The organism is Kibdelosporangium persicum, assembly GCF_013280595.1.
Taxonomy (GTDB): domain Bacteria; phylum Actinomycetota; class Actinomycetes; order Mycobacteriales; family Pseudonocardiaceae; genus Kibdelosporangium; species Kibdelosporangium persicum.
In genome coordinates this window covers 227706-338030 of the sequence record NZ_JAAATY010000008.1, presented here as the reverse complement: position 1 = coordinate 338030, position 110325 = coordinate 227706, and the positions used below count along the sequence as shown (strand labels likewise).

At 68.7% G+C, this 110325-nt stretch carries 102 protein-coding genes and 1 pseudogene (1 of these 103 cut by a window edge); 59 read left to right on the top strand and 44 right to left on the bottom strand.

Annotated features, from left to right (window positions below; genetic code table 11):
• The 6 genes from GC106_RS17665 to GC106_RS17640 all read left to right on the top strand — a co-directional run.
• A partial coding sequence (locus GC106_RS17665) for a non-ribosomal peptide synthetase (protein ID WP_173131448.1) occupies positions 1-7389 on the top strand: 7389 nt, incomplete at its 5' end.
• A gap of 9 nt (positions 7390-7398) precedes the next feature.
• Entirely contained in the window at positions 7399-7812 is a 414-nt protein-coding gene (gene panD / locus GC106_RS17660) for an aspartate 1-decarboxylase (protein WP_173131445.1), read from the top strand.
• A complete protein-coding gene (locus GC106_RS17655) occupies positions 7809-9509 on the top strand; it encodes an ABC transporter ATP-binding protein (RefSeq protein ID WP_312872709.1) in 1701 nt (566 codons plus the stop codon). Before panD ends, GC106_RS17655 begins: the two co-directional genes overlap by 4 nt.
• Before the next feature lie 52 nt (positions 9510-9561).
• A complete protein-coding gene (locus tag GC106_RS17650) occupies positions 9562-11319 on the top strand; it encodes an ABC transporter ATP-binding protein (RefSeq protein WP_173131443.1) in 1758 nt (585 codons plus the stop codon).
• 14 nt (positions 11320-11333) lie between these two features.
• The gene (locus tag GC106_RS17645) at positions 11334-11543 is read left to right on the top strand and encodes an MbtH family protein (protein ID WP_217280607.1); all 210 of its coding nucleotides are present in this window, start codon (positions 11334-11336) and stop codon (positions 11541-11543) included.
• 74 nt (positions 11544-11617) lie between these two features.
• Positions 11618-11893 (top strand): YggT family protein, encoded by a 276-nt coding sequence (locus GC106_RS17640; RefSeq protein WP_173131441.1) that lies wholly within the window; start codon positions 11618-11620, stop codon positions 11891-11893.
• A gap of 65 nt (positions 11894-11958) precedes the next feature.
• Here GC106_RS17640 and GC106_RS17635 read toward each other — a convergent pair whose 3' ends face one another.
• Positions 11959-12942: an iron-siderophore ABC transporter substrate-binding protein gene (locus GC106_RS17635; protein WP_173131438.1), complete on the bottom strand. Its 984-nt coding sequence runs from the start codon at positions 12940-12942 to the stop codon at positions 11959-11961.
• Between the two features lie 100 nt (positions 12943-13042).
• Between GC106_RS17635 and GC106_RS17630 the strand changes: the two genes are divergently transcribed.
• Together GC106_RS17630 and GC106_RS17625 are read left to right on the top strand one after the other, a co-directional pair.
• On the top strand, positions 13043-14083 hold the full coding sequence (locus tag GC106_RS17630) for a FecCD family ABC transporter permease (RefSeq protein ID WP_376777752.1): 1041 nt from the start codon (positions 13043-13045) through the stop codon (positions 14081-14083).
• A gap of 2 nt (positions 14084-14085) precedes the next feature.
• On the top strand, positions 14086-15129 hold the full coding sequence (locus tag GC106_RS17625; protein WP_312872708.1) for a FecCD family ABC transporter permease: 1044 nt from the start codon (positions 14086-14088) through the stop codon (positions 15127-15129).
• On the opposite strand, the gene GC106_RS17620 is transcribed toward GC106_RS17625, so the two are convergent.
• From GC106_RS17620 to GC106_RS17610, 3 genes are all read right to left on the bottom strand, one after another.
• Entirely contained in the window at positions 15037-16302 is a 1266-nt protein-coding gene (locus GC106_RS17620) for an MFS transporter (RefSeq protein WP_173131434.1), read from the bottom strand. The genes GC106_RS17625 and GC106_RS17620 overlap by 93 nt on opposite strands.
• Positions 16303-16406: 104 nt before the next feature.
• Positions 16407-17429 (bottom strand): right-handed parallel beta-helix repeat-containing protein, encoded by a 1023-nt coding sequence (locus GC106_RS17615; protein WP_173131432.1) that lies wholly within the window; start codon positions 17427-17429, stop codon positions 16407-16409.
• A 159-nt stretch (positions 17430-17588) separates the two neighbouring features.
• Positions 17589-17987: an SRPBCC family protein gene (locus GC106_RS17610; RefSeq protein ID WP_173131430.1), complete on the bottom strand. Its 399-nt coding sequence runs from the start codon at positions 17985-17987 to the stop codon at positions 17589-17591.
• A 58-nt stretch (positions 17988-18045) separates the two neighbouring features.
• Between GC106_RS17610 and GC106_RS17605 the strand changes: the two genes are divergently transcribed.
• Positions 18046-18645, top strand: coding sequence for a CGNR zinc finger domain-containing protein (locus tag GC106_RS17605; RefSeq protein ID WP_173131428.1), 600 nt, complete (start codon positions 18046-18048; stop codon positions 18643-18645).
• A gap of 85 nt (positions 18646-18730) precedes the next feature.
• Positions 18731-21025: a penicillin acylase family protein gene (locus tag GC106_RS17600; protein WP_173131426.1), complete on the top strand. Its 2295-nt coding sequence runs from the start codon at positions 18731-18733 to the stop codon at positions 21023-21025.
• Positions 21026-21062: 37 nt separating this feature from the next.
• Here the strand turns inward: GC106_RS17600 and GC106_RS17595 are convergent, their stop codons facing one another.
• Positions 21063-21602: a P-loop nucleotide/nucleoside kinase family protein gene (locus GC106_RS17595; protein ID WP_173131424.1), complete on the bottom strand. Its 540-nt coding sequence runs from the start codon at positions 21600-21602 to the stop codon at positions 21063-21065.
• A gap of 91 nt (positions 21603-21693) precedes the next feature.
• Here GC106_RS17595 and GC106_RS17590 point away from each other — a divergent pair, with 91 nt between their 5' ends.
• Both GC106_RS17590 and GC106_RS17585 read left to right on the top strand, forming a co-directional pair.
• Positions 21694-21936 carry a hypothetical protein gene (locus GC106_RS17590; protein WP_173131422.1) on the top strand — a complete coding sequence of 81 codons (243 nt, stop codon included), beginning with the start codon at positions 21694-21696 and terminating at the stop codon, positions 21934-21936.
• A 3-nt stretch (positions 21937-21939) separates the two neighbouring features.
• Positions 21940-22983, top strand: a complete 1044-nt coding sequence (locus GC106_RS17585) for a hypothetical protein (RefSeq protein WP_173131419.1) — start codon at positions 21940-21942, stop codon at positions 22981-22983.
• Here GC106_RS17585 and GC106_RS17580 read toward each other — a convergent pair.
• Complete coding sequence (locus GC106_RS17580) at positions 22913-23707, bottom strand: hypothetical protein (RefSeq protein WP_173131416.1); 795 nt, start codon at positions 23705-23707, stop codon at positions 22913-22915. The genes GC106_RS17585 and GC106_RS17580 overlap by 71 nt on opposite strands.
• Positions 23708-23715: 8 nt before the next feature.
• Positions 23716-25269 carry a methionine--tRNA ligase gene (locus GC106_RS17575; RefSeq protein WP_173131413.1) on the bottom strand — a complete coding sequence of 518 codons (1554 nt, stop codon included), beginning with the start codon at positions 25267-25269 and terminating at the stop codon, positions 23716-23718.
• A gap of 88 nt (positions 25270-25357) precedes the next feature.
• Here GC106_RS17575 and GC106_RS17570 point away from each other — a divergent pair, with 88 nt between their 5' ends.
• The 7 genes from GC106_RS17570 (at position 25358) to GC106_RS17540 (ending at position 32818) form a co-directional block, all read left to right on the top strand.
• Entirely contained in the window at positions 25358-25936 is a 579-nt protein-coding gene (locus tag GC106_RS17570; RefSeq protein ID WP_173131411.1) for a helix-turn-helix domain-containing protein, read from the top strand.
• A 68-nt stretch (positions 25937-26004) separates the two neighbouring features.
• Positions 26005-27153: an NAD(P)/FAD-dependent oxidoreductase gene (locus GC106_RS17565; RefSeq protein ID WP_173131408.1), complete on the top strand. Its 1149-nt coding sequence runs from the start codon at positions 26005-26007 to the stop codon at positions 27151-27153.
• Positions 27144-27347 carry a (2Fe-2S)-binding protein gene (locus tag GC106_RS17560; RefSeq protein ID WP_173131405.1) on the top strand — a complete coding sequence of 68 codons (204 nt, stop codon included), beginning with the start codon at positions 27144-27146 and terminating at the stop codon, positions 27345-27347. Before GC106_RS17565 ends, GC106_RS17560 begins: the two co-directional genes overlap by 10 nt.
• On the top strand, positions 27344-28600 hold the full coding sequence (locus tag GC106_RS17555) for an NAD(P)/FAD-dependent oxidoreductase (protein ID WP_173131402.1): 1257 nt from the start codon (positions 27344-27346) through the stop codon (positions 28598-28600). Before GC106_RS17560 ends, GC106_RS17555 begins: the two co-directional genes overlap by 4 nt.
• Positions 28597-29499 (top strand): dihydrodipicolinate synthase family protein, encoded by a 903-nt coding sequence (locus GC106_RS17550; protein ID WP_173131399.1) that lies wholly within the window; start codon positions 28597-28599, stop codon positions 29497-29499. The genes GC106_RS17555 and GC106_RS17550 overlap by 4 nt, the downstream gene beginning before the upstream one ends.
• Before the next feature lies 1 nt (position 29500).
• Complete coding sequence (locus GC106_RS17545; protein WP_173131397.1) at positions 29501-30502, top strand: proline racemase family protein; 1002 nt, start codon at positions 29501-29503, stop codon at positions 30500-30502.
• A gap of 1929 nt (positions 30503-32431) precedes the next feature.
• A complete protein-coding gene (locus GC106_RS17540; RefSeq protein ID WP_173131395.1) occupies positions 32432-32818 on the top strand; it encodes a histone-like nucleoid-structuring protein Lsr2 in 387 nt (128 codons plus the stop codon).
• An 85-nt stretch (positions 32819-32903) separates the two neighbouring features.
• On the opposite strand, the gene GC106_RS17535 is transcribed toward GC106_RS17540, so the two are convergent.
• Positions 32904-33488: a TetR/AcrR family transcriptional regulator gene (locus GC106_RS17535; RefSeq protein WP_173131393.1), complete on the bottom strand. Its 585-nt coding sequence runs from the start codon at positions 33486-33488 to the stop codon at positions 32904-32906.
• On the bottom strand, positions 33485-33853 hold the full coding sequence (gene paaI / locus GC106_RS17530; protein WP_173131528.1) for a hydroxyphenylacetyl-CoA thioesterase PaaI: 369 nt from the start codon (positions 33851-33853) through the stop codon (positions 33485-33487). Before paaI ends, GC106_RS17535 begins: the two co-directional genes overlap by 4 nt.
• Before the next feature lie 75 nt (positions 33854-33928).
• On the opposite strand from paaI, the gene GC106_RS17525 reads away from it, so the two are divergent.
• Positions 33929-35107: a thiolase family protein gene (locus GC106_RS17525; RefSeq protein WP_173131391.1), complete on the top strand. Its 1179-nt coding sequence runs from the start codon at positions 33929-33931 to the stop codon at positions 35105-35107.
• Here the strand turns inward: GC106_RS17525 and GC106_RS48820 are convergent.
• Complete coding sequence (locus GC106_RS48820; RefSeq protein ID WP_281368520.1) at positions 35082-35306, bottom strand: TipAS antibiotic-recognition domain-containing protein; 225 nt, start codon at positions 35304-35306, stop codon at positions 35082-35084. The two genes, GC106_RS17525 and GC106_RS48820, sit on opposite strands and share 26 nt — an antisense overlap.
• Positions 35307-35457: 151 nt before the next feature.
• Positions 35458-36228 (bottom strand): enoyl-CoA hydratase/isomerase family protein, encoded by a 771-nt coding sequence (locus GC106_RS17515; protein ID WP_173131387.1) that lies wholly within the window; start codon positions 36226-36228, stop codon positions 35458-35460.
• A gap of 61 nt (positions 36229-36289) precedes the next feature.
• Between GC106_RS17515 and paaZ the strand changes: the two genes are divergently transcribed.
• The 6 genes from paaZ to paaE are packed head-to-tail and all read left to right on the top strand — an operon-like array spanning position 36290 to position 41931.
• A complete protein-coding gene (paaZ, locus tag GC106_RS17510) occupies positions 36290-38323 on the top strand; it encodes a phenylacetic acid degradation bifunctional protein PaaZ (protein WP_173131384.1) in 2034 nt (677 codons plus the stop codon).
• Positions 38320-39246, top strand: coding sequence for a 1,2-phenylacetyl-CoA epoxidase subunit PaaA (paaA, locus tag GC106_RS17505; RefSeq protein WP_173131381.1), 927 nt, complete (start codon positions 38320-38322; stop codon positions 39244-39246). The genes paaZ and paaA overlap by 4 nt, the downstream gene beginning before the upstream one ends.
• Complete coding sequence (gene paaB, locus GC106_RS17500; protein ID WP_173131378.1) at positions 39243-39524, top strand: 1,2-phenylacetyl-CoA epoxidase subunit PaaB; 282 nt, start codon at positions 39243-39245, stop codon at positions 39522-39524. Before paaA ends, paaB begins: the two co-directional genes overlap by 4 nt.
• A gap of 6 nt (positions 39525-39530) precedes the next feature.
• On the top strand, positions 39531-40376 hold the full coding sequence (paaC, locus tag GC106_RS17495; RefSeq protein ID WP_173131375.1) for a 1,2-phenylacetyl-CoA epoxidase subunit PaaC: 846 nt from the start codon (positions 39531-39533) through the stop codon (positions 40374-40376).
• The gene (paaD, locus tag GC106_RS17490) at positions 40370-40855 is read left to right on the top strand and encodes a 1,2-phenylacetyl-CoA epoxidase subunit PaaD (RefSeq protein WP_173131372.1); all 486 of its coding nucleotides are present in this window, start codon (positions 40370-40372) and stop codon (positions 40853-40855) included. Before paaC ends, paaD begins: the two co-directional genes overlap by 7 nt.
• Positions 40856-40857: 2 nt before the next feature.
• A complete protein-coding gene (gene paaE / locus GC106_RS17485; protein ID WP_173131369.1) occupies positions 40858-41931 on the top strand; it encodes a 1,2-phenylacetyl-CoA epoxidase subunit PaaE in 1074 nt (357 codons plus the stop codon).
• 177 nt (positions 41932-42108) lie between these two features.
• On the opposite strand, the gene GC106_RS17480 is transcribed toward paaE, so the two are convergent.
• Positions 42109-42258 (bottom strand): hypothetical protein, encoded by a 150-nt coding sequence (locus GC106_RS17480; RefSeq protein ID WP_173131366.1) that lies wholly within the window; start codon positions 42256-42258, stop codon positions 42109-42111.
• Between the two features lie 89 nt (positions 42259-42347).
• Between GC106_RS17480 and GC106_RS49325 the strand changes: the two genes are divergently transcribed.
• Positions 42348-43748 carry a GGDEF domain-containing protein gene (locus tag GC106_RS49325; RefSeq protein ID WP_217280606.1) on the top strand — a complete coding sequence of 467 codons (1401 nt, stop codon included), beginning with the start codon at positions 42348-42350 and terminating at the stop codon, positions 43746-43748.
• Between the two features lie 154 nt (positions 43749-43902).
• Here GC106_RS49325 and GC106_RS17470 read toward each other — a convergent pair whose 3' ends face one another.
• Positions 43903-47397 carry an AAA family ATPase gene (locus GC106_RS17470; RefSeq protein WP_173131363.1) on the bottom strand — a complete coding sequence of 1165 codons (3495 nt, stop codon included), beginning with the start codon at positions 47395-47397 and terminating at the stop codon, positions 43903-43905.
• Positions 47398-47454: 57 nt separating this feature from the next.
• Between GC106_RS17470 and lpdA the strand changes: the two genes are divergently transcribed.
• Positions 47455-48840: a dihydrolipoyl dehydrogenase gene (gene lpdA / locus GC106_RS17465; RefSeq protein WP_173131361.1), complete on the top strand. Its 1386-nt coding sequence runs from the start codon at positions 47455-47457 to the stop codon at positions 48838-48840.
• Positions 48841-48928: 88 nt separating this feature from the next.
• Here lpdA and GC106_RS47855 read toward each other — a convergent pair whose 3' ends face one another.
• Positions 48929-49495, bottom strand: coding sequence for a hypothetical protein (locus tag GC106_RS47855; protein WP_246365962.1), 567 nt, complete (start codon positions 49493-49495; stop codon positions 48929-48931).
• A 6-nt stretch (positions 49496-49501) separates the two neighbouring features.
• Positions 49502-50230, bottom strand: coding sequence for a helix-turn-helix transcriptional regulator (locus GC106_RS47850; RefSeq protein ID WP_312872707.1), 729 nt, complete (start codon positions 50228-50230; stop codon positions 49502-49504).
• A gap of 675 nt (positions 50231-50905) precedes the next feature.
• Between GC106_RS47850 and GC106_RS17455 the strand changes: the two genes are divergently transcribed.
• Complete coding sequence (locus GC106_RS17455) at positions 50906-51409, top strand: hypothetical protein (protein ID WP_173131358.1); 504 nt, start codon at positions 50906-50908, stop codon at positions 51407-51409.
• 24 nt (positions 51410-51433) lie between these two features.
• Here the strand turns inward: GC106_RS17455 and GC106_RS17450 are convergent, their stop codons facing one another.
• Positions 51434-52090 (bottom strand): response regulator transcription factor, encoded by a 657-nt coding sequence (locus GC106_RS17450; protein ID WP_312872706.1) that lies wholly within the window; start codon positions 52088-52090, stop codon positions 51434-51436.
• A gap of 320 nt (positions 52091-52410) precedes the next feature.
• Here GC106_RS17450 and GC106_RS17445 point away from each other — a divergent pair, with 320 nt between their 5' ends.
• The 3 genes from GC106_RS17445 to GC106_RS17435 all read left to right on the top strand — a co-directional run bounded on the left by GC106_RS17445 (position 52411) and on the right by GC106_RS17435 (position 57667).
• Positions 52411-55341 (top strand): amidohydrolase family protein, encoded by a 2931-nt coding sequence (locus GC106_RS17445; protein WP_246365959.1) that lies wholly within the window; start codon positions 52411-52413, stop codon positions 55339-55341.
• Positions 55342-55451: 110 nt separating this feature from the next.
• Positions 55452-56483, top strand: coding sequence for an L-threonine 3-dehydrogenase (gene tdh / locus GC106_RS17440; RefSeq protein WP_173131352.1), 1032 nt, complete (start codon positions 55452-55454; stop codon positions 56481-56483).
• Positions 56483-57667, top strand: coding sequence for a glycine C-acetyltransferase (locus tag GC106_RS17435; protein WP_173131519.1), 1185 nt, complete (start codon positions 56483-56485; stop codon positions 57665-57667). The genes tdh and GC106_RS17435 overlap by 1 nt, the downstream gene beginning before the upstream one ends.
• Positions 57668-57719: 52 nt before the next feature.
• Here GC106_RS17435 and GC106_RS17430 read toward each other — a convergent pair whose 3' ends face one another.
• Together GC106_RS17430 and GC106_RS17425 are read right to left on the bottom strand one after the other, a co-directional pair.
• Positions 57720-58613 carry a LysR family transcriptional regulator gene (locus GC106_RS17430; protein ID WP_173131516.1) on the bottom strand — a complete coding sequence of 298 codons (894 nt, stop codon included), beginning with the start codon at positions 58611-58613 and terminating at the stop codon, positions 57720-57722.
• An 18-nt stretch (positions 58614-58631) separates the two neighbouring features.
• Positions 58632-59516, bottom strand: a complete 885-nt coding sequence (locus tag GC106_RS17425) for a helix-turn-helix transcriptional regulator (protein WP_173131349.1) — start codon at positions 59514-59516, stop codon at positions 58632-58634.
• 103 nt (positions 59517-59619) lie between these two features.
• Between GC106_RS17425 and GC106_RS17420 the strand changes: the two genes are divergently transcribed.
• A complete protein-coding gene (locus GC106_RS17420) occupies positions 59620-61047 on the top strand; it encodes an MFS transporter (protein WP_173131345.1) in 1428 nt (475 codons plus the stop codon).
• On the opposite strand, the gene GC106_RS17415 is transcribed toward GC106_RS17420, so the two are convergent.
• Genes GC106_RS17415 through GC106_RS17385 form a run of 7 tightly spaced genes read right to left on the bottom strand, consistent with a single transcriptional unit; the run spans position 61019 to position 66782 of the window.
• Positions 61019-61579 carry a histidine phosphatase family protein gene (locus GC106_RS17415; RefSeq protein WP_173131342.1) on the bottom strand — a complete coding sequence of 187 codons (561 nt, stop codon included), beginning with the start codon at positions 61577-61579 and terminating at the stop codon, positions 61019-61021. The genes GC106_RS17420 and GC106_RS17415 overlap by 29 nt on opposite strands.
• Before the next feature lie 15 nt (positions 61580-61594).
• Positions 61595-62239 carry a response regulator transcription factor gene (locus GC106_RS17410; protein WP_173131339.1) on the bottom strand — a complete coding sequence of 215 codons (645 nt, stop codon included), beginning with the start codon at positions 62237-62239 and terminating at the stop codon, positions 61595-61597.
• Between the two features lie 9 nt (positions 62240-62248).
• Complete coding sequence (locus GC106_RS17405) at positions 62249-63316, bottom strand: sensor histidine kinase (RefSeq protein ID WP_173131335.1); 1068 nt, start codon at positions 63314-63316, stop codon at positions 62249-62251.
• Positions 63316-64659, bottom strand: coding sequence for a vWA domain-containing protein (locus GC106_RS17400; protein WP_173131332.1), 1344 nt, complete (start codon positions 64657-64659; stop codon positions 63316-63318). The genes GC106_RS17405 and GC106_RS17400 overlap by 1 nt, the downstream gene beginning before the upstream one ends.
• Positions 64656-65510, bottom strand: a complete 855-nt coding sequence (locus GC106_RS17395) for an AAA family ATPase (RefSeq protein ID WP_217280643.1) — start codon at positions 65508-65510, stop codon at positions 64656-64658. The genes GC106_RS17400 and GC106_RS17395 overlap by 4 nt, the downstream gene beginning before the upstream one ends.
• 49 nt (positions 65511-65559) lie before the next feature.
• On the bottom strand, positions 65560-66261 hold the full coding sequence (locus tag GC106_RS17390) for an anti-sigma factor family protein (RefSeq protein ID WP_173131327.1): 702 nt from the start codon (positions 66259-66261) through the stop codon (positions 65560-65562).
• Positions 66262-66269: 8 nt separating this feature from the next.
• The gene (locus GC106_RS17385) at positions 66270-66782 is read right to left on the bottom strand and encodes a sigma-70 family RNA polymerase sigma factor (RefSeq protein WP_246365954.1); all 513 of its coding nucleotides are present in this window, start codon (positions 66780-66782) and stop codon (positions 66270-66272) included.
• A 294-nt stretch (positions 66783-67076) separates the two neighbouring features.
• On the opposite strand from GC106_RS17385, the gene GC106_RS17380 reads away from it, so the two are divergent.
• The 4 genes from GC106_RS17380 to GC106_RS47845 are packed head-to-tail and all read left to right on the top strand — an operon-like array spanning position 67077 to position 71121.
• Positions 67077-67886 carry a DUF4142 domain-containing protein gene (locus GC106_RS17380; protein WP_173131324.1) on the top strand — a complete coding sequence of 270 codons (810 nt, stop codon included), beginning with the start codon at positions 67077-67079 and terminating at the stop codon, positions 67884-67886.
• Positions 67883-68488: a ferric reductase-like transmembrane domain-containing protein gene (locus GC106_RS17375; protein WP_312872705.1), complete on the top strand. Its 606-nt coding sequence runs from the start codon at positions 67883-67885 to the stop codon at positions 68486-68488. Before GC106_RS17380 ends, GC106_RS17375 begins: the two co-directional genes overlap by 4 nt.
• A complete protein-coding gene (locus tag GC106_RS17370) occupies positions 68485-68691 on the top strand; it encodes a ferredoxin (RefSeq protein WP_042182990.1) in 207 nt (68 codons plus the stop codon). The genes GC106_RS17375 and GC106_RS17370 overlap by 4 nt, the downstream gene beginning before the upstream one ends.
• Complete coding sequence (locus tag GC106_RS47845) at positions 68692-71121, top strand: NAD(P)/FAD-dependent oxidoreductase (RefSeq protein WP_173131322.1); 2430 nt, start codon at positions 68692-68694, stop codon at positions 71119-71121.
• A 121-nt stretch (positions 71122-71242) separates the two neighbouring features.
• Here GC106_RS47845 and GC106_RS17360 read toward each other — a convergent pair whose 3' ends face one another.
• The 5 genes from GC106_RS17360 to GC106_RS17340 all read right to left on the bottom strand — a co-directional run bounded on the left by GC106_RS17360 (position 71243) and on the right by GC106_RS17340 (position 75392).
• Positions 71243-71863: a response regulator gene (locus GC106_RS17360; RefSeq protein ID WP_173131319.1), complete on the bottom strand. Its 621-nt coding sequence runs from the start codon at positions 71861-71863 to the stop codon at positions 71243-71245.
• Entirely contained in the window at positions 71860-73092 is a 1233-nt protein-coding gene (locus GC106_RS17355; protein WP_246366105.1) for a sensor histidine kinase, read from the bottom strand. Before GC106_RS17355 ends, GC106_RS17360 begins: the two co-directional genes overlap by 4 nt.
• Positions 73089-73814 (bottom strand): ABC transporter permease, encoded by a 726-nt coding sequence (locus tag GC106_RS17350; protein WP_173131314.1) that lies wholly within the window; start codon positions 73812-73814, stop codon positions 73089-73091. Before GC106_RS17350 ends, GC106_RS17355 begins: the two co-directional genes overlap by 4 nt.
• Before the next feature lie 96 nt (positions 73815-73910).
• Positions 73911-74813, bottom strand: coding sequence for an ABC transporter ATP-binding protein (locus tag GC106_RS17345; RefSeq protein WP_173131312.1), 903 nt, complete (start codon positions 74811-74813; stop codon positions 73911-73913).
• 72 nt (positions 74814-74885) lie between these two features.
• Positions 74886-75392 (bottom strand): RNA polymerase sigma factor, encoded by a 507-nt coding sequence (locus GC106_RS17340; protein ID WP_173131310.1) that lies wholly within the window; start codon positions 75390-75392, stop codon positions 74886-74888.
• A 523-nt stretch (positions 75393-75915) separates the two neighbouring features.
• Between GC106_RS17340 and GC106_RS17335 the strand changes: the two genes are divergently transcribed.
• Positions 75916-76524 (top strand): response regulator transcription factor, encoded by a 609-nt coding sequence (locus tag GC106_RS17335; RefSeq protein WP_173131308.1) that lies wholly within the window; start codon positions 75916-75918, stop codon positions 76522-76524.
• A gap of 10 nt (positions 76525-76534) precedes the next feature.
• Here GC106_RS17335 and GC106_RS47840 read toward each other — a convergent pair whose 3' ends face one another.
• Together GC106_RS47840 and GC106_RS47835 are read right to left on the bottom strand one after the other, a co-directional pair.
• A complete protein-coding gene (locus GC106_RS47840; RefSeq protein WP_173131306.1) occupies positions 76535-77188 on the bottom strand; it encodes a LuxR C-terminal-related transcriptional regulator in 654 nt (217 codons plus the stop codon).
• Entirely contained in the window at positions 77140-79035 is a 1896-nt protein-coding gene (locus GC106_RS47835) for a sensor histidine kinase (protein WP_312872704.1), read from the bottom strand. Before GC106_RS47835 ends, GC106_RS47840 begins: the two co-directional genes overlap by 49 nt.
• Before the next feature lie 172 nt (positions 79036-79207).
• On the opposite strand from GC106_RS47835, the gene GC106_RS17320 reads away from it, so the two are divergent.
• Together GC106_RS17320 and GC106_RS17315 are read left to right on the top strand one after the other, a co-directional pair.
• A complete protein-coding gene (locus GC106_RS17320; protein WP_173131302.1) occupies positions 79208-80122 on the top strand; it encodes an ABC transporter ATP-binding protein in 915 nt (304 codons plus the stop codon).
• Positions 80123-80225: 103 nt separating this feature from the next.
• The gene (locus tag GC106_RS17315; RefSeq protein ID WP_217280604.1) at positions 80226-81047 is read left to right on the top strand and encodes an ABC transporter permease; all 822 of its coding nucleotides are present in this window, start codon (positions 80226-80228) and stop codon (positions 81045-81047) included.
• On the opposite strand, the gene soxR is transcribed toward GC106_RS17315, so the two are convergent.
• Positions 81016-81549 carry a redox-sensitive transcriptional activator SoxR gene (gene soxR / locus GC106_RS17310; RefSeq protein WP_173131300.1) on the bottom strand — a complete coding sequence of 178 codons (534 nt, stop codon included), beginning with the start codon at positions 81547-81549 and terminating at the stop codon, positions 81016-81018. The genes GC106_RS17315 and soxR overlap by 32 nt on opposite strands.
• 36 nt (positions 81550-81585) lie before the next feature.
• Positions 81586-82719, bottom strand: coding sequence for a putative hexosyltransferase (locus GC106_RS17305; RefSeq protein ID WP_173131298.1), 1134 nt, complete (start codon positions 82717-82719; stop codon positions 81586-81588).
• Positions 82720-82918: 199 nt separating this feature from the next.
• Here GC106_RS17305 and GC106_RS17300 point away from each other — a divergent pair, with 199 nt between their 5' ends.
• Positions 82919-83626, top strand: a complete 708-nt coding sequence (locus GC106_RS17300; RefSeq protein ID WP_173131295.1) for a M50 family metallopeptidase — start codon at positions 82919-82921, stop codon at positions 83624-83626.
• A gap of 145 nt (positions 83627-83771) precedes the next feature.
• On the opposite strand, the gene GC106_RS17295 is transcribed toward GC106_RS17300, so the two are convergent.
• Both GC106_RS17295 and GC106_RS17290 read right to left on the bottom strand, forming a co-directional pair.
• Positions 83772-84509 (bottom strand): class I SAM-dependent methyltransferase, encoded by a 738-nt coding sequence (locus tag GC106_RS17295; protein WP_312872703.1) that lies wholly within the window; start codon positions 84507-84509, stop codon positions 83772-83774.
• The gene (locus GC106_RS17290) at positions 84506-85954 is read right to left on the bottom strand and encodes a flavin-containing monooxygenase (RefSeq protein ID WP_173131292.1); all 1449 of its coding nucleotides are present in this window, start codon (positions 85952-85954) and stop codon (positions 84506-84508) included. The genes GC106_RS17295 and GC106_RS17290 overlap by 4 nt, the downstream gene beginning before the upstream one ends.
• An 88-nt stretch (positions 85955-86042) precedes the next feature.
• On the opposite strand from GC106_RS17290, the gene GC106_RS17285 reads away from it, so the two are divergent.
• Positions 86043-86636: a TetR/AcrR family transcriptional regulator gene (locus tag GC106_RS17285; RefSeq protein ID WP_173131289.1), complete on the top strand. Its 594-nt coding sequence runs from the start codon at positions 86043-86045 to the stop codon at positions 86634-86636.
• 148 nt (positions 86637-86784) lie between these two features.
• On the opposite strand, the gene GC106_RS17280 is transcribed toward GC106_RS17285, so the two are convergent.
• Positions 86785-88152: an amidase gene (locus GC106_RS17280; protein WP_173131286.1), complete on the bottom strand. Its 1368-nt coding sequence runs from the start codon at positions 88150-88152 to the stop codon at positions 86785-86787.
• Positions 88153-88241: 89 nt separating this feature from the next.
• Here GC106_RS17280 and GC106_RS17275 point away from each other — a divergent pair, with 89 nt between their 5' ends.
• The 4 genes from GC106_RS17275 to GC106_RS17260 all read left to right on the top strand — a co-directional run bounded on the left by GC106_RS17275 (position 88242) and on the right by GC106_RS17260 (position 93423).
• A complete protein-coding gene (locus GC106_RS17275) occupies positions 88242-89477 on the top strand; it encodes an aldehyde dehydrogenase family protein (RefSeq protein ID WP_173131283.1) in 1236 nt (411 codons plus the stop codon).
• A 149-nt stretch (positions 89478-89626) separates the two neighbouring features.
• A complete protein-coding gene (ctaD, locus tag GC106_RS17270; protein ID WP_173131280.1) occupies positions 89627-91387 on the top strand; it encodes an aa3-type cytochrome oxidase subunit I in 1761 nt (586 codons plus the stop codon).
• 48 nt (positions 91388-91435) lie between these two features.
• A complete protein-coding gene (gene serB / locus GC106_RS17265; protein ID WP_173131277.1) occupies positions 91436-92662 on the top strand; it encodes a phosphoserine phosphatase SerB in 1227 nt (408 codons plus the stop codon).
• Positions 92659-93423: a peptidyl-tRNA hydrolase gene (locus GC106_RS17260; protein WP_173131274.1), complete on the top strand. Its 765-nt coding sequence runs from the start codon at positions 92659-92661 to the stop codon at positions 93421-93423. Before serB ends, GC106_RS17260 begins: the two co-directional genes overlap by 4 nt.
• Before the next feature lie 140 nt (positions 93424-93563).
• Here the strand turns inward: GC106_RS17260 and GC106_RS47830 are convergent, their stop codons facing one another.
• The 3 genes from GC106_RS47830 to GC106_RS17245 all read right to left on the bottom strand — a co-directional run bounded on the left by GC106_RS47830 (position 93564) and on the right by GC106_RS17245 (position 97775).
• Positions 93564-94739 (bottom strand): S1 family peptidase, encoded by a 1176-nt coding sequence (locus GC106_RS47830; protein ID WP_173131271.1) that lies wholly within the window; start codon positions 94737-94739, stop codon positions 93564-93566.
• 81 nt (positions 94740-94820) lie between these two features.
• Positions 94821-96863, bottom strand: coding sequence for an ATP-dependent DNA helicase (locus tag GC106_RS17250; protein ID WP_312872702.1), 2043 nt, complete (start codon positions 96861-96863; stop codon positions 94821-94823).
• A gap of 51 nt (positions 96864-96914) precedes the next feature.
• Entirely contained in the window at positions 96915-97775 is an 861-nt protein-coding gene (locus GC106_RS17245) for a LysR family transcriptional regulator (RefSeq protein WP_173131268.1), read from the bottom strand.
• Here GC106_RS17245 and GC106_RS17240 point away from each other — a divergent pair.
• Positions 97774-98787, top strand: a pseudogene (locus tag GC106_RS17240) (DMT family transporter); the annotation flags it as partial. The gene GC106_RS17245 and the pseudogene GC106_RS17240 overlap by 2 nt on opposite strands.
• Before the next feature lie 39 nt (positions 98788-98826).
• On the opposite strand, the gene GC106_RS17235 reads toward GC106_RS17240, so the two are convergent.
• The 3 genes from GC106_RS17235 to GC106_RS17225 all read right to left on the bottom strand — a co-directional run bounded on the left by GC106_RS17235 (position 98827) and on the right by GC106_RS17225 (position 101525).
• On the bottom strand, positions 98827-99408 hold the full coding sequence (locus tag GC106_RS17235) for a biotin transporter BioY (protein WP_173131265.1): 582 nt from the start codon (positions 99406-99408) through the stop codon (positions 98827-98829).
• Positions 99409-99619: 211 nt separating this feature from the next.
• Complete coding sequence (locus GC106_RS17230; protein ID WP_173131262.1) at positions 99620-100189, bottom strand: isochorismatase family protein; 570 nt, start codon at positions 100187-100189, stop codon at positions 99620-99622.
• A gap of 40 nt (positions 100190-100229) precedes the next feature.
• A complete protein-coding gene (locus GC106_RS17225; RefSeq protein ID WP_173131259.1) occupies positions 100230-101525 on the bottom strand; it encodes a nicotinate phosphoribosyltransferase in 1296 nt (431 codons plus the stop codon).
• A gap of 102 nt (positions 101526-101627) precedes the next feature.
• On the opposite strand from GC106_RS17225, the gene clpS reads away from it, so the two are divergent.
• The 6 genes from clpS to GC106_RS17195 all read left to right on the top strand — a co-directional run bounded on the left by clpS (position 101628) and on the right by GC106_RS17195 (position 105289).
• Positions 101628-101915: an ATP-dependent Clp protease adapter ClpS gene (gene clpS / locus GC106_RS17220; protein ID WP_173131256.1), complete on the top strand. Its 288-nt coding sequence runs from the start codon at positions 101628-101630 to the stop codon at positions 101913-101915.
• Positions 101912-102469: a DUF2017 domain-containing protein gene (locus tag GC106_RS17215; RefSeq protein WP_173131253.1), complete on the top strand. Its 558-nt coding sequence runs from the start codon at positions 101912-101914 to the stop codon at positions 102467-102469. Before clpS ends, GC106_RS17215 begins: the two co-directional genes overlap by 4 nt.
• Positions 102466-103494 (top strand): P1 family peptidase, encoded by a 1029-nt coding sequence (locus tag GC106_RS17210; RefSeq protein ID WP_312872701.1) that lies wholly within the window; start codon positions 102466-102468, stop codon positions 103492-103494. The genes GC106_RS17215 and GC106_RS17210 overlap by 4 nt, the downstream gene beginning before the upstream one ends.
• Before the next feature lie 67 nt (positions 103495-103561).
• A complete protein-coding gene (locus GC106_RS17205) occupies positions 103562-104017 on the top strand; it encodes a M67 family metallopeptidase (protein WP_312872700.1) in 456 nt (151 codons plus the stop codon).
• 46 nt (positions 104018-104063) lie between these two features.
• Positions 104064-104336 carry a MoaD/ThiS family protein gene (locus tag GC106_RS17200; RefSeq protein WP_173131250.1) on the top strand — a complete coding sequence of 91 codons (273 nt, stop codon included), beginning with the start codon at positions 104064-104066 and terminating at the stop codon, positions 104334-104336.
• Positions 104337-104338: 2 nt separating this feature from the next.
• Complete coding sequence (locus GC106_RS17195; protein ID WP_173131247.1) at positions 104339-105289, top strand: PLP-dependent cysteine synthase family protein; 951 nt, start codon at positions 104339-104341, stop codon at positions 105287-105289.
• A 25-nt stretch (positions 105290-105314) separates the two neighbouring features.
• On the opposite strand, the gene GC106_RS17190 is transcribed toward GC106_RS17195, so the two are convergent.
• Positions 105315-106172, bottom strand: coding sequence for an SMP-30/gluconolactonase/LRE family protein (locus GC106_RS17190; protein WP_312872699.1), 858 nt, complete (start codon positions 106170-106172; stop codon positions 105315-105317).
• Positions 106173-106193: 21 nt separating this feature from the next.
• Here GC106_RS17190 and GC106_RS17185 point away from each other — a divergent pair, with 21 nt between their 5' ends.
• The 6 genes in view from GC106_RS17185 to rdgB are tightly spaced (at most 54 nt apart) and all read left to right on the top strand, a layout consistent with a single transcriptional unit that may run on beyond the window.
• On the top strand, positions 106194-106856 hold the full coding sequence (locus tag GC106_RS17185; protein ID WP_312872698.1) for a rhomboid family intramembrane serine protease: 663 nt from the start codon (positions 106194-106196) through the stop codon (positions 106854-106856).
• A gap of 54 nt (positions 106857-106910) precedes the next feature.
• Positions 106911-107558, top strand: a complete 648-nt coding sequence (locus GC106_RS17180) for a rhomboid family intramembrane serine protease (protein WP_312872697.1) — start codon at positions 106911-106913, stop codon at positions 107556-107558.
• Positions 107558-108373, top strand: a complete 816-nt coding sequence (gene murI, locus GC106_RS17175) for a glutamate racemase (RefSeq protein ID WP_312872712.1) — start codon at positions 107558-107560, stop codon at positions 108371-108373. Before GC106_RS17180 ends, murI begins: the two co-directional genes overlap by 1 nt.
• Positions 108374-108409: 36 nt before the next feature.
• Entirely contained in the window at positions 108410-109180 is a 771-nt protein-coding gene (locus tag GC106_RS17170; protein WP_173131242.1) for an MBL fold metallo-hydrolase, read from the top strand.
• Between the two features lie 23 nt (positions 109181-109203).
• Positions 109204-109977, top strand: a complete 774-nt coding sequence (gene rph / locus GC106_RS17165; protein ID WP_173131239.1) for a ribonuclease PH — start codon at positions 109204-109206, stop codon at positions 109975-109977.
• 2 nt (positions 109978-109979) lie between these two features.
• On the top strand, positions 109980-110325 hold the 5' portion of the coding sequence (gene rdgB, locus GC106_RS17160; protein WP_173131236.1) for an RdgB/HAM1 family non-canonical purine NTP pyrophosphatase. It continues 260 nt past the right edge of the window; only the first 346 of its 606 coding nucleotides appear in the window; it begins with the start codon at positions 109980-109982; its stop codon lies off the right edge, out of view.

The window sequence follows — 110325 nt, the reverse complement described above, 5'->3', positions numbered from 1 at the left end:
CACCTGGACGCCCGGCCCGCACACGACCTCGGTGACGTGCCGAGGGAATACTTCGACACTGTCGTGATCAACTCGGTGGCGCAGTACTTCCCGAGCGTCAGCTACCTCACCGAAGTGATCAGGGAGGCGTACGGTCTGCTCGCGCCGGGCGGCACGATCTTCCTCGGTGACGTCCGGAACTTCCGGCTGCTGCGGGCTTTCCGGACCGCCACCGAGATCCGGCACGGGCGTGCCGACGTCTCAGCGGTGGACCAGGCAGTGGCTCGTGAGGGCGAGCTGCTGCTCGATCCGGACTACTTCGTGGCGCTCGCCGACGAACTCGGCGGCGACGCGGACCTCTGGGTCAAGCGAGGTGCCGCGCACAACGAGCTGACCCGCCACAGGTACGACGTTGTCCTGCGCAAGGCACAGCGAGCGGAGCCGGTCAGTGAGGAGATCCTTCCGTTCAAGGATCTCGCCGCGCTGGAAGAGGTCCTGCGCGATTCACGGCCCGATCGCCTGCGGGTGACCGGTATTCCGAACGCCCGCCTGTCCGGCGAGCTGGCAGCGGTCCGGGTGCTCGGCGGGGGAGACGCGCTGGCCGCGCTGGACACTGTGGACGGTGTCGATCCTGAAGAACTGTTCGCGCTGGCCGACCGGGCCGGCTATCAGGTCGCGGTGACGTGGGCGGCGGGCGCGGAGGGCGCCGTCGACGCGGTGTTCGCTCTGGCTGCGCCCGAGCAGGTGTACCGGCCTGGCCCGGTGCGCGCGTCGCTGAACTCGTTGGGCAACAACCCAGCCGGGCACCGGGAAACCAGCTCACTGGTGGCCTCGCTGCGCGCGCACGTGCGCGACCAGTTGCCGCAGTACATGGTGCCTTCGGCGTTCGTGGTGCTGGACCGGCTGCCGGTGCTGGCGTCCGGCAAGCTCGACCGCAAGGCACTGCCCAGCCCGGACCGGCACACGTCGATGTCCGGCCGCGCGCCGCGCACCCCGGTCGAAGAGGTGCTGTGCGGGCTCTTCGCCGAGGTGCTGGCGGTGGCGGCGGTCGGCGTGGACGACGACTTCTTCGCGCTGGGCGGGCATTCGCTGATGGCGACCCGGCTGGTGGCCAGGGTGCGTGCGGTGTTCGGGGTGGAACTGGAGGTCCGCGCGGTCTTCGAGACGCCCACGGTCGCCGGGCTGGCCACGGCGCTGGCACGGGGCGCGGCCGAGGCCCGGCCCGCGCTGGTCCCGGCTGAGCGACCGGAGTACCTGCCGCTTTCGTATGCGCAGCAACGGTTGTGGTTCCTGCACCAGCTTGAAGGCCCGTCACCGACGTACAACATGCCGATGGCCATGCGGCTGACGGGCACGCTCGACGTCGCCGCGATGCAAGCGGCGTTGCGGGATGTGATCGGTCGTCATGAAGCGCTCCGGACCGTGTTCCCGGAGCGTGATGGTGAGGCGTACCAACACATCCTGGTTGATCCCGATGTGACACTGCACGTCCGGGCCGTGTCCGCGGACGGCCTCGTGGACGCGATCTCCGAGGCGGCCCGCTGTGTCTTCGACCTGCGGACCACGATTCCCGTGCGGGCCGAGCTGCTGCGGCTGGGGGACCGTGAGCACGTGCTGGTGCTGGTGTTCCACCACATCGCTTCGGACGGCTGGTCGACGGCGCCGCTGTGGCGCGACTTCGCCGCCGCGTACACCGCCAGGACCGCCGGTCACGCGCCGGAGTGGGAACCGTTGCCGGTGCAGTACGCCGACTACACCTTGTGGCAGCGGGACGTCCTCGGCGACAGCGTGATCGAGCCGCAGTTGGACTACTGGCGCTCGGCGCTGGCCGGCCTGCCGGAGCGGATCGAGCTGCCGACCGACCGGCCGCATCCACCGGAGGCATCCTACCAGGGCGAACTGTTCATGTTCGACTGGGACGAGGACCTGCACGCCGGGCTGGTCGAGCTGGCCCGTGCCTGTGGCGCCAGCGTGTTCATGGTGGTGCACGCGGGCCTGACCGCGGTGCTCACCCGGCTCGGCGCGGGCACGGACGTGCCGATCGGGACGTCGATCGCCGGGCGGACCGACCAGGCGCTGGACGATCTGGTCGGGTTCTTCGTGAACACGTTGGTGCTGCGGGTGGACACGTCCGGCGATCCGTCGTTCCGTGATCTGGTGGCCCGCGTGCGGGAACGCAGCCTGGACGCGTACGCCCACCAGGACGTGCCGTTCGAGCGGCTGGTCGAGGCGATCAACCCGGCGCGTTCGCTGTCGTACCACCCGCTGTTCCAGACCATGCTGGCCTGGCAGAACAACGCGATCGCCGAGGTCCGGCTGCCGGGCCTGACCGTGGCCGAGGAGCCGATCAGGACCGGCACCGCCCGTGCCGACCTGGTGTTCTTCGTCGGTGAGCGCAGCGGCGCGGGTATCCGCGGCGCCGCGGAGTACAACAGCGACGTGTTCGATCGGTCCACTGTGGACGCTGTACTGGACCGGTGGGAACGGCTGCTGCGGGCCGCCGTCGCCGACCCGGACCGGCCGATCGGCCGGATCGACGTGCTGACCCGCGAAGAGAACGACCAGCTCGCGACCGAATGGTCGGCCACGGCAGCGCCGCTGCCCGTCGCCGGTGTCGCCGACCTGTTCGCCGCCCAGGTCGCGCGTACGCCAGCCGCGGAAGCACTGGTCTTCGGCGACTCGCGGCTCACTTTCGCCGAGCTGGACGAGCGCGCGGACCGGCTGGCCAGGGCGTTGGTCGCGCGGGGCGCCGGGCCGGAGAAGGTGGTGGCGCTGGCGTTGCCGCGCTCGGCGGAGTTGGTCAAGGCGATGCTCGCCGTGATGAAGTCGGGTGCGGCCTACCTGCCGCTCGACCTCAACCACCCGGCCGAGCGCATCTCGGTGATGCTCGATGACGCGGACCCGCACCTGATCATCGCCGCGAACGACGACTGGCTGCCGGACCGGGTCGTCGACCCGGCGGCGTCGTTCGACGGCAACGTCGAATGGCCGCAGATCCGGCCGGACCACCCGTCGTACGTGATCTTCACGTCCGGCTCGACCGGCCGCCCGAAGGCGGTCACCGGTACCCAGCGGGCACTGGTGAACCGGCTGCACTGGGGACGCGAGTTCAGCGGCAGCAGGGTGGCCAAGAGCGCGCTGACGTTCATCGACGGGTCGACCGAACTGCTCGGTGGCCTGGTCGCCGGGGACACCGTGGTGCTCGCCGACGACACGACCGCCACAGATCCGCTGGCGCTGGCGGCTTTCGTGGACCGGCACGGCGCACGGACGCTGACCGTGGTGCCGAGTCTGCTGGCCACGCTGGTCGAGGACGCCCCGGCGGGATCGTTCGACTCCGTGACGACGTGGATCACCAGCGGCGAGGCGTTGCCGGCCGAGCTGGTCGACACCGTGACGGCGCGCTGGCCTGCCGCGCGGCTGGTGAACCTGTACGGCTGCTCCGAAGCAGCGGGTGACAGCCTGGCATTCCACTGTGCGCCAGGCGTGACGGGACGCGTGCCGATCGGACGGCCGATCGCGAACACGCGGGCGTACGTGCTCGACACGGCCCTGCACCCGGTCGCGCCCGGTGTCCGGGGTGAGCTCTACCTGGCCGGTGACGGGCTTGCCCGTGGCTATCTCGGCCAGGCCGCGCTGAGCGCGGAGCGGTTCGTAGCCGACCCGTTCGGGCCCGCGGGCTCGCGGATGTACCGCACCGGTGACCTGGCCCGGCGACGGCCGGACGGCGTGATCGAGTTCCTCGGCCGCGCGGACCAGCAGATCAAGATCCGCGGCTTCCGGATCGAACCCGGCGAGGTGGAGGCCGCGCTGCTCGCGCATCCGGCCGTCACGCGCGCCGTCGTGCTCGCGCGAGGTGACCGTCTGGTCGGCTACGTCGTGGCCGGGGAAGACGCCACCCGGCTGAGGTCGTTCCTCGCCGCCCGGCTGCCGGATCACCTTGTGCCGTCGAGCATTGTCGTCCTGCCGGAGTTCCCGCTGACGCCGAACGGCAAGCTCGACCGGCGGGCGCTGCCCGAGCCCGGCGCCACTGTGGAGATCAGGGACGCCCGTACTCCGGCGGAACAGGCGTTGTGCGAGCTGTTCGCCGAGGTGCTCGGCCTGCCCCGGGTGGGCGTCGACAGCGGGTTCTTCGAACTGGGCGGGCATTCGCTGCTGGCGACCCGGCTGGTCAGCCGGATTCGCGCGGTGCTGGGCGTGGAGGTGCCGATCCGGGCGGTGTTCGACGCGCCGACCCCGGCCCGGCTGGCCGGGCTGCTGGATCCCAGCCGGGCGGGCCGTCCGCCGCTGCGGCCGGTCGAACGGTCCGAGATCGTGCCGCTTTCCTTCGCCCAGCAACGACTCTGGTTCCTTGACCGGCTGTCCGGGCCGAGCCCGACGTACAACATCCCGTGGGCGTGGCGACTGTCCGGGCGCGTCGACACCGAGGCGTTGCAGGCGGCGCTCGGTGACGTCGTGGCGAAGCACGAGGTGCTGCGCACCCTCGTGCTCGACGACAGCGGCACACCGCGCCAGGTCGTGCTGGACTCCGCGGAACCGGTGCTGAACATCGAGACGGTGCCGGCGGAGGACCTGCCGAGGCGGTTGGCCGCGTCGGCGAAGTACTGCTTCGCGATCGACAAGGAGATCCCGATCCGGGCCGCCTTGTTCTCCACAGCCGAGGACGACCACGTCTTCATGCTGCTCGTGCACCACATCGCCGGTGACGGCTGGTCGTTGCCGCCGTTGCGGCGCGACCTGGACGCCGCGTACGCCGCGCGCCGCGCGGGCCTGGAACCCGGCCTGGCGCCGCTGCCGATCCAGTACGCGGACTACACCGTGTGGCAGCGCGACATGATGGGCGACGAGGACAGCCCGGAAAGCCTTTTCGGCCGTCAGGCCGCTTTCTGGCGCGAGACCTTGGCCGGGCTGCCCGAGGAGCTGGCGCTGCCGACGGACCGGCCACGCCCGCCGCAGTCGACCAACCGTGGTGGCAGCGTGTCGTTCGAGGTACCGCCCGAGGTGCACCGCGGTCTGCGCGAGCTGGCCCAGGGCAATGACGCCAGCATGTTCATGGTCCTGCAGGCGTCCTTGGCGGCGTTGCTGACCAGGATCGGCGCGGGCACCGACATCCCGCTCGGCAGCCCGATCGCCGGGCGCACCGACCACGCGCTGGACGACCTCGCCGGGTTCTTCGTGAACACGTTGGTGCTGCGCACCGACACCGGCGGCGACCCGACGTTCCGTGAGCTGCTCGGCCGGGTCCGGGAGACCGCGCTGGCCGCGTACGCGCACCAGGACCTGCCGTTCGAGCGGCTGGTGGAGATCATCAACCCGGCCCGGTCGCTGGCCAGGCACCCGCTGTTCCAGGTGATGCTCGCGCTGTACCACTCGTCCGCCGAACCCGGGCGCGTGCTCGGCCTGGCGGCGGACTGGCGGGACACCGGGCTGCGGCAGGCCAAGTTCGACCTGTCGTTCGACCTGGTCGAGAAGCACGGCGTGGACGGCATCGAAGCCGACATCGAGTACAGCGTCGACCTGTTCGACGAGGACACCGTGCGGACGTTGGCCACGCGGTTGGTCCGGGTGATGACCGCGGTCGTGGCCGAGCCGGACCGGCCGATCAGCCACATCGACATCCTCGACCCCGCTGAGCGGCTGCGGATCGTGGACGAGTGGGGCGCCTCCGCCAGTGTGGTCGGTCCGCGGACGATTCCGGAGCTGTTCGCGGCCCAGGTGGCCGCGACACCGGACGCTCCCGCGCTCAGCGACGCCCAGTCGACGCTGACGTTCGCCGAACTCGACGACCGGACGACTTCGCTCGCCAGGAAACTGGCCGCTGCCGGGGCGGGTCCCGAGCAGGTGGTCGCGATCGCGTTGCCGCGCAGTGCCAAGGTGTTCGAGGCGATCCTGGCCGTGCTCAAGTCCGGTGCCGCGTACCTGCCGATCGAGCCGGCCCAGCCGGCCGGCCGGATCGCCGAACTGCTCGACGACGCGAAACCCGTGCTGCTGCTGACATCCGCGGCTGTCGAGCTGCCGGACGGCGGCCCGCGAAGGATTTTGATCGAGGCCACGGACGAGCTGCCGGAGACCACGCCGGTGCCGCCTCAGCCGCAGCACCCGGTGTACGTGATCTACACGTCCGGCTCGACGGGCAAGCCGAAGGGTGTTGTGGTCCCGCACTCAGCGCTGGCGAACCTGTTCCACAGCCACCGGGAGACCTTGTACCGGCCCGCCGGTCGGCGCATGCGCGTCGGGCACGCGTGGGCCTTCTCGTTCGACGCGTCGTGGCAGCCGCAGCTGTGGCTGCTGGACGGGCACGAGGTGTACGTCGTCGACGATGAGACCCGTCGCGACCCCGTGCAGCTGGCCGCTCTGGTGCGAGAACAAGGCTTGGGCTTCATCGAGCTGACTCCGTCACACTTCACGCAGATCGCCGCGGCCGGCGTGATCGACGGTGACGACTGCGCGCTGCCGGTGGTCGGGGTCGGTGGCGAGGCGATCTCCCAGCAGCTCTGGGAGCAGTTCCGGGCACTTCGCGGCACCGAGGCGTACAACCTCTACGGACCGACGGAGTGCACTGTGGACTCGCTGGTCGGCCGGGCGCGGGACGCCGACCGGCCGGTGGTCGGCCGCCCGGTGCACGGCGCGCGGGCGTACGTCCTGGACAGCGGCCTGCAGCCGGTGCCGGAGGGAGTCACCGGTGAGCTGTACGTCGCCGGCGCGGGCCTGGCGCGTGGTTATCTCGGCAGGCCGGGCGAGACGGCGGGCCGGTTCGTGCCCGACCCGTTCGGCCCGCCGGGCGAGCGGATGTACCGCACCGGTGACCTGGTGCGGTGGCGCGACGGGCAGCTGGAGTACCTGGGCAGGGCCGACGACCAGGTGAAGATCCGCGGTTTCCGGGTCGAACCCGGCGAGATCGAGGCGGCGTTGACCAGGCACGACACCGTCCGGGACGCGCTGGTGGTGGTCCGTGAGGACAGGCCGGGCGACCGGCGCCTGGTCGCGTACACCGTCCCGTCCGGGGCGGACCCGGCGGAGCTGCGGGCGTTCGCCCAACAGACGTTGCCGGAGTACATGGTCCCGGCCGCGTTCGTGGCGATGGACGCGTTCCCGGTCACCGCCAACGGCAAGCTCGACCGCACCGCGCTGCCGGTCCCGGATCTCCGGCCATCCGCAGGCAGACCACCGGAGACACCGCTACAGGCCACGCTCTGCAAGGTCTTCGCCGAGGTGCTCGGCATCGACAACGGCGGCACCGCGGCGGTCGGCATCGACGACGACCTTTTCGCGCTCGGCGGCCATTCGATGCTGCTTGTGCTGCTGCGCAACCGGATCCGTGAGCGGACCGGGACCGAACTGCCCATCGCCGAGTTCTTCCGTACCCCCACAGTGGCCGGGCTGTCCGCCCGGCTGGCCCACTTCGAGTAGGAACGCGACATGCGACGCACACTGATGAACAGCAAGATCCACCGCGCCACCGTGACCCAGGCGGATCTGCACTATGTCGGGTCGCTGACGATCGACGCCGACTTGATGAAGGCCGCCGACATCGTCGAGGGTGAGCTGGTGCACGTCGTCGACATCACCAACGGGGCCAGACTGGAGACGTACGCGATCACCGGCGAGGCGGGCTCCGGCGTGATCGGCGTGAACGGGGCGGCCGCACACCTGGTGCACCCGGGTGACATGGTCATCATCATTACGTACGCGCAGCTGGAACAGCACGAGATCGCCGGGCACAAGCCGACCGTCGTGCACGTGGACGAGCACAACCGGCAGGTGCTGATCGGCACGGACCCGGCGCAGCCGGTGCCTGGCGCGGTGGCACAACTCAGTGGGCGAGGGCAGTGACAACACACGCGGCGACAGAGAAACAGATCACCGGCAGGCAAGTGCTGCGGGGCGCGATCAGTGGCCAGCGCGGGCACGTGTCCTTCGCGGCGCTGGGGTTCAGCGCGCACCAGGCCGGTGAGGCGGTCGTGCCCGTGCTGATCGGTGTGGTGATCGACCAGGCGATCGGTGCCGACGGGTCCGGCAGGCTGTTCCTCTGGCTGGGGATTCTCGCCGCGGTGTTCGCCGTGTTGTCGTACAGCTACCGGTTCGGTGCCCGGGCGGCGGAACGCGCCGCCGAACAGGCCGCGCACCACATCCGGCTGGGGTTGGCGGCGCGCGTCCTCGACCCGCGTGGCGGGGCCGAGTCGGGCCGGTTGCCCGGTGAGCTGGCCAGTCTCGCGACCGGTGACGCGCAACGGGTCGGCGCCTTCAACCGTGCGCTGCCGTACGGCATCGCGGCTGTGGCAGGTGTCGTGGTGACGGCTGTCGCGTTGTTGCGTGAGTCCGTACCGTTGGGGTTGCTTGTGTTGCTGGGCACGCCGCCGTTGTTGTGGCTCGCGCATCTGTTAGGTCGTCCGTTGGAGCGGCGCAGCGAGGCCGAGCGCGACCGTGCCGCGAACGCCTCGGGAGTCGCCGCGGACCTGGTCTCGGGACTCCGGGTCCTCAAAGGACTCGGCGCCGAACGTGTCGCGGTCGACCGTTACCGCAAGACCAGCCAGGAATCGCTGGCGGCGACGGTTCGCTCGGCACGCGCGAAGTCGGTCCACGACGGTGGGATGCTCGCCCTCAACGGCATTTTCCTGGCGATCGTCGCCCTGGTCGGCGGCCGGCTGGCCGCGGAGGGGTCGATCAGCATCGGCGCGTTGGTCGCCGCGGTCGGCCTCGCGCAGTTCCTGCTCGGCCCGTTGACCAACCTCTCCTGGGTCAACTCGGAGTACGCGCAGGCCCGCGCCTCGGCCACCCGGATCGCGTCGGTGCTGTCCGCGCCGCCCGCGGTGCAGCCGGGAACCGAGAAGTTCGACGGCCCGGTGCGGGGTGAGGTCGCGTTGCGTGGCGTCTCGCATGCCGGGTTGAAGGACATCGACCTGCACGCCGCCCCCGGTGAGCTGCTGGGTGTGGTCGCGCCGGATCCCGCCATCGCCGTCGCACTGCTGGAATGCTTGGGCCGTGACGTCGATCCGGTCACCGGCACCGTCGAGGTGGACGCCGTGGCGTTGTCCTCGCTCGAGTTCGGCGAGGCTCGCGGCGCGTTGCTGATCGCGGCACACGACGCGGACCTCTTCGAGGGCAGCCTGATCGGAAACGTCACGTCCAACGGGGACGGCGCGGAGCGTGCGCTCGCCGCGGCGGGAGCCGACGAAGTCGCCCGCGCCTTACCGGAGGGGGTGGATACGGTGCTGACCGAACGAGGACGGTCCCTGTCGGGCGGCCAACGCCAACGGGTCGCGTTGGCCCGTGCCTTGGCGGCCGATCCGCCCGTGCTGGTGCTGCACGACCCGACCACGGCGGTGGACGCCGTCACCGAGGCGGGAATCGCCGAAGGGCTCAGGGAGATCCGCCGTGGAAAGACCACGATCGTGGTGACCACCAGCCCCGCGCTGCTCTCGGTGGCGGACCGCGTTGTGGTCATCGAAGACGGCAAGGTCTCCGCTCAGGGCTCGCACGGCAAGCTCGCCGCAGAGCACGCCGGCTACCGGACGGCGGTGCTCACGTGAGCGAGTCGTCCACCACGGTGCCCGGGGCACGTACGTACAGCGGAGGGCAGGCATGAGCCAGCAACTGCTGCCCACAGCGACTCCGAAGCGGACCCGCCAGGCGGTCTGGGAGTTGTTGCGCCTCGACCGTGGGTTCGCTGTCGTGGCGTTTCTCGTCCTGCTGGCCGCGACCGGTGTCGGCTTGGCGACCGCGCCGCTGCTCGGCCGGATCGTCGACCTCGTCGTGGAGCGTTCGCCGGTCGGCGCGATCACGCTTCCCGTCGTGCTGCTGGTGATCGCCGCGATCGCCCAGGGTGTTCTCATGGGCGTCGGAACGAACTTCGTCGCGCAGGTCGGCGAGCGGATGCTCGCGCGGCTGCGGGAGCGGTTCGTCGAACGTGCCCTGCGGTTACCGCTCGAACAGGTCGAGCGGGCTGGTTCCGGCGACCTGACCGCGCGGGTCAGCGACGACGTCACCGTGATCGCCGAAGCGGTCCGCAACGCACTGCCCGCGTTGTCTCGGTCGCTGCTGACGATCGTGCTCACACTGGGCGGAATCGCCGTGCTGGACTGGCGATTCCTGGTCGCCGCGCTGCTGGCCGTGCCGATCCAGTTGCACACGGTCCGGTGGTACGCGAGAAACGCCGGGCCGATGTACGCGCGGCAACGCATCGCCGTCGGCGCGCAGCAGCACCAACTGCTCGACACCATCGGCGCGGGCAAGACTGTGCGAGCCTTCCGGCTCGCCGACGACCACATCGACCGCGTCCGTGGCAAGTCGCAGATCGCGGTCGACGTGGCGCTGACGGCGGCCAAGCTGTGGACGAAGTTCTACGGCAGGCTCAACCTGGCCGAGTTCGTCGGGCTCGCGGCGGTGCTCACCGCCGGTTTCCTGTTGGTGCGCGACGGTGACGTCTCGGTCGGCACCGCGACCGCGGCGGCGCTGTACTTCCACGGCCTGTTCAACCCGATCAACGTCGCCTTGGCGCTCGTCGACGACGCGCAGGCCGCGATGGCGAGCCTCGCGCGGCTCGTCGGTGTCGCGGAGACGCCTCCACCGGCCGAGCCTGAGAAGCCGGCCGTCCCAGCCGATGCGTCAGTCACCGCATCCGGTGTGCACCACGCGTACCACGAGGGCGAAGAAGTGCTGCACGGGATCGACCTGGACATCCGGCCGGGGGAGCGGGTCGCGTTGGTCGGCGCCAGCGGCGCCGGGAAGACCACGCTGGCGAAGCTGATCGCGGGCATCCACTCGCCGTCCAGCGGGACCATCCGGATCGGCGGCGCCCCGCTCGAGGACCTGGGACCTGCCGGGATCAGCCAGTCGGTTGTCCTTGTCACCCAAGAGGTCCACGTGTTCGCCGGGCCGCTCGCCGACGACCTGCGGCTGGCTAGCCCGGACGCGACCGAGGCCGACCTGACCGAGGCCCTGGACCGGGTCGGCGCCCTGGCGTGGGTCCGGGCCCTGCCCGACGGCCTGGACACCGTGGTCGGCGAAGGCGGCCACCGGCTGACCGCCGCCCAGGCCCAGCAACTCGCGCTGGCCCGGCTGATCCTCGCCGATCCGCCGATCGTGATCCTGGATGAGGCGACCGCCGAAGCAGGCAGCGCGGGCGCACGGGTGCTGGAGGGCGCGACGGTCGCGGCGTTGGCGGGCCGCAGCGCGCTCATCGTCGCCCACCGCCTCACCCAGGCCATGGCCGCCGACCGGGTCGTCGTGCTCGACGACGGCCGTGTCGTCGAGTCAGGCACCCACACCGAACTGGTCGCCGCAGGCGGCCACTACGCCACGCTCTGGCAAGCGTGGTCCGACACCCGCCAGAACGTCTGACCAAGGAAGGCATCATGACCAACCCGTTCGAAGACCCCGACGGCACCTACCTGGTTCTCGTCAACGCCGAGAACCAGCACAGCCTGTGGCCGTCCTTCGTGGACGTCCCGGCCGGCTGGACCAGCGTGCACGGTCCCGCGGACCGCCAGGCCTGCCTGGACTACGTCGAGCGGAACTGGACCGACATGCGGCCGCAGAGCCTGATCGACGCGATGAAGAACTGACCGTTCCGACAGGAAACTCTCAGTCCGCTCTCATGGACCCGTTGCACCATGGAGAAGGTGGAACGGAGTCGCTCATGAGTGTGCTTGGTGCCGTGCTCGGATTCGTCCTGACGTTGTTCATCGTCGTGCTGGTGATCCGTGCGGTGCTGGACTGGGCCGGCGTGCTCGCCGGCGGCGGAACCGCCGTGGTCAGGGCACGGCGTGTGGTGTACGGCCTGACCGAGCCGGTGATCGCACCGGTCCGCCGGGTGCTGCGCCCGGCGCGCGTCGGCCCGGTGTCCATCGATCTCGCGTTCACCGTGGTCTTCGTCGCCGCGGTCATCCTGCGGACTGTGGTCAGCGGCTTCTGACTGACCGGTAGAACGCCGTGGGGCCTGTCACCAGCGCGACAGGCCCCACGGTGTCCAGCGGGTTGTTACTTCACCGAGTTCGCCAGCTGCGGCACGAGGTTGTCCAGCAGCATCGGCAGGCTCAGCACCGAGATGAACGACGCGGCGTTGCCGATGTCGGTGCTCTCGTCGAGGATGATGTCGCGCTTCTCCTTGGCCACCTTCAACGACGCGTACAGCGGGTCCTTGTCCAGAGTGGTCCTGGCGTCCTTGGCGACCGCCAGCCAGATGATCACGTTCTGGTCGAGCAGGTCCACCCGCTCCTTGCTGATGGACGCGCCGAACTTGTCGCCGATCGTCTCGTCCAGCTTCTCCGGCAGCTTGAAGCCGAGCGACGTCAGCAGCCGGGACCGCGGGTCCTGCGAGCCGTAGACGAAGTAGCCCTCCCACATGGTCGCGACCAGCCCGGTGGAGGTGGCGAACTTCGGGTTGTCCTGACGTGCCTTGGTGATCTTCGCCTCGACGTCGGCGACCAGCTTGTCCGCCTGCGCGGACTTGCCGACCAGCTTGCCGAGCGTCTTGGTCGACTCCTGCCACGGGATGCCGTAGTCGTTGTACTCCTTGGGCTGCGCGACCGTCGGGGCGATCTTGGACAGCTTGTCGTACGACTCCTGGGTCAGCCCGGCGTACAGGCCGACGATCAGATCGGGCCGCAGCGACGCGATCTTCTCGTACTCGGGGCCGTTCGCGTCGTTCAGCACGGTCGGCAGCGGGGCGCCGTTGAGCTTGTCCTTGGCCCACGGGTTGATGGCGCCTTCGTACTTCTTCAGCCAGTCGGTCACGCCGACCGGCACGACGCCGAGCGCCAGCAGCGCGTCCTGCTCGGTCACGCCGACCACGACGATCCGCTTGGGCTCGGCGTTGACCGTGGTGCTGCCGAACTTGTGCGCCACTGTGACGGGGAACGCGGCGGCGTCCGCCGTGCCGGACTGTGGTGCCGCCGGGGTGTTGGAGCCGGACCCACAGGCAGTGAGCAGCAGCAGGCTGGCGGCTATCAGGGAACGGATCATGTAGGTGCCTTTCCAGGTCGAACGCCCCGACTCGTCATGCCGGTGTTCACTAGTCCGGAGACTTCGGTTAGCCTAACCTCAACAGTTGGCGTCCCAGAACCTGGTGGTGTGTGTGGTAGGCGTGACGAACCACACCAGATCGACATTTCGGGCCGGCCAGGCGCTGGGCCTGCTGGTGAGCCTCGCCGCGCTCGCGTTCGTCTGCGCGCTGGGCATCTGGTTCGGCTCGAAGGACATCCCGTTCGCCTCGACGTGGGACGTGCTGTGGCACAACGACGGGTCCAGGGACGCGGTGATCATCCACACCGTTCGCATCCCGCGGACCCTGCTCGGCCTGCTGGTCGGCGCGGCTCTCGCGATGGCGGGCGCGCTGATGCAGGCGCTGACCCGCAACCCGCTGGCCGAACCCGGCCTGCTCGGCGTCGGCGCGGGCGGCGCGGCCGCCGTGGTGGCGGCGATCGGGTTCTTCGGCATCTCCGGCGTGTCCGGGTACGTGTGGTTCGCGTTCGCCGGTTCGGGGATCGCGGCCGTGCTCGTCTACATGCTGGGGTCGTCCGGTCGCAGCGGTGCGACACCCGATCGTCTGATCATGGCCGGAGCCGCGGTCAGTGCCGTGCTGTACGCGCTGATCTACGCGGTGCTGTTGCTGGACCCCATCACCTTCAACGAGTTCCGGTTCTGGAACGTCGGCTCGTTCACCGGCCGCGACATGGACATCATCCCGCCGCTGCTGCCGTTCTTCCTGATCGGCATCGTGCTCACGCTCGCGCTGGCCCGCCCGCTCAACGCGATCGCGCTCGGCGACCAGACCGCCACGGCGCTGGGCGCCCACATTGGACGGACCCGGGTGCTCGGCATCATCGCCGTGACACTGTTGTGCGGGGCCGCGACCGCCGCCATCGGGCCCGTCACGTTCGTCGGCCTGGCCGTGCCGTACATGGTGCGGCTGATCACCGGGCCCGACCAGCGCTGGGTGCTGCCGTACAGCATGATCTTCGGGCCGATCCTGCTGATCGGATCGGACGTGCTCGGCCGCGTGATCAACGAACCTCAGGAGCTGCAGGTGGGTATCGTGACCGCGTTCGTCGGCGCGCCCGTCTTCATCTGGCTGTGCCGGCGCCGCCGGGTGACCAAGCTGTGAGCGTGTCCACGGCGGTGCGCGGCCGTCCACTCCGTATCGGCCAGGGCAGGCTTTCCATCCGGCTGGACATCCGGGCGACCGTGACGTGCGTCGTCATGCTCGCCACGGTCGTCGGTCTCGCCGTGTTCTCGATGACCACCGGCGACTATCCGCTGTCAGCGTCCGAAGTGGTCGCCACCATCCTCGGCGCGGGCCCGCCCGGTGCCGAGTTCATCGTGCTGGAGCTGCGGCTGCCCCGGCTGCTGGCGGCGATCCTGGTCGGCGGGGCGTTCGGGGTCAGCGGCGCGATCATGCAACGGCTGACCGACAACCCGTTGGGCAGCCCGGACATCATCGGATTCACCATGGGCGCGGCCACGGGCGCGTTGTCGGTGATCGTGCTGACCGGCGGCGGCATGCTCGCGGTCGCGGGCGGCGCGCTGGCCGGCGGGATCGTCACGTCCGTCCTGATCTACCTGCTGGCGTTCAAGCAGGGCGTGCAGGGGTTCCGGCTGGTCCTGATCGGCATCGGGATGAGCGCGATGCTGTACGCGGCCAACCAGTTCCTGATCACCCACGCGAGCCTGCGGGACGCCATCGCCGCGGCGGCGTGGCAGGTCGGCGGGCTCAACGGCCGCGGCTGGGAACACGTCGAACCGCTGGCCTGGGCGATGCTCGCGTTGCTGCCGTTCGCCGTGTTCTTCAGCCACCGGCTGGCGATCCTGCAGATGGGCGACGACGCGGCCAAGGCGCTGGGCGTCCGGGTCGAGAGCACCAGGTTTGTGCTGATCATGGTCAGTGTCGCGCTCGCGGCGATCGGCACGGCGGTCGCCGGTCCGATCGCCTTCGTCGCCTTGGCCTCGCCGCAGATCGCCCGCCGCGTCACGGGATCGCCCTACCCCGGGCCGATCTCAGCCGGCCTGATGGGCGCCTTGCTGTTGCTGGCAAGCGATCTGACGGTGCAGCACGCGATCTCAGACACCCAGCTGCCGGTCGGCATCGCCACTGGCGCGATCGGCGGCCTGTACCTCGCCTGGCTGCTCGCCCGCGAGTTCCGGCGCCGCTGACGTCCTGCCTGCCAGGCTGACCGCGATCGCGCCGAACGCGCCGACGAGCGCGAAAACGTAGAAGCCCCACGGGTAGGCGACGCCCACGGTGAGCAGCGCGCCGCCGACGATCGGGCCGCTGATCGCGCCGAGCCTGCCGATTCCCGCGGCCAGGCCCAGCGCGGTGGCCCGGTTGCCGTCCACATAGGTCCGTCCGACGTACGCGTACACCAGGACCTGGGCGCTGAACACGAAACACCCGGTGACGAACACCGCGATGTAGGCGCCCAGCTGCGGCATCTTCACGCTCAGCAAGGCCAGGAAGACCGCGGCCGCGACGAACCACAGGATCGTGGGACGCCGGATGCCCGCCTTGTCCGCGACGGCGCCCGCGATGACCAGGCCGACCACGGCCCCCACGTTGAGCGTCAGCAACAACGCCAGCGCCGCGCCGAGTTCGTACCCGGCCGACCGCATGATCTGCGGCAGCCACGTGTTCAGGCCGTACACCAGCAGCAGACCCATGAACGACGTCACGCAGAACGCGAGCGTGGCGCGCAGGTACCTGCCTTTGAACAACGATGTGACCGTGCCGAACGCGGTCCGTTCACGGGCGAGCGCCGATGTGGATTCCGGCAGGTACTTCACCATCAACGGGACGAGCACGAGCGCGGGAGCGGCGCCGATGACGAACATCGCACGCCACCCGAGGTCCGGGATCACCAGAATGCCCAGCAACGCGGTGAGAACCGCGCCGACGTGATAACCGGTCATCACCGTGGTCGTCGCACTGCTGGCGCGGCCGCGGCGGGCGTGCTCATTGACGATCGCGATCGCCGTCGGCAGACAGCCGCCAAGGCCGATCCCGGCGAGGAAACGGAACACCCCGAACAGGAAAACCGAAGGCGCGAAGGCACAGAGCAGCGTGAGCAACGAGAAACTGGTGACCGACACGACCATTGCCTTGCGCCTGCCCACGATGTCGGTCAACGCGCCGATGGTGAGCGCGCCGATCATCATGCCCACCAGACCGAACGTCGACACGGTCGCCGCACTGGCCGGGGTCAGTCCCCATTCCTTGGTGTCCAACAGGACCGGCAGCACCGTGCCGAGCACGACGAGGTCGAACCCGTCCAGCAGGACCGCACTCCAGGACAGGGATATCGCCCACCGGCTACCCGCACGCTCGGCCATGTCTCGCTCCATCGCGGTTGTCGAAGTTGCCGCGAGACGATAGGTGGCGGTTTGCCGGCTTTCAGCCCCGGCTTCCGTTCAGCGGAAGTCCAACGGCGGGGAAGTCAATCGGCGGTGAGCGGCTCCAGGTTGTCGTCCCGGAAGTTGCCGGCGGTCTCGATCCGGCCGCCGGTGGTGTCGAACGGGGCGAACCGCCAGGTCGGCACGATCCGGTTGCCGATCACGCGGACGCCGACCGGGAAACCGTGTCCCTGGCCGCGCACCTGGACCGCGAAGTTCCCACCGGCGAGCAGGTTGTTCTCGACGAGGAAATCGCGGGATTCGCCTTGTTCGGTGGCGATCCGGACAACGGCGTTCTTGCCGGTCGCGTCATTGACGAAAGTGTTGTGCCGAAGCACCACGTGCAGCGCGCCGGAGGACTGGATCGCGTCGTTGTGGCAGATCTCGCAACTGGCCAGATCGTGCACGTAGGAATCCTCGATCAGCACGTTGCCGCCCATGTGCGGGCCTTCGCCGAGGCTGTGGATGTTCACCCGGCGCAGTGTGTAGTTGTCGAACCCGACCGCGGCGTTCGTCGTGCCGGAATTCATCCCGTCGATCTCGGTGTCCTCGATGACCGCGTTGCGGAAACCTTCGTAGATCCGGATCGGGAAGTAACTGTCACACCGGACCCGGCTGCGTTTGATCCGGACGTCGTCGGCTTTGATGCTGACGCAGCCGCGGATGTCCTTGCCGTCGATCACCGCACCTCGCTCGGTGATCTGGAGCTCCGCGTCGGGGGTGAGATCGACGCCCGCCGTGGTCAGCTTGACGCCGGTCGGCTGCCAACCGGTATTGCCGGCGTGCGGAAAACCGCACTCGCGCAGAGTGTTGATGCAATTGGTCTTGATCGGCGCCGGTTCGGTCGCGGGTGGTGGTTTTCGCGTGGCGCCTGTCGTCGTCGATTGGGCGGTGGCCCCGGAAGGCGCGGGTGGCGCGGTCGATTCCGTCGACCATTCAACCGGGGGCGTGGTGGTCTCCGGCGCCGATGCCGCAATGGGATTGCACGCCGCGAGAGTGGTGCACACCGCGGCGATTGAGAGCAGGGTTCTCAGCCTGTCGCGCCGGTTGGGGAATAACTCGACCATCCGGCCTCCCGGTTTGTCGACAAGGCAGGGTCGAAGCCCTGAGTGTGAAGCGTACAGAATCCGTGTACACCCAGGATGGTGAATTCGACCTGACCGGTTGGGCGCCCTGTGCGGAACCGGCGCTGAGTCCGGGTGGCGCCGAATCCGCGCCACCCGCGCTTACTCGGCCGTGAGCAGGTCGACCACGTCGGCCATCACCTTGCGCCAGTGATCCCGCTGGCGTTCCCGTTCCTCCGGACCCACCATCCGCTCCTGGTGGAACGTCAGCCGCGTCTTGCCGCCGCTCGCCGAGATCGCGATCTGCACCGTGGTCTCGTGGTCCCAGCCGCGAGGCCGCCAGGTCAACCGGACCCGGTCCAGTTCATGCAAGCTGCGGACCTCGCCGACAGTGCCGTCCTTCGTCGCGTACGGCTCGCCCTTGGCCAGGGTGGCTCCTTCACCGAGCCACAGCGCGATCCCGGCCTGGCTCATGACCGCCGCCCACACGGCTTCCGGCGGGAACGGCAGCGTCTTGGACACCCCGATCTGGAAGCCCGCGTCCTTCGTCTGACCGATCACGACAACCCCTCCCGTTGTAACCGGTATAACCGGTAGTGAAACCGACTATACTGGTTACGTGTCCAGTCGAACAAGGGTCCTGACCGGCCTCGACGGCCAGCGCTACCACTTCGACCCCGGCGCGTTCTGCCTTGAGCTGCTGGTGACGGGCGGGCCCGGACCGGGCGAGGCGTACGAGATCCTCCACGAACCAGCCGACCTGGCCAGCTGGCTGCTCGACTCGCGCCTCAACGACACGGCGCCGGTTCGCCCCGAGGACCTCGACATCACGGCCGGGGACTTCGAGTACGTCGTGAGGTTCCGCAACACCCTGTGGTCCGTTTTCCCGGCCTTGGCCCACGGCCGGACGCCCGCGGCCGGTGACATCGAAGCGATCAACGACGCGATCGGTGACCCGCCGCGTCCCCGGATCGACCCGCAGACCCGGCTGCGCGGATGGGCCACCCCGGTCACCGGCAGGCAGATCGCGGCCCAGGCCGCCCGCGAGGCCGTCGACCTGCTCGACTCGCCCCGGCTGCGGGAATGCGCGGGCGACAACTGCTATCTGCTGTTCCTGGACACATCCCGGCCGGGAAGGCGGCGCTGGTGCTCAATGGAGCGCTGCGGAAACCGCAACAAGGTGCGGGAATACCGCTCCCGCTCCGGGGGAGCGCCCTGACACGCCGGTGGCCCTAAGGGTGTTCCCGGATGTCGGTCACGGTGGTGTCACGTAGAAATAACCCGTGTCCCCATCGAGAAGAGTGATGACGTTAGCCGCTGCCGTGGTTGTGGCCGTCCCGCTGATCGCGACCGCGAGCTCCGCGGACCAACGAGGATTCTCCGCCGTTGTGCGCTACACCGAGAACGGCATTCCGCACATCAAGGCGAATACCTTCTCCGGTCTGGGTTATGGCTACGGCTATGCCGCCGCGAAGGACAACGTCTGCCAGCTCGCAGACCTTTATGTCACGGTGAGTGCCCAGCGGTCGGAGCATTTCGGCCCCGACAAGCCGGCGGATCCGTCATTCGGCAACGCGTCGACGAACCTCGCCAGCGACCTTTACTACCAGCACGTCAACGACTCCAAGGTGATCGAGCAGCAGCTGCGGCAGCGGCCGCCGTCCGGGCCGCGCCAGGAGGCCAGGGAGATCGTCCAGGGCTACGTGGCCGGGTACAACCGGTTCGTCGCCGAGCGCCGGATCACCGACCCTGCCTGCCGCGACGCCGCATGGGTCCGGCCGATCGCCGAGATCGAGGTCTACCGGCACCTGCATGCCCTGGCCACGACGGGCGGCCTGGGAGGGGCGATCGACCAGATCACGTCGGCGACGCCCCCGGTCACCCAGAGCGAACCGGCCGCGATCCCGCCGGACGCGGCCGGCAAGGTGGCTGAGGCGCTGAACGTCCTCGAGGACATGGGCAGCAACGGGTTCGCCCTCGGCCGGGACGCCACGGCCAACGGCAAGGGTCTGCTGCTGGGCAACCCGCATTTCCCGTGGCACGGCGGCCGCCGGTTCTGGCAGGCGCAGATGACCGTGCCCGGCAGGCTGGACGTCTCGGGCGCGAGCCTGCTCGGCCTGCCGTTCGTGCAGATCGGCTACACCAAGGACGTGGCGTGGACCCACACCGTGGCCACCACGCGGACATTCGGGCTGTACCAGCTGCAACTGGTACCCGGTTCCCCGACGACGTATCTGGTCGACGGCAAGCCGGAGCAGATGACCAGCCGCAAGGTGGCCGTGCAGGCCCGTAACGCCGACGGCACTCTCTCCACAGTGGAGCGGACGTTGTGGTCGACCCGGTATGGCCCGGTGATCGGCCCGACGCTCGGTCTGCCGCTGAACTGGACGAGCACCACGGCGTACGCGATGCGGGACGCCAACTGGGGCAACATCCGTGGGCTCAACACTTGGTTCGACATCGCGCAGGCCCGTGACACCCGCGGCGTGGTCAAGGCGCTGTCGGACACCCTCGGCTCACCGTGGGTCAACACGATCACCACTGACCGGTCGGGCAACGCGACCTACGCCGACATCCAGGTGGTCCCGCACGTCACCGACGAGCTGGCGCAGCGCTGCAACACCCCGTTGGGCGCGGCGGTGTTCCCGAACACCGGGGTGACTGTGCTGGACGGCTCGAAGACCAGTTGCGCCTGGGGCAACGACCCGGACTCGGTGGTGCCCGGATTGTTCGGCCCGGCCAGGCAGCCACAGCTGACCAGGACCGACTACGTGGCCAACTCCAACGACAGCGCCTGGCTCACCAATCCGGCCGCCCCGATCACGAACTACCCGAGGATCATCGGCAACGTCGGCACCGAGCGCGGTCCGCGCACCAGGATGGCCATCACCGAGCTGACCGGCGAGCGGTTCTCCCGGCAGTCCATGCAAGACATGTTGTTCGAGAACCGCAGTTTTGTCGCCGACCTCGCCGCGGACGACACGGCAAAGATGTGCGACACGCTGCCGGATGTCGCGGACGCCTGCGCGGCCCTACGACATTGGGACAAGACGTACTCCACATGGAGTAAGGGATCTCTGCTGTTCGAGCGGTTCTGGATGAAGGTGCCGTCGGGCTCGTGGAAGGTGCCGTTCAACGCCGCCGACCCGATCCGCACGCCGAACACGTTGAACACGGACAGCCCCGCGGTCCGCAAGGCGTTCACCGACGCCGTCGCCGAACTACGCGCCGCGAAGATCCCGTTGGACGCGCCGCTGGGCCAGTACCAGTACGTGGTCCGCAACGGCGAGCAGATCCCGGTCCACGGCGCGCCGAACAACCTCGGCGTACTGAACATGCAGGTCCCGGTGTGGGATCCGGCGAAGGGCAACACCGAGCTGCTCCACGGATCCAGCTACATCCAGGCGGTGTCGTTCGACGGCGACCGTTGCCCGGATGTCCGGACGTTGCTCACGTACTCGCAGTCGACCGACCCGACCTCACCCCACTTCGCCGACCAGACGAAGTTGTACTCCCAGGGCGAGTGGGTCCGTGGCCGGTTCTGTGAGCACGAGATCGTGACGTCACCGCAGCTGAAGATCGTCCATCTGCGCGGCTGAGAACGGTGGTGGCGGAGCTTGCCGCTCCGCCACCATCTCAGGCGACCTTCAGGTGCAATCCGGTGCTCGCCGCGTGCCTGTCGACGAGCTGGGCCGTGTGCCAGCCCTGCGGCCGAAGCCCGGCCAACAACCGCGAACGAACCTCGGGCGACCGGCGCATGTGCCGCGCGAACGACCATTTGAGCAGCACACGCCCGCGCGCGACCTGACCGGCGAGCGCCTCGGCAGGCGTGCAGTCGATCCAGATGAAATGCCGATGCCGCCGAGTGATCGCGCCGATCACCGCGAACGCCGTCCGCGTCCCCGCACCCGTCGCCGGATCATGCAGCAACACCGGCCGCGGCGAGCACAGCACCGTCACCAGCACACGCGCGGTGTGCAGCAAATGCACAAGCGGCCGGTACCACCCGTACGGAACCGAACGAGGCAACAGCCGCGCCAGCAAGGACCGCATATGGTCGGTGTCGAGCACACAGATCGGCACGTTGGCCTGGGTACGTCGCAGCAGCGTGCTCTTGCCTGATCCTGGCAAGCCCGCCACGACGACCAGTGCCCGGCTCTCGACCGTAATGTCCATATTCGGACAACGTCGCAGTACGCCAGACAGTTCTCCGGCCGGCACCCGTTCGTCGGATTCCACAGCCCGGAACAAGGCGGATACTCGGCAGGTGGTCGGGAGGGCTGTCACCACACGGGGCTGGCGCCTGCGCCTCGTCATGCTCATTTTCGCCATCCCCGACCACGACATGCTGCACGGTGACGACGCGTCCAAGCCCGATGGACCACGGTATGGATGTGGCGAACCCGACTGCCGGGAATCGATTCCCGAAGCCATCTACCTGGCTGAGCGGCCGCTCGTCCGGACGTGCCCGAGGCATCGCCGCCGCAGGATGACCAAGAGGATCGAGTGACCCGTGGGAGCCGTCGACGATTTCACGAAAGAGACCATCAGCAGGCTGGGGCCGGGCGCGTACCTGGTGAACATCGTCCCGAGCGGGGCGTTCGTGCTGACGACATGGGCCTTGCTGGCCTCGGATCTCCTGCCGTGGGAACGTCCCACGAGCCCGGCGGCGGGATCCGACGCCGTGCTGCAGGAGGCGCGGGCCCTCGGCGCCTCGGGCTGGGTCCTGCTCCTGGTGGCGGTCCTGGTGGTCGCCGTGTTGCTGAGGCCCTTCCAGATCTCGGCGGTCCAGTTGCTCGAAGGCTACTGGCGGAGCCGGTTCGGCCTGCGACTGCTTGAGCGGCTGGCGGTGGAACGGCACGTCCGGAAGTTCGACGTGCACGAGGCATGGTCGAGGGTCCTGCCAAGGCACGGCTCAAGCGTCGACTTCCAAGAGGTCGCCCGGCACAGCCGGCGCGAGCACCGCCGTGCCCAGAAGGCGTATCTGGGCAGGCGGATTGTGAAGGCCTATCCGTTGGACCGGACGATCTTCCTGCCGACGAGGCTCGGCAACGTACTGCGGAGAGCGGAGACCACAGCGGGTGAACGGTATGGCCTCAACAGCGTGGTGACGTACCCGCGCCTCTACCCCCACCTGTCCACGCCGATGAACAACGCGTTGGCCAACAGGATCGACTTGATCGACACGGCTTGCACGTTTGTCATCGTCTTCGGGGCGCAGGCGGTCATTTCCGCGCCGCTGCTGTGGAACGTCGACGGATGGAGCTTGATCCCGGTGGCGTTCGTCGTCTTCGCCGCACTGGCGTATCGGGGCGCACGCACAGTCGCTGAGCGTTATGCCGAGTCGTTATGCGCCGCGTACGACTTGCACCGATTCGACATGCTGAAGGCGATGCACCGCAAACTCCCTCGTGATCCGCAGGAGGAACTGTTCGAGAACCAGGAGCTGTCGAAGTTCCTCGCGCAAGGCAAGCCATGGCCTGAGATCACCCAACGCGGGTGGTCATATGACCACCCGGCTGACGATCCAGCCGAACCACCCCGCCCAGGCCCATGACGTGAACTATCGCCAGCACGGGTTCCTGGTCGTCGGAGCCGTGTTTGGCGAACCTGGCCTCAGTCAGTTCGGTGAACTCCGCCGCCTCCTTGATCAACGACAGATCCGGGTACGTCCGGGCGTGGTCGAGAACACCATCGAGTGAGATCAACTTCGCGGCGGCCAACCTGCCGCCGACAACGGTCCAGTGGTCCGGCAGGGTGACCCTGACCTGCCCGCCCCAGCACGTGATCAACAGCTCGATGATGCCACGCTGGGGAGGGGCCGCGGCCCGCAGGTTCGCGGTGATCCGCACGCTGAGCACGCTCCGCAGAAAAAGCCGCTCCGGGCACAGTTCGTCGGACCGCAGACGCACCTTCCTGGGGAACAGGACAGCCGACCTTCGCATGACCGGGTCGGCGTTCGGTTGTTCCGTGCCTGCCCTGCGCATCAGAAACAGCCCTCCGCCCACGGTGATGATGCCGCCGCTCAGCGTCCACACCTCCGGACGCGGCGGGTCGAGGACCACGACGAGCCCGGCGACGATCAGGACCAACGGTCCCAGGAGGGCACCCGGTGGCGCAATCGCCGACAACAACGCGACGGCCCCGGCTGCGAGCAGCAGCCATCCGGCGTTGTCCAGCACCACTGTGCCCAGGCGCGCGAACCCGCCCGGCCCGGACGCGGCGAGAACGGAGCCGGCACTCACCGCGAGCAGCGCCAGCAGCACCTGCCACCTGGGCACGTCGGAGACTACTCGGCCGCGGGTGCCTCGATCCGCGGGAACAACGCCGGGGACTTGGTGACCTGCACGCCGGCCAAGCCTTCGAGCCAGTTCTGGGCACCCGGCACCTTGTCCGGCTCGGCGCCCAGCGTGCGCACGATCGTCTCGGCGGCCTGCGGGAGGAACGGCAGCAGCAACCGGCCGAGCTGGCGCACCGCGCCGGCCAGGTAGTGCAGCGTGGTGTCCAAAGCGGCGGCCTGTGCCGGGTCCTTCGCCAGGTGCCACGGGGCACGCTCGTCGACGTACGCGTTCGTCCGGCGGACCAGGTCCCAAATCCGGGCCAGGGCCTCGCGGTGGTCGTATCCGGCCATCGCCGCGACGGACGCCTGCTCACTGGCGGCCAGCTGCTCGGCCAGCGAACGCTCCGGGTCGCCGATCTCGGCAGGCTCGGGAACCACGCCGTCCCGGTACCGGACGGTCATGCTGGTCGCCCGCGACAGCAGGTTGCCCAGGCCGTTGGCCAGATCCGCGTTGTACCGGGCGATCAGCCGTTCCTCGCTGAAGTCGCCGTCGATGAACGGGGAGAACTCGGCCAGCAGGAAGTAGCGCACGGCGTGCGAGCCGAACCGCTCGATCAGGTCGGCCGGGTCGATCACGTTGCCGGTGGTCTTGCTCAGCTTCTGGCCCGACGCGGTGATGTAGCCGTGCACGACCACCTCGGTGGGCATCGGCAGGCCCGCGGACATCAGCATCGCGGGCCAGTACACGGCGTGGAACCGCGTGACGCCCTTGCCGACCACGTGCACGCGCTTGGCCGCGTCGACCCAGTACTTCTTGTACTCCTCGCCGTCCCGGGTCCAGCCCAGCGCGTTGGTGTAATTGGTCAGCGCGTCGATCCAGACGTACATGACCTGGTTCTCGTCGCCGGGAACCGAGATGCCCCAGCCGCGGGCCCGGCCGGTGGACCGGGAGATCGAGATGTCCTCCAGTCCCGACCGCACGAAGCTGGCGACCTCGTTGAGGCGCGATTCCGGGACCACCTTCAGCTCGCCGGACTCCAGCGCGGCCAGCAGCTTGTCCTGGTAGCTCGACAGCCGGAAGAAGTAGTTCCGCTCGCTGACCAAGTCGGGCACGGTGAAGTGCTCGGGGCACTTGCCGTCGACCAGTTCGGCGGGCGTGTAGAACTGCTCGCAGCCCACGCAGTACAGGCCCTCGTAGTCCTTGGCGTAGATGTCGCCCCTGGCCTCCATCCGGCGCCAGATCTCGATCGCGCCGTCGATGTGGTCGGCGTCGACGCTGGTGCGGATGAACCGGGACAGCTTGGTCTGCAGGTCGGCGGCCATCCGCTCGAAGAAGACGACGTTGCGGTCGACCAGTTCGCGCGCGGTGATCCCTTCCTTCTCCGCGGCGAGCACGTTCTTGAGGCTGTTCTCGTCCGAACCGCTCAGGAAGTAGACGTCCATGCCCTGGCTGGCCATGTGCCGCGCGTACGTGTCGGCCTGGCTGTACTCGAACGCGTGCCCGAGGTGCGGCTGCGCGTTCACGTACGGGATGGTCGTCGAGATGAAAGCGGCCTCGGCCATGATCTTCCTAACCCCTTGAGTGCCGGACACCCAAGCTTATCCACCTGCGGTTGGGTAGCCTCGGCCGGGCGAGCGCGAGGAGGCCGGTGTGATCAGGGAACAGGCTGGTCAGGTACTGGCCGCGAACCTGAGGGAGCTGCGCGGGCAGGCCGGTCTGTCGCTGTCGGAACTGGCCCGGCGCTCCGGGATCGCCAAGGGCACGCTGTCCCAGTTGGAATCCGGTACCGGTAACCCGACGATCGAGACTGTGTTCAGTTTGTCGAACGCTTTCCACGTCCCGGTGTCGAGCCTGCTGACCGAGCGTGCCGATCCCGGCGTGGTCCTGGTCCGCTCGGCGAACCTGGACGTGCTCAGCAGCAACGCGGTCGACCTGCGGTTGCTGCGGCGGGTGGACCTCACCGACACGGTGGTCGAAATCTACGACCAGCGGGTCCGGCCAGGCGCGGTCCAGCATTCGGCCGGTCATCCGGGATTCGAGCACGTCACAGTGACCGACGGTGTGTTGCGGTTCGGTCCGCCGGACGAGCCGTACGTCCTCGGCCCGGGTGACTACATCTGCTTCCCGGCTCACCGGCCGCACATCTACGAAGCGGTGGACGGCCCGGTGACCTCGGTCTTGCTGTTGCAGTACCCCTCCGGTTCGGCCGCCTCGTCCGTTCACCCCTAATGGCCCATTGGACGCGCCAGGGATCGGAGCTACCCTGCTGTCGTTCACTTTAATGAACGGTGGTGGTCATGCACCCGGACGTCGCGGTCGTCGGAGCGGGCATCATCGGCGCCGCCTGCGCCGAGGCGCTCAGCGCGGCCGGAATCCGGGTCACGGTGATCGACCGAGGCGCTCCGGCGAGCGGGACGACCGCGGCGGGCGAGGGCAACGTCCTGCTGTCCGACAAGCCGCCCGGCCCGGAACTCACGCTGGCCCAGGCCTCCGTCGCCCGGTGGCCGAAATTGCTGGCCACCCTCCGCGACCAGCTCGGACCCCAGTTGGCCGAGGTGGAATGGGACGCCAAGGGCGGCCTGGTGGTCACGCTGGAGGACCCGGGTGCGCTGGCCGATTTCGCCGACCAGCAACGGCGGGCCGGGGTACGAGCGCACCTGGTCACGGCAGCGGACGCGGTGGCGCTCGAACCGAACCTCACCCCGGACGTGGTCTCCGCCGTGCACTACCCGGACGACGCACAGCTCCAGCCCGTTCTCGCCGCCACGACGTTGCTGGCCGCGGTGAAGCACCGTGGCGGTGACGTCCGGGGCAACGTCACCGCGCTGGGCGTTCGACCTGGCGGGCTGCTCACGTCCGAAGGGCTCCTGCCATGCGGCGCCGTGGTCAACGCGTGCGGACCGTGGGCCGGTCAGTTCAGCGAACAGGCTGGAGCGCCGATCAACATCCAGCCGCGCAGGGGAGTGGTCCTCGTGACGAGCCACACCTCGTACACCGTGCGGCACAAGGTCTACGACGCGGACTACGTCGGTGCGGTCGAAAGCGGCGCGGCCGACCTGCAGACGTCCACAGTGGTCGAATCGACCCGGGCCGGGACGATCCTGATCGGCTCAAGCCGGGAACGTGCCGGCTTCGACGACACGTTGCGTGTCTCCGTTCTCCGCGAACTGGCGCGCAAGGCCGTCAGGCTGTTTCCGACCCTGACCAAGATCCCGATCATGCGGGCGTATGGCGGATTCCGGCCGTACGCGCCCGACCATCTGCCCGTGATCGGCCCGGATCCCCGAGTCCCGGGTCTCTGGCACGTGACCGGGCACGAAGGCGCGGGAATCGGCCTGGCCGCCGGAACGGGCCAGCTGTTCGCCGACCTTTTCCTCGGACGGCAGCCGATCGTCGACCCCGGACCGTTCCGAGTGGACCGCCCGGCGGTGATGACATGCACGTGACTGTCGACGGCGAGGAGGTGCCCGTACGGCCTGGTCAGACCATCGCGGCGGTGCTGCACACCTTGGGGCGCTCGCGGATCTTCTGCGGGATCGGCGTGTGCTTCGACTGTGTAGTCGAGCTTAATGACGTGCCGGATGTCCGTTCGTGTCAGCGGATAGCGGCCGACGGCGACATCGTGCGGACACGATCATGACTGTGGTCGTGATAGGCGCCGGACCTGCGGGTATCAGCGCGGCCCGAGCCGCGGCGGTCCGCGACGCAAGCGTGCTGCTGGTCGATTCCGGGCCTTCCGTAGGTGGCCAGTTCTTCCGCCAGCCTTACGACCGCCCGCGCACGCTCCCCGGCGTCGAGCATCTGCCGTCCACTGTGGTCTGGGCGGTCGAGGGACGCCGCGTGCATCTCCTCAGTGGCCCAGTAGACGGGCCAGACCGACGTGCCCGCACGGTCGACGCCGACGCGATCGTGCTGGCGACCGGCGCGTACGACCGAGTCGTCCCGTTCCCCGGTTGGGACCTGCGCGGCGTGTACACCGCCGGCGCGGCACAGATCCTGGCCAAAGAACAGCGCCTGCCCATCGGCAAACGCGTACTGGTAGCCGGGACCGGGCCGTTCCTGCTGGCCGTCACGAAGTCGTTGATGGACGTCGGCGCTTCGGTGATCGGCGTGCTGGAGGCGAACTCTCCGGCGCGGTGGCTGCGTACTCCGCTCGCCGGACGTCACAAGTTCGGCGAGGCGGCGCGGTATGGGGCTCTTCTCGCGCGCCACCGAATCCCATACCGGACCAGCACCGCAGTGGTCGCGGCGAACGGCGACGGCCATGTTCAGACGGCGACCGTCGCGCGGCTCGACAATGACTGGCATGTCGTCCGCACCGAGGAAATCGAGGTCGACGCGGTGTGCGTCGGCTACGGATTCACGCCGCGAACCGAGCTCGCGATCGCCGCGGGATGCGTCCTGGCGAACGGTTTCGTCCAGGTCGACATCGCCCAGGCAACGTCGGTTCCCAGTGTGTTCGCGGCCGGGGAGATCACCGGAATCGGTGGCGCGGACCTGGCTGCGGCCGAGGGGACCGTCGCCGGGATCGCCGCAGTCGGCGGCGACGTGCCGTCGGACACACTGCGGAAAGTGCGCCAAGGCCGCAGGTTCGCGGCAGCGATGGCCCAGGCGTATCCCATAAAGCCAGGGTGGCGCAGCTGGCTGGCCACCGACACCATCGTCTGCCGCTGCGAACGGGTCACCTACGGCGCGTTGTGCGATGCGGTCGAAACCAGGGCAGCGACCGGGGCCCGGACCGTGAAGCTGGTCAGCCGGGTAGGCCTCGGCCGCTGCCAAGGACGGACCTGCCTGCGCAACGCGGCCGACCTGACCGGAGTGCCTTTCCCCGAACGACGCCCGATCGCGGCACCGCTGCGGCTGGGCGAACTCGCAGCCGAGGAGGAAGAGTGACCGAGGAAAAGCTCGACGGCGTCATCGTCGCGACGGCGTTGCCATACGCGGAGGACGCGAGCGCACCGGCTGGGCTCCGAGTCGACCTGGACCGTTACGCCGACCACTGCCGGTGGCTGATCGAGAACGGATGTCGTGGCGTCGGCCCGAACGGCTCGCTCGGCGAGTACTCCTCGCTGACCGACGACGAGCGCCGTGCCGTCGCACGAACCGCCGTCGAAGCCGTGGGCGACAAGGGAATCGTCGTGGTCGGTGTGCACGGCGTCGGCTCGCACCAGGCGCGGCAGTGGGCCGAGGCCGCGGCCGAGGACGGCGCGGATGGCGTGCTGTGCCTGCCACCCACGCTGTACCGGGCGAACACCGGCGAGGTGATCAAGCACTTCGAGCAGGTCGCCGCCGTGGGCCTGCCGGTCATGGTCTACAACAACCCGTTCGACACCAAGGTCGACCTGACGCCCGCCGTGCTCGCGGAGATCGCCCAGCTCGACAACGTGGTCGCGGTCAAGGAGTTCTCCGGCGACGTCCGCCGGGTGACCGAGATCCGCGACCTGGCGCCGAACCTGACCGTGGTCGCCGGGGCCGACGACGTGCTGGTCGAGTCCGTGCTGATGGGCGCGACCGGCTGGTTCGCTGGTTTCCCGAACGTCTTCCCGGCCGAATCCGTGCGCCTGTTCACCCTTGCCCTGGAAGGCAAGCTGGCGGACGCCCGGGCGCTGTACGAGTCCCTGGTCGGCGCCTTCCGGTGGGACTCCAGGACCGAGTTCGTGCAGGCGATCAAGTTCGGCATGGACTTCGTCGGCCGTTATGGTGGGCCATGCCGGCCACCGCGTGGACCGTTGTCCGCCGACCAGCTTGCTGTGCTGGAGGCCGACATGCGCCGAGCGGTGGGGATGGCCTGAAATGCGCGCCACCCGTTACTTCACCGCGGTGGACTCGCACACCGAAGGCATGCCGACGCGCGTGATCACCGGCGGAGTCGGCGTGATCCCCGGCGACACCATGGCCGAGAAACGCGCCTACTTCGTCGAGCACCTCGATCACATCCGCCAGTTCCTGGTCAACGAGCCGCGCGGGCACGCCGCCATGAGTGGCGCGATTCTGCAGCCACCCACTCGACCCGACGCCGACACCGGAGTGATCTACATCGAGGTCTCCGGCTGCCTGCCGATGTGCGGGCACGGCACCATCGGGGTGGCCACTGTGTTGGTGGAGACCGGCATGGTCGAAGTCGTCGAACCCGTCACCACGGTCAGGCTGGACACGCCCGCCGGACTGGTCGTCGCGGAGGTCCAGGTGCGCGACGGCCATGCCGAGTCGGTCACCATCGAGAACGTGCCATCGTTCTCGCTGGAGCTGGACGCGGCCGTGACTGTGCCGGGGATCGGCGAGGTTCGCTACGACATGGCCTATGGCGGGAACTTCTACGCCATCCTGCCGGTCAAGGACCTCGACATCCCCTTTGACAAGTCCGAAAAGGACAAGATGCTCACGGCAGGCCTGCGCATCATGGCCGCGATCAACGCCGAGCGCCGTCCCGTGCATCCCGCCGATGCCCGAATCAGCGGTTGCAAGCACGTACAACTGGTGGCACCCGGTGGTGAACACAGCGACGCTCGCAACGCCATGGTCATCCATCCTGGCTGGTTCGACCGATCCCCGTGCGGCACAGGCACTTCCGCACGAATGGCGCAACTGTACGCCCGTGGCGAACTCGCCATCGGGCAGGACTTCGTGAACGAGTCCCTGCTCGGGACGACGTTCACCGGACGACTCAGCAGAAAGACCACCGTCGCTTCCGTCGAGGCGGTCGTTCCCACGGTCACCGGTCGCGCCTGGATCACCGGTATGGCTCAATACCTGTTGGACCCCACCGATCCTTTCCCGCGAGGTTTCACGCTGTGACCGGCCGCGGTAGTCCTCATCTACCGTGGTCAGCACTTCGTATGCTTTGGACAGAGGACAACAATGCACCGTCAGCGTAGCCAGATCCACTGACGCTGCAAGGCGATGAAGATCCACATCGTCGAGTTGTCCACAGGGCGCGAGTTATCCACAACGTGCACAACGTAATCCCTGTTGATCAACGTCCGCCGGTAGGCTGGGTTCGGGGTCGCCCCCCCGGGAGTGGTGGGGGCTGTCTGGGAGCGTTTGGGTTGTATGGCAGTTGTTGGCCTGTAACAGGTTCGGCTTGTGTGGGCGGCGGATGCCTTGTAGATCAGGGCTTTTCGGCTCGACGGTCTAGGCGGGCCGTCGGCTTTCGATAGGATCGGTGTGGCTCCGCAGGGCGGAGATGCACGAGTCATGCCCAGTGTCCGTCGTTGCGGAATCACGGGCAGATGAGCCGGAGGCGTACCCCAGAACTGGTAGGCCTTGGCGGTCGAGAACCGGAGGCAGGATCGAGCCGTTGGGATGAGATACGCCAGGAACCGAACGTCACATGGTCTCGGAGTCTGAGACCGTGGACCCGGTAAGGGTGATCCGTATGAAGAGGCCATGGTGAACGCGGCCACCCGCTCGTCGCCCCAACGGCCAGCAGTGCAAGGAACCGGCGCGCCCGAGCGTGGAGACCGTAAAGGACTCGGCGGCGTCCCAGTACGCGGCGACCGCGTGGCGCAACGTTCTGCTGCCGTGGTCGGCGCGCCATGGAGGCGGCCGAGTTGCCTCGATCGGCACTGTGCGACGCGAACCGAAGGGAACCTGTCGATGGCCAGTTGAGCGTCTGCCGGGTCCGGGGGAACGGCGAACAGGCCATCAGATTCGGAGCGCGGTCGAAAAACCGGCGACCGTGCCGCCTGTTGCTCGCTGAGCGGGTTAGCGGGGGTGGTATGGCTGTCCACGTTTGCGCGGAACGACGGGACGCGCCTAATCGCCAGGATGACGTTGTCACCACTTGCTGGCGATAAGGTCTGTGTCTGTTTCGGAGCAGCGCATTTCTGAGGCATTACTCCATATGGAGTAACCGACGGAGGGGTGTGGCCGTCGGAGTCGTCGATTCTTCGGAGTGTGAATTTTCTCGCCATCGATCGGAAGCCCCGGCCAAACCAGACAACTCGGCCGGCGCCGCGGCGTTCCGGAAGGTGCCCTGGACGGCGCGGAATTTCCCCGCAGTCCTCGCTCCGGTATCGGAGCGCACCGACAGCATGATCCATCGCCGACGACTGGTTGCCCGACCAGACGAACATCGCGCTGCCCGGAAGCGGCATGCTGGCGCGAACGCCACCTCGTCGTGCAACAAGGCCGTCGACCAGGCCCGGGGAATCCCAGGTCGAGGTGGGCATGCCCGATGTCAGGCGGTGTTTCCCGGGCGCTGCCGCGGCCGACCTTCATCGACGGACAACGCGCCCATGGTCCTTATTCGGGGTGTCCCGCTGAAAGCCCGAATTTCCCGCCATCACCGCCGGGTGGGCCCGGTGTCCTGTCCACCAAGCGGTGCTGACGGACGTCGGATCACCCGCGCTCGGCGTCAGAACTAGACTCTGAACGCAAACCTGCGAGCGTCCGGGTCGCAAGTCGAATGTCATTGGCACGACGCAGTTCGCCCAGGTCGGTCAAGTCGAACGCGAAACATGGCGGTTTCTCGCAGAACATCAACCTGCACGGCGTGCAGGGAACCTTCCGGGTGCCCGCACGGCGTTCATGTCAAGGGACTCGCGAGGGCCGACGGAAAACCCATCTGATGCATGTCAGGGTGTGCTCCGCCACGCCGGAACGCCAGCAGTTGCGAAGTGCCGGTAGTGACAAACTATAGTCTCGAGTAACTCCTGCGCCGGGTTGATTCCATCGGCGGGAGTTACCCATTGTCACCACTGTCGCAAATCGAGGTAACCTTTAATGGCTCAGAGGGTCACCGTCCAGTTGGTTGATGACCTCGACGGCACCGCCGCCGACGACATCAGCACCGTGAGCTTCGCGCTCGACGGCGTGAGCTACGAGATCGACCTGACCGAGGCCAACGCCGAGAAGCTGCGTGCGGGCCTCGAGGAGTTCGTCAACTCCGCACGCCGTATCGGTGGCCGTGTCAAGCGCGGCACGTCGCCGACCAAGCGCGCCGGTTCGCCCGCGAGCCGGGAGCAGACCAAGGCCATTCGGGACTGGGCCCGGCAGAACGGCTTCGAGCTTTCCGACCGCGGCCGTATTCCGGCCAACGTCATCGAGGCGTTCGAGGCGGCGCACACCAGCAAGGGCAAGAAGAAGGGCGAGCCGGCATTCTCGTCGTGATGCCGGTGCTGGAAGTGGCCATGGGGAGAGCCACTTCCACCTCCCGCCGGAAATCACCCGCGGCGGGGATTTCTGTCTGATTTTGTCAGCGCGTCCGAAGACCGTCGAAGGTGATCGCGCAGACCGCGTCGGCCAGCTCCTGGCCACCGAGCCCGCCTCTCGGGCGATACCACTCGATGAGCGAGTTGACGGTCCCGAACAGCAGTCTCGCCGTCACCGACGGGTCGATGTCCGGCCGGACGTCCCCCTCGGCCTCCGCTTGTTTCACCAGTTCGGTGACCAGCTGGTCGAACTCGCGCCTGCGGGCCAGTGCGGCGCGCTCGACCTTCGTGTTGCCCCGCACGCGCAGCAGCAGCGTGACGAACGGCAATCGCTCGACGAGCACATTGATACTGCCGCGGACCAGGAATTCCAGCCGGTCGATCGCCGGTCCGTCGATCGTCATGGCCTCGTCGGCGACCGCGAACAGGCCGTCCAGTGCCCGGTCGACCGAGAGGCGCAGCAGTTCGTCCTTGCTGGCCACGTGGTAGTAGATCGCGGATTTGGTGATTCCCAGCTTGCGGGACAACTCCTCCATGCTGGTGGCTTCGTACCCGCGTTCGTTGAACAGTTTGACCGCCACCGCGAGCAGCGATTCGAGGTCGTATCCGGGACGGCCGCGGCGGGTCATCGGTTGATCACCCTGCTGCGTCCCCGGAACTCCGCGATCACTTCGCCGTCTCGGTCCACGGTCACGTCATAAATCCCGCTTCGGCCGTAGCGCGTCTTTTCCACGGCGTGCGCTGTGAGAACATCGCCCGCACGCGCCGATGCGACGAAGGTGATGTCCGCTCCGGCGGCCACCGTGACCGGTCCGTGGCTGTTGCAGGCGAGCGCGAAAGTCGTGTCGGCGAGCAGGAAAACGTATCCGCCGTGGGCGATGTCGTGGCCGTTCACCATGTCCGGTGTGACGCGCATCCTGGTGACCGCGCGGCCGTCGGCTGCTTCGATCAGTTCGATGCCCAGTGCCCGCGACGCGGCATCCGCTTCGAACATGTCGTGCGCCGCATTCTGTGACACCGGATTCACCACCTTGCCAACTGACCGAATGGACGGTTGATAATAACGGGTATGGCCGAGGCATTCGTGGTTGACGGTGTCCGAACAGCGCAGGGCCGGTACGGCGGGGCGCTCGCCGGGGTGCGGCCGGATGATCTGGCGGCTCTCGTGGTGGCCGAAGCCGTCGGCCGGGCCGGAGTGCCCGCCGACGAGATCGACGAGGTGGTCCTCGGCGCGGCCAACCAGTCCGGTGAGGACAATCGTAACGTCGCCAGAATGGCGGTGCTGCTGTCGGGCCTGCCGCACACGGTGCCCGGCTACACGGTGAACCGCTTGTGCGCCAGCGGGTTGACCGCGGTCGCGTCCGCCGCCCAGGCGATCAAATCGGGCGATGCGGACATTGTGGTCGCCGGCGGTGTGGAGTCCATGACCCGTGCGCCCTGGGTGATGGCCAAGCCGGGCACGCCGTGGGCCAAGCCGGGGGAGATCGCCGACACATCCTTGGGGTGGCGCTTCACCAACCCCAAGTTCTCGGGCGGGACCACGCTTTCCATGGGCGAGACGGCCGAGGAAGTGGCCACTCTGGACGGCATCACCCGCGAGGACTCCGACGCTTTCGCTTTGCGAAGCCATTCGCGCGCGATCGCGGCGATCGACGCGGGACGCTTCGACCGCGAGATCGTGCCAGTGGCGGTCAAGGACGGCAGTACGGTGACTGTGGACGAAGGACCCCGACGCGCCACGACGCTCGAAAAGCTCGGCCAACTCAAAACCGTCTTCCGTAAGGACGGCATCGTGACGGCCGGCTCGTCGTCGCCGTTGTCTGACGGTGCCGCCGCGCTTGTGCTCGCGAGCGAGGCCGCCGTCGAGCGCCTGGGCCTCAACCCACGCGCGCGGGTTGTCGCCAGCGCCAGCGCGGGCGTTGAACCACACATCATGGGCCTCGGTCCCGTGCCCGCGACGGAGAAGGTGCTTGAGCGTACGGGCTGGCAACGCGACGACCTGACGGTCGAGTTGAACGAAGCGTTCGCCGCACAAAGCCTCGCGGTGATCCGTCGACTGAAGCTCGACGAGGAACGCGTCAACGCCGACGGCGGGGCCATCGCGCTGGGCCACCCGCTCGGCTGCTCCGGCGCTCGCCTGGTGGTCACTTTGTTGGGCCGCATGGAGCGCGAGAACAGCAACCGAGGCATCGCCACGCTGTGCGTCGGCGTGGGTCAGGGCGTCACGGTCGCGTTCGAGAAGCCCTGAGCTGACGGACGGCGTAAGCCTCGACAGCTGACGCCAACCAGTCAGGCAGAGCCTGATCCGCTTTTTCGGCCATGGCCCGCTGCCTGGGATCTGTCCGGTACATGGCGCCCATCGCGGCGTACGCCTCGGGTGTCGGTTGCCAGTAGTGCAGTAGGGAACTGGCTGATCCGACGAGCCTCGAACAAGCCGAGGAGAACATGCGGCGCGACGGTTTGTTGTGCCTGGCCGACCGGTGGCTCGTCGAACTCGACGGTGATTGGCGTGAGGCGCGGCTACAGGAGGTTCGCCCGGACCGTGTCCGGATCTGGTGGGCCGACCTGATGGCCGAGCAATCGCCGGATCCGCCGCGCCTAACGTCCTTCGAACGTGGGCGTCTCCTTGGCGAGGAACGCCTCCACGGCATTGCGGTGGTCCTTGGTGACGCCGAGGCGTGCCTGCCCGGCGCCCTCGGCCGCCAAAGCCTGGCTCAACGAAACCGCCATAGCCGCCTTGGCCTCGGCATACGCCAGCGTCGGGCCGTTGGCGAACTTCTCCGCGAGCGCGATTGTCTCGGCCGCCAGGTCCTCCGGTTCGACCACCTGCCCGACGATGCCCCACTGCAGGGCCTCCTCGGCGCTGAACGTGTTCGCCCGCAACACCAGTTCGCTGGCCCGCGCGGCACCGACCGCCCTGGCCAGCGTGACCGACAGGCCGGAGTCGCAGGTCAGGCCGATCGCGGTGAAGGCCGTGCCGAACTTGGCCTTGGCCGACGCGATCCGCAGATCGCAAGCCAGCGCGAACCCGAGACCGGCGCCGACGCACAGCCCGTTGATGGACGCGATGACCGGCTTGGGCATGGTCGCCAGCCCGAGCACGATCGGGTTGTAGTGCTGCTCGACGGTGTCGAAAGCGTGCGTCGCGTCCGCCCGCAACGTCTCCGCGTGCTCCTTGAGGTCCTGGCCGACGCTGAACGCCTTCCCGGTGCCGGTCAGCACGACCGCGCGAACGCCGGAGTCCTTGCCGGCCTCGGTGACCGCGTCGAGCAGGTCGCTTTTCACCCGGGTGGTCAGCGCCGCCGAAGTCATCGTGATGGTCGCCACCTGACCCTGGCGAACCAGCGTCACACCGCTTTCGTCGGCCATGCCGCCAAGCTACCATGCCTACTGAACGGACGGTTAGTAATTCAGCCGGGAGGCGACCAGGATGGCTCCGCTGCGCAGCTATGTGTCCGGCCGGTGGCACACGCCCGATGACGAGGGCGCGCCGCTACACGACGCGGTCACCGGCGAGGAGATCGCCCGGATCTCGTCGGCCGGCGTCGACATGGCCGCCGCGCTGGCCTACGGCCGCGACAAGGGCGCCGAGCTGCGTGAGCTGACCTTCCACCAGCGCGCCGCTCTGCTGAAGGTCCTGGCGTCGTACCTCATGGAGCACCGCGACGAGCTGTACGCGCTGTCTCACCGCACGGGTGCGACCAAGGGCGACAACAAGTTCGACATCGACGGCGGCATAGGCACGCTGTTCGGTTACTCCAGCAAGGGCAGGCGCGAGCTGCCCAACGACACCGTCTACGTCGACGGCAACGTCGAACCGCTCGGCAAGGGCGGCACGTTCGTCGCCCAGCACATCTGCACCCCGCTGCAGGGCGTCGCGGTGCAGATCAACGCCTTCAACTTCCCCGTCTGGGGACCGATGGAGAAGTTCGCGCCCGCGTTCATCGCCGGCGTGCCGAGCCTGGTCAAACCGGCGAGCCAGACCGCGTACCTCACGGTCCGGCTGATCGAGCTGATCATCGAGTCCGGCATCCTGCCGGAAGGATCGCTCCAGCTGGTCACGGGCAGCGCGGGTGACCTGCTCGACCACCTCACCGAGCAGGATCTCGTCTTCTTCACCGGTTCCGCCTCCACGGCACAGCGACTGCGCGCGCACGAGAACGTGGTCCGCCGCTCGGTCCGTTTCAACGCCGAGGCCGACTCGCTGAACTGCTCGATCCTCGGCCCGGACGCCACCCCCGGCACGCCCGAGTTCGACCTGTTCGTCAAGCAGTTGGTCACCGAGATGACCGTCAAGGCAGGCCAGAAGTGCACCGCGATCCGGCGCGCGTTCGTCCCGGCCGGACTGCTGGACGACGTCACCCAGGCCACCAGCGAGCGCCTCGCCAAGATCACCGTCGGCAACCCGGCCAACGCGGATGTCCGGATGGGCGCCCTGGCCAGCCTCGAACAGCGCGAGGAGGTCCGCCGCTCGCTCAAGGCCCTGCTCGAGGCGGGCCACGTGGTGTTCGGCGACCCCGACCAGGTGTCCGTGGTAGACGCCGATGCCGAGCGTGGCGCGTTCATCTCGCCCGTCCTGCTGGTGGCCGAAGATTCCAGCCAGGCCCAACCGCACGAGGTCGAGGCGTTCGGACCGGTCAGCACGCTCATGCCGTACCGCGACACGCAGCACGTCATCGAACTCGCCGCACGCGGCCACGGCAGCCTCGCGGGCTCCGTCGTCACCGCGGACACCCAGTTCGCTCGTGACGTCGTACTCGGGGTGGCCCCATGGCACGGCCGTCTGCTCGTCACCGACAACGAGAACGCCAAGGAGAACACTGGCCACGGCTCACCGTTGCCGGCCCTCGTCCACGGCGGCCCCGGTCGAGCAGGCGGCGGTGAGGAGATGGGTGGCATCCGTGGCGTGCTGCACCACATGCAGCGCACGGCCGTACAGGGCAGCCCTCGTGTTCTCACGGCGGTCACGAACCGTTGGGTGCCGGGCTCGGAGCGGACCGAAGGCGAGCACCCGTTCCGCAAGCACCTGGAAGACCTGCGCCTCGGCGACACGGTCGTTGCCGGGCCGCGTGAAGTGACCATGGCCGACATCGAGCACTTCGCCGAGTTCACCGGCGACACGTTCTACGCCCACATGGACCAGGAAGCCGCCGCGGCCAACCCGTTCTTCGGCGGCCGCGTCGCCCACGGCTACCTCGTGGTGTCGTTCGCCGCTGGCCTGTTCGTCCAGCCGGACCCGGGCCCCGTGCTGGCCAACTACGGCCTGGAGAACCTGCGCTTCCTGACGCCGACGTTCCCCGGTGACTCGCTGACGGTCACGTTGACCGCCAAGCAGATCACGCCGCGCAACGACCAGCAGTACGGCGAAGTCCGGTGGGACGCCGACGTGACCAACCAGAAGGGTGAGTCCGTCGCCAAGTACGACGTGCTCACCCTCGTGGCGAAACGGGAGCAGTCCTCGTGAACCTCCAGGAACACTTCGACGCCACCATCGAGCGTGACCAGCGGATCGAGCCGCGGGACTGGATGCCCGAGGGCTACCGCAAGACGATGATCCGCCAGGTCGCCCAGCACGCCCACTCGGAGATCATCGGTATGCAGCCGGAAGGCGACTGGATCACCCGCGCGCCTTCGCTGCGCCGCAAGGCGATCCTGCTGGCCAAGGTGCAGGATGAGGCCGGCCACGGGCTCTACCTGTACTCCGCCGCGGAGACGCTGGGCGCCGACCGCACCGACCTGACCGAGCGGCTGATCGAAGGCCGCCAGAAGTACTCGTCGATCTTCAACTACCCGACGCTGACGTTCGCGGACGTCGGCGTGATCGGGTGGCTCGTCGACGGCGCCGCCATCTGCAACCAGGTCCCGTTGTGCCGCAGTTCGTACGGGCCGTACGCGCGGGCGATGATCCGGATCTGCAAGGAGGAGTCGTTTCACCAGCGTCAGGGCTACGAGCTGCTGATGACGATGATGAGCGGCACCCAGGAGCAGCGCGACATGGTGCAGGACGCGACCAACCGCTGGTGGTGGCCGTCGCTGATGATGTTCGGCCCGCCGGACGCGGAATCGACCAACACCGCGCAGTCCATGGCGTGGAAGATCAAGCGGCACACCAACGACGAGCTGCGGCAGCGGTTCGTGGACATGAGCGTGCCGCAGGCCGAGAAACTCGGCGTCACGCTGCCGGACCCGGACCTTCGCTGGAACCCCGAACGTGGCCACTACGACTTCGGCCAGATCGACTGGGACCACTTCAAAGAGGTGGTCAGCGGCAACGGCCCGTGCAACAAGATCCGCATCGAGCGGCGCCGCAAGGCACACGAGGACGGCCAGTGGGTGCGCGACGCGGCCGCCGCGTACGCCGCCAAACACAAGGAGGCCGTGGCATGAGTGACTGGCCGCTGTACGAGGTGTTCGTCCGCGGGAAGCGTGGCCTCAACCATGTCCACGTCGGATCGCTGCATGCCGCCGACGACGAGATGGCGCTGCGCAACGCCCGCGATCTCTACACGCGTCGCAACGAGGGTGTCAGCATCTGGGTCGTCCGTGCCGACCACATCACCGCGTCGAGCCCGGACGAGAAGGACCCGTTCTTCGCGCCGAGCGGGGACAAGGTCTACCGGCACCCCACGTTCTACGACATCCCCGAAGACGTCCCCCACATGTGAGCCGAGATGTCCTTTGACAACGCCTACGAGGCGCTTACCGAAGACAATGACACCCGGTGGGCCTTCGGCACCGGCTTCACCGATCCGCTGGCGGGCATGGACACGTCGGTTCCGTCCGGTGTGGACGCCGCCGAGCTGGCCAGGTCCTGCCTGTGGCTCGGTGACGACGCGCTGATCATGTCGCACCGGCTGCAGGAGTGGGTGGCCGCGGCGCCGGAGCTGGAGGACGAGGTCGCGTTGGCCAACATCGGCCTCGACCTGCTCGGCCAGGCCCGGCTGCTGCTCGCCCGTGCGGCCAAGGCGGATCCGGCACTGGTCCCGGCGGTGAACCAGTCCGATGAGGACGCCTTGGCGTTCTTCCGCGCGGCCGAGGACTTCCACAACGTCCGGCTGGTCGAGCTGGCGGGTGGCGACTTCGCCTTCTCGATGGCCAGGCTGCTGGTGTTCAGCACCTGGCGGCTGGCTCTTTTCCAGCGCCTGGTCGATTCGCCCGACCAGGTCCTCACCGCGATCGCGGCCAAGGGCGTCAAGGAACTGACGTATCACCGCGACTACGCGGCCCGTTGGGTCGTCCGGCTCGGCGACGGCACGGATCTGTCGCACGAACGGATGCAGGCCGGGCTGGACGAGGTGTGGCCGTACGTCGACGAGCTCTTCGACGGTGAGAATGAGGACGACAAGGCCCTGCGCGAGGAGTTCGACGCGGTGATGGCGCAGGTCATCACGGCTGGCGCGCTGAAGCAGCCATACCTGCGCCCGGTCCCGACCGCAGGGCGGCACACCGAACACCTGGAGCCGTTGCTGGCTGAAATGCAGAGCGTCGCCCGAGCCCATCCGGACGCGACATGGTGAGCGCGCGTGCCGTGGCCGAAACGGTCACCGATCCGGAACTGCCCATGCTGACCCTGGCCGATCTGGGTGTCCTGCGTGAGGTCGAGGAGACGCCGGATGGCGTGGTCGTGACCATCACGCCCACGTACACCGGCTGTCCCGCGATGGACGCCATGCGTTCCGACTTGCGCTCGGCGCTGCACCAGGCCGGGTTCGGGGCCGTCGATGTACGCACGGTCCTGTCGCCCGCGTGGACCACCGACTGGATCACCGCGACAGGACGCCAGAAGCTCGCCGAAGCCGGTATCGCCCCGCCCGGCGCGGCGCCCAGAGGCGGCCCGATCCCGCTCACGCTGACCGCCCCGCCCAAGCGGGTCGCGTGCCCGCGGTGCGGGTCGCCGGACACCGAGCTGTTGTCGGAATTCAGCGCCACGGCGTGCAAGGCGCTGCGGCGCTGCCGGGCGTGCGCCGAACCGTTCGAACACGTCAAGGAGATCTGACAATGACCACCTCCTTGCGTCGCCGGACCGAGTTCCACAAACTGACCGTGGCCCACGTGGAGCGCCTCTGCGACGACGCCGTCGCAGTGACCTTCGACGTACCCCCGGACCTGGCCGCCGAGTACGACTTCCGTGCCGGGCAGTCGCTGACTCTGCGGCGGATCATCGACGGCCGTGACGAGCGGCGCTCGTATTCGATCTGCGCCATGGTCGGCTCGAAACCACGGATCGGCGTCCGTGAGGTCCCCGGCGGTGCGTTCTCGCCGTGGCTCGTGCACGAGGTGCGACCCGGCGACACCATCGAGGTCCTGCCGCCGACCGGCGACTTCACGCCCGAGCCGGCACCGGCCCGGCACGTGCTGGTGGCGGCCGGCTCAGGAATCACGCCTGTGATGTCGATCCTGTCGACCGTCCTGCAGGACCCTTCGGCGAGCGCGGTGCTGCTCTACGGCAACCGCCGCACCAATACAGTCATGTTCGCCGACGAACTCGCCGACCTTAAGGACCGCTACACAGCCCGGCTGGAACTCGTGCACGTGCTGTCCCGCGAACCCCGCGAGGCCGAGCTGTTCACCGGCCGTTTGGACGGCGAGAAACTCCGCCTCCTGCTGCCCATGCTGACGCGGGTGTCCGAGGTGGACCACTGGTGGCTGTGCGGACCGTTCGGCATGGTGACCGAGGCGCGGGAAGTCCTGGCGGAACTCGGAGTTCCCCGGGAACGTGTCCACTTCGAGCTGTTCTATGTGGAGGACACGCCGCCCGAGCAGGTCCACCACGTCGACCCAGGCACGACCGGGCCCAGCGCCGAAGTGACCGTCCGGCTCGACAGCCGGACCACCACGGCGGTCGTGCCCCGCGACTCGACCCTGCTGGAAGGCGCCCAGCGGGTACGCCCCGATCTGCCGTTCGCCTGCAAGGGCGGGGTGTGCGGGACGTGCCGGGCCAAGGTGATCACCGGGAAGGTCCACATGCGCCGCAACTTCGCGTTGGAGGACGCGGAGGTCGACGCGGGCTTCGTACTCACCTGCCAGACCGTGCCCACATCGGACACCGTGGAGATCGACTTCGACCAGTGACACCGGCGATTCCGGTCCTGCCCTGCGCGTCCGATCTTCGGACCTGAGGGACCATCGCCGGTCAACGCACGGCGCACGCCCACGTCTCTATGGCGATGGCGCCGGCCGCGACCAGCATGCGGCGGCGCCGAGGTGGCGGGCTCAGCGAGGGCGAGCCCGCCACCCCCTGGGCTCGCATCAGCAGGCGGCCTGGAAGAGCCACTCGTTGCCGGTGAACCATTCGTTTCCCGCGAACCACTCGTTGCCGGTGAACCATTCGTTCCCTGCGAACCACTCGTTGCCCGCGAACCACTCGTTCCCGCGCTGGACCCACTCGTTGCCGCTCATGGTCGTTCCTCTCTGTACACATCGGATCGGTGCAAGACCCCCGACTGGCCGAAAGACATCGGGTGTCCTAGCCGATTACCGTTCACCGGGTGACCCGCGTTGCTGATACGGGCCTGGTGATGAGTGTGAACCCCAGGCTGCGCTGGGTCTCGCCCCGAAAGTGGCGTCTCTTCTCGCTTCCACCAGCCGCGTTGGCGTATGTGCTGGTCACGGACCTGGTCGCGGTCCTGGTCACAGTGATGGCGAGCCTGCATGTGAGCGTGAGCCGCACCGAATGGGTGTGGTTCGCGGTGCTGGCCACGGCATCGTTGCTGCACCTCGAGGCGGCGCGGAGCATCGAACGCAGGCGCGAGGTCGCCGTCGAAGGCGTCCCGTACACCAACCTGAAGTCACTCTGGGTGTTCACCGGGGTGCTTCTACTGCCGTTACCGCTTGTAGTCGCGCTCGTGGTGATCGCCTACGGGTTCTGCTGGGCGCGGGTCTACGGCCAGTTCGTCTGGCATCGCAAGATCTTCTCCGCGGCCACGTTCATCCTGGCCAGCACCTGCGCCTCGGCGGTGCTGCGGGCCGGTGGCCTGGAGAGCGCGCCACGTGTCCCGGTCGGACCGTGGTCGCTGGTCATCGTGATCGCCGCGGCCGCGACGTGGTGGCTGATCAACTACGCCATGGTCGTCGGCGCGATCCTCTTGTCCTCCCCGGAGGCCACCGCCCGGCGAGCCCTCGGTGACCTGTCCGACCAGCTCGTGGTGGCCGCCGCACTCGGCCTCGGTATCGCGGTCGGCGCCTTGGAGGCGTCCAACCCGTGGGTTGTGCCCGTGCTGATGGTCACCGTGCTGGCGCTCCACCGCGACCTGCTGCTGCCGCAGTACCAACGTCAGGCCCGGACCGACGACAAGACCGGGCTGGCCGCGCCGACGTTCTGGTCCCAGGTGGTCGGTGCCGAGTTGCGGCGCGCCGAGTTGGTCGGCGGCAACGTCGGCGTGTTGATGATGGACGTCGACAAGTTCAGCGAGATCAACAACAGCTACGGCCACCCAGCGGGTGACCAGGCGCTCCAGGCGGTCGTCCGGGTGGTCCGCTCCGAGATCCGCCGCGGCGACCTGGCCGCGAGATGGGGCGGCGACGAACTCGCGGTCGTGCTTCCCGGCACGTCCAGTACCGAACTGCTGTCGGTCGGCGAACGCATCCGGCTGCGTCTGGCGCACACGCCGGTGTCCATCACGCACGCCAAGACCGGCAAGACCCTTGTCCTCGACGGCATCAGGGTGTCCATGGGCGCGGCCGTCTACCCGGACTCCGGTGTGGATACCGATCGCCTGGTCCTGGCGGCGGACGCGGCACTGCTCGCCGCCAAGGAGGCCGGTCGCAACCAGATCTGCCTGGCCACTCCCAGCGACAACGGCGCGACGGCCCCGGCTGCGGACGTCATCCCATCAGCCATCCCCTTACAGGCGCGCCCACTGCGCCGTCGGACGGACATTCCCTCCTGACCAGGTGTAACTCGGGTTGTCCAAGTGTCCTAAGCGTTGGCCAAGTGGCGCATACCCTGGGCTCAGGAGCGACAGTTGTCCATATGTCCGACGGGTTGGACATATGGTGTATGCGGTTGACGATCGGGAGACAGCCGGTCCTTTTGTACACATGTCAGAGGTATTGGCCAGTTGGCACATCGTGCCCGGTGTCCTGGGACTTCGGCAGGTCCTCGGCGAGCAGCAGCCGGACCTCGGGTGACTCGGCGCTGCTGGTGATCCGGTGGCCCTGGAGAGCCACCGCCCGGTCGAACACGTTGCGGACGAACCGGCCGTTGCCGAAGGACTCGCCCCGGGGCGTGCGCCTGAGCAACTCGCGGACCGCCGGGATCACGTCGGGGTGCAGCTCGTAGCCGGCCTTCGCGGTCATCGCCTTGAAGATCGCGACCAGCTCGTCGTCGCTGTAGTCCGGGAACCGCAGCTTGGTCGGGAACCGCGACGCCAGACCCGGGTTCTTGTCCATGAACTTGGCCATCTTGCCGTCGTACCCGGCCACGATGACGACCAAGTCCTCGCGGTGCTCCTCCATCAGCTTGATCAGCTCCGCGATCGCCTCCGAGCCGTAGTCGTCGTACCAGGCCTCCGTCAACGAATAGGCCTCGTCGATGAACAACACACCGCCGAGCGCCTTGGCCACCGCCGCCCGCACCTTGGGCGCCGTCTGCCCGAGGTACTCGCCGATCAGGTCACCGCGGGAGACCTCGACCAGATGCCCGGACGACAGCAGGCCGAGTTTGGCGTAGACGGCCGCGAGCAGCCGGGCCATGGTCGTCTTCGCGGTACCCGGGCTGCCGGTGAAGACCAGGTGGCGCGTCGGCGCGGCCAGGGGGATGCCTGCCTCGCGGCGCATCCGGTCTGCCTTGGCCTCGGCCACCAGCAGCCGGACCTCGTGCTTGACCGAGTCCAGCCCGATCAGCTTGTCGATCTCCGACAGCGGGTCGTTCGGCAGCTCCACCCACGACGTGGTGGCCAGCGTGTCGGGGACGTCCTCGGCCAGGATCTCGTGCAGCGACTCGTCCTCGCCGACCACGTCGTCGGCCAGCACCCGCCGGGCCTGCCGGGCGATGGCTCGTTCGAGCAGCCCGATCGCCATCCGGGCGTTGCCGGTCGGCGTGGACTTCACCAGGCTCCGGACCTTCTGCACGACACCGTCCCGCAAGGTGAACCCGGCCGCTTCGGCCTTCGCCTCGAACAGCGCCACGAAGCTGTCCTCGGTCAACGGCGGGAACCGCAGCACGGACGGGAAGAACGCGGCCAGGTCCGGCTCGGACTTCAGCAGCCCGTTGACGCCCGCGTCCGGCCCGGTCAGCACGACCACGAGATCCTTGCCGTGGCTCTGCACAGCGGCCACCAACGCGTTGACGGTCTCCCGGTTGCGCCAGTCGTCGTCGCTCGGCTGCAGCTCGTGCGCCGACTCGACGCACAGCACGCCGCCGACGGCCCGGTCCACCAGCCGCCGGACCCGCGGCCCGATCTCCCAGCCTTCGCCGTGCACCAGGTCGGCCCGGTCGACCACCACGATGTGCCCGGACGACAGCACCCCGGTCGCCGCGAACATGCGGCCGAGAATTCGCGCCACCATCGTCTTGCCGGTGCCGGGCGGGCCGGTGAACACCATGTGCCGGGCCCGGTCGTCGACGACCATCCCGGCCTCGCGGCGCATCCGGTGCGCCTTCTCTTCGGCCACCAGCAGCGCCAGCTCCCGCTTGATCTTCTCCAGGCCCACGCACGAGTCCAGCTCGGCCTGCGGGTCGGACCCGGCGACGTCCCCGGGCACCAGTTGGCGCGGCAGATCGGCCTCGGTCACGCCAACCGACCGGGACGGCCCGACCTTGGCCCGTTTGCGCGCCGCGAGGACCGACTGCTCGGCGAGGTGCTCCACCAGGCGAGCGCCACGCAGGTTCAACAGCGGGGGAGTGCGGGTGAGCAGGACACCGGCCGCGAGACTGACCGCACGGCTGATCGACGCACCTCGCCGGGCGACCGCCCGCTTGAGCAGTTCGGCGTACTGCTTGTCGGTGAACTCGTGGGTCCTGGCCACCCGGAAGAGCTGGTAGAGCGCCGGGTTCGTGTCGAACAGCCTGGTGTCGCCGCCAAGCCCGCAGACCGCGATGACGTGCAGCTCCGGGTGCCGTTTGAGGCTGCGGCGCAGTTCTTCGGCCACCGCCGTGCCGCACCGGTCGATGCCGACGATCCGGTCGAGGCCGTCGAGGACGAGCACGTTTCGTTCGGCGATGCACTCACGGACATCCCGGTTCAGCTGCTGCAGCGCGTTGCTGGCGTCGAGCGTCGTGTAGATCGGGTCGGAAATCCAGCGCGCGCCGGCCACAACGCGGTTGTCCACCAGGTTCTGGATCAACGCGCTCACGGCTGTGCGGCGTCCGGTCGCGTCCGGGCCCGCGACCAGCAAGCGGATCCGGCGCTGCTCACTCGGCCGGTCCACCCGCAGATCCCGGATCGCCGAGGCCAGTTCGGGCTGGCCCACCAGAGAGAACTCCGGCCGGGCGGGCACCGGCTGTTCCTGGGCCGCACGCGTGACCACCGTGAACTTCCGTTCCAGCGGGTTGACCAGCGGACGCCGCCTGAACAGGTCACGGACGGCCCGCTGGAAGCTGGTCACCGGCAGCAGCGTGCCCGCCGAATTCGGCCCCTCCGGCAGGCCACGGAAACAGGCCTCCAGGCGCATCCCCATGTCCAGCCAGGCCCGGCACGCGTCCGCCTCGCCCTCGATCAGGCCACGGGCCAGCCACGCCCGGACCTCGGTCGCCCAGCTCTCGGCGAACGGCTGGCTGATGTATTTCTTGACGTTCTCGTACAGGGTCGTGTCGGTGAACACGGCGAACTCGGCCGGGCTCTCCCAGACACCCGCCTGCTGCAGCAGGCACGCGACGGCGGCCGCGGCCTCCCAGCCGGAGATCGCCGCGCGGAGCCGGTCGTGCGCCGCGACGAACCCGGAGACCACCCACTCCAGGTAGTTCACGGTCCCGGCCAGCTCGGGCAGGTCGGCGAGGATCTCGTCAGTGGCCGCGCGAGCCCAGACGTTGACGAGGTTGCCGTACGGCGTGCCGCTCTCCTCTTCGGGTTTGGGCAGCTCGTACAGCTTGATGGCGGCCTGGCGGCGCCGCTCGAACGGCTCGATCCCGGCGAAGACGTCCAGGCACTCCCGCGCCAGCTGGTAGGCCAGCTCCCGTTTGGCCGGATCGTCGCCTGCCGCCGTGATCAGCCAGTCGCCGGGCGGCCGGAACTTGTTGGTCCGCGCGGAGAACCAGGCCGGATCACGGTTGACCGGGAGCTGTTCACCGCGGAACGCGTTGAGCAGCTCCGCTTCCAGGTCCGCGCGGTTGCCGCCGCGGATGGCCGCGATCCCGGACAGGTACGGGACGATGCACCACAGTTCGGCGCCGACGACAGTGGCCTGCTGGCCGTAGAAGTCAGTCAGGTTGTAGGGCAGTTCGGCCACTCGCGGGTCGTTGTTGAGCACGCGGGCGCGCTCGGCGATCTCCTCCAGCAGGCCGTCCGGCACGCGCCACGGGCCGTGCGCGTACAAGTCCACGACGGGTTCGTCGCTGAGCAGTATCTCCAGGTGGTCGGGCAGTCGCGGACGTCCCATCGTGAGCCCCCTCTCGTCGGTTCGGACACCCTAATCGGCCCGGCATAGGCTGAGGACATGACCACACATTTCGATGTCGTCGTCCTGGGGGCCGGTGTCGGCGGCTACGTCGCCGCGATCCGTTCGGCACAGCTGGGCCTGAAGACGGCCGTCGTCGAGGAGCGCTACTGGGGCGGAGTATGCCTCAACGTCGGCTGCATCCCGTCGAAGGCGCTGCTGCGCAACGCCGAACTGGCGCACATCTTCACCAAGGAAGCCAAAGCGTACGGCATCCAGGTCGACGGCACGGTCAGCCTGGACTACGGCGAGGCGTTCCGCCGCAGCCGCAAGGTGGCCGACGGCCGCGTCAAGGGCGTGCACTTCCTGATGAAGAAGAACGGCATCACCGAGGTGCACGGCCGGGGCACGTTCGTCGACGCCAACACCATCGAGGTCGACGGCGAACGGATCACGTTCGACCACTGCGTCATCGCGGCGGGCGCGAAGCCGCGGCTGCTGCCCGGAACATCCAAAAGCGACCGCGTGGTGACCTACGAGGAGCAGATCCTCGCTGAGGACGTGCCGCAGAGCATCGTGATCGCCGGTGCCGGTGCGATCGGTGTGGAGTTCGCGTACGTGCTGCACAACTACGGCGTGAAGGTCACCATCGTCGAGTTTCTCGACCGGATGGTCCCGCTGGAGGACGAAGAGGTCTCCGCCGAGCTGTTCAAGCGCTACCGCAGGCTGGGCATCGACGTGCTCACCTCGACCCGCGTCGAGGGCATCGAGGAGACCGGTGACGGCGTGCGGGTCACTGTGTCCAAGGACGGCAAGCAGCAGGTCCTCGAAGCGGACAAGGTGCTGCAGGCCATCGGGTTCCAGCCGAACGTCGAGGGCTACGGCCTGGAGAACACCGGCGTGCGGGTGACCGACCGCGGCGCGATCGAGATCGACTCCCGTGGCCGCACCAACGTGCCGCATATCTTCGCGATCGGTGACGTGACGGCGAAGCTGATGCTGGCGCACGCGTCCGAGTCGATGGGCATCGTGGCGGCCGAGACGATCGCCGGCGCGGAGACCATGGAGCTGGACTTCGTGATGATCCCGCGTGCGACCTACTGCCAGCCGCAGATCGCCAGCTTCGGCTGGACCGAGGCGCAGGCGCGCGAACGCGGTTTCGACGTGAAGGTGGCCAAGTTCCCGTTCACCGCCAATGGAAAGGCACACGGTCTCGGCGACAGCGCCGGGTTCGTCAAGATCCTGTCCGACGCGAAGTACGGTGAGATCATCGGCGCGCACCTGATCGGCCCGGACGTCACGGAACTGCTGCCGGAGCTGACCCTGGCCCAGCAGTGGGACCTGACCGTCACCGAGGTCGCCAGGAACGTGCACGCCCACCCCACGCTGGGTGAAGCCGTCAAGGAGGCCATCCACGGCCTCGCCGGTCACATGATCAACTTCTGAAGTACACCCATCCGAGTGAAGCCGGTGCAAACGCCACGTGCGCACCGGCTTACCTTTTGTTCCCCACCTGACGGCGATCCGCGCCGTTCTATTGTGCGTTTTCAAGCTGCTGGTATGCCTCTTTGAGCTCCGTGGCTTCGGGCATGTGTTTTTGCTCCACAGCTTTGATGACCTCGGCAGCCCGCCAGCGGTTGGACGGTACGACGCGGCCGGATTCAAGTGCTTGTTGTGTGGCGTGGCAGGCTTCGTCGAATTGATCTGTGATCAGGAGCGTGAGGGCCAGGTCGAGTTTGGCGCTGGCGACGCGGCGGGGCCAAGTGCTGGTGTCGCCCGACGGGGCGAGCCTGGTGATGGTTTCCCGGGCATAGGTTTCGGCTGCTGGGTCACCTGCCCAAGCAAGAGTTGTCGCGGTATAAGCGATCGCTTTGTCCGGGTCGTATCGGTAATGATGTTCTGGGCGGGTTGGGCGCGGCAGGTTGGACACGTAGCCGTGGACGCGGGTGACTGCGGCGTATGTGGCTTCATGCTGACCGAGGCGTGCGCGTGCGCGTCCTTCTTGCATGGTCGACTGGATCAACACTGACGACCCTTGCGGGGCGAGTCTTTGTGCTGCTTGCGAAAGCTCCACCGCGAGCAGGTAGTTCCCGTCGGTCAACACGCGCTAGGCTTCGGTCTCATAGCACCAGGCGCGAATCTCGTCATGCTCGGCTTCACGGGCCAGCTCGGCTGCTGTCTTCAGCCGCGCAGTGGCCGCGTGTCGTTGTTTCAGGTCGATGTGCACAGTCGCGGCGAGCAATGACAACCATCCGGCGACAGTGACCAAACGCCGCTTCTGGGAAAGGGTGGCTTTGTGGTCGGCCAGTTTTGCCGCATAGGAAAGATAGAGCCGCAACCGTCCGAGCAACGCGGGCGGGTCCGCCTTGGGGTAGGACGTGGCAAGGTCATCGAATGCGGTCTCCAGGCGAGTGAGCGTTTCGTCTGACACATCACTGGCCGTGATCCGGCGGGCGAGTTCCACGGCCGCCAGCTCATCATCGGCGAGCTCATCCACCGTCAACTCCGCGCGTGAAGCCGCCATGGTCAGCTCGTCGGTAAGACCGCTGCTGCGGGCCTGACGCAGCCCAGCCACGCGTGCCTGAGCCTCAACCGCGCGGGTCTGCTGCTGTTGGTGCTGCTCCGCCTTGATCAAGGCTTGTAGGCCCATGTAGCTGGTGATCAGCATGCCGTCAGCGGCTAGGGCGGTATCCAGCGCGCCCCACAGTTCCACCGTGCCGCCAGGGCGGCCGTTCTCCAGGTGGGTAAGAGTTGTGCGGTCACAGCTCACCCGGGCAGCCAATTCCGCCTGGGTCAGTCCGGCAGCGGTACGGAAGGTGGCGAGCCGCTCACCCACCTCGCGACGCGTTCGAGTGATGGTCTCCGATTCATGGCCCACTTCTCACACCGCCCGGATAACGGTAGATGCCCTGGTCACCGACCCAACCAGGGTAGCCGTGTCAGTTGACCAGCTTGTGAACCCCGCAGTGATGATCACGTCCACAACATCGCCCACTCGCAGTTTCACCAGGTCGAATCGAACCAGTAAAGAAACTCGACCCGGACAGGAACACTCATGGCAGTCCAGTGCACATCATCAAGCCCCACCGCGGTTGTGGGCGCACCTGGCCGCACCAAGCCTCAACCCACCAATGGTCGCCCCTACCCGGGCGCGAGGGTCAAAACCAAGCACGAGATCCGAGGTCACTACAGGTTTGGAACCGTCGCCCTCTATGAATGGGACTGGAACGGCCTCCTGTTCCCTGTGGATATCGATCATGTCGGTACTCGCCTGTTCGCCGTTGCGGACGTAGAGATCGTCGACCAGTGAAGTCTGACAGCTATTGAGAGCGTGTACTCCTTGATGACACCTTCACGAGATCAACAGGTAGCCATGCCATCGAACACCAAGGAAATCGAGCCAAATCGTATCACTGTTCCGTATGTGACGGCATGGTCCGCTGAACAGGACCGTTCCGGTGAACTGATCTGCCGGGCCAGAGGCGGTATCGGTTATGCCGATGAGACGGTCATGGATCGCGATTCTCGCGGTGTCCTGTGGATTCGCGCGGCTTCCCGTCCCGGCGAAGGGCGACCGGAATTCGGCGAAGTTCATTCGCTGCGGCAGCGCAGGGCCATGCGGCGGCTGTTGTGCCAGGTGTGCGGAGGACCGGCTGATCAGACCGCGGCCGGAACCCTGTGGCTGCTGCCTGACTTCCGTGAGGACTGGCCGGGGTGGCCGAACGCCATGGCCAACGCTGAGCCACCGGTATGTCCGCGCTGCGTCGAGGTTTCGGTCCGGCTGTGCCCCAAGCTGCGCCGGGGCGCGGCGGTCATCCGGGCACGAGAGTGTCCTTTGGTCGGCGTACGAGGCACGCTTTTTGTCCGGGGCGATGACGGGCCGGTGCGAGCCGCCAATGACGTCTTCGCCTTCGGTCACCCCAGAATCGGCTGGGTCCAAGCTTTCAGCCTGGTCAGGCAGTTGGGCGACTGCACGCTGATTCCGCCGAGCGAGCTGGCCGGTTGTGCTCCGTGACCAGGCGGCCGCGATCGGTCCTGGTCACGGGGCGATCGCACCGGCTTTGTAGCCGAGGCGATAAACCGAACGCACGACTCCCTGGCCCAGTTTCTTGCGCAGGTAATACACGTACGTGTCCACGGTGGATTCGCTGGCATCGGTGCCGAATACGCGGTTGCGCAACTCCGCTTTCGGGTAGATCACCGTCGGCCGGGCCACCAGCGTGCGCAGCAGGTCGAATTCCCGGACCGACAACGAGACCCGCTTGCCCCGGGGCAGGACGACCTCATAACGGCGGACGTCGAGTTGTGCGCGGCCGAACGGGATTGTCTCGGCGTTGTCGATGTGCCGTCGAAGCAGGCCGCGGATTTTCGCGAGCAGTCGCGCGGGCAGGAAGGGCTTGGGCAGGTAGTCGTCCGCGCCCGCGGCCATCGCGTCGGACTGGTCCTTGTCGGAACCGATCGCCGAAAGCACGAGCGCCCGCGCGGTGACCGCTTTGCGGCGCAGCTGGGCGAGGGTCTCGAGGTTTTCCTCGGACCGGTCGACGATCAACACGTCATAGTACGAGTCCAGGGCCTTGCCCATTGTCGGATCGACCTCGTACTGGTATCCGGCTCCGTCGAGCAATTCGCCCAGGCGGGTGACGAGCACTTCGTCGTCGGCCACGATCAGCAGCCGCGGCGCAGCTTTCGGGTTCACGTTTCCATCCTGCCCGCACCGCCCGGAACGTGCTCCCCGTCCACTGTGTATCGCATGCCCACCTCCCTGTGGCCCTCCGAGCTTAGCGGGATGGTCACGGGATGTGCTCACCGTGTGGCGATCAGCGATGGACTCCGGTGTTCCGGCGCGGCATAGTGGCCCGCTGGGAGGTAAATATGTCACCAGAGGCACTTTCCCGGCGGGAACTTCTTTACCGAAGCGGCCAAGTAGCAGCGGGTCTGACGATTACCGGGGCGACGACGGCGGTCGCCGAACCCGAGACGGCCGCGGGGCAGGTCGTCTTACGCGAAGGTACGAACATGTCCGCGGCGCTGTCCCCGGACGGCAAGCGGATCGCGATCGATCTGGTCACCGGCATCTGGGTGCTGCCGGCGACCGGCGGACGGGCGAGAAGGCTGACCGACGACTTCCAGGACGCGACCCAGCCGGCCTGGTCGCCGGACGGCCGAAAGCTCGTGTTCCAGTCGTATCGCGACGGCAACTTCCACCTCTATGTCATCGACGCCGACGGTGGTACGCCGCGCAAGCTGACCAGCGGAGCCTTCGACCACCGCGAACCGGTGTTCTCGCCGGACGGCAAACGCCTGGCGTTCAGCAGTGACCGCGACGGCAGCTACGGCATCTGGCTGCTCGACTTGGCTTCCGGAACCCTCACGGCTGTGACCACCACACCGGACGAGGAAGCCATGCCCAGGTGGTCGCCCGACGGGCAACGCCTCATCTTCACCGTCAACGACACCGCCATCGACACCGTGACGCTGGCGACCGGCGAGCGGACGCGGCTGGTCACGGCGACCGGCATCGACCGGTTCTACGGCCCGGGTTTCGGGCCGGACGGCCAAACCCCCAGCTACATGCGGCTGCGTGGGCCGGACGCCAGCCTGATGCTCGGTGACCAGCAGGTGACCACCGGCGAGGACGTCTTCGGGTTCGCGGCCACCTGGACGGGCCAGGACGTCTGGTACGTCGCCGACGGCCGCATCCGGGTCCGTTCGGGCGCCGCGGTCCGCGATGTCCCCATCGAGGCAAGCGTTTCCGTCGTGCGGCGGGACTACCGGCGCCGGGTCCGCGACCTCGATTCGCCCGCGCCGCAGCCGGTCCGCGGTATCGCCAGCCCGGTCGTGTCGCCGGACGGCTCGCAGATCGCCTACCGCGCCCTGAACGCGCTGTACCTGGTCCCGAGCACTGGGGGAGTGCCGAAGCGGATCGTCAGCGACCAGTACTTCAACTCCGACCCGGACTTCTCACCGGACGGCAGGAGCCTGCTGTACATCAGCGACCGGCTGGGCACCGCGGACCTGTGGCTGCGGGATCTGGCCAGCGGCACGGACAAGGTCCTGACGTCGTTGCCCGGGGCGCAGACGATGCCGCGATGGTCGCCGGACGGGCGGCGCGTCGCGTACATCGACCAGGATGGTGCACTGTGGACGCTGGAGGTCGCCACCGGCGCCGTCCAGCAGATCACCCCGGCGCTGTTCATGCCCGGCAGGCCGAGCTGGTCGCCGGACGGCAACGTGATCGCAGTCGCGGCCGTCAAGCCGTTCTCACGGCGTTTCCGTGAGGGCACAAGCCAGATCCTCACCGTCAACCTGCGCACGAGCGAGCTCCGTTACGCCGAACCGATGCCGTTCCGTTCGCTCGCCACCCGCGGCGACGACGGTCCACTGTGGTCGCCGGATGGCAGGTACCTTGCCTTTGTCGTGGAAAGCGTCGCGTGGATCGCGCCGGTCGACGCCACGGGCAAGATGATCGGCGACCCGAGGCAGGTCACCCACGAGGTCACCGATTCCCTTGCCTGGCAAAGGTCCGACGCGTTGGTGTACCTGTCGAACGGGCAACTGCGGGTGGTCAAGATCAGCGGCGGACGCCCGCGCACTGTCCGGCTCGCGGCGACCTGGCGCCGTCCCCGGCCGCCGGAGCGGTCGATCATCCACGCGGGCGCGGTGTGGGACGGTGAATCCGAGCGGTTGCGCGACGACGTCGACATCGTCATCGAGGACGGCCGTATCGCGGAGATCAGGCCGCATCGCCGTGGCTCCGAAACAGTCGACGCCAGCAAGCTCGTCGCCATGCCGGGCCTGGTCGACGCGCATGTGCATTGGCATTTGCGTGGCCGTGCATGGGGCGACAGGCAGGGCCGGCTGTGGCTCGCGTACGGCATCACGACGACGCGATCACCCGGTGACCCGGCTTACCAGATGGTGGAGACGCGGGAGGCGCTGGAATCCGGCAGCCGGGTCGGGCCGCGATTCCTGGCCACGGGCGAGGCGATCGACGGGTCGCGGGTCTACTACAACTTCATGCGGCCCACGTTGTCCCGCAAGCAATTGGACCTCGAGTTGTCGAGGGCCGTCGCGCTCGGCTACGACATGGTCAAGACGTATGTGCGACTACCAGTGGAGTACCAGCAGACAGTCATCCGCGCCGCGCACGCCGCCGGTATCCCGCTGTCGTCGCACTATCTGTACCCGGCGGCGAACATCGGTATGGACGGGATGGAACACACCGGGGCGACCAACCGGCTCGGCTATTCGCACACGGTCAGCCGGATCGGCCGGGCGTATCAGGACGCGGTCACGCTTTTCACCCGATCGGGTATGTCGCTGACGCCGACCTTGTTCAACTCCAAGGTTCTCTACGCCGAGGACAAGTCGCTGTTCACCGACGAACGGACCAAGGTGCTCTTCCCGCAGTGGGAGTACGAGCGGCTGGCGAGTGATATCAACGCGATCGGCACACCGGGCGCGCCGACGCCGCAGGCGCTCGCCGCGAACGTCGACATGGTGCTGCGGGTGCATCGTGGCGGCGGGCTGGTGATCTGCGGGACGGACGCGCCGCTGGACAACGTGGCCGTGTCGTTGCACCAGAACCTCCGCGCGATGGTGAAGTACGGCTTCACACCGCGCGAGGCGTTGATCACCGCGACGCGCAACCCGGCGGTGTGGCTCGGCCTGGAGAACCGGATCGGCGTGCTCAAGCGTGGCGCGTTCGCGGACCTGGCGCTGGTGGACGGCAACCCGTTGACCGACATCAAGGCGGCGGCTGCCGTGCGGCGTACGGTCGTGGGCGGCGTGCAGCGAACCGTCGACGAACTGATGGCGCCTTTCCGGAGCCAGGCACCGGCGAGCAGCCGGGTGGTCAACGCGGTCCTGCCCGCGAGGGCGTCGGCCAAGCAGCAGCACTGGTGGCACGAACCCGAATGGGCGACCCACATCTGCTGTGACCACTGAGAGGGCATCGGCAGGTCACGTCCAACAATGCGGCTATTCCAGCTGCGCTAACAAAGGACTTCAGAAAGTCCTGATGGACTGCACAACAGGCCCGGGTCCACACTGCCCGCATGAAGGCACTCGTCAAGCTGGTCGAGGGCCCGGGCCTGGAGTTCACCGACGTCCCAGACCCCGAACCAGGCCCGAACGACGTCGTGGTGCGTGTGCTGCGCACCGGGATCTGTGGCACGGACCTGCACATCGACGCCTGGGACGACTGGGCCGCGAAGACCATCCGGACGCCGCTGGTGGCCGGCCACGAGTTCGCGGGCGAGGTCGTCGAGACCGGCGCGGCCGTCACCGTCGTGCAGGTCGGTGACCTGGTCAGCGGAGAGGGCCATCTGGTCTGCGGCACGTGCCGCAACTGCAAGGCCGGCAGGCGCCATTTGTGCGCCAACACCCGTGGCCTGGGCGTACACAGCAACGGCGCCTTCGCGGAGTACGCCGTGCTGCCGGAGCAGAACGTCTGGGTGCACCGCAATCCGGTCGACCTGGACGTGGCCGCGATTTTCGACCCGTTCGGCAACGCCGTGCACACCGCGCTGTCGTTCCCGGTCATCGGCGAGGACGTGCTGATCACCGGTGCGGGCCCGATCGGGATCATGGCCGCGGCCGTCGCCCGGCACGCCGGCGCCCGCAACATCGCCATCACCGACGTCAGCGACCACCGGCTCGAGCTGGCCAAACGGGTCGGCGTGGACCTGGCTCTGAACGTGCGCCATACCTCGATCGCCGACGCGCAGGCCGAGCTGGGCATGTCCGAGGGCTTCGACATCGGCATGGAGATGTCCGGCCAGCCCAGCGCGATGCGCGACATGATCGCCAACATGGCGCACGGCGGCCGGATCGCGCTGCTCGGCCTGCCCGCCGCGGAGTTCCCGGTCGACTTCAGCGCGGTCGTGCTCAAGATGCTGCACATCAAGGGCATCTACGGCCGGGAGATGTTCGAGACCTGGTATTCGATGTCGGTGCTGCTGCAAGCCGGTCTCGACCTGACCCCGGTGATCACCCACCGGTATCGGGCGCACGAGTTCGACCTGGCCTTCGCGACGGCCAGGAGCGGTGACTGCGGCAAGATCATTCTGGATTGGACGGAGATCTGATGTACGGCGCGATGCGCGACGACCTGCGGGCCGGGCTGGACGAGATCCGTGCGGCGGGTCTGTACAAGGCGGAGCGGGTGATCGGCACCCCGCAGCGGGCGGCCGTGCGGGTCGGCACCGGCGACGAGGTGCTCAATTTCTGCGCCAACAACTACCTCGGCCTGGCCGACCACCCGGCGCTGATCGAGGCGGCGAAGAACGCGCTGGACGAGTGGGGCTTCGGGATGGCCTCGGTCCGGTTCATCTGCGGTACCCAGCAGCCGCACAAGCAGCTGGAGGCCAAGCTCTCCGAGTTCCTCGGCACCGACGACACGATTCTCTACAGCTCCTGCTTCGACGCCAACGGCGGGCTGTTCGAGACGCTGCTGACCGACCAGGATGCGGTGATCTCCGACGAGCTCAACCACGCGTCGATCATCGACGGTGTCCGGCTGTGCAAGGCCCGCCGGTACCGCTACAAGAACCGGGACATGGACGACCTGGAGCGCCAGCTCAAGGACGCCGCCGACGCCCGGTACCGGCTCATCGCGACCGACGGCGTGTTCTCCATGGACGGCTATCTCGCGCCCCTGGACCACATTTGCGACCTGGCCGAACGGTACGACGCGCTTGTCATGGTCGACGACTCGCACGCCGTGGGCTTCACCGGCCCGACCGGTCGCGGCACGCCCGAACTGTTCGGCGTGACCGACCGGGTGGACGTCATGACCGGCACGCTGGGCAAGGCCCTTGGCGGCGCCAGCGGTGGTTACGTCTCCGGGCGCGCGGAGATCGTCGAGATGCTGCGCCAGCGCTCACGCCCGTACCTGTTCTCGAACTCGTTGGCGCCGTCCATCACGGCCGCGTCGTTGGCCGCGTTGGAGTTGCTCAGCTCGTCGGGTGAGCTGCTGACGAGGCTGCGTGAGAACACCACCCTGTTCCGGACGCGGATGACCGAGGAGGGCTTCGACCTGCTGCCGGGCGAGCACCCGATCATCCCGGTGATGATCGGCGACGCCGCGCTGGCGGGCCGGCTCGCGGACCTGTTGCTGGAGCAGGGGATCTACGTGATCGGCTTCTCGTACCCGGTCGTCCCGCACGGCAAGGCCCGGATTCGCACCCAGATGTCGGCGGCGCACTCCACCGACGACGTCAACCGGGCGGTCGACGCTTTTGTTGCGGCACGGGCAAAACTTGACGCCTGATCGCTGTGTGGTTCTGCTTCATAGGCGGCGGCGCCTATGAAGCAGACCTTCGCTACACCTCGCCCTTGGCCGCCTCCAGCAAGGCGCCCAAAACCTTGCTGTACAGGGGATGTTGGTCGCTGCCGCGGCGCACGGCGACAAACACGCGGCGCTCGGGTGGCGCCTCCGCGATCGGGATGCGGACAGCCCCACGGGTCTGGGTGAAGGCGTTGCGCGGCACCAACGCGACACCCGCACCGGCCGAGACCAGGGCCACGATCGCGCTGAAATCGTCCGAAGTATGCGTGATCCGGGGGTTGTTCCCGGCGACCTCCACGACGTCGCGGCACGGGTTGCCGGGCAACGGCGCGATCCAGTCCTCGTCCTCGCCGAGGTCCTTGAGGGTGATCGCCTTGCTGCGGGCGAGGTGGTGGCGCTCCGGGAGGACCACGTCGAACGGCTCGGTGTACAGCGGGTACCGGATCAGCCGGGGGTCGTCGGTCCGCGGTCCCTGCCGGCTGTCCTCGGTGATGGCGATGTCGATCTCGCCGTCCAGCAACAGCGGCACGCTCGCGTGCCCCTCGGCGTCGCGGACGACCACGGTGATGTCGGGCGCGAAGAACCGGAGTTTGCGGACCGCGGGCGCGACCACCTGCGTGATGGCCGACGCGAAGCTGGCCAGTTCGACGCGCCCCCTGGTTCCCGTGGCGAACGACGCGAGCGTGGCCTGGGCGCGTTCCAGCTCCGCCGCGACCGCGTTGGCGTGTTGGACGAGCAGTTCGCCGACGGGCGTCAGCGACACGCGCCGGCCGCGCCGGCGCAGCAACTCCTGCCCGGTCTCGGATTCCAGCGCGGCCAGCTGCTGCGAAACGGCGGACGGCGTGAGGTGCAGCGCCTCACCCGCGGCGGTCACTGTTCCGTGGTCCGCCAGAGCTCGCAGCACTCGTAGCCGTCGGGGGTCGATCACACGACCCATTCTCCATCCTCAGCCGGTGTCCGGGCCGGTGGCCGGTCCAGGCTGTGGACAACCGTCGAACCTGGCGCGGATCTTGCGCCAGGTGTCCTCATTGGAAGGTGTGTACGTGGTCAGCCGGGTCTCGCTGCGCGGACCGAACCACAGGTTGGTGTAGTCGAACTCGAGCCTGCCCACCTCGGGGTGGTCGACCCGCTTGGTCGCGTTCTCGATCCACCGCACGTCGTGGCGGTCCCACAGCGTGTCGAACTCCGGTGACTCCGCCCGGAGCTTGGTCACCAGGCACTTCCACCGTTTGTCTCCCACGTGCTCGGCCATCGACGCCCGGAACTGGGCGACCACCCACGGCAGGTTGTCCGTGCGGTCCACCAGACGGGCGCGCCACGTCGGGTGCGTGAAGGCGAGGACCATCGCGTTGCGGTCCTCGAAGGGGACGGCGTCGAGGTCGTACAGCCACATGTACGGCCGGTTGGACCCCAGGATGTCCATCCGGGAGTTGAGCACCGTCGCGGGCAGCGGCTCCAGCTGGCGCAGGATGATGTGCATCTGCGGGGACAACGCGTCGCATTCGCTGGCCGCCACCGGTTGCGGTGAACCGGCGAGGGTGAACATGTGCGCGCGCTCGTGGGGATCCAGCCGGAGCGTGCCCGCGATCGCCGCCAGCACCTGGTCGGACGCCTTGATGTCGCGTCCTTGCTCCAGCCAGGTGTACCAGGTGACCCCGACCCCGGCGAGCTGCGCGACCTCCTCACGGCGCAGACCTGGCGTGCGGCGCCGGCCACCCGGCGGCAGGCCGACCTCCTCCGGGCTGATCCGCTCCCGGCGGCTGCGCAAGAACGTGGCCAGCTCGTGTCGCCGCAGGCCATCGCGAGTCCCGGCAGGCAGCGTCGAGGTCATGCCACCAGGATCGCACGCCACGTGATCCCGGTGCCAGGTAGTGTGGATACCCGGATAACCAGGCTCTGGTACCAGGCTATGGGTCCGGCGAATCGTGGCAGCCATGACGACACCCACTCTCCGGCGCACCACATCGGCGCCGGCTGGCGAGGCCGGGCTGACGACGGTGGGACTCATCACGATCCTGCTCGGCGCGGCCCTGCCGATCCTCGATTTCTTCATCGTCAACGTGGCCCTGCCGACCATCGACCGCACCCTGAACGCCTCCGCCACCATGCTGGAGCTCGTCGTCGCGGGGTACGGGATCGCCTACGGCGTCCTGCTGGTCCTCGGCGGGCGGCTCGGCGACACCTACGGTCGCAAGCGGCTCTTCAAGATCGGCCTCACGGCGTTCACGATCACTTCACTGGCCTGCGGCCTCGCGCCGACCGCCGGTGTGCTGGTCGGCGCCCGGATCGCGCAGGGCGCGGCGGCCGCGTTGATGCTCCCGCAGGTCCTGTCCACGATCCAGGCCACCACGACGGGGGAGCGCCGGTCCCGGGCGTTGGGCCTGTACGGGGCCAACGCGGGGATGGCCATGGTTTTGGGCCAGGTGCTGGGCGGCGCCCTGATCGCCGCGGACATCGCGGGCTCCGGCTGGCGGCCGATCTTCCTGGTCAACGTCCCGGTCGGACTGGTCGGCCTGGTGCTGGCCCGGCGCATCCCGGAGACCAGGTCGGCCAATCCGGCCACGTTGGACTTCGCCGGAACGGCGTTGCTGGCCGTGTCCCTGTTCGCGTTGCTGGTGCCGTTGACCGAAGGCCGGGCGATCGGCTGGCCACTGTGGACGTGGCTGCTGCTGGCGGCCAGCCCGGTGTTGTTCGCCGCGCTCGCGGTGGTGCAGCGGCGCGTCGAACGAGCCGGGCGGACCGCGTTGCTGCCGCCGTCCGTGCTGCGGATGCCGAGCATCAAATTGGGCCTGCTGTTGAGTGGCCCGTTCTTCATGGGGTTCGGCGCCTACATGTTCGTCGCTGCGGTGACCTTTCAGGACGGTCTGCATTACGGGCCGCTCGGGGCTGGCCTCGCCATAGCGCCTATGGCCGTGTCCTTCCTGATCGCGTCGCTCATGTCCAGCCGGTTGGTGAGCCGACACGGCCGCGGGGTGATCACCGTCGGCGCGGCGATCCAGGGCAGCGGCGTGGTCATCGGCATCGTGACGGTCCTGCTGGCGTGGCCTGACGTGACCGCGCTGACCCTCGCGCCCGCGATGGTGGTCACCGGATTCGGCCAGGGCCTGATGGTCACCACGTTGTTCCGGGTGGTCCTGTCGCGGGTGCCCGTGGAAAGCGCCGGCGTCGGGAGCGGTTCGCTGGTCACGGTCCAACAAGTGAGCCTGGCGCTCGGCGTCGCCACCCTTGGGTCGTTGTTCCTGTGGCTCAGCGAACCGGACGTGCTCGGGATGCGCGACGCCTTCGCCGTGGTGATGGCGGTCCAGGCCGTCGTGGCCATGATGGTCTCGCTGTTCAGCCGCCGGCTGCCTGATCCGCGCTAGGGAACTCGACCACGGCGGCGTTGGGAATGCCGGTGCTGGTGGTGAATCTGTCGGCAGCGCGCCGTGCCAGCGCCAGCCGCATGGACATGCCGTGGCACACCACGAGCGCAGGACGCGGTCCTTGTTCGATCTCCGCCAGAGCGGCCATCACCCGGTCGCTCTGCTCGGCGAACGTCTCGCCGCCCTCGAACCCGAAATCGATCGTGCCCGAGATCCATCCCTGGTAGCCGTCAGGGTTCTGGGTGGCGAAGTCCTTGACCAGCCGGTCGGTCCAGATCCCGGTGTCGGTCTCCTTGAGCCGGTCGTCGAACCGGACGGGCAGGCCGATGTGGGCCGACACCGCCTCCGCGGTCTGCCGTGCCCTGGCCAGCGGGCTCGACCACAGCGCGGCCAGGCCCAGGTCGGCGACCTTGACGGCCAGTTCCTTGGCCTGCACGAGTCCGACCTCGTCGAGTGGGATGTCCTGCTGTCCCTGGAACCGTCCGGCGGCGTTGTAGGCGGTCTGGCCGTGTCTGGCGAGATAGATGGTCACGTGCGTCAACCGTACCTACGTCCCGAGATACCGGAGCACGGCCAGCACCCGGCGGCTGTAGCCGGTGCTGCGCGGCAGGTCGAGCTTGTCGAAGATCGAGTTCACGTGCTTCTCCACGGCGCTCCGGGAGATGTGCAGCGACGTGGCGATTCTGTCATTTGTATAACCCTGCGCCATTTGTCCAAGGACATCTACCTCGCGTGATGTCAGGCGCGACAGCGGATCGGTGTGCGTGGTGCGGGCCAGGAGCTGCCGGACGACCTCCGGGTCGAAGGCCGCGTTGCCCGCGCCGACCCGGTCCAGCGCGTCGAGGAACTCGCCGACCTGAGCGACCCGGTCCTTCAGCAGGTAGCCGACGGCTCCCGTGTCGGACGTGATCAACTGGGTGGCGTAGCGCTTCTCGACGTACTGCGACAGCACGAGCACACCCACAGCCGGCCATCGCTCGCGGATCTCCAACGCCGCCCGCAGGCCCTCGTCGGTGTGGGTCGGCGGCATCCGGACGTCCACAACGCACACGTCCGGTTGCTTGGCGGCGACCGCTTCGACGAGCGAGACACCGTCCCCGACCGCGGCGACGACCTCATGACCTTCCTCGGCCAGCAGCCGGACCAGGCCTTCGCGCAGCAGGATCGAATCCTCGGCGAGCACTATCCGCATTGCCCGCTCCTAAAGTGGCAGTTCGGCGGTGACGACGGTCGGGCCGCCTTCCGGGCTGGTCACGGTGAAGTGGCCGTCCAGCGCGGCCACCCGGCGGGCCAGGCCGGACAGGCCGCTCCCGCGCTCGTCGGCGCCGCCGATCCCGTTGTCAGTGATCCGCACGAGCACCATGTTCTCGTGGCCGCCGACTTCGATCGTGACGAGGTCGGCGTGTGAATGCTTGGCCGCGTTGGTGACCGCCTCGGACGCCACGAAGTACGCCGCCGTTTCCAGCTGCGCGGGCAACCGGCCCTCCAGCGTGAAGGTCAGCTTCACAGGAATCCCGGCGCGTTCGGCCACCCCGGCGAGCACTTCGGCCAGGCCCAGGTTGTCCAGCACGGTCGGATAGACGCGCCACGCCACGTCCCGCAGGTCGTTGAGGATCTGCTGGGCCTCGTCGTGTGCCTGGGCCAGCAGGTCGTCGCGGTCGGCCACCGCCCGGCGCCGGGTCCGGCCCAGCAGCATGGCCAGCGCGACGAGCCGCTGCTGGACGCCGTCGTGCAGGTCCCGTTCGATCCGGCGGCGTTCCGCGTCGACCGCGTCGATCACCCCGGCCCGGCTGGTGGCCAGTTCGGTGATCCGGCGCCGCAGCAGCTCCTGCTCACTCGGCCCCAGGTAGCGCAGGGCCAGGGTCCGTTCCAGCCTGGCCACGCCGAGCAGTCCCTGGAGACTGCCGTACAGCAGGACGAGGCCAAGCGGGACGACCATCGCCAGACCCGACGGGTGCATGGCCCCCGTCACCAGCTGCATCACGGCCAGACCGGCGACAACGACGCCGTACGCCTGCAACGCCAGCGTCCCGCCGCCGAGCACGCCGCCTACCAGTGCCCTCAGCGCGAGGTACTTCACCGCGCTGCGGTCGTCGTAGTCGGACGAGCTCTCGACGCCGTGCCACCGCGCCAACCTGCGGCGTTCCACTTCCGTCAGCGCCCTGGCCCATTTGCGTGGCCACCTGATCGCGACGTACAGGACCTCGACGACGGCCAGGCACGCACCCAGCATCAGACCGACGACCAACCGCACCCAACGCTGGACCATCAGATCGGCAGCAACCGCGTGATCAGCTCGGACAGCTGGTGCACGGTCCGGCACTCGTGCATCTCGACGACACCGGCGTATTCGTGCGCGAGGGAGTCCCCGGTCGACCACAACCGTCGCGGTTCCGGATTGAGCCAGTATGCGCGCCGGGCATTCCCGACGATCCGGCGCAGCGCGGCGAGGTTCGGGTCGCCGCCGTTGTTGCGGCCGTCGCCGAGGATCAGCACCGAGGTCCGCGGCCCGATCGCGTCGAGGTACTCGTCGGCGAACACCTGCAGCGCGTGCGTGTAGTCGCTGTGGCCGTCCCAGCGGATCAGCCTGGCTTCCTGGTGGATCCGGGTGGCCAGCCCGGCCGGGTCCTCGGCACCGGCCTTCACCAGGTGCGTGACCTCGTCGGTGGTCTCCACGAACGCGAACGCCCTGACCTTGCTGAACTGGTCGCGCAGCGCCTGGGTGAGCAGCAGCGTGAAGTTGGCGAACCCGGCCACCGACCCGGACATGTCGCACAGCAGCACCAACTCCGGACGGCCAGGCCGGTGATGCCGGTAGGCAGGCTTGACGGGCACGCCACCGTAGGCGATCGATCTGCGCAACGTGCGGCGCACGTCGATCTCGCCGCGTCGTGCCCGGCGCCGCCGTGCGGCCAATCGGGTGGCAAGTTTTCGGGACAGCGGATAGATCGCGCGACGCATATCCGCGAGCTGCGCACGGCCCGCGGTGAGGAAATCGGCCCGGTCCGACGGAGGCGCCACCGCGTTGCGGGCCACCGACTCCCGGCCGCGCAGTTCGGCGGTCCGCCGCCGGGCCTCGGTCTCGACCATCCGCCGGAACCCGGCGATCTGCCTGCGGACCTCGTCCCGGCGCACGTCCGCGAGGAACCCGGGATCGTCGGCCCGCAGCGCGGCCAACACCCTGACCAGCAACGTCTCCGGCCGCAGTCGCTGCAAGGCCTGATACGCCGACCACCCGCCCGCGCCCTGCGTGCCCTCGCCGAACCGCCCGAACGCCTCGATCGCGGCCTGCGCGACCGCCGCCTGTTGCTGGGCGGAGCCGCCGGCCAGAGCCTGGACGAGCTGTTCGCGCAACGACTCCAGATCCCCTGGCTCGTCCGTTGGGCCACCCACCGCACCGGGGAAGTACAAGTCGAAGACCTGGTCGAACACCGTCCGCTGGCCGGAGCGGCGCAGCAACGCCGCCGCCAGTCCCTCCCGGACCCGCTCGCGGTCGTCCATGCCGAGCACGGCCAGCACCCGGGCCGCGTCGACCGTCTCGCCCGGACCGGCGAGGATCGAGTGTTCCCGCAGTGCCTCGACGAAGGAGACGAGACGCTCCGGCACGCTCATCCGAAGACCTTCAGGTCAGCGACCGCGCGCTTGCGGTCGGCCTCGTACTTCAGCACGACCCCGAGCGTGGTGTGCACGATCGACTCGTCCAGCTGGTCCGCGCCGAGCGCCAGCAACGTGCGGGCCCAGTCGATCGTCTCCGCGATCGACGGTGACTTGCGCAGCTCCAGCGCCCGCAGCGCGCCGATCACCCGGACCAGGGATGCGGCCAGGGTTTCGGAGACCTCCGGCACCTGCATCCGCACGATCTCCAGCTCGCGGCCGGCTTCCGGGAAGTCGATGTGCAGGAACAGGCAACGGCGCTTCAACGCCTCGGACAGCTCGCGGGTGGCGTTGGACGTGAGCACCACGAACGGCTTGCGGGTCGCGGTGATCGTGCCCAGCTCGGGCACGGTGATCTGGAAGTCGCCGAGGACCTCCAGCAGCAGGCCCTCCATCTCGACGTCGGCCTTGTCGGTCTCGTCGATCAGCAGCACCGTCGGCTCGGCGTTGCGAATGGCCGTCAGTAATGGCCGGGCGAGCAGGAACTCCTCGGTGAAGATGTCCGCGCGGGCCTCGTGCCAGCCTTCGTCACGCCCGGCGGTGATCCGCAGCAGCTGCTTGGCGTGGTTCCACTCGTACAGCGCGCGGGCCTCGTCGATGCCCTCGTAGCACTGCAGACGCACCAGCTGCGACCCGGTCGCCTGGGCCACCGCGCGCGCCAGCTCGGTCTTGCCGACGCCCGCGGGCCCTTCCACCAGCAGCGGCTTGCCGAGCCGGTCGGCGAGGAACACGGTGGTCGCGATGGCGGTCGACGTCAGATAGCCGGCGCCGGCCAGCCGCTGGGCGACCTCGTCCACAGAGTCGAACAACACCGGCTTCCTCCCGAGTGAGCGCTTGCTCACGAGATTAACCGGTCAGTCAGCCCTGAACGGAGAGCAGCACCTGGCCCTTGTCGTCGCGCACCTCGATGCGGGCGACGTCAGCGGGCTGGAACGTCGTGCCCCCGGTGAGCTTGAGCGGCTCGTTGCGGCCACCCGGCGGGACGATCCAGTTCGTCACGGTCTCCGTCTCGCCGCGTGTGGACACAGCCACCAGCTCGCACTTACGCGGCCCGACCGCGCCGCGCAGCTCGATGGAGATCTGCGTGCCCCAGTCCTGCGACAACATGGTGACGTTGGCGTCCATCTCGCCGCCGACCCCGTTGAGCACCTGCGCGTCGCTTGTCGTCGGTGGCGTCTCGATCCTGACGTTCACCGGCGGACTGGCGATCGGCTCCGGCGACTCGTCGCTGGTCAGCAGGATCGTCACCAGCGGCGCGGCGACGATCAGGACCGCGGCCGCGGCGGCGGCGAACCACTGCCTGCGACGGCGCTGGTGGCGCGATTTGGTGGCCTCTTCCAGCAACGACGACAACACCTGCGGACCGGGCACGGGCACCAGCAGCGCGGGTGCGTCGTGCTTGACCTTGTCCAGCAGGTCAGGCACATCCTGCAGCTCGACCAAGTCCAGCTGACACCTCGGGCAGTCGAGCAGATGCTCCTCGAACGCCGCGTTGTCGGGCTCGTCGAGCGCGCCGAGAATGTACGCGGCTATGTCGACGTGCCCCGACGCGTGGACCATTCCCGACTTCACCCCCGATCGCGCAGCGCGCGCCTCAGTGCGCGGACCGCGTGGTACAGCCTCGACTTGACCGTACCCGGAGGAACGCCCAGTGTCTCGGCGACATCATTAACCGTGCGGTCACGTAGGTAGGTCTGCATGATCGCTTCGCGTTGTTCGTCGGACAACACCCGCAACGCGTCGTACACGACCATCGCACTGAGCGTGCGGTCCGACTCGTCGGGCACGCCCACCGAGTTGGCGTCCGGTTCCTCGACCTCCTGCGGCCTGGCCTTCCGGCTGCGCCTGCCGTCGATGACGATCCGACGGGCGACCGTGTACAGCCAGGCGCGCAGCATGTCCGGGCTGCGGTCCAGCTTCTCGGCGTTACGCCAAGCCCTGATCAGGGTTTCCTGGACGACGTCCTCCGCCCAGTGCCGGTCGTTGCCGGTCAGCTTGAGGGCGAACGCCATCAAGGGCGTGCCGAAGTCCCGGTACAGCGCGGTGGCCAGGTCTTCTTCGGTATGCCCGTGACGGCGCAACTCATCACCCAGGAGGGCTCTTGCGGAATGGCTGTGGCGTCCCACGGTGACATCCTGGTGTGGCGGCCGTTGTCCGTCCAGTGCCAAATCGTTGCGGAATTTTTGTTTGAACCGCCCGGCTGCCCCCTCCGTATCCATCGGTGAAGGCGTAAACCAGGTGCCCCGCCAGGACGCACCAGTGGGCCCGCTATGGCACCCTGCCGTGTCCATAGTGGACCCAGCACGGCCTTTTCCAGCAACGTCGCTTATCGCGTCCGTCCATCGCGGACGCCCGGAGAGACAAGGAAGGACGCCGTGAAACGATCCCTCGCGTCGTTGGTGCTCCTGCTGATCACCCTGTTCACAGCGAGCCAGACCGTCGCGTCCGCGCAGCAGCCGGGAACGGCGCCGCTGACCGACATCGACTGCGAACTGCTCGTCAAGGTGAAGCTGGCCGGTCTGTGGGAGATGCCCGCGGGCGACATGGCGCAGGAGCGGTCCGCCGACCCGAAGGTGCAGGAGGTCGGCCGCACCCTGAAGTCCGACCACGCCATGCTCGACCAGGCAGTGGACGAGCTGGCGGCGCCGTACGCGTGCCCGTTGCCCAACCAGCCCAACGATGCCCAGAAGAGCTGGCTCACCGAGATGGCCACGTCGACCGGAGCCCAGTTTGACTCCGTCTGGGCGATGCGCCTGCGCTCCGCGCACGGGATGATCTTCCCGCTGATCGCCCAGGTTCGGGCAGGGACAACAGATCCGAAGATCCGCGAGTTCGCGACGACGGCCAACACGGTCGTGATGAAGCACATGACGATCCTGGAGAGCACGAACAACGTGGACTACGCCAACCTGGCCGACGCCACGCCGTTGAAGTTGTCCTCGGACGCCGAGGGAACGGACATGGTCGTGGCGGTCACGTTGGTGCCCTTGCTGGTGGCGCTGACGGTGTTCCTGCTGTGGCTCGCCGCGGGCCGCAACCGCCGTCGTCGTGCGCAGGAGTCAGCCGTCCGGCGCGTCGATGACGACGACGATGACAACGACCGCGGCCGCCGCGGTGGCGGTGGCGGTGGCGGTGGTGGTGGCAAGCGAAGCCGGTTGTTCGTGGACAAGGAACTCGCACGGTGATCGACAGTCTGGCCGATACGGTCGTTCTCGCAGTTGGTGGCCCCAGAGACGAGGGCCTGCGCGGTGTCGCCGCGGTCGCGGCTCGTGCCTCGTACGCCTTGATGTGCCTGACGATCTGCTGGGGCGTGCTCACCAAGACCGGCTGGGCACGCAGGTTCGGCGAGCGCAAGACCTTGCGTTCCGGGCACATGGTCCTCGCCACGCTGACGATCACCTTCGGCATCGTGCACGCCATGGGGTTCCTGTTCCTCGCCGAGGGCGCGTTCACGTTCGCGCAGATCTCGGTGCCTTTCGGGGACGGCGTGTTCTTCCGCTACGCCATCGCGATCGTCGGCCTGGAACTGATGCTCGCCATCGCGTTCACCGCGGGCCTGTACCGCTGGACTTCCTACCGTCGCTGGCAATGGGTGCACCGGATGGCCTACGCGGCCTTCGGCCTTCTGGTCGTGCACTCGATCCTCGCGGCGGCGGCCAACGGGCACCTCTCGGTGTTGTGGCTCGCCGGACTGACCTTGCTGATCCCGGCCGTCACCCTCTCGATCCTGCGGTTCATTCCCACCCGGATGCTCGTGCAGATCGGTCTGGTGGAGGAACAGGTATGAGAGGCCGACGGCTTCGGGTCAAAGTGGACAACGACCGCTGCGAGCGGTACGCGATCTGCCAGATGGAGGCGCCGGACCTGTTTGAACTGAGCCCCGACGGGCGGCTTTTCTACACGAAGAGACCGGAAGAGGATCAGGTCGAGCAGGCGGCGGCCGCTGCGCGTTGCTGCCCCATGCAGGCCATCAAGGTGGACAGGGTTTAGATGACCGACTTCGAACGCATCGTCATCGTCGGCGCGGGGGTGGCCGGCTTACGGGCCGCGGAACGCCTGCGCGAGCTCGACTACGACGGTGAGCTGGTGATCATCGGTGACGAACCGCGGTGGCCGTACCACCGCCCGTTGGTGTCGAAGGACCTGCTGGCCGGCAGCGACCGCCCGGCCGACCTGACCCTGCAGCGGCACATCGACACCGGTGCCCGCTGGCGCCTGGGGACCCGCGCGGAACGGCTCGAGACACAGCGCAAAGTCGTGCACCTGCCCGGCGGTGAGGAGATCAAGTACGACGGGCTGATCATCGCGACCGGTGTGGAGCCCCGGCACCTCAAGGGTGTTCCCCGGCACAGCCCGCGGGTGCACACACTGCGCACAGTGGACGAGGCGTTGGCGGTCAAGAAGACCATCCACCGCAGCGACCTGCCGATCGTGGTGCTCGGCACCGGCTACATCGGCTGTGACGTCGCCGCGAGCGCCCGCAAGATGGGCCGGGACGTGACCATGGTCGGCCGGTCCCGCTTCCCGTTGCGCAACCTCGGCAACGACGTCGCCGCCGCCGTGGACAACCTGCACCGCAAGCACCGCGCGCGGATGGCGATGGGCACCGACATCCGCAACTGGATCTGTGCGGACGACTCCGTCGCGATGCACACCACCGACGGCCAGTTGCTGGTCGCGGGCGCGGTGATCATGGCGGTCGGGTCGATCCCCGCGGTCGAGTGGATGCGCGGATCCGGGCTGATCCTCGAGGACGGCGTGCTGTGCGAGTCCACTTTGTTCGCCGCGGGCGCGCAGGACGTCGTGGTCGCGGGTGACTGCGGCCGGTGGCCCAACCTGCGGTTCGACGACACGCCGCGGCGCGTGGAGCACTGGATCAACGCTGTCGAGATGGGACGGCACGCGGCCGAGAACTTGTTGCTGGGCCGGGAAAAGGCCACACCGTTCATGCCGATCCCACGGGTGTGGTCCGGTCAGTACGGTGTGCGGCTGCAGATCGCCGGTATCCCGTCGCTCGGCACGGACACCGTGAAGCTGGCCGACGGTGCCGCCGGAACACCCGGCATCACCGGGTACGTGCGCAACGGCAAGCTGGTCGGCGTGTGCGGCTGGGACGCGCCGCGCGCGATGATCAAGTGGACCGAGAAGCTGCACGAGGAACTGCCGGTTCCCACCGAGACCAAGGGCCGCCGCCCGGTCATCCCGGCGCCGTCGAAGCCACCGGTGACCGAGCCGGTCGCCGCGCAGTCGGCGCTGCGGCCACCGGCACCGCCCGTACGGCAGAACACCCTGGCCGAGATGCCGACCCAGGTCCCCGCCCCGCAGGTGCCCGCGCTGGCCGGGGCCGGACGTCCCCAGGCTTCGGCACAGATCTCGGCGCCGATGCCGGTGCCCGCCGGGCCGCCGGTGGTCCGGCCACCAGCGCCGGCCGGGCCGCCGGTGATGGGCACCACAGGCCGGAACATGCAGCCGGTGCCGCCTCCGGCCAACTCGGGCAGGCGCCCGATGCCCGCCATGCCGCGTGCCGCGGCTCCGATGAACTCGGGTCCGGCGCCGTCCATGCGTGGCATGACACCGGTCGAGCGGCCGTCGATGCGCGGGATGCCGCCGGTGGAACCGCCGTCGATGCGTGGCATGGCTCCGGCGGAGCCGCCGTCCAGGCGGGGCATGCCGCCGGTCGAACCACAGTCTCGGCGTGGGATGCCGCCGGTCGAGCGGCCGTCGATGCGCGGGATGCCGCCGGTGGAACCGCCGTCCCGGCGCGGGATGGCTCCGGTGGAACCGCCGTCGAGGCGGGGCATGCCGCCAGTGGAGCAGCCGTCCGGCCGGCACGCCAAGCCGGAGCTGCCGATGCTCGGCAGGGACCCGGGGCCGATGACCGAGCCGGTGCCGCCGGTGCGCTCGGAGCCGCTCCTGCCGCCGACCACGGCCCTGCCGATCCTGTCGGCGCCGAACCTGTCGCTGTCGAACCTGTCCGTCCCGAACATCGAGGTGCCGGACACCCCGGCGGACGCGATGCGGCCCGCGCCGCCGCCTTCGCGGCAACGCCGGGCCGGACGGCCGGAACGCGACCGCAAGCCGCTTCCGCCCGTTCCGCCGATGCCCGCCGACCAGCACCCGTCGTTCCCCACCATGCGGCCGGTGGCGCGGCCGAGCGACGACCAGATGATGGACCACCCGTCGTTCCCCGCGATGCGTCCTGTTCAACGGCCGCCGATGCCGTTGATGGAGCACCCGTCGTTCCCGAACATGCAGCCCGTCGCGCGACCGGGCGTGGAACACCCCTCGTTCCCGAACATGCGGCCGGTCGCGCGGCCCGGCATGGAACACCCGTCATTCCCGTCGATGCAACCCGTCGCACGGCCTGGCGCGGAAGACAGCCGCTTCCCCGCGGGAGAAGCGGTCCGAGGGTTCGGCTAGAGACACGGCTGGCCGAGCACTGCCGCGGCGGCCGGGCCCTCGGCCGTCGCGGCGCGCCCCCTCGTTGGCGAGCAACCCGACCGCTCGCTCGCGAGGGGGCTCTTTTTTCGCGCCAGGGGTCTCAGTCGAGCAGGCCGCGCCGGTACGCCTCGCCGACCGCCGCCGCCCGGTCGCGCACGTCGAGCTTGGCGTAGATGTGCAGCAGGTGCGTCTTGATGCTCGCCTCGCTGATGAACAACTTCGACGCCGCCTCACGGTTCGTGGCGCCCGCGGCGACGAGCTTCAGCACTTCGAGTTCCCGAGGACTGAGCGTGCCGCGTTGCGGCTTGCGCACCTGGCCGATCAGCCGGTTGGCCACCGACGGCGACAACACCGACTGGCCCTGGTGCGCCGCGCGGACCGCCTTCAGCAGTTCGTCCGTGGTCGCGTCCTTGAGCAGGTAGCCGGTCGCGCCCGCTTCGATCGCGGGCAGCACGTCGCTGTCGGTGTCGAACGTGGTCAGCACCAGAACCCGGGTGCCCGGCGCGGTTTCCCGCAGCCTGCGGATCGCACGGACACCGTCCAGTTCGGGCATCCGCAGGTCCATCAGGACCACGTTGGCGTCGTGCGCGGCCACCATATCGATGGCCTCACGGCCGTTGCCCGCCTCGCCGACCACCTCGATGTCCGGTTCCCCGGTGAACGTGGCGCGCAGGCCGTCCCGGACGACCGGGTGGTCGTCGACGATCAGCAACCTGATCACGGTGCACCTTCCGCCCTGATCGCGGGGACGCTCGCGCCGATCGCGGTGCCCTCGCCCGGCCTGCTTTCGATCTCCAGCGTGCCACCCACCCCCAGCAGCCGCTGACGCATGGTCCCCAGACCGTATCCGCCGTCCTCGCCCGGGCCGGTCGCGCCGGGGTCGAACCCGGCGCCGTCGTCCCGGACGTCCAGCAGGACCACGTCGTCCGAATAGGACAATGTGATACCCGCCCTGGCGGCGCTCGCGTGGTTGGCGATGTTGGCCAGTGCCTCCTGCACGACGCGGAACAGTGCCACCTCGATGCCCGGGATCATCGGCTCCGGCGTGCCGGTCGTCTCCACCCGGACCGGCACGCCCGAGGCCTGGCTCCAGTTCCGCGCCAGCTCCTCGATCGCCTCAGGCAGCCGGGACTTCTCCAGCTGCGCCGGCCGCAACGCCTGGACCGACCGGCGCGCCTCGGACAGGCCGCGCTCCGCCATCAACCGCACCTGGTCCATGTGGTGCTGCCACTGCTCGGGCTGTTCCCGAACGCGGTTGGCCGCGTGCAACTGCCTGATCAACGCGGCCAGTTCCTGCGCCAAGGTGTCGTGGATCTCGCGAGCCATCCGCTGGCGTTCGTCCAGCACCCCGGCTTCCCTGGCCTGCACGAGCAGCTGGGCGTGCAGGCCCGCGTTCTCCTCCATCGCGCTGGCCAGGCGCCGGTTGGCCTCGGTGAGCTGGCTGATGGCCTTCTCCCGCCGTTCGCTCTCCAGTCCGGCGACCCACCCCGCGAAGATCACCGGACCGGCTACTCCCACCATGACCACGAACGGCGAACTCTGCAGCGCGCCGCTCTGCACCACGAAGGTGGAGACCGCGTTGCTCGTCACCGCGAACACCGCCCACCGCGCCGGGAAGATCGCGAACGCGTACGGGAAACCGATCCACACGTACGCGGTGAACGCGTCACTGCTGGCGATCAGGCCGACGTTGAGGGCCAGCAGGCCCAAGTAGGCGACCACCGCCCAGGCGCGCTGCCGTGGCCAGACCGGCCACCACCGCACGATCGCCCCCAGCCAGACCGCGGCCGCCACGCCGAGCACGAGCGTCAGCTCCGGTCGTGGCGTGATCTCCGGCTGGATCATCGCCCACGTGACGGCGAACAGCAGGGCCGCGTAGGCGAGCCCGGTGTAGATCCACTTCGCCTTGTGGGGCTTGCCGTCCTCGGTGATCTGCAGCATCACCCTCATTCCCACCTGAAGAGCCTGGCGGCGGCCAGACCGGCGACGATCGTGTACCCGCCGAGCACGGCGAGGTGCAGCGGCTCCGGCATGGTGCCACCCCAGCTGGCCCGAAGCGACTGCATGAACGCGCCGAGCGGGGTGAAGTCGCCGATCCGCACCAGGAACGGCGGCAGGGTCTCGGCGGGCATGAACACTCCGCCGAACACCAGGCTGACGAAGAACAACCCCACACCCACCCCGGTCGCGACCCGTGCGCTCGGCGCGACGGCGGCGACGAGCAGGCCGACGGCGAACAGCGCCGCACATCCCAGGAGGAACGCCGCGACGAAGCCGCCGAAGTTCTGCGGCAAGGTGAACCGGAAACCGAGGTGGCCCACCAGGACGACCAACACGGCGGCGGCGACCGCCAGACCGATGCTGATCAGCAGTTGTGCGGTGAGCAGCCGCGCCGGGCGCATCGGTGTCGTCGACATCCGGCGCAGGATGCCCTTCTCGCGGTAGCTGGCCAGCGTCGTCGGCGTCACGTTGAGCGCCAGCTGCGCCAGGCCCAACGCCAGCGCCATGGCCGGGAAGTACGTCATGATCGGATCTGTGCCGCTGCCCGGCTGGGCGATGAGGCCGAACACCACGACGATCGCGACGGGCAGGCCGATGGTCGCGATGGTGGCCCCGGGATCTCGCAGGAACAGTTTGAACTCGGTGAAAGTGAGGGTGCCGGTCCCGGACATGGATTCTCCTAATGAAGCCGTGCTTAATAAACGACGGGCATTCCGGAAGTGCAAACGACGAACAGAAAACCCACCGCGGATGATCGGATGGTGGTGTCAGAACCGCTTGCCGGTGAGCGCCACGAAGGCGTCGTCCAAGCTGGCCTGGTCGACCCGGAGGCCGGCCGCGACGATCTGGTGGCGGGCCAGCACCGCCGTCACGGCGTAGAGCAGGTCGCCCGTGCCGGTCACCTCGATGTGGTCGCCGTTTTGCGCCACCTCGCTGACCTCGGGAATCGGCGTCAGCAGGCCCTTGTCGAACGGCCCGGTGACGCGGAACCGGATCCGCTGGCGACTGTCCATCTGCGACACCAGTCCACCTGGCGTGTCGATGGCCACGACGGCTCCGTCGTCGATGACGGCGAGCCGGTCGCACAGCCGCTCGGCTTCCTCCATGAAGTGGGTGACGAGCACGACCGTCACGCCGGTCTGCCGCAGCCGCTCGATCAGCTGCCACGTTTCGCGGCGTGCCTGCGGGTCGAGGCCGGTGGTCAGTTCGTCCAAGAACACCACCCGCGGCCTGCCGACGAGCGCGAGCATGATGAACAGCCGCTGCTTCTGGCCGCCGGACAGCTTGCCGTACGGGGTGGCGCGTTTCTCCGACATGCCCCACTCGTCGATGAGGCGTTCCCAGTCGGCCGGGTCCGGGTAGAACGACGCGTAGAGGTGCAGCGCCTCCCACACCTTCAGCCGTTCCGGCAGCTGGCTTTCCTGCAACTGCACGCCGACCTGGGAGTTGAGCTCGTCCTTGTCGCGCCGCGGGTCCAGGCCCAGCACGCGGATCGTGCCGCCGTCGGGGGCCCGCAGCCCGGCCACGCATTCGACCGTGGTGGTCTTGCCCGCGCCGTTGGGGCCGAGAATGCCGAAGATCTCACCCTCGGCCACGGCGAAGGACACGTCCCGTACCGCGATCTTGTCGCGGTACCTCTTGTGCAGGTTGGACACCTCGATGACTGACATGCCACGCAGCATGCGTCGTGCAGGGCTGTTTCCGGATCGCCTCACCAGCCATCTTCCCGGCGGATACGGCCATCAGCCGATCGGTCGATAGGCCCCGATCCGCTTGCGCAGCCGGTAGAGCGCCGAATGCGCGCCCTGCGTCGTGGTGCCGAGCTCCCGCGCGATCTCGCTGTGCGGCATCCCGTCGGCGAGCATGTCGACCAGCTCGCGGTCGCGGCGCGGCAGCGCCAGCAGCCGGACCGCCAGCCAGCGGGCTTCCGCCTTGTCACAGGCGAATTCGGCGGGGTCCTCCGCGGACGGCGGCACCAGCCTCGGGTGGTTGGCCATCCGGGTGGCCACCGTGCGGCGCCTGGCCTCGTCCGCGCACAGCCGGGTGACCGTGGAGACCAGGAACTGTTCCAGCCTGTTCATGTCCAGGTCGTCGAATTCGGCCCCGCGGATCAGGGCTTCGTTGACGATGTCATCGGGGTCCACCGGTGCCGCGCAACGCCGGGCGGCGATCCGGACCAACGTGGGCCGGATCCTGATGCACTCCTGCCAGTAGTCGTCGGTACGCGTGCGTGCGTCCGGGACCGGCATTACCACACCCCCGATCGGCCCGCCACGTCCCAGCGCAGGGGCCGTCTCGATGTCGATAGTTGTTATTTGAACATATTTCTTCCGTGTTTCGATGGAAGCATCTACCCCGTGACACGGACCCGGGAGGGCCATTCGGCCCGTGTCCCATGTGGTGAGAATCTCAACGTCATATCAGACGTTTCACTGTAACGGCGGTACGGTGCCGACTAACTTCCGCCATTCGAGTGAACCTCGGTCAGATCAGGCGAGTCCAAACGAAATACCTAGCGTGGGAGACGTTGCGACTCGGTCCGGATCCGGTGAGGTTGAATTCTTTTGCGGTTATTTCGATCGACAGAATTCCGTCACCGCGGAGTCGAGGCGTAGTACCTCACGGGGTTGTACCGCACAGGACCCCCGGTGCTGACGGCACCGGCGGTCGGGCGACGCGGGGCAGGGCCGCGTCGCCCGGCCGGGCGCGGGTGCGTCGCGCGGCACGTCTGATCGTGCTGCGCGGCGCACCGACTAGCTCCCGGCTGAAACCGTGACAACCAGCGTCTTCATCGTCGACGATCACGAACTGGTCCGGCGGGGCTTGGCCTCGCTGCTCGCCGACGAAACCGACATGCGCGTGGTCGGCCAGGTGGGCACCGTGGTCGAGGCCCTGGCCCAGGTCCCCGAGCAGTTGCCGGACGTGGCCGTTCTGGACGTCCGCCTCCCTGACGGCGACGGCGTCCAACTGTGCCGGGATCTGCAGCTGCGTTGCCCCGAGGTGCGGTGCCTGATGCTGACGCCGTTCGTCGATCCCGAGACCATGACCGCCGCGATCAAGGCGGGCGCGGCCGGCGTGGTGGCCAAACACGTCGCCGGGGCCGAGCTGACCAGCGCGATCCGGATCGTCGGAGCGGGCGGGCGGCTGTCCGAGGAGCCGCCCGGGGAACAGACCCACGACCCGCTGCACGCGCTGACCCGCCGGGAACGGTCGGTGTTGCGGCTGATCGGCGAGGGCCTGACGAACCGGCAGATCGCCGAGCGGCTCAACCTGGCCGAGAAGACCGTGAAGAACTACGTCTCCAGCGTGCTCGGCAAGCTCGGCCTGCGCAGGCGCACCCAGGCCGCCGTGCTGGCCGCGGAATTGCGCCACCGGCTCTGAGCTGGGCCTTTCACGCCCCCGTGCGGTTGAGGTAGGCCAGCACCGCGAGCACCCGCCGGTTGGTGTCGTCCGACGGGACCAGCCGGAGCTTGGCGAAGATGTTGGCGGTGTGCTTGCCCACCGCGCCCTCGCTGACGAACAGCTGCGCGGCGATCGCCGCGTTCGACTTGCCGCTGGCCATCAGCTCGAGGACCTCGCGTTCCCGCGGGCTGAGCTCGGCCAACGGCTCGTGGCGCGCGTTGCTGGCCAGCAGTTTGGAGATGACCTCCGGGTCCATCGCGGTTCCGCCGTCCGCGACCCGCCGGACCGCGTCGATGAACTGGTCCGAATTGAGCACGCGGTCTTTCAGCAGATAGCCGATCGCCCCGGCGCCGTCCGCCAGCAGTTCCCGGGCGTACAACTGCTCCACGTGCTGCGACAGCACCAGCACCGGCAGGCCGGGGACTTTCCGGCGGGCCTGGAGCGCGGCTTGCAGGCCCTCGTCGGTGAACGTGGGCGGCAGCCGGACGTCCACGATCGCCACGTCGGGGTTCAGGTCGTCCAGTGCCTTGACCAGCTCCGGACCGGTCGACACGGCGGCGACCACGTCGAACCCGCTGGCCTCCAGCAGCAGCGTCAGGCCGTCTCGGAGGAGGTAGAGGTCCTCGGCGAGGACAACGCGCACGGGACCTCCAAGGTCACGGTGGTCGGGCCGCCCGAAGGGCTGGTCAGGGTGAGTACGCCGTCGAATGTAGCGAGTCGGCGCTGGATGCCTCGCAGGCCGCTGCCTTGTGCCGGATCCGCGCCGCCGCGGCCGTCGTCGGCCACGGTGGCCCGCAGCTTTCCGTCGACGTGGCGCAGGTCGACGCTGACCTGCTCGGCCTGCCCGTGCTTGGCCGCGTTGGTCAGCACCTCGCTGATCGCGAAGTACACGGCGGCCTCGACCGGCGCGTCCACACGGCCAGGCAGGTCGACCGCGACGTGCACGGTCAACGCGTTGTCCAGGGCCAACGCCCGCACCGCGTCGCCCAGGCCGCGTTCGGCCAGGACCGGCGGCAGGATGCCGCGGACCAGTTGGCGCAGCTCGACCAGTGCCTCCGCGGAGGCGCCCCGGGCGTTGGCCACGAGTTTCTTGGCCGCTTCCGGGTCCTGGTCGATCAGGCGCTCCACCACGCTGAGGTTCAGTCCCATGGCCACCCATCTGGCCTGGGCGCCGTCGTGCAGGTCCCGTTCGATCCGGCGCAGCTCGGCGGCCTGGGCGTCGGTGGCCTCCGACCTGGTCTCGCGGAGGTGGTCCACCTGCTGGGCCAGCTGCGCGGACCTGGTCGGTCCGAGCAGCCACTTGCTCCAGTGGCCGTGGGCCGTGAGGCAGGCCTGGCACACCAGCAGGCCCGCGATGGCCGCGGCCAGACCGGCCACCGGGGTGAGCCAGCCGGGCAGCGCCCGCAGCGCCGGGAACAGGTCGCCGAGGTAGCCCCAGTCGTGCGTGATGTCGAAGCCGGCGAAGAAGGAGATCGGCCGTGACCACATCCAGGTCCAGAAGTAGCCGAAGAACCCGCCGACGACCAGCACCACCGGCACGATCGCGAGGAAGAGGCTGACCAGCGGATCCAAGATCAGGTACAGCGGGTCGCGCCAGGTCGCCTTGTCCTTCATCAGCGTTGTGAACGTTTGCGTGTACCTGATCAGATGCGGCGAGTCGTACAGCATCCGGCCGTGCTGGTACTTGCCGTCCGGCCGTGGCGCGGGCGGCGGTGGCATCGGCAGGTACGGCACGTCGATCCGCACGCCTGTCCACGCGCCGATCTGGCGGCGCCGCCGGTTGAGGAACGTCCGGCTCGGCTGCCGCTGGGCCGCGAAAGGTCCGAGGAATCCGGACAACGTCACGGCCGTCACGCCGACATGGACGACGCCGATGAGGGACAGCCCGAACGTGGCGGCGAGCTTCAGCAACACGTTCGCCCGGCCCATTACCCAGGCCCACAGCGAGGTCCGGCCGGTCCGGGTGGTCGGCCGCAACAACGCGCCGGTCCAGTGGCTGTAGATCCGCAGCAACGCCGGCGCGGCCGCGCCGCCGACCGCGGCCATGGGTAACGCCGCCAACGGGTGGACCAAAAATCCGGCCACCACCAGAACCGCTGGTAGACCCACGGTCAGGGCGCTGGTGACGGGTGCGGTCAGTGCCCAGATGTGATCGCGGTGCGTGGCCGGATCTTTGAGCAGCCATCGGAACCGTTGCATCCGCGCGATCGGGCCGGGCTTGCGGTAGAGCTGGTTGCCCCAGCGGTACCAGCCGTCCCGTTCGGGTCGTGGCGGCCCGGGCTCCGGCCAGTAGGGGACTGGGATCTCCAGGCCCGTCCAGCGAGCCACCAGCCGTCTGACCAGGTTGGGCAGCCACCGTTCCCGCTTGAAGCCGGCGAGCACCCCGGCACACGACACCACGATCGCGAGGGCGCTCTGCACGGCGGCCACCAAGGACAGCCCGAACAGCGCCAGCCCACGGACCAGGGCAAGGGCATGTTCGCGCAGCACGCGATCAGTGTTGCGGATGCACCTGGGGCACGCACTACTCGCAGACATAGTGCCGGGGTATGGCTAGCCCCACCCCAGGTCTGGTTCCAGACGGATTCGCTCCGGCCCGCCCGCTGAATAACGTTCTCCCCATCGAAAGCGAACAGGGCGAAACGGGCGAGGGGAGCGGGGAATGGCGGTCATCGAGGTCGCGAACCTGCACAAGCGATATGGGGACCACGTCGCGGTGGACGACGTTTCCTTCACGGTCGAGCGCGGCGAGATCTTCGGAATTCTCGGGCCGAACGGCGCAGGCAAGACGACGACGGTCGAATGCGTCGAGGGATTGCGCACACCGGACAGCGGAAGTATTTCCGTCCTGGGGTTCGATCCGCGCAAGGACGGCCTTGAGGTTCGCCGCAGGGTCGGCGTGCAGCTGCAGAAAAGCGAACTGCCGGAGAAAATGCAGGTGGCCGAGGCGATGGAGCTCTACTCCTCGTTCTACCCGAATCCGGCGGACGGCGGCAAACTGCTCGACGACCTGGGCCTGACCAGCAAGCGCCGCACGCCGTTCAAGAAGTTGTCCGGTGGGCAGCAGCAGCGCCTGGCGATCGCGCTGGCGCTGGTGGGCAACCCGGAGATCGCGTTCCTCGACGAACTGACCACCGGCCTGGACCCGCAGGCCCGCCGCGACACCTGGCAGCTGGTCGAGCAGATCCGCGACCGGGGAGTGACGGTCGTGCTCGTCACCCACTTCATGGAGGAGGCCGAGCGCCTCTGCGATCGCCTCGCGTTGGTGGACGCGGGCCGCGTGGTCGCGCTGGACACCCCGGCGGGCCTGGTGTCCCGGGTGGACGGCGGGCTGCGGCTGCGGTTCCGTGCCTCGATCCAGTTCGACGACCGGATCCTGACCGACCTGCCCGAGGTCACGGAGGTGGCGCACACCACGAGCCAGACCGTGGTGACCGGGCACGGCAACCTGCTCCAGGCGGTCAGCACGACGTTGGCCGGCCGCAATGTGGTGCCCCTCGACCTGCGGGTCGAGCAGACCAACCTGGAAGACGCCTTCGTCGCGCTGACCGGGCGACGGCTCGCGGAGGAGTCATGACCGGGTCGTTCGGCGTGTCGTTCAGCACCCCGACATTCAGCGCAGGGTCATCAGCACAGAGCGCCGCTCACGCGAAGCGGTCGACCACAACGGAGAACCAGGCATGAGCGGGTTTACGCAGGTCATGGACAAGGCGCAGGAAACGAGCCACACCCCGGCGGCGGTGCCGGGCAGAGGAGGAAACGTGCTGACCGGACTCCGGAAGCTGACCGGCAGCGAGTTCCGGTTGATGCTGCGGGACCCCGGGCTCGCGTTCGTCATGTCGATCCCGGTGCTGCTGGTGGTCGTCTTCGGCTCCCTGCCGTCGACCGGCAGTCCCAGCCCGGACTTCGGCGGACGGCGGTTCATCGACTTCTACCTGCCGCCGATCATCACCATGGTGATCGGGATGATGGCGCTCAACGCGCTGACCAGCGTGCTGGCCTCATACCGGGAGCGGGGAATCCTGCGCAGGCTGGCGGTCACCCCGGTGCGGCCGATCACGCTGATGATCGCGCAGGGACTGGTGAACCTCGCGTCGTTGACCACGGTCACCGCGGTGGTGATGGCGGTCGCCGGTTTCGCGTTCGACGTGCCGATGCCGCGTCAGTTCTTCGGGTTCGTGCTGGCCTTCTTCCTGTGCATCGTGTCGATGTTCGCGGTCGGGCTGCTCATCTCCGCGGTCGCGCCGACCGGTAAGGCGGCCAACGGGATCGGCACGGTGGCGTTCTTCCCGCTGGTCTTCCTGGCCGGTGTGTGGACCCCGGGCCCGTTGATGCCCGACGTCATCCGGCGCGTCTCGGACTTCTCGCCGCTGGGCGCGGGGTCTCAGGCGATGCAGCGGGCGTGGGACGGCTCGTTCCCCGAGCCGCTGCACCTGATCGTCCTGGCGGTGTTCACGCTGGTCGTCGGCTTCATCGCATCCCGTCTGTTCCGGTGGGAGTGACGCACGGATGGCAGTTCGCGGGCCCGCCGGTGGGGAGCGGGTCCGCGGACTGTTGTTTGCGTGCCGCGATCAACCTGCGCGGACCTGGACCGTTCGCACCCAGTTGGTCGTCCTTGTTGGCCAGGGCGCAACGGTCCAGCGACAGGCACCCGCAGCCGACGCAGTCGGTGAAGTCGTCCCGCAGCTGCAGCAACTGTTCGATCCGGGCGTCCAGTTCGGCCCGCCACGACGCCGACACCTCGGCCCAGTCGCTCCGGTCCGGCACCCGTCCGTCCGGCAGCTTGCCGAGCACCTCGGCGATGGTGTTCAGCGGGATGCCGACCCGTTGGCCGATCCGGATGAACGCGATCCGGCGCAGTGTGTCCCGGCGGAACCGGCGCTGGTTGCCCGCGGTCCGGCGGCTGGTAATCAGCCCCTTGGCCTCGTAGAAGTGCAGCGTCGAGACGGGCACGCCGGCACGTCTGGCCAGCTCACCGACCGTGAGCTCGTTACTGGGCGACATGCTCGCGATGGTAACCGTGGCCGGTGGACGGCGGCTTCAGATCGCCAGCGTCCACCCGGTCAGCGAGTACGCGCTGAACCAGCTGCCGAACAGCACGAACCCCGCGGTGGCCGCGAGCATCGTGTGGCGCTTCCGGTTGGCCAGCCCCTGCGCGACCGGGATCAGCAGCGGGAACGCCGGGATGAGGAACCGGGCCTTCGAGTACGTGATCCCGGCTGTGACCAGCACCATGAACACCGTCCCGCCGCCGTAGAGCCACAACGGCCACGGAATGCGGCTGAACAGGATCAGGAAAGTCAGCACGACGGCGCCGAGCACCATCAGCATCGTGACGGTTTCCATCACGGAATTGCCGGTGTCCAGGATGTCGCCGAAGAATTTCACCGTCTGCATGCCGCCGTCGAAGTAGCTGAACCAGCCCTGCCGCTGGATGTCGAACCAGCCGGTCAGGCTGCCGGTCTGCTTGGCCACGTAGCCCCACCAGCCGAACAGGCCGATCGGGCTGAGCACCGCGCACACCCACGCCTGCCAGGACTTTCCTTCCCGGAACACCGAGACGATCGCGGCGAGCGCGACCGTGCCGACCAGCACCGAGGCCGACGGCCGGACCAGGCCCGCGGCCGCGGTGCACAGGCCGGCCACGGTCCAGTTGCGTTCCAGCACGCCGACAAGAGCCCACGCGGCCAGCGCGGTGAAAAGCGCCTCGGTGTAGGCCATGGACAACGTGATGGCCATTGGCGCGCCGCCCCACAATGCGACCAGCAACAGCCCGGTCTTCGGCCGCGGGTCGACGATCTGGGCGATCCGGAAGATGCCCGCCGCCGCCGCGCATCCCGCGATGAGGCTGACGAGCAATGCCGCGGTGAGGCTATCCGAACCGGTGATGGGCGTGAGAACGCGAATGAGCATCGGATATAGCGGGAAGAACGCCAGCGGCGTCGCCGGTGTCCGTTGCCCGGCCGCGTCGACGAACCGCTCGGGAACGTTGCCGTAACCGTTGTCGGCGATTGCCAGGTACCAGTCACCGTCCCACGACTTCAACACGTCGAACAGGTCACGCTCACGGTTGCCGGCCAGTATTGCGAGCACGACCAGACCGGTTAGCCGCACCAGCAGGAAAACGCCGACGGCTTGCAGGTACGGCCTGGTACGCAAGGCCGTCAACACCATGTTCATTCCTTTGCCGTCGGTGTGTGCGTGGTGCGAGACATTCTGGAGTGCCAGTCGCCCTTCCCAGGTCGTGTACGCCATCCCTGCACGCGGCGTCCTTGAAGCAGCCGCTGTGATCACCCTAGGTCGTCCGGCTGCGCCACCAGCATTGACCTGCGAGTTCACCGGCCGCCCACACGGTGTGTGGTGATGTGTCGCGGTGGATTTCTGGGATGAGCTGTTCGGGACGCAGCCGGACCCGCCAGTGGCGGTGACTTTGGTGACCGGCGCCGCCGCCCTGCTGCTGGTGCTCTCCGGCGAGCCGTGGCGGCTGGCCCGCAACGTGATCACCATCGTGCACGAGGCAGGGCACGCGCTGGTGGCCGTTCTGGTGGGCCGTCGGCTGCGCGGGATCACGCTGCACTCGGACACCTCGGGGGTCACGGTGTCGCGTGGCAAGCCCACCGGGCCAGGCATGGTGCTGACCGCGTTCGCCGGGTACGTCGCGCCGTCCCTGATCGGGCTCGGCCTCGCGGCGTTGATGATCGCGGGCAAGATCACCCTGCTGTTGTGGGTGATGACCGCCTTGATGCTGGCCGTCCTGGTGATGATCCGCAACGTCTTCGGCGTGGTGTCCGTCGTGCTGACCGGTGCCGTGCTGGTCACCGTGTCGCTGGTGACCTCACCTCAGGTCCAGGCCGCCTTCGCGTGCCTGGTCGCGTGGTTTCTGCTGTTCGGCGGTGTCCGGCCGGTGTTCGAGCTACAGGCCAAACGGCGTCGCAGGCAGGCCCGAGACTCCGACGCCGATCAGCTGGCCCGGCTGACCCGGACGCCTGGGCTGTTCTGGGTGGCCATGTTCGTGCTCATCTCCTTGGGCGCGGCGTTCCTCGGCGGCATGTGGCTGCTGGAGCCGGTCATCGCCAGGTGAGAGCCGTTGTCCCTGTGGCCAATGGCTTGGACATATGTCGAACTGCCTGAGTCTCAGGCGTGCCCGTCGGTGATGCCTTCCCGGCGATCTATCCACTTGTCCAACGACTTGTCCACATGGCTGAGCTGCCCGACCAGCGAACAGATCAGTCCTTCCGTCCTGCCACCAACTGCGTCAGACCCGCGTACCGCTCGACGACCGCGGTGAAGCCCCGAGCCCGCAGCGCGGCCCCGATCTGGCCGCGGTCGAACATCCGCTGGCCACTGGCCTGGCCCACCAGAGTGTCCACCGTCCGCAGCGGCTGCTGGTCACGACGGCCGCTGGTCAGCATCGCGATGTGCCCGCCCGGCTTGAGCGTCCGGGCGAACGAGTCCAGCGCCACCATGGGCTCGGCGAACATGTGCAACGCGGCGAAACAGCACACGGCGTCCAACGACTCGTCCCGCAGCGGCGGCCGGACGGCGTCAGCTCGCAGATAGACCGCACCGCCGCCAGCCGCCACGGCGCGCGAGAGCATCGTCCGCGAGGAATCGAGCCCGATGGCCAGGCCCTCTGGGCCGACCACCCCGGCGAAGCCGCGGGTGAAGCCGCCTGTGCCGCACGCGACGTCCAGCACGATGTGGCCCTTGTGCAGCGCCAGGTTCTCGCGGGCGAACCGATGCTCCTCGGCCATGCTCGGCCCGGCCAGGCCCTTCGCCACGCGGCCGAGCGCCGGCCGCCAGTACCGCTCGTAGATCCGGGGCACGAGGCTGGTGCGCATCAGTCGTTGCGCCACCCCAGTACTCGGCTGCTCGACGTCGCCGAGCATGTCCACGTAGTCGCCGACCTGCACCGGCTCGGCGGTCAACAGGTCGAGCAGTCGCCGGTTCATCCTGTCGCTCACCGTGCCGCCGTGTAGGACGCCGGGTCGAAGTCCTTGATCCGCCTCGTCATCGTCACCGTGGACCACGGCCAACTGAAGCTGTTGCGTCCATTGGCATCCAGGTAGTAACTCACACAGCCGCCCGCGTTGTACACAGTGGTACGCAGTGCCCGTTGCACGTCCGCGTTGTACGCGTCCTGCACGTCCTTGCGCACGTCGATGCTCGACCAGCCGTTGCGGCGGATCGCCTGCACGGCGTCGACGACGTAGGCCAGTTGTGACTCCAAAATGGAGAATGCCGACGAGTGCCCGGTGCCGAGATTGGGCCCGAGCAGGAGGAAGAGGTTCGGGAAGCCGTTGACGGACGTACCGAGGTACGCCTGAGGACTGCCCTGCCACACGTCGGCCAGCGTGCGGCCGTCCGCGTCACGGACGCGGGAGGCGACCGGCATGTCGAGAATGTGGAACCCGGTACCGAAAATGATCGCGTCCACTTCCGACTCACTGCCGTCCGCGCCGACCACCGTGCTGCCGCGGATCTCGCGGACAGCCGTGTTGTGCACGGCGACGTTGGGCTTGGTCAGCGACCGGTAGTACGTGTTGGACATCAGCAACCGCTTGCAGCCCAACGTGTAGTCCGGTGTCAGGGCACGGCGCAGTTCGGGATCAGAAACCGACCGGCGCAAGTGGAGCAGGCCGATCCGCTGGACCAGCCGCAGGACCCAGGGATGCCGGAACCCGACGCCGAGCGCCTCCATCGCGGCGTATTCTGCCGCCCGCAATGCTTTCTGCGTCACCGGGAACGTCCGCAGCAGCCAGCGTTCCACTGTGGGCACGTAGTGGTCGGGTTTGGGTAACACCCACTGGGCGGTGCGCTGGTACAGACGCAGTTCGCCGACTTTTGGCTGGATCGCGGGCACGAACTGGACGGCCGAAGCGCCGGTGCCGACGACCGCGATCCGCTTGCCGGTCAGGTCGTAGTCGTGGTTCCACCTGGCCGAATGAAACGTTTCGCCGGGAAACTCGTCCAGGCCGGGAAGATCCGGAATCCGTGGCTGATGCCACGGGCCGGTCCCGGCGATCAGCAGTTGCGCCGTGTACTGGCCGTCTGACGTGGCCAGGTCCCAACGGTTGGTGGACGGATTCCACCGGGCGTCGTCCAGTCGCACGCCGAAACGGATATGCCGCCGCACGTCGTACCGGGACGCGGTGCGCTCCAGATATTGCCTGATCTCAGGCTGTTGTGCGAATGCCCGCGTCCATTCCGGATTCGGCGCGAACGAATACGAGTACAAAGCGGACGGTACGTCGCACGCGCAACCGGGATAGGTGTTGTCGCGCCACGTGCCGCCCAATTCGCGCGCCTTCTCCAGGACGACGAAGCCGGTGACGCCCGCCTGCCGGAGTTTGATCGCCGCGCCGATGCCGGACGCGCCTGCGCCGATGATCGCGATCGGGACGTCCACGCCGCACCTCCGCGCCGAAGTGGGATACCACTGGTATCTGGAACCTAGCAGTATTTATCTACTCGCGGTAGGTTCGTATTCTGGCCGGGTGCCCCGACTGACCCGGGCGGAGAGCCAGGCCCGTACCAGGGACCTGCTTGTCGCCACCGCCCGAGAGCTCTTCCTGCGCGACGGCTACCACGCCACCTCGCTGGAGAAGGTCGCCGACGAAGCGGGCTTCTCCAAAGGCGCGGTGTATTCGAACTTCCGCAACAAGGACGAGCTGTGCCTCGCGGTGCTGGACCAGATCCACCACGACGAGATCGCCAGGGCCGTCGCCGACGTCGGCGCGTCGCCCAGCCTGGAAGAGGGCATCGCCGGGTTCGAGCGATGGGCGGAGCGCATGATCGGCGACGAGGGCTGGACCACCCTCGAGGTCGAATTCGCGCTCCAGGCCCGCCGTGACCCCGTGCTCCGGCAGGAACTGGCCGACCGAGACCGTGCGATCCGGGAAGTCATCGCCTCAGTGCTCGCCGCCCACCTCGACGGCGACGCCGCCACCCTGGACCCACGGGACATGGCGACCGCGCTGCTCAGCCTCGGGATAGGCCTGGGTATGCAGCGCGTCATCGACCCGTCGATCCCGGTGGACGTGCTGGTCAAAACCCTTCGCGCGCTGGCCACGGGAACGCGTCCGTTGTGAAGCCGCGCTAACACAGTTGACCGTTGTCGTTCAGCCAGAACGAGGAAGCGGATCAGCTGCCGGGTCCTTCGCCTCCGATCTCGCCTGGAGGTTCCTGAGGCCCAGAAGGCCCGGTAGAAGCAGGTCCGGGGTTTTGTCGCGAGATCATTCAGGTCAGGTTCGGTGGAACCCGATCGTGCCAGCGTTCTTCTTTCTGCAACTGCGCCGCCAGCGACAACAACAGCGGTTCGCTGTTCTCTGGCCCGACGATCTGAGCGCCCATCGGCAGGCCCGTGCTCGTCAGGCCCGCAGGCACGTTCACGCCCGGCAGCCCCAGGATGTTCCACGGCCACGCGTACGGACACGCCGCGATCATGGCGCGAGTCGTGGCGAAGTTGGACAGCCCGTCGTAGCGGCCGACCGGAGTGGGCGGAGTCGCTGTGGTCGGCGCCAGGATCACGTCGGCCGTGTCGAAGATCCGGCCGATCCTGCGCCGCTCGAACTGCTCGTGCAGGCGCGAAAGCCGGACCAGGGGTCCGGCCAGGGCGCCCATCTTGCGGTTGAGCTGGGTGCGCTTGTCCAGCAGACGCAGGTCCGGGACCTCCAGCGCCGCGTCCTTCAGCCCATCGAGCGACCGGGGGAACACACCCAGTCCGACCAGCCCGTAGTTCGGGCTCGCCAGCCTGACCTCGTGCCCCAGCCGGGCCAGGACCCGGCCGAGCCGGACCACGGCCGAGCGCACCTCGGGATGCAGCCGGGCGGGCGACAGCGTGAACGGGACCCGCAGCGCCAGCGCGATCCGCAACCGGCCTGGCGCACGATTCGCGCCATCCCGCATCCGCGTACCGCTGGCCGCGATGACGTCCAGCAACAGAGCGGCGTCCTCGACCGTCCTGGCCAACGGCCCGTGCGTGGCCAGACCGTTCCACATGTCCGGCAACGGGTCGCTCGGCACCACCCCGCGGGTCGGCTTCACGCCGACCAAGCCCGTCCACGCGGACGGGATCCGGATCGAACCGAGGCCGTCCGAACCGGTCGCCGCGGGCACCAGGCCTGCGGCCACGGCCGCGGCCGATCCGCCTGACGAACCGCCGGGCGTGTAGCCCATGTCCCACGGGTTGCGGGTGGCGCCGAAAGCGTGCCCCTCGGTGAACGGCCACTGGCCGAACTCCGGGGTGTTCGTCTTGCCCACGATCACCGCACCGGCCTGGCGCAACCGGCGGACCAGTTCGGAGTCGGCCGGTTTGGGCGGGAAGTCCCCGGCGCAGCCGAACGCCGTGGGCTCACCGGCGATGTCCGTGTCGTCCTTCACCGCGATCGGCACCCCGAGCAGCGGCGCCCGGTCACCGGCGGCCAGGCGCTGGTCCGCCTCGGCGGCCTCGGCGAGCGCGGCCTCCCGGCGCAGCCGCCGGAACGCGTTCAGGCTGGGCTGGGACTTCTCGATCCGGTCGAGCGCCTCGGAGACGAGGTCGACCGAGCTCGTATCGCCGGCAGCGACCGTTTCGGCGGTCCGCCGCAGGCCCACGAACTGAGTCACGACGCCTCCAGTGGACTTGTGTTTCGCCTCCCGTGGGATGGTGCCACCCCGTGCGGCAGACTAGTCACTCCACTCGAGAGGAGAAGACGGTGGTTGACCAGGTTGTCGAGGCCTGCGCACGCGCGGCGAAGCAGGCGGCGCCGTCCTTGGCCACGGCATCCGAGCAGGCCATCGACGCCGCGCTGACCGGAATGGCCGAGCGGTTGCGGGCCAGCGCGCGGGCCGTGCTCGAGGCGAATGCCCAGGACGTCGAGGCCGCGAAGGCCGGCGGGATGAGCTCCGGCCTGATGGACCGGCTGACCATCACCGAGGCCCGGCTGACCGCCATGGCCGATTCGTTGAGCCTCCTCGCCGGTGTGCCGCACGCGCCACGGGAGACCCCGATCCGCGACCTGCCGGACGGCCTCAGGCTCGTCGAGCGCCGCAGGCCGGTCGGCGTGATCGGCGCCAACTACGAGGCCAGGCCCAACGTCACGGTGGACGTCGCCTCCCAGCTGATCAAGTCCCGCAACGCGGGCGTGCTGCGCACCGGCTCGGCCGCGCTGAGATCGGCCACGGCCCTGGTGCACGAGGTCATCGCGCCCGCGCTGACCGACGCGGGCATCGACCCCGCTGTCATCCAGCTCGTGCCGAGCGCCGACCGCGCGGCGGCCGCGGCCCTGGTCCGCTTTCCCGGCCTGGTGCCGTTGGTGATCCTGCGCGGCAGCGGCGACAGCACCCGTGAGCTGGGCTTCGAGGCCGCCAAGCACGGCGTGCGGACGTTGGCGCACGCGGACGGCGGCGGCGTGCTGTACCTGGACGGCGACGCGGACCTGGCCAAGGCACACGACCTGATCGCCCGCAGCCTGGACCGGCTGGGCGTGTGCAACCGGCTCAACCTGCTGCTGATCGACTCCGCCGTCTACGCCGACGTGTTGCCCGCCGTGCTGGAGACGTTGGAGAAAGCAGGCGTCCGGGCCTCGTTGCCGCCGCACGACCACCCGATCGGCTACGAGTGGGCGCTGGATTCCGACCGCGAGGCGACCGTCACCGTGTCCCCGGTCGACGACGCCGTGCAGGCCGCGCAGGTCGCCAACGAGAAGACCTCGGGCCTGGCCGCCGGAATCGTGACGGAGAACTCAGCGACCGCCGACGCCTTCATGGCCGCGTACACCGGGACCGGGGTGTTCTGGAACGCCACCACCAGGCTGCTCGACGGGTTCAAGCTGCTCGCGGTGCCGGAGACCGGGATCAACATCGACAAGGTGCCCGGCCCGCGCGGCCCGGTCACCTACACCGACCTGACACTTCGTCAGTACGCGGTTGTCCCAGCTCAGCCGTCCTGATGTGATCCACCCAACGGCAGCCTGCCGGTCGAGGTGTGGTTGGCTCCCCTCGCGCGCCCACATATGTAGCGGGGGATAGTATCCAGTCCGTCGCCCGGACAGCTGTCTTGGCGCGGCCCCGAACGAGAACCACCACTGGAGGCACGGAAGTGACGGCGGTAGCCCCCAAGCCGATCGCGACTCGACCGTTCCCGGCGGGTAAGACGGTCAAGGGTTCGTACCTCCTGCGGTTGTTCCGCACTACGGACCACAAGCAGATCGGGATCATGTACCTGGTCACCGCGTTCGCCTTCTTCATGGTGGGCGGCGCGATGGCGATGCTGATCCGCACCGAGCTCGCCGTGCCAGGACAGCAGTTCCTGTCGCAGGAGCAGTACAACCAGCTGTTCACCATGCACGGCACGATCATGCTGCTGCTGTACGCGACGCCGATCCTGTTCGGGTTCGCCAACTTCGTGCTGCCGCTGCAGATCGGCGCGCCGGACGTGGCGTTCCCGAGGCTGAACGCGTTCTCGTACTGGCTGTACCTGTTCGGCGGGATCATCGTGATCTCCGGCTTCCTGACCCCGGGTGGCGCCGCCGACTTCGGCTGGTTCGCCTACACCCCGCTGTCGGACAAGATCCACTCACCGGGTGTCGGTGCCGACCTGTGGATCTCCGGCCTGGTGGTGTCCGGTCTCGGCACGATCCTCGGCGCGGTCAACATGATCACGACCGTGGTCTGCCTGCGCGGCCCGGGCATGACCATGTTCCGGATGCCGATCTTCACCTGGAACATACTGATCACGGCCATCCTGGTGCTGATCGCGTTCCCGATCCTGACCGCGGCCCTGCTGGGTCTGCTCGCCGACCGCCATATCGGCGCCCACGTCTTCGATCCCGCCAACGGTGGCGTGATCCTCTGGCAGCACCTGTTCTGGTTCTTCGGCCATCCCGAGGTGTACATCGTCGCGCTGCCGTTCTTCGGCATCGTCTCCGAGATCATCCCGGTGTTCAGCCGCAAGCCGCTGTTCGGCTACAAGATGTTGGTCTACGCGACGCTGTCGATCGCCGCGCTGTCGGTGGCCGTCTGGGCGCACCACATGTACGCGACCGGCGCCGTGCTGCTGCCGTTCTTCTCGTTCATGACGTTCCTGATCGCGGTGCCGACCGGCGTGAAGTTCTTCAACTGGATCCTGACCATGTGGAAGGGCCAGCTGACGTTCGAGTCGCCGATGCTGTTCTCGGTCGGCTTCCTGGTCACGTTCCTCTTCGGTGGCCTGACCGGCATCCTGCTCGCCGCGCCGGCGATCGACTTCCACGTGTCGGACACGTACTTCGTGGTGGCGCACTTCCACTACGTGCTCTACGGCACGATCGTGTTCGCGACCTTCGCCGGGATCTACTTCTGGTTCCCGAAGATCACCGGCCGGTTCATGGACGAGAAGCTGGGCAAGCTGCACTTCTGGACCACGTTCATCGGCTTCCACGGCACGTTCCTGGTCCAGCACTGGGTCGGCAACGAGGGCATGCCCCGCCGGTACGTCGACTACCTGGCCAGTGACGGCTTCACGACGCTCAACACGATCTCCACGGTCGGTGCCTACATCCTGGGCGCGTCGACGCTGCCGTTCATCTGGAACGTGTTCAAGAGCTACCGGTACGGCCAGGTCACCGAGGCCGACGACCCATGGGGCTACGGCAACTCGCTGGAGTGGGCGACCACGTCCCCGCCGCCGCGGCACAACTTCAAGGAGCTGCCGCGGATCCGGTCGGAGCGTCCGGCGTTCGAGCTGCACTACCCGCACATGGTCGAGCGGTACCGCGCCGAGGCGCACGTCGGCGCCAGCCACAAGGCCACGCCGTCCGAGGTGCTCGCGGAGAAGACCCAGCCGGACGAGATCACCGGCGGCGACCCGCACAAGAAGTAACGCTCGAGCCCAAGGTAGACGCGCCCGCTCCAACCGAGGAGGCACGCCTTGCCCGGTCCATCAAGCACGCCTGTGCTCATCACGGTGAGCGGCCCGGACAAGCCCGGGGTCTCCTCGGTCCTGTTCGCGGTGCTGACCAGGCACGGCGTCGAAGTCCTCGACGTCGAACAGGTCGTGATCCGCGGCCAGCTCGTGCTGGGCGTGCTGGTCGGCACCGACCACGACCCCGAGGGTCTGCAGGAGCTGGTCGAGCAGGCGATGGCGACGGTGGCCATGCAGGTCACCGTCGAGATCGGCGCGGACACGCTCACCCCGGCCAGGGTCGGTTCGACCCACGCCGTGATCGTCCTGGGAAGGCCCGTCACCGCACGGGCCTTCACCGAGGTCGCCCGGCGGATGGCCGCGCTGGGCGTCAACATCGACGCGATCCGCCGCGTGGCCGACTACCCGGTGACCGGTCTCGAGTTGCACGTCTCGGTCGCGGATGACACGCCCGAAGCCGACGGCCTGCTGCGCAACGCGCTCGTCGAGGTGGCTTCCCGGGTGGGCCTGGACGTCGCGGTCGAGCGGGAAGGCCTGACCCGGCGGGCCAAGCGGCTGATCGTGTTCGACGTGGACTCCACGTTGATCCAGGGCGAAGTGATCGAGATGCTCGCCGCCAAGGCCGGCTGCGAGGAGCAGGTCAAGCAGATCACCGACGCCGCGATGGCCGGTGAGATCGACTTCACCGAGTCGCTGAACCGGCGGGTGGCCGTTCTGGAAGGCCTGCCCGAGTCCGTGCTGGACGAGGTCGCCGGCGCGCTGGAGCTGACGCCCGGTGCCCGCACGACGGTCCGGACCCTCAAGCGGCTCGGATTCCGGTGCGGTGTCGTGTCCGGCGGGTTCACCCGGATCATCCAGCGCCTGGTCGACGATCTGGGCCTGGACTTCTGCGCGGCCAACGAGATCGAGGTCGTCGACGGCAAACTGACCGGCCGTGTGATCGGCGAGGTCGTCGACCGGCCCGGCAAGGCTGTCGCGCTGCGCCGCTTCGCCGAGTCGTCCGGGGTGTCGCTGGCCCAATGCGTGGCTGTCGGTGACGGCGCCAACGACATCGACATGCTCTCCGCGGCGGGTCTGGGCATCGCGTTCAACGCCAAACCCGCGCTGCGCGAGGTCGCGGACACGGCCCTGTCCCACCCGTACTTGGACGTCGTGCTGTTCGTGCTCGGCGTGACCCGTGCCGAAGTCGAAGCCGCGGACGCGGCGGACGGAATCGACGGCGAACGGCTGTGACCAGCGGCATCCTCGCTCCACTGGCCGCGCGCTACGCCTCGTGGCTGGCTCTTCCGGCCGATCAGACCAACCAGGTCGAGACAGCGCCGGAGCTGGTCAGGGCGATGCCGGTGATACTGCGTATCGAACGGGACCCGGTACCGAGCCGGACTCCGGTCCTGGAGGCAGCGGCTGCCGCGGCCATCGCGGTGTGCCTGGACCCGCGCGCCGAGCCGGAAGGCGAGTGGCACGAGCCGGTCAGCGCCTGGGTCGCCGGGCACATCCGGAAGGTCTCCCGCCGGGCTCGCGGCGCGCATTGGCTGGCGGTGCAAGCCTTTCCGGGCGTCACCGTCGAGGTCGACGGCGCCGAGGTCCGCGCGCTCGTGCCTGGCCTGGTGGTGGAGACGCCCAGGGAGATCAGCCGCCTGCAGATCTCCGGCAGCGAACTGCCCGCCGACGAACCCGGCCCCGTGCCGGACGGCGTGCCGGTTCTCTGGCTGAACCCGGCTGTCCCGTTGACCGCGGGCAAGGCGGCCGCTCAGGTCGGCCACGCCAGCATGTTGCTCGCCGCACTGCTCGACGAGCCGGACCTCAAGGCGTGGGCGGAAATCGGCTTCCGCTGCGCGGTCCGGACGCCGAGCCGCGAGCAGTGGGCCTCGCTCCACCCCGGCGACGACCCGGGCGGCGCCTGGCGTGACCGCCGGGTGATCGCGGTGCGCGACGCCGGGTTCACCGAGGTCGACCCGGGCACGGTGACCGTCCTCGCCCAGTGGCGCGCCTGATGCGCCACCCTCGTTGAGCAGGGTGTTCTCAGATCTGGACGCCATGCGGCGACCTGCCCCGCCACCACCACGTGAACCAGGCCTGGACCCGAAGGCGGCCCCGAGGGTGAGCGTGCGTCACTCATCGCCGACAAAACTGGTCAGCCGGTCACCACGGTCACGCCGAGCTTGGTCGCGGCCTCGTTGATCGGCTGGAAGAACGTGGTCCCGGCGCTGGCGCAGTCACCGATCCCGCCGGACGTCACCCCCTGGGCCTGCGTGCCGCTGACGAACGGCCCGCCCGAGTCGCCAGGCTCGGCGCACACCGAGGTCCGGGTCAGGCCGCGGACGATCCGGCCTTCGCCGTAGTTCACCGTCTCGTCGATCGCGGTGATCTCGCCGCACGCGAAGCCGGACGTCGCGCCCGACCGGCATACCGAAGCACCGACCGGCGCCACCTCGGTGCCGGTCACGGTGATCGGCCCGCCGTCCCGCGTGTCGACCGAGGAGGCCGGGATCCCGGCGGCCGGGTCGGTCACGTCGACCAGGCCGAAGTCGCCGTCGGTGTCGAACGTGCCCGCGTTGACCCGGCCGAATTCCAGGCCGTCGCTGAGGACCACCGCACCGGCCGCGGTGCAGTGCCCGGCGGTGATGAAGTGCTTCGTTCCGGCGGGCGTGGTCGCGGAGAACCCGATCGAGCAGCGGGCGTCGCCGACGGTGAAGCCGCGTCCGCCGATCACGTCCGCCAGCACGCGGGGTTCACGGTCCGACCTCTCGACGCGGACCAGGTCCCCGTTGCCCTTGGCCTTCTCGATGAACTCGTCCGCCGTCCCGTCCTTCTTCGCCTCGATCACCACGCTGTTCGTGGCCGGGTCGACGTACCAGGAGAAGATCGACGACGGGGCGGACCCGCCCATCCGGTCGATCCGGGTCTTCTGGCCGACCAGACCGGCCAGGTTGTTCTTCATCATCCGGGGTTCCGCACCGGCCCGCTGCACATCGCCGAGATACGCCCGGTCGATGATGCCAACCATCAGCTTGCGCTTGGTGTTGTCGTACCAGGCGCCCGCGTACGCGTTGCCGAGTTTGCGGCGCAACGAGTCGACCATCTTGCTGAGGTGGGCTTCCTCGCGGGCCCGTGCCTTGGCCTCGTCGGGCGTCAGCCGCACGTCCTTGCGCATCGTGGGTTCCAGCGGAATGGACGATCCCACCTCGACGGTCTCGTGCGCCACCGGTGACTGGTTGGTCGTGGCGATCGCGGTGAGCGTGGCCGACACCGTCACACCGATCACCAGCCCCACAAGGATCCTGCGGTTGAACGGGCGCGGTTCATCCACCCGGTGCGACCCCATACGGCTGTCTCCCTCACCTTCCGCGATGCCTCCGTAGGGTGGTACGGACGGCAATGGGATGGTGGTTCAACTATTGAGCCGGGCCAATGCACCTCTTACAACTGACTGGTCGTAGGTTGTCCAGAAGGGAGGAAGCGACGCGCGGAGGAAGCCGCCATACCGTGCGGTCGCGAGCCGCGAGTCGAGGATCGCCACGACGCCCTTGTCGTCATTGGACCGCAGCAGACGGCCCGCGCCTTGCGCCAGCAACAGTGCCGCGTGCGTCGCGGCGACGGTGAGGAACCCGTTGCCGCCGCGCGCCTCGACCGCCCGCTGACGAGCCGACGCCAACGGGTCGTCCGGACGCGGGAACGGGATCCGGTCGACGACCACCAGTTGCAGTGACGGGCCGGGCACGTCGACGCCCTGCCACAGCGACAACGTCCCGAACAGGCACGTGGCCTCGTCCTCGGCGAACTTGCTGACCAGCAACGACGTGGAATCCTCGCCCTGGCACAAGATCGGGTGGTCCAGCCGCTCCCTGAGCTCGTCCGCGGCCTGCCGGGCGGCCCGCATCGACGAGAACAGCCCCAGCGTGCGGCCACCGGCGGCGTTCACCAGGCCTTCGAGCTCGTCGAAGAACGCGGGTTGCAGACCGTCGCGGCCAGGCGGCGGAAGGTGCCGCGCCACGTACAGGATTCCGCTTTTCTCATGGGTGAACGGCGATCCGACGTCGATCCCGGACCAGCGCGGCATGTCGTTGTCGGCGGGCGGCGTGATGTCCGTGGCCGTGCCTTCGGCCTTCTGGGAGGGCCGCTGCTCGACGGGCAGGCCCCACTGGCGGGCCAGGGCGTCGAACGATCCGCCGAGTGTGAGCGTCGCGGACGTCAGGACGGTGGTGCATTCCCCGAACAGCCGCTCCCGCAGCAGTCCGGCTACGCCCAGCGGCGCGACCCGGAGCGCCGGAGGCCGCGGATTCCCACCGATCATGTCCGAACTCAGCCACACGACGTCACGGCGTTGTGCGTCGTCCGTGTCGAACGCCTCCAGGACCCGGACCGCGGTGTCGTGGATTTCCTCCAGCAACGCGATCGCCTGACGCCGTAGCGTGGTCGACTCGACGTCCTGTGACGAACGGTCCGGTCCTAGCGCGGTGATGCACGCGTGCGCGGCGTCGCGAGTCACCCGCAGCACGCCTTCCAACGGGCGCGGCAACTCGTCCAGCCTGCCCTGCGGCAGGTCGCCGAAGATCTCCCGGATGCCTTCGCCGGCCTCTTCCAGCCGGTCGACGATGTCCTCGGCGATCTGCCTGCCGCAGCGTTTCACCGCGGCGGACACCATGCCCGCGGTCAGTTCGGCGGTGGCGACCGACGTGACCCGGTCGACCAGTTCGTGGGCCTCGTCGATGATCACGACGTCGTGCTCGGGCAGGACCTGGTAGCCCTGCAGGGCGTCGATGGCGAGCAGCGCGTGGTTGGTCACGACGATGTCGGCCCGCCCGGCTTCGGCCCGGGCCAGTTCCGCGAAACAGTCCGTGCCGAACGGGCACTTGTCCTTGCCGAGGCATTCCTTGGCCGACACGGAGACCTGCCGCCACGCCTGGTCGGTCACACCGGGCACGAGCTCGTCGCGGTCGCCCGTCTCGGTCTCCGAGGACCATTCGAAGAGCCTTTTGACGTGCCTGCCGAGTGCCGAGACGGCGAACGGGTCGAACAGCGCGCCGTCGTCCGGCTCCTCCGGTGCGCCGGTGTCGAGCCGGTGCAGGCACAGGTAGTTGCGGCGGCCCTTGAGGATCGCGAACGTCGGCTCCCGCCCGATCGACGGCTTCAGCGCCTTGGCGAGCCTGGGCAGATCACGGTCGACCAGTTGGCGTTGCAGCGCGATGGTCGCCGTGGAGACCACGACGGTCCGGCCGCTCTCGATCGCGTGGTGGACCGCGGGAACCAAGTACGCCAACGACTTCCCGGTGCCGGTGCCCGCTTGGACGGCCAGGTGCTCGCCTGTTTTGATCGACTTGTGCACCGCTTCGGCCATGGTCACCTGACCGGGCCGTTCGGCACCGCCGACCGCTTCGACGGCGGTCGTCAGCAGTTCGCGCAGGGACGGGAGGGAGTCGGCGGTTCGGGGCACGGACCGACGGTACCGGCAGGCACCGACATCGCTTTCAGACCCTCGGTGCTGTCAGGCCCTCGACCGCGTCGCGTCGACCAAGGCGGTAACGGCCGGATGCCACGATCCTGAAGCGGGACCGGTCAAAACCAAGCGGCGTTTCAGTTTCTGCTTCAAAGGCACGAGCACGACCCGGTTGTCGATCATGGCGCCCATCAGGCTGGGCACGATCGAAACGCCGATCCCGGCCTGCACCATCGCGATCAGGGTGGCGCCTTCCCGAACCCGGTGCGTCGGCCGCAACCGGCTCGTCGTCCGCCGGTAGAGCTCCCGGATATGGCGCTCACATCCGCCGTCGGACAACAGGAACGGATCGTCGTCCAGGTCCGGGATGTCGATCACGTCCTCGCCCGCGAGCGGATGGTCACGGCGGAGCAGTGCGCGGAACTCGTCCGCGCCGATCTCGGCCCCGTCATGGCCGTCCGGATCGACCAGGACCGCCGCGTCGATGGTCCGTTCGGCGAGCCACTCGACGATCTCGTGGTCCTCGCCTTCGAAGACCCGGACCGTGATGCCCGGGAAGTCGCCGCGCCACTTCGTCAGCAAGTCCGGCAGCAGGCCCTGGCACACGGTGGCCGGCGCGGCGAGCCGGATGGTGCCGGTGGGCTGGTTCGCGTTCTCGGCCACCAGGTCGTCGATGGCGGACGCCGCGCCGACCGCGGCCCGTGCGTGTTCGACCAAGCGCGCGCCGAACGTGGTCAGTTGTGGCTGTTTGGTCCGGTGCAGCACCGGACTGCCGACCGCCCGCTCGAGCGCCGCGATCGCGTGCGAGACCGCGGACTGGCTGATGCCGAGCGCGGGGGCGGCCGCGCTGAACCCGCCCTCGTCGACCACGGCGAGGAACGCCCTCAACTGAGCCAGATTGACGGTCATGAGCGACTCTCATGGATCTCGCAGGCCAACTTGTTGGACTCATTGTGCCGGATCGGGCGAACCTCGTGTCCGATCACCGCCGGACACGCCCGGCGGAGCCGGTCACGGTGGGAGCGTGATGAGAAAGCTACGTGTAAGCGCAGGTCAACCGGGATGGCGCGACGAGGGGGCCACCGGCTGGGTGCCCGCCTTCCTGGTGTTGTCGATGATCTGGGGATCGACGTTCTTCCTCATCAAGATCGCGGTCAACGCGGGCGTCGCGCCGATGTGGGTCGCGCTGTGGCGGTGTGTCTTCGGCGCCGCCGCGTTGTGGCTGCTGGTCCTCGTGACGGGCCGGCGGATGCCCCGTGATCCGGCGGTGTGGGGCCACGGCGCCGTGGTGGCGCTTTTCCTGAACGCGGTGCCGTTCCCGCTGTTCGCGTTCGGCGAGACCAAGATCAGCTCGGTGCTGGCCGGGGTCTGGAACGCGACCGTGCCGCTCGCGACGCTGGTGTTCGTACTGATGTTGTTGCCCGACGAGCGGCCGACCGCCCGCAGGCTCGTCGGAATGGCCATCGGGTTCGTCGGTGTGCTGGTCGTCCTCGGGGTATGGAACGGCGTCGACACCGGTCCGTTGGTCGGGACGCTGGCCTGCCTCGGTGCGACGACCTGCTACGGCGTGGCCTTCGCGTACACGCGACGCTTCATGTCCCACCGGCCCGATTCGGCGATGGTCCTGGCGGCTGTCCAGGTCACGTGCGGGACGCTGGAACTGGGTCTGGTCACGCCGGTTTTCGCAGGTGGCCCGGGGTGGCCAGGTTTTGGCGCCATGGCCGCGTTGCTGGTGCTCGGCGCCCTGGGCACCGGGGTGGCCTACCAGTTGAACTTCGTCGTGATCCGGGCGGCGGGGTCCACCGTGGCGTCCACGGTCACCTACATCACCCCGCTGTTCTCCACCGCGCTCGGCGCGGTGTTCCTGGCCGAACCAGTCGGCCTGAACACCGTCGCCGGCGCGGCGCTGATCATCCTCGGGATCGTGCTGAGCCGATCACGGGGCGGTTCACGGGATGGATCAGGACCGGCGGTTGGCCAGCGCCCACGCACCCGGCAGCAGCCCGGCGGCCAGCAGGATCTTGATCCCGTCGCCGACCAGGAACGGCAGCAGCCCGCGCTCGATGGCCGTACCCAGGTCCATGCCGGTCGCGGCGGCGAGCCACGACACGCCGATCGCGTAGATCACGACATTGCCTAGCACCATCGTGGCGATCGTGCGCAGCACCGTACGGTCGCCACCGCGCGCGGCCAGCGCGCCCACCAGGACCGCGGCCACAGCGAAACCGACCAGGTAACCACCGGTCACGCCGAGCCAGCCGGACTTGCCGTCCTGGAACCACGGCACCCCGGCCATCCCGGCGACCAGGTACAGCAGCATCGACGCGGCGCCACGCCGCCACCCCAGCCCGGCGCCGACGAGCAGCGCGCCGAAGGTCTGCCCGGTGATCGGCACCGGGCTGCCCGGCACGGGAAGCACGACCTGTGCCGCGAGCCCGGTGAGCGCGGCGCCACCGACGACCAGCGCGGCGTCCCGGACGAACGTGCGCGGCACGAGGTCGGCGAGCACGGCCGGACGGGCCGGAACAGGTACAACAGACACGGTTACCTCCAGAATCGATCTCTCCTCACGGCAGGCTAATTGCCGGAACTGGAGGTTCGGCTGTGGCGATCCCAACACCCGCGCGCCGACCGGCGTCACCGCTGGTGCCGGTCACGCCAAACCGGACGGCTCGGCCGGTGCCGCGGTGTTCCGGAGGCGCGGCGGCCTGATCGCCATGCCCGCCGCGTTCCCCGTCACGCTGCGAGCTCGCTCAGCCGACCCGGGGACTTCCCACGAGATCGGCACCCGCGTCACGCAGCTGGTCCAGCGCCGAGTCGACCGTCGGCTGCGCCACACCCGCGGTCAGCTCCAGCAGGACCCGCGTGTTCAGCCCGGCCCGCGTCGCGTCGAGGGCGGTGGCCCGGACGCAGTGGTCGGTCGCGATACCGACCACGTCCACGTTCGTCACGGACCGAGCCTTGAGCCAGTCGGCCAGCGAGCTGCCGTCCGCGGCCTCACCCTCGAAGCCCGAGTACGCCGCGGCGTAGGCGCCCTTGGAGAACACGGCCTGGATCGCCGTGACATCCAGCTCGGGGTGGAACGACGCGCCGGGCGTGCCCGCGACGCAGTGCACGGGCCACGTGTCGACGTAGTCCGGGTTGTCGCTGAAGTGCGCGCCTGGATCGATGTGGTAGTCCCGGGTGGCCACCACGATGTCGTACGGCGTCCTGGCGATGTGCTCGCTGATCGCCGCGGCGACCGCGGCACCGCCGGTCACGGCCAGCGAGCCGCCCTCACAGAAGTCGTTCTGCACGTCCACGACGATCAACGCGTTCGCCACTGGCACTCCCTCAGTCGCTCGTCCCTCAGCCGATGAACCCTCAGTCGATGAAGACAGTGGGGATGGCCGGCTCGCCGTGTGACAGCTTCAAGCCCTCCCACGGCAGGCTGACCAGGCCCCGCTTCACGCGCTTGCGGCACTGCTCCAGGGTGGGCGGGTCGGCCACCGGCTGTCCACCGCGCAGGAACGGCACTTGCAGATCGCGGTCGTTGTCCGTCATCGCCGGCCACTGCTTGTCCGGCTTGTACACGACCTCTTCCAAGGCCGTGCCGGTCGGCTTGTGGCGCCGCATCGCGCCCTTGCGCCCGCCCCGGGACTCCTTGTGGGAGCTGCGCTTGGCCACCGCGCGGCCGTCCACTTCGACCAGCTTGTAGACCATGCCCGCGGTCGGCGCCCCGGACCCGGTGACCAGCGCGGTGCCCACGCCGTAGGCGTCGACCGGCTCGGCACGCAGCGCGGCGATCGCGTATTCGTCCAGGTCACCGGACACCACGATCCGGGTGTCCTTGGCGCCCAGGGAATCGAGCTGGTCCCTGGCGAGCCGGGCGAGCACGCCGACGTCGCCGGAGTCGATCCGGATGGCACCCAGGTCCGGCCCGGCCACCTCGATCGCGGTGTTGATGCCGTTGGTGATGTCGTACGTGTCCACCAGCAGCGTGGTGCCCACGCCGAGCGCGTCGACCTGGGCCTGGAACGCGGAGCGCTCGTCGTCGTGCAGCAACGTGAAGGCGTGCGCGCACGTGCCCGCGGTCGGAATGCCGTAGGTGCGGCCCGCTTCCAGGTTCGACGTGGTCGCGAATCCGGCGATGTACGCGGCCCGCGCGCTGTCGACCGCGGCGTCCTCGTGGGTCCGTCGCGAGCCCATCTCGATGATCGGACGGCCGTTGGCGGCGCTGACCATCCTGGCCGCGGCGGAAAGGATCGCGCTGTCGTGGTTCAGGATCGACAGGATGACCGTCTCCAGCACGACTGCCTGCGCGAACGTGCCGCGGACGGTCAGGATCGGCGAGCCGGGGAAGTAAAGCTCACCTTCAGGGTATCCGTCGACATCTCCAGAGAATCTGTAAGAAGCGAGCCAGTCCAGGGTCCGCTTGTCGACCACTTCGGACTCGCTCAGCCTGCTCAGCTCGTCATCGCCGAACCGGAACCGGGCGATCGTGTCCAGCACCCGCTGGGTGCCGCCGACCAGCCCGTAGCGGCGGCCGTCGGGCAACCTGCGGGCGAACACCTCGAAAACACATGGCCGCTCCGCGGTGCCATCGGCGAGCGCGCCTGCCAGCATGGTCAGCTCGTAGTGGTCAGTGAGCAGCGCAGTGCTCGCGCCGGGTCCGTTCATGAAGTCAGAGCCTATGGCGCTGCCACGCGGGCGGATCACCCGGCGGCGCAAAACCCCTGAACTCGACACAACGGCTCGGCGGGGGCATGCCACCATTGGGGTATGACCACGCCAGTCGAGCTGGGGAAGACAGACGGTGCGGATCTGGCCGCCGAGGACAAGCCGTGGCAGACGATCGTCTGGAACGACCCGGTCAATCTGATGTCGTACGTGACCTACGTGTTCCAGAAGCTGTTCGGTTACTCCAGGGACAAGGCCACGAAGCTGATGCTCGACGTGCACCACAAGGGCAAAGCGGTGGTGTCCTCCGGTGACAAGGACAAGGTCGAGGCGGACGTGGCCAGGCTGCACGCGGCGGGCCTCTGGGCGACGATGGAGCGTGACTCTTGAACCCGTGGCGACGGGACGGCGACCAGGTCGTGGCCGAGCTGGAGCGCCAGGAGGCGGCCGTGCTGCGGGGCCTGGTCGGCCAGATCAACGACATGCTGCGGGCCAGGGCGGACGAGGCGCCGCAGGACGAACTGGCCGAACTGACCGGGATCCGGACGGGTCCGGCCACCGCGCCGGACGACCCGATCCTGTCGCGGCTGCTGCCCGACTTCCACCGGCTGGACTCCGACCAGCCGTCCAAGGAGGACATGGACTCCGCGGCCGCCTTACGGTCGCTGCACGAGCCCACGCTGCTGGACTTGAAGACCGGGGTGGCCGGGGTGGTGCTGGAGACCTGCCCGCCGGACGGCGGCAAGGTCCGGCTCAGCCTGGAGCAGGCGGACGCCTGGCTGTCGGCGATCAACGACGTGCGCCTGGCGCTGGGCACGGCGCTGGACGTCGAGGAGGACATGCCCGACGAGTTGCCGGATGACGACCCCCGCGCCGGCCACCTGCCGGTCTACCACTGGCTCACGGTGGTGCAGGAGGAACTCATCCACGCGATGAGCTCGTGAACTCCGGGCCGCTCAACGCGATCACCGACGTCGAGGGCCTGCTGGTCGGCCATCACCAGCAGGTCGGCGACGGCTGGGCCACAGGCACGACCGTGGTGCTCACGCCGCCGCAGACCGTCGGTGCGGTGGACGCGCGCGGTGGCGCGCCTGGGACGCGTGAGACGGACACCCTCCTGCCCGAGAACCTCGTGCAGCACGTCAACGCCATCTGTCTGTCAGGCGGTAGCGCGTACGGGCTGGCGGCCGCGGACGGCGTGATGCGGTGGCTCGCTGAGCACAACCGTGGACTGCAGGTCGGTACGCGCCCGCACGAGGTCGTCCCGATCGTGCCGTCGGCTGTGCTGTTCGACCTACCGGTCAACGCCTGGGGCAACCGACCCGACGCTGAGTTCGGGTACGCGGCGTGCGAGGCGGCGTCGAGTGGTCAGGTCGGACAGGGCAGCCTCGGAGCGGGGACAGGCGCACGCGTCGGTTCCCTCAAGGGCGGCGTGGGCACGGCGAGCACGGTCGTCGACGGGTTCACCGTGGGTGCGCTCGCGGTGGTCAACGCTGTGGGCGAGGCCGTGGACGACCTGACCGGCGTCCCGTTCGCGGCGCGTTTCGGTCTGCGGGGTGAGTTCGGGGGGCCCTGGCCCAACCGCGCGGCCACCCTGCCGGACATCCCGCGCAGGCTGCTCAACACGACCATCGGCGTGGTCGCGGTGGACGGGAAACTGGCCAAGGCGGAGACCCGGCGGCTCGCGGTGGCCGCGCACGACGGCCTGGCCCGTGCGGTGCACCCGGCGCACTCGATGTTCGACGGCGACACCGTCTTCGCCCTCGCGACGGGCACAAAACCGCTGGAAGAGGACGGCGCCGACGGGGGTGGCGCGACAAACGCGCCACTGCGGGCGCTGGCGTTGGACCGGCTCTGCGCCGCCGCGGCCGACACGTTCGCCCGCGCGATGGTCCACGGACTGCTCGCCGCTGAGGCCAACGGCGACCTCCCGGCCTACCGCGACCTGTGGCCGGAACATTCCCGCTGACACCCGATTGATCCGGTGGTCTTTCTCACCGGGTGGGAACGGTCCATCCAGCCTTTAGGATGGGGTCGTGTTGCAGATCCGCCGTGACCTCGTGGACGAGATGGTGGCCCACGCCAGGCGTGACCACCCGGACGAGGCGTGTGGTGTGATCGCCGGCCCGGACGGGACCGACCGGCCCGAACGGTTCGTGCCGATGACCAACGCGGCCCGGTCGCCGACGTTCTACGAGTTCGACTCGGCCGAGCACTTCCGGCTCTGGCGCGAGATGGACCGCAACGACGAGGTGCCGGTGGTCATCTACCACTCGCACACCGCGACCGAGGCCTACCCGTCGCGCACCGACATCGCCCTGGCCAGCGAGCCGGGCGCGCACTACGTCCTGGTCTCCACCCGGCACCCGGAACAGATCGAGCTGCGGTCGTACCGGATCGTGGACGGCCAGGTCACCGAGGAGCCGGTGGAAGTCGTCGAGTCCTACCTGTTCTCGCACACCGGGGCGGACGACGTCCCGGACCGTGGCTGAGCCCGAGCACCGCGCCACTTCGAAACCCTGAAGCCGGAGGATTCCCATGGCTGTGACCGTTTCCATCCCGACCATCCTGCGCACCCACACCGGTGGCGAGAAGGCCGTCGAGGCCACCGGCAGCACGGTCGCCGAGATCATCGACGACCTGGAGGCCCGCCACGGCGGCCTGAAGACCCGCCTGGTCAAGGAAGGCACCCTGCACCGGTTCGTCAACGTGTACGTCAACGACGAGGACGTCCGGTTCGCCGGCGGCCTGGAGGCGAAGGTCTCCGACGGCGACACCGTGACGATCCTGCCCGCGGTCGCCGGCGGCTGATCATGGCCAGGTACGACTCGCTGCTCGACGCGCTCGGCGACACCCCGTTGGTCGGACTGCCGCGGTTGTCGCCGGGCAACGGCGTGCGGCTGTGGGCCAAGCTCGAGGACCGCAACCCGACCGGCTCGGTCAAGGACCGCCCAGCGTTGAAGATGATCGAGGCGGCCGAAAAAGACGGCCGCCTCACCCCGGGCTGCACGATCCTCGAGCCGACGTCCGGCAACACCGGCATCGCACTGGCCATGGCGGCCAAGCTGAAGGGCTACGGCCTGGTCTGCGTGATGCCGGAGAACACCTCCGAGGAGCGCCGCCAGCTGCTTCAGGCGTACGGCGCCCGGATCGTGTTCTCGCCCGCGGCGGGCGGCTCGAACCAGGCGGTGGCCACGGCCAAGGAACTGGCCAAGCAGAACACCGACTGGGTGATGCTCTACCAGTACGGCAACGACGACAACGTCCGTGCCCATTACGAGGGCACCGGTCCGGAGATCCTGCGCGACCTGCCGTCCGTGACGCACTTCGTGGCGGGCCTGGGCACGACCGGGACCTTGGTCGGCGTCGGTCGCTACCTGCGTGAGCACAAGCCTGGCGTGCAGATCATCGCCGCCGAGCCCCGGTACGGCGAGCTGGTCTACGGCCTGCGCAACCTCGACGAGGGCTTCGTGCCCGAGTTGTACGACCCGTCCGTCCTCACGAGCCGTTTCTCCGTCGGCTCGTACGACGCCCTCCGGCGTACCCGGCAGCTGCTGGAGACCGAGGGCATCTTCGCGGGCGTGTCGACGGGCGCGATCCTGCACGCCGCGTTGGCCGCGGCCGAGAAGGCCGCCAAGGCGGGTGAGGAGGCCGACGTCGTCTTCATCGTGGCCGACGGCGGCTGGAAGTACCTGTCCACCGGTGCCTACAGCGGCTCGCTCGACGAGGCCGCCGAACGTCTCGACGGCCACCTCTGGGCGTGATGGCCCGGTTTCCTGGCCAGGCCTGTCAACCTGCGAAAACAGTGGACGGCAGGCCTGTTCCGGCGTCCGGGACGACGAACACCGACCCGGCCAGCGGCTCACGCGCCAGCTCGGATTCGCTCATCCCGACCCGCGCTGTCGTGATGTAGAGATCGGTCAACTGGTCGCCGCCGAAACAGCACGCCGTCGTCTTGCTGGCGGGCACGATCACGGTGCTGAGCAACTTGCCGTCGGGCGTGTACCGGCGCACCTGGCCGTCACCCCACAACGCGACCCATACGCAGCCGTCACCGTCGACGCACAGACCGTCCGGTGAGCCGTCGACGTCCGCGAACGGGCGTGGCGACGAGACGGTTCCGGAGTCGAGGTCGTAGTCGAACACCTGGATCAGGCCAGTTGGCGTGTCCGCGAAGTACATCCGGGTGTTGTCGGGACTCCAGCCGACGCCGTTGCTGATGCTCACCTTGTCGAGCACCATGGTCGCCTTGCCGTCCGGTTCGACCTTGGCCAGCCAGCCGCCGCCCTCAGCCGTGTCGTAGCGCATGGTCCCGGCCCAGAACCGTCCAGCGGCGTCCACGGCGGCGTCGTTCCCGCGCACCCCGTCCCTGGCCCAGTAAACGAGCCACCGGTGCTCACCTGCGGAATCGACGATCGCGACGCCGTCGCGGAGGTTCAGGATCAGCCCGCCGCCTGCCCGGGGCTTGGCCGCGCCGACGTGCTGCGGCGCGCTGGTGGTCTCGTTCACGCCTGTCGACGGGTTCCAGCGGTGGATCGCCGGAGCGAGGATGTCGACCCACAGCAGGGTGCCGGTCCTGGCGTCCCAGGTCGGCCCTTCGCCGAGCTCGGCCTCGGCGCGTACCGCGATCTCGAAACGATCAGTCACGAACCGGGATACTGTCATCTTGTGGAGCCCACTGGATTTCCGTACCAGGACGAGCCCCCGAAACCACCCAAACCGCCGACACCGCCGGCCAAGCGGATCATTCCGCGCAACCCGCTGCAGGCGCTCATCGTGGTCGCCGGGTTCGTCGCGCTGATGTTCGTGGTGGAAGGCGTGGACACAGCGCTGGGGCACACGCTCGACCTGCACGGCATCTGGCCACGTGAAGCGGACGAATGGGACGGCATCTTGTGGGCCCCGCTGCTGCACGCCGGCTGGGACCACGTGACCGCCAACGCGGTGCCGTTCCTGGTGCTCGGCCTGCTCACCACGGCGGGCGGGACGGGCCAGTTCCTCGGCGTCACCGCGATCATCTGGCTGTTCAGCGGGTTCGGCACGTTCCTGCTGGGCCAGCCCGGGACCATTCACGTCGGCGCGTCCGGCGTCGTGTTCGGGTTCCTGACGTTCGTCCTGGTCCGCGGCCTGTTCGTGCGCAGCCTGCCGCAGATCCTGATCGCCGTGGTGGTGTTCGCGGTCTACGGATCGGTGCTCTGGGGCGTGCTGCCCAACCAGCCGGGCATCTCCTGGGAAGGGCACCTCTGCGGCGCCATCGGCGGCATCGTGGCGGCCTGGCTGGTCGGCCGGTCGCTCAAACAGGCCACCCGCCGCACCACGATCCCGGGGTGAAAAGCCAGGGTTTCACCTGATCCCGGGGCCTGTCCGGGAACGTAGCCTCGAAGTGTGAGCACTTTGCCTGCCGTGCCCGCCGCTCCCGGCCCGCTGAACCGGGTCGTGCCGCCGAACCCGAAACAGGCGGCGCTGGTGGTCCTCGGCTTCACCGCGTTGATGTACCTGGTCGAGCTGGTCGACCTGGTCCTGCCGTTCGACCTGGACGGCTGGGGGATCGTCGTTCGGTCCTGGTCCGGTCTCGACGGCGTGATCTGGGCGCCGCTGCTGCACCACGGCTGGGAGCACCTGTTCAGCAACACCCTGCCGGTGCTGCTGTTCGGTTTCCTGGCGATGGCCGGCGGAGTGGGCCAGTGGATCGCGGTGACCGTGACCATCTGGCTGGTCAGTGGCCTGGGCGTGTGGCTCACCGCGTCGTCGGGCACGATCACGGTCGGCGCGTCCGGCATCGCGTTCGGCTGGCTGGCGTTCCTGCTGGTGCGGGGTATCTTCAACCGCAGCCTCAAACAGCTCGCGGTGGCGCTGGTCCTGTTCCTGTACTGGGGAAGTACGCTGCTGGGTGTGCTTCCCGGCAACCCGCAGATCTCCTGGCAGGGCCACCTCTTCGGAGCGCTGGCCGGTGTACTGACCGCGTGGCTCACCGCGCGGGCCAGCCGGAGCAAGCAGCCCGCCGACCCGGTCGTTCCGGAGCTGCCGGCTTGATCCCCGGTTCGATCTCGGCCGACGCGCCGATCGGGATCTTCGACTCGGGCGTGGGCGGCCTGACGGTCGCCCGCGCGATCCGTGACCAGCTGCCCGACGAGCAGCTGCGCTACATCGGCGACACACAGTTCACGCCCTACGGCCCGAAACCGATCGCCGAAGTGCGGGCGCACTCGTTGGCGATCATGGACGAACTGGTCGACAGCGGCGTGAAACTGATGGTCATCGCGTGCAACACGGCGTCGTCGGCCTGCCTGCGCGACGCGCGAGAGCGGTACTCGGTACCAGTTGTCGAGGTCGTGCTGCCCGCCGTGCGCCGTGCGGTCGCGACGACGCGGACGGGCCGGATCGGTGTCATCGGCACCGTAGGCACGATCCGTTCGGGGGCGTACCAGGACGCGTTCGCCGCGGCGAAGGACGTGACCGTAACCGCCGTTCCGTGCCCGCGGTTCGCGGAGTTCGTCGAACGCGGTGTGACCTCGGGGCGGCAGATCCTCGGCCTCGCCCAGAGCTACCTTGAGCCGTTGCAACGCGCGCAGGTCGACACGATGGTTCTGGGCTGCACCCACTATCCATTGTTGACCGGGGTGTTGCAGATCGTAATGGGCGACGGGGTCACCCAGGTATCCAGCGCGGAGGAGACCGCGAAGGACGTCGTCCGGGTGCTCACCGAGCGTGATCAGCTGCGGGAACCCGCTGGTGAGGAGCCGAGGCACGAATTCATGGCCACCGGTCCAGTCGCGCCGTTCCACCGCCTGGCACGCCGTTTTCTGGGACTGGAAGTAGCCACAGTTAGGCCGATGGTGCGAAATTGACCCGTTGTTGGCACGCGGTGTGTAACGCTGTGCATCGTGTTGTTGACCGTGCTGGGCTGTTCGGGCAGCGTTCCCGGGCCGAACTCGCCTGCCTCGGGTTATCTGATCGAGGCCGACGATTTCCTGATGGCGATGGACCTCGGCAACGGCACACTGGCCGAGCTCCAGTGCTACTGCGACCCGTTCCTGCTCGGCGCGCTCCTGGTGTCGCACCTGCACCCTGATCACTGCGCGGACTTCAGCGCGCTGACGGTCTTCCGTAGGTACCACCCGAAGCCCTCCAGGGACCCCCGGGTGCAGCGCCTGCCCGTCTACGCGCCCAGCGAGGCGCCTGACAGGTTCGCCCGCGCCTATGCCCCGGACGCGGAGGAGCTGGCCATCACGGACCTCTCGGACGTCTTCGACTTCCGCAGGCTCTCGGCCGACACCGTGGAGATCGGGCCGTTCCAGGTGACGGCGCGAAAAGTCGACCACCCCTGTGAGGCCTACGGTTTCCGCATCACCCACGGTGGCCGCAGCCTGGTCTACACCGGCGACAGCGGCCCGTGTGACGCGCTGGACGAACTCGCCGACGGCGCCGACGTGCTGTTGGCCGAGGCGTCGTGGACGCACGAACCAGGCCGTCCGCCGAACCTGCATCTGTCCGGCCGGGAAGCGGGAGAACTGGCCGGCCGGGCGGGCGTCCGGCGGCTGTTGATCACGCACGTGCCGCCGTGGACCGACCGCGAGGCCGTGCTCGCGGAGGCCCGTCAGGCGTACCAGGGTGACTCCCGGCTGGTGGAGCTCGGGGACACGTACACGGTCTGATGCGCATCTCGTAGGGTTGCCTGGTGGCGCGAAGTGACGGCAGGAACGACGACGAACTGAGGGAAGTCCGGATCACGCGGGGCTTCCAGAAATGGCCGGCCGGATCGGTGCTGGTCGAGTTCGGCAACACGAAGGTGCTGTGCGCGGCGAGTGTCACCGACGGCGTGCCGCGCTGGCGGGTCGGCTCCGGGCTCGGCTGGGTGACCGCCGAGTACGCGATGCTCCCGTCGGCGACCAACACGCGCGGTGACCGTGAGTCGGTCAAGGGCCGCATCGGCGGCCGCACCCACGAGATCAGCAGGCTGATCGGCCGGTCCCTGCGGGCGTGCATCGACCTGTCCGCGCTCGGCGAGAACACCATCATGGTCGACTGTGACGTCATCCAGGCCGACGGCGGCACCAGGACAGCCGCGATCACCGGCGCGTACGTCGCCTTGTCCGACGCGGTCACCTGGCTCGCGGCGGCCGACCGGCTCGCCGATCCCAAGCCGCTGTCGTGCGCGATCGCGGCGGTCAGCGTGGGCGTCGTCAACGGGCGCGTCCGGCTGGACCTGCCGTACGAGGAGGACTCGATCGCCGAGGTCGACATGAACGTCGTGGCGACCGACGCGGGCACCCTGGTCGAGGTGCAGGGCACCGGCGAGGGCGCCACGTTCGCCCGTTCCACCCTGGACCAGATGCTCGACCTGGCGCTGGCCGGCACCGAGAAGCTCTGCCGGTTGCAGGCCGAGGCGCTGGCCCAGCCGTACCCCGGTGAGCTGCCCGAGCCCGCGCCGCGCAAGAAGAAGGCGAAGTAGCCGTGACACGTTTGCTGCTGGCCACCCGCAACGCCAAGAAGCTCGTGGAAATGCGCCGGATCCTGGACGCCGCGGGTGTTTCGGGCATCGAGCTGATCACGCTCAACGACGTGCCCGAGTACCCCGAGGCGCCGGAGACAGGCGCGACCTTCGAGGAGAACGCGCACGCGAAGGCCGTCGACGCGGTCAAGGCGACCGGCCTGCCCGCGGTCGCGGACGACTCCGGGCTCGAAGTCGACGCCCTCAACGGGATGCCAGGCGTGCTGTCCGCGCGCTGGGCTGGCTCACACGGCGACGACAACGCGAACCTCAACCTGGTGCTCAACCAGCTCGGCGACGTGCCGGACG

Bases quoted from the DNA above. Each gene is read 5' to 3' on its own strand.
- panD (WP_173131445.1), top strand. From the start codon at position 7,399: ATGCGACGCACACTGATGAACAGCAAGATCCACCGCGCCACCGTGACC.
- GC106_RS17650 (WP_173131443.1), top strand. From the start codon at position 9,562: ATGAGCCAGCAACTGCTGCCCACAGCGACTCCGAAGCGGACCCGCCAG.
- GC106_RS17645 (WP_217280607.1), top strand. From the start codon at position 11,334: ATGACCAACCCGTTCGAAGACCCCGACGGCACCTACCTGGTTCTCGTC.
- GC106_RS17640 (WP_173131441.1), top strand. From the start codon at position 11,618: ATGAGTGTGCTTGGTGCCGTGCTCGGATTCGTCCTGACGTTGTTCATC.
- GC106_RS17635 (WP_173131438.1), bottom strand. From the start codon at position 12,942: ATGATCCGTTCCCTGATAGCCGCCAGCCTGCTGCTGCTCACTGCCTGT.
- GC106_RS17620 (WP_173131434.1), bottom strand. From the start codon at position 16,302: ATGGCCGAGCGTGCGGGTAGCCGGTGGGCGATATCCCTGTCCTGGAGT.
- GC106_RS17615 (WP_173131432.1), bottom strand. From the start codon at position 17,429: ATGGTCGAGTTATTCCCCAACCGGCGCGACAGGCTGAGAACCCTGCTC.
- GC106_RS17600 (WP_173131426.1), top strand. From the start codon at position 18,731: ATGACGTTAGCCGCTGCCGTGGTTGTGGCCGTCCCGCTGATCGCGACC.
- GC106_RS17595 (WP_173131424.1), bottom strand. From the start codon at position 21,602: ATGGACATTACGGTCGAGAGCCGGGCACTGGTCGTCGTGGCGGGCTTG.
- GC106_RS17575 (WP_173131413.1), bottom strand. From the start codon at position 25,269: ATGGCCGAGGCCGCTTTCATCTCGACGACCATCCCGTACGTGAACGCG.
- GC106_RS17565 (WP_173131408.1), top strand. From the start codon at position 26,005: ATGCACCCGGACGTCGCGGTCGTCGGAGCGGGCATCATCGGCGCCGCC.
- GC106_RS17560 (WP_173131405.1), top strand. From the start codon at position 27,144: ATGCACGTGACTGTCGACGGCGAGGAGGTGCCCGTACGGCCTGGTCAG.
- GC106_RS17555 (WP_173131402.1), top strand. From the start codon at position 27,344: ATGACTGTGGTCGTGATAGGCGCCGGACCTGCGGGTATCAGCGCGGCC.
- GC106_RS17545 (WP_173131397.1), top strand. From the start codon at position 29,501: ATGCGCGCCACCCGTTACTTCACCGCGGTGGACTCGCACACCGAAGGC.
- GC106_RS17540 (WP_173131395.1), top strand. From the start codon at position 32,432: ATGGCTCAGAGGGTCACCGTCCAGTTGGTTGATGACCTCGACGGCACC.
- GC106_RS17535 (WP_173131393.1), bottom strand. From the start codon at position 33,488: ATGACCCGCCGCGGCCGTCCCGGATACGACCTCGAATCGCTGCTCGCG.
- paaI (WP_173131528.1), bottom strand. From the start codon at position 33,853: ATGTTCGAAGCGGATGCCGCGTCGCGGGCACTGGGCATCGAACTGATC.
- GC106_RS17525 (WP_173131391.1), top strand. From the start codon at position 33,929: ATGGCCGAGGCATTCGTGGTTGACGGTGTCCGAACAGCGCAGGGCCGG.
- GC106_RS48820 (WP_281368520.1), bottom strand. From the start codon at position 35,306: ATGTTCTCCTCGGCTTGTTCGAGGCTCGTCGGATCAGCCAGTTCCCTA.
- GC106_RS17515 (WP_173131387.1), bottom strand. From the start codon at position 36,228: ATGGCCGACGAAAGCGGTGTGACGCTGGTTCGCCAGGGTCAGGTGGCG.
- paaZ (WP_173131384.1), top strand. From the start codon at position 36,290: ATGGCTCCGCTGCGCAGCTATGTGTCCGGCCGGTGGCACACGCCCGAT.
- paaB (WP_173131378.1), top strand. From the start codon at position 39,243: ATGAGTGACTGGCCGCTGTACGAGGTGTTCGTCCGCGGGAAGCGTGGC.
- paaC (WP_173131375.1), top strand. From the start codon at position 39,531: ATGTCCTTTGACAACGCCTACGAGGCGCTTACCGAAGACAATGACACC.
- paaD (WP_173131372.1), top strand. From the start codon at position 40,370: ATGGTGAGCGCGCGTGCCGTGGCCGAAACGGTCACCGATCCGGAACTG.
- paaE (WP_173131369.1), top strand. From the start codon at position 40,858: ATGACCACCTCCTTGCGTCGCCGGACCGAGTTCCACAAACTGACCGTG.
- GC106_RS17480 (WP_173131366.1), bottom strand. From the start codon at position 42,258: ATGAGCGGCAACGAGTGGGTCCAGCGCGGGAACGAGTGGTTCGCGGGC.
- GC106_RS17470 (WP_173131363.1), bottom strand. From the start codon at position 47,397: ATGGGACGTCCGCGACTGCCCGACCACCTGGAGATACTGCTCAGCGAC.
- lpdA (WP_173131361.1), top strand. From the start codon at position 47,455: ATGACCACACATTTCGATGTCGTCGTCCTGGGGGCCGGTGTCGGCGGC.
- GC106_RS17455 (WP_173131358.1), top strand. From the start codon at position 50,906: ATGGATCGCGATTCTCGCGGTGTCCTGTGGATTCGCGCGGCTTCCCGT.
- GC106_RS17445 (WP_246365959.1), top strand. From the start codon at position 52,411: ATGTCCGCGGCGCTGTCCCCGGACGGCAAGCGGATCGCGATCGATCTG.
- tdh (WP_173131352.1), top strand. From the start codon at position 55,452: ATGAAGGCACTCGTCAAGCTGGTCGAGGGCCCGGGCCTGGAGTTCACC.
- GC106_RS17435 (WP_173131519.1), top strand. From the start codon at position 56,483: ATGTACGGCGCGATGCGCGACGACCTGCGGGCCGGGCTGGACGAGATC.
- GC106_RS17425 (WP_173131349.1), bottom strand. From the start codon at position 59,516: ATGACCTCGACGCTGCCTGCCGGGACTCGCGATGGCCTGCGGCGACAC.
- GC106_RS17420 (WP_173131345.1), top strand. From the start codon at position 59,620: ATGACGACACCCACTCTCCGGCGCACCACATCGGCGCCGGCTGGCGAG.
- GC106_RS17410 (WP_173131339.1), bottom strand. From the start codon at position 62,239: ATGCGGATAGTGCTCGCCGAGGATTCGATCCTGCTGCGCGAAGGCCTG.
- GC106_RS17405 (WP_173131335.1), bottom strand. From the start codon at position 63,316: ATGGTCCAGCGTTGGGTGCGGTTGGTCGTCGGTCTGATGCTGGGTGCG.
- GC106_RS17400 (WP_173131332.1), bottom strand. From the start codon at position 64,659: ATGAGCGTGCCGGAGCGTCTCGTCTCCTTCGTCGAGGCACTGCGGGAA.
- GC106_RS17390 (WP_173131327.1), bottom strand. From the start codon at position 66,261: ATGGTCCACGCGTCGGGGCACGTCGACATAGCCGCGTACATTCTCGGC.
- GC106_RS17370 (WP_042182990.1), top strand. From the start codon at position 68,485: ATGAGAGGCCGACGGCTTCGGGTCAAAGTGGACAACGACCGCTGCGAG.
- GC106_RS47845 (WP_173131322.1), top strand. From the start codon at position 68,692: ATGACCGACTTCGAACGCATCGTCATCGTCGGCGCGGGGGTGGCCGGC.
- GC106_RS17355 (WP_246366105.1), bottom strand. From the start codon at position 73,092: ATGAGGGTGATGCTGCAGATCACCGAGGACGGCAAGCCCCACAAGGCG.
- GC106_RS17350 (WP_173131314.1), bottom strand. From the start codon at position 73,814: ATGTCCGGGACCGGCACCCTCACTTTCACCGAGTTCAAACTGTTCCTG.
- GC106_RS17345 (WP_173131312.1), bottom strand. From the start codon at position 74,813: ATGTCAGTCATCGAGGTGTCCAACCTGCACAAGAGGTACCGCGACAAG.
- GC106_RS17340 (WP_173131310.1), bottom strand. From the start codon at position 75,392: ATGCCGGTCCCGGACGCACGCACGCGTACCGACGACTACTGGCAGGAG.
- GC106_RS17320 (WP_173131302.1), top strand. From the start codon at position 79,208: ATGGCGGTCATCGAGGTCGCGAACCTGCACAAGCGATATGGGGACCAC.
- GC106_RS17315 (WP_217280604.1), top strand. From the start codon at position 80,226: ATGAGCGGGTTTACGCAGGTCATGGACAAGGCGCAGGAAACGAGCCAC.
- soxR (WP_173131300.1), bottom strand. From the start codon at position 81,549: ATGTCGCCCAGTAACGAGCTCACGGTCGGTGAGCTGGCCAGACGTGCC.
- GC106_RS17305 (WP_173131298.1), bottom strand. From the start codon at position 82,719: ATGGTGTTGACGGCCTTGCGTACCAGGCCGTACCTGCAAGCCGTCGGC.
- GC106_RS17245 (WP_173131268.1), bottom strand. From the start codon at position 97,775: ATGACCGTCAATCTGGCTCAGTTGAGGGCGTTCCTCGCCGTGGTCGAC.
- GC106_RS17225 (WP_173131259.1), bottom strand. From the start codon at position 101,525: ATGAACGGACCCGGCGCGAGCACTGCGCTGCTCACTGACCACTACGAG.
- clpS (WP_173131256.1), top strand. From the start codon at position 101,628: ATGACCACGCCAGTCGAGCTGGGGAAGACAGACGGTGCGGATCTGGCC.
- GC106_RS17200 (WP_173131250.1), top strand. From the start codon at position 104,064: ATGGCTGTGACCGTTTCCATCCCGACCATCCTGCGCACCCACACCGGT.
- GC106_RS17195 (WP_173131247.1), top strand. From the start codon at position 104,339: ATGGCCAGGTACGACTCGCTGCTCGACGCGCTCGGCGACACCCCGTTG.